This window comes from Lactiplantibacillus plajomi (genome assembly GCF_005405405.1).
In the GTDB taxonomy this organism is placed as follows: Bacteria; Bacillota; Bacilli; order Lactobacillales; family Lactobacillaceae; genus Lactiplantibacillus; species Lactiplantibacillus plajomi.
This window is the reverse complement of the sequence record NZ_BJDZ01000010.1, coordinates 1-94377: the sequence shown is the minus strand read 5'-3', so window position 1 is coordinate 94377 and position 94377 is coordinate 1. Positions and strand designations below refer to the sequence as shown.

Below are 94377 nucleotides of genomic sequence, written 5' to 3'. Positions count from 1 at the left end.
ATAACTGTGCTTCGTCATTATTTGATCCTCCAATTTACTTCCTTAATTATACTAAATCAGAGTCTCTATTTAACTTGTACACTTTTTATTCTAGGCCCAAACTAAATATTCAAAATAACCGAATTAGCGATCTCAGTCCGTTGGCAAACTTAACCAATTTAAAAGCCTTGCACGCCAGTTTCAATCACATTAGCGACTTCCGGCCGTTACAAGGAATTACTGGTCTAACCATCTCTTACGGTAACCAAGTGATTATTCGCGACAAACCCGTTTACGTTGATCGCAATAATAACCAGGCCACGCTGGAAAGTAACATTTATTTGGTCGATGGTACCGAGGTTAAACTAGAACCTAATGTGCGCGTTGGGGAGCCGGTCTGGTTTAATAGCAATAGCTTTGCCTATGGCTATCGTTGGTACTTTAACGGCGCTACCGGTGGCGATTACGGTTCTAACGGGAGTTTAATCTATACCGGCTTAAAGGAACAAGAGCCCGGCATTACGGGGGAATTTAACAACACGACCGTAGTGCCAATGGATAACAAGTATTTCTTGACGGGATCGTATACAGAAAGCGGCATCATTAACTTTGCCGTCATCCAACCCTACATCCTGACCGAAACCGCCGGCCCAATCACCGTCAAGTATCAGGACGAAAACGGCAAGGAGTTGCACGCCGATACCACCCTGACCGGGATGATCGACGAAAACTATACGGCTGAACCACTCGACATTGAAAACTACGAACTGGTCACCACACCGGATAACGCCAGCGGGACCTTTACCGCGGATGGTCAGACGGTGACCTTCGTATACCGGCGGATGGACGCCGGCAACTTGACCTTCAAGTATCAGGATCAAAACGGTGACCCGTTGGCTCCGGATAAGACCGTTTCTGGTCAGGGTCAGCTGGGTGAAAGCTTTGACGAAGCCGCACCGACCATCGACAACTACAAGACGCCGGCCAACGCCAGCGGGACTTTCACCAAGGACGGCCAGACCTTCATCTTCGTTTACCTGCGTCAGGATGCCGCCGACGTGACCATCAAGCATCAGGACGAAGCCGGCAACCAGTTGGCAGACGACCGGGTGCTCAACGGCCACGGCCAGCTGGGGAACGACATTGGCGACTGGCGCGAGGATATTCCGAACTACGAACTGGTCCGAGTTGACGGCGCCAAGACTTTCGGCGCAAGCGCGGAAACCGTCACTTACGTTTACCGCCGCAAGGACGCCGGTGACGTGACCATCAAGTACCAGGATGAAAACGGCAACCCGCTGGCGGACGACCGCCAGCTTGCCGGCAAGGGCCAGCTCGGTTTGGAAATTCCCGACCAACAGCAGGATATCGCGGGCTACCAATTTGTAACCATTAAGAAACAAGCGGTCGGCACCTTTACCGAAGACGCCCAGACGATCATCTACGTTTACCGGCGGACGGCCGGTGAAGCCGTGACCGTCAAGTACCAGGACGTCAACGGTAAGCAACTCCACGCCGACACCACCCTTTCCGGTGCGATCGGTGAAAGCTATACCAGTCAGCCACTCGCAATCACCGGTTACCGGTTGAAGACCGTGATTGGCCAACCAAGCGGGACCTTTGGCGAACAGGCGCAAACCATCACCTACGTCTATGAGGCCGATTTACCGGTCACACCGGTGGAAAACGGCAAGGTTACCGTCCAGTACGTGACCCGCGACGGCAAGGTCTTAAAGACGAGCACCCTCACCGGGAAGGTCGGTAACGCTTACACGACCAGTGCCCTCGACTTTAACGGTTACCAACTGGTGACGACGCCGGATAACGCTAACGGAACCTTCACTAACGGTGCACTAACCGTGACCTACGTCTACCAGGCGGTCACCACCGGGGGCGGCGAAACGCCAACCGATCCGGACAAACCCGACAAGCCACAACCGGAAACACCGGCACCGGATAAAGTGGATCCGCAACCCGAAACGCCGCAACAACCGGCGGGTAACGGCCAGACCGACCCAATCAAGGCCGGCAGCGCCTTCACCCAGTTGCAGAACCAACCGGCCAAAGCCGGTACGGCCCTGCCACAAACCAACGAAGCACAGTCGGCGCGCACCGGGTTACTCGGTCTCGCGTTAGCCGGACTGACCACCGCGTTTGGCTGGTTAACGTTCCGTAAACGGCGCTCATAATCCCATCATTGAACCATAAAAGGCAATCCGCCAAGCGGATTGCCTTTTTCATGCCCTATTCAATGGCATTGTCGACTAAGTTTTTCTGGAACTTGACCAGGTAACAAATCACGCCGAGGATCAGCGCGCCGAAACCACTAACGGAGAAGACGTTTAAGCCCAATCCCTGTAAGGCGTTGGTCAACGGGTTGACAACGAACGGACTCACCACGCCGCCGATCGAGTAAATCGCGACGTAGACCCCCAGCGCCATCGAAACGCTGGTCTTACCGACGGCGATAGAAATCAGGTACGGGAACTGGCCCATCGCGATACTCATCGCGGCACCGACGAAGAAACTGCCGATAAAGGCGGCAATCAGCGAGTTACCGTAACCGACCAACAGGTACGAAACGCCGTACAACAAGTAGGCAATCGCAATCGAGGAATACTTGAAGCGTTTACCAATGACGCCGACAATCAGGCCACACAGCATCCCACCGATCAGTGAAATCGTGGACGTGAGGGCTGCCTGCGACGTCGCCCCCAACTTTTGTTCAACAACGAACAGTGAAATGTTGTTGTTCAAAACGTTGTTCAGTAACATAACCCCAAAGCCCCAGGCCGCGCAGTAGAAGACGTACTTGTTTAGCTTGATACTGCCACCAGTAGCCTCATCATTTTCACCGAGGTCGCGCGGGTGTAACGGTACCAGCGCTAAAATAACGATCAGGACCAGCACGGAGAACAGGTAAATCCAGTAGTTATTGACCCAGCTGCTAGTGGCGGCTAACTGGCCACCACCCATGATGAAGATGATACCACCGAGGTTGGTGAAGGTGGTCGTCAACCCCATCGTTGACTGGCGTTCCTTTTCCGGTAACATTTGTGAAATCAGCACCTGCGATAAGTTGGTGCAGGCCCCCTGTCCGAGCCCCACTAGGCAGGAACAAAATAGCAGAAAAGCAAAGCTGGTATGAAAGGCCAGCGGTAGGAACCCACCGAGGACGACCAGCGCCGCCGCACTAAGTGTCAACGTTTTTAAATTGATTTTGCTGGCGGTCAGTTTCCCAATAATTAGGCCGGCCAGCATCATGAACAGGTTCGGCAGCGAAGTCAGCATCTGCACCCCGGTGTTACTCAACGCGAAGTTCTTGGCAATTGCCGCGTAGGACGGCGTGATGGCAAGGGCCGCCATCCCCATCGAACTAACGGCCAACACGCCGATCCGGGTCTTCGAGACGTAGGCTTTACTTACCGCCGCAACGTTATGTGACGTTTCCATTCAAAACATCCCCCTATTAAATTATTAATCAGTTAGTTAGCCGCGACCGCGTTGGCTTTAACGTAATCAGCCGCGTGGCTGCCGGCAATCCGCCCAGACGTCCAGGTAAAGCCGGAAGCTAACCCTTCAAACGCCGGGTAACTGTGGCCTTCGTAGTAACCGCCGGCGTTGGCGCCACCAGTGTAGAGGCCGGGAATCGGTTCGAAGTTGTCGTCCAGAACGGCCAGGTTTTCGTCAACGCGAACCCCACCGACCGTGCCAAGGTAAGCAGCCTGGGCGATGAAGGCGTAGAACGGACCGCGTTCAACGCTGTAAGCCAGCGACTTAGATGACTTGCTGAATTCGCGGTCGTCCTGGCGGTTAACGGCGTTATTATACGTGGCGACCGTCTTGACGAAGCGTTCCGGATCCATGCCGGCATTGGCAGCCAATTCTTCCAACGTGTTGCCCTTAAAGGCGGTCTCACCCTTGACAGCTTCTTCAGCTAACTGAACAAAGTCGCCGGTACCGGTTGCCGCGCCGGGACCCGCTTTGGAAACTTCAACGGCGTTCTTACCAGCGCTAAAGCGTTCCAAGGTCGCCTTATCGACGATGAACAGGTACTTACCACCTTGGGTCCACGCAGCGTTCGCCCATTCCACGGTATCGTAGACCACGTCTTCGTTGACGAAACGTTGGCCCTTCATGTTAACCCATAACTGGGGCGTTAATAGCAACTGGGTCAAAACGTTGGTCGAGAACCCGGCTAAGTGCTTTTGCGAGGTCTTCTGGGTAACCTTGGATTTGGCTAACTGGGCGGCGTGAATCAACGCGTGGCTGTCGATGTCGGTCGCACCGGCTTTAACCATGGCAGCCATCCCTTCGCCGTTATTCGGTACCCCGAGCTGGCGTAAATTATGGGTGTGCATCGTGGCGGCCACCTTTTCCTTATCACCGCCATAACCACCGGTTGCGACCACCACTGCTTGGGCGTGGATCGTCAACTGGTCGCCATTTTCCGTTGTCGCAGTGGCGCCGGTGACCTTACCGGCGTTGGTCAGTAAGTCGGTCAAAGTTGTGTTGAACTGGAAGGTCACGCCGGCCGCTTCCAGGGTCGCTTGAACGCGTTGGTAACTCTCATCCTTATGCTGGTACATGTGGTAGGAGCCGCCCCGGTAATCATTATCGCGGTGCGCGAACTGGGTCGTGTTGGCGGTCGGGTTGAGCTTGATTTCCATACCCATGCCTTCCAGCCATTCCAGGGTGGCGGCGGAGTTGTTCACAATGTGGGACAATAACGCGCCGTTCGACAAGTAATGGTTATAGTCGGCCAACTGCCGGATGGCTTCCTTGGTGGTCAGGTGCAGGCCGGCCGCCCGTTGTTCCTTGGTATCGATGGCGAAGAAACCGCTGGAGATCTTGGTATTGCCCCCAATTTGCGGTTGCTTTTCAATCACTAATACTTTCAAACCCTTTTCAACGGCGGCGTACGCGGCGGCTAAGCCGGTCCCGCCCGTGCCGGCAACTAATACGTCGGTGCTTAACGTTTCCTGTGTCATTAATATCCACTCCTATCTGAATTTTCAAATTCAGTATAATGCTAAAAAATGCACAAGTGGATAGTGTATAATATCTTTATTAGTACGGAAAAGTATCTTTTCTGAAAGGATTAGTGATTTCAATGGGTAAAATGGTAACGATTAAAGACACGTTGGCGGCGGATGAAACCGTTTTCCACCAGTATCGAGGCGTGGATAACTTCTTAACTGAAAGTAACCGTGCAATTTTTCACATTCGTTTCATTATTAGTCGCGGCATCTGCGAACTGCGCTTCAACGGCCAGTACGTCGCCCTCAATCCGGCCGACATCGTGATGGTGTCGTCAACGAAACCACTGACGATTGAAAACCTGGGCGAACCGGCGAAACTGACCATTTTGGCCGAACAGGTCCACGCCCCCTCGCCGCTTAACTTGGTGGTCGTCGGCGACAATCCGATGGTCCACGACCTGATGAACGCCGGCGAAACCGAGTTACACTACATCGTCTACCGCCACCCCGCCAACCAGATTCGCCAGCGCTACGTTGACCTCCTGCTGGAGCTCGAACGTCACGACTTAAGCGACCCCTTCTTAGACTACCAGCGGGAAATGACGGTCGGCCTGCTGATGACCGAACTATTGCGTAACCACGAGGCCTCAATTTCGATTGCCGACTCCGACTTCCCCGGCACCGACATCCGCCACGCCAGCGCCGACACCCAGACCGGCCTAATTTTCAACTACCTGGTCCTCCACAGCCAGGATGCCACCTTGGCGGGCACCGCCGCCCACTTCGGCTACGATAAGAACTACTTCTCGCGCCTGTGTCGCAAACTATTCGATAAGAGTTTCACCGGCCAGTTGGCCTTCATCCGGATTGAACTGGCGAAGCGGATGCTGGCGCTCTCCAGCAAAGGTATCGATGAAATCGCGTTCGAACTCGGTTACAAAAATATCAGCAGCTTCTTTGCCATTTTCAAGAAAGCCGTGGCCATGACGCCGCGGGAGTATCGGGAGACGCATGGGTATCGAAAGGAAAAATAAAGAGGTTAGTCACTTTAGCGTGGCTAACCTCTTTATTTTTGATTACTTTTCAAATAATAAATACTTATCGTAACGAGCCTGTTGTTTCAAACGCAACAACATTTTTACAATTGGTTCTACCTTATCCTTGGCCTGAAAGGTTTCTTGCTTATATGATTCAACCGTGACTTCTCCAAAATAGTAAAAGTCACTGCCTTCATCATCACTTTTTTTAATGAATAGATGAATTGTTGTCGTTGGATCCAAGATAGACTGTACTTCTTTGGAATCAATTTTCACATTATGCCGTGTATACCATTGAAAAATATCAGCGTTAATAAATCGGTCCTCATACTTAATGCTATCCTCAATCTCATCAGACTTCGAGTACGTAACAAAAATGGGACAAGCTTGCTGTCTTATCCGATAACCATAAACTGTCGAGCTGACATCATTTTCCCATCCAAGTAAACGACAAACATCTTTTCGAGTGTAGCGTTGATAAAGTGTAAATCGTTGATTGGTCATATAATGACAGTCCTTGGCTCTTAACAGACCAACACTTATCGCATCTTCTATCAGTCGTTTAAACCATGGGTTGCTATCCAACGCAGCCAGAATATCCGAATTTAAGCGATAGTAACCAGCCTCAGATATCACTGCCGAATTATCGCCATATTTTTTTTGATTAGCAGTAGTAAAAAAATCCAAGGACAATACTCGGCTGACTGAATGTTTAACTGTGTCATCAAAGAATATATTTTCATGTTGAATTAAAATTTCAAACTTCTGTTCATCTAGCTGTCCATAATTTTTTATTAACTGCTGTAATAAAAATAATTCTACTGTTCTTTTACCATTCATAAGTTCCAATGAGATAAAACTAAGAATTGCTTCTTCATTAAATGAAAGGTGAATATCTTCTTTCATTTTCAATAGGAACTGGTAATAATTATTAAAGCGGTTGGCAAAAACCATGCTATCCACTGTACCGTGCTGCTGAAAATCAGTTAATAGCGGAATTCTCCCAAGACGATTCTTCAAATCTTGATAGTCGTCTCGTAAAACTTTCAAACTATCAAGTGCCGTATTATTAATAGAATTATAAATACGTTCCTTTGCAATTTCAGAAAAACTAATTGTAGAAATTCCTGATACTTGCTTTAACTCCAGATCATCACGAGCATTATTTTTACTTCGCGATTTATCACCAGTCAGTGCAATTGGAATCAAGTAGTTATTTTTATAATTACCGATAAAATCGATTACCGTAACAAAATCCTTGCCTTGAAATTTTCGCAACCCACGGCCCAACTGTTGAACAAAAACGATACTAGACTGCGTATTTCTCAACATAACAATCTGATTGACACAGGGAATATCAACCCCTTCGTTAAAAACATCGACAGTAATGATATAACTAATTTCATCATTTTCCAATTGTTGTACAATTGCATCTCGCTGATCTTGCGGCGTACTACCAGTAATTGCTTCACTTGGATAACCGCGCGCGCTTAAAGCCGACGCTAAGTCATAAGCCTCATCAGTTCGACTACAAAAGATTAGTCCACGTAAAACTTCGCCCGAATAGCCATAGTATTCAGTTTGCTTTACCACGTAGTTAACCCGCTCTTCAGAAACTAACCACTTCAGATTACTCGGATCATCAATTACTTCACCATCACGTTCATAATCAGTAATTCCAATATATCTAAAAGGACATAACATATCCGCATCTAGAGCTACTTGTAACCGAATCTCATAAGCAATGTTATAGTCAAACATTTCATACAAGTTAAAATCATCCATCCGTTCAGGTGTTGCCGTCATTCCAAGCAAAAAATTAGGAGAAAAATGATCGACCACTTTTTGATAAGAAGACGCACCTGCGCGATGAACTTCATCAATTAGAATATAATCAAAGTAATTAGAACTAAACCGCGTTAATTGTTCATCTCTGGATAGTGTTTGAATCGTAGCAAACAAATATTTAGCAGAAAAATTCTTATCATTTCCCGAAATAATTCCAAATTCTGCTTCAAACTTAGTCCTAGTTTGTTTCCCGTACAATTCACCATATTTTTTTAAATATTTTGGCCATAAAACATCTTGAAAACTTTTAACAGTCTTCTTTAAAATTTGTTCTCGATGAACTATATATAAAAATCGTTTTGGTTGAAAATTTTTAACATCTAGTGCACCCAAATACGTTTTACCCGTACCGGTTGCAGAAATCACTAACGCCCGATGCTCACCTTTTTTCCGGACTTCATCTAGGGAACTAAGTGCGTCACGCTGCATATCGTTTGGTTTAATGTCACCATCACCAATTAAGTATTGTGGAGACGAATCATCAAGTAACTCTTCACGCGAAACCTTGGGCTTACTTGCATAACGAATTCGATACTGATCAATCCATTTATTAGTAAGTGGCTGAGCGGCATCCCATTCTTTTTCAACTTCCGAAATCAACTTATCTGTTAAAACACCGTTATCGTGCGATGTAAATTTAACGTTCCACTCGTAATTGCGCATCAGTGCCCCTGAAGTTAGATTGGAACTACCGATAATAACAGACTGATATTGTTCATCAGCATGATCAAAGATATAGCCTTTTGCATGAAACGCCTTTGAGTCAGCAATTCGAACTTCAATATTTTCAAATTTCAATAGTTCTTGAAATGCTTTAGGGGCGTTAAACGTCAAGTAATCAGCAGTTAATATTCTTCCTTGAATATTATGTCTAGCTAAATCTGCTAATTTAACTTTTAAGGCTGCCAAGGCACTTTCAGTTACAAATGCAATAACAAAGGTAAATGATGAACAGTGATCCAACTCTCGCTCCAAGTGCATCAGCATCGAATCACCAGCATTATTATAAATAAAACGCGGCATTAAAAACTCTGTGCCTTCAAAACGTTGATCTACAAACCCGTTAGATAGTGAACGTGTGATTCTTCGCTGTGTTTCAGTTAAGTTCATTAAACTTCACCTTTGCTAGATCAGCGGTCTCAAGAGCATACGCAATTGTCTGATCCGCATCCGCCCACTTTAAATTTTTAATTTGTTCCTGTGTAATCCATTCCACTTTACTATGTGCAATCAAATCAAAATTATGCGTTACAAATTTTGCATAATATGCTGTTAAATTAACAATGCCAAAATCGTACTCATGTACACCAGTTGCGACCTTTTCACCCACAATAATTTGATCGTCAAACTCTTCCATCATTTCCCTTATCAATGCACGCTCTGGGGTTTCTCCGACTTCTATTTTTCCACCGGGAAATTCCCATAAAGTACCTAAAATCCGGTCATCATTCCGTTTAGTCGCCAGTATCTTCCCGTTTTCCAATAAAACAGCACCAACAACAGTAATTTGTTTTTTCACTTCATACAAACCTTTCTACATACAATACCAGCCTATTTTTCCGTCTTCCAATGTCTTTCCTGATTAAACTTCATCTTGTTCGCCACAATCGTTAACGGATCAACGCCCAGCTTCTCACACATGTAAAACGTATAAATCAGGGTATCGGCTAACTCTTCCTCCAAGTGTTGTTCCTCAGCTTCACTCAGCTTTGCATCACTCAGTTTCCACTGAAAGATTTCTAGCACCTCACTGGCTTCTAGGTTTAGCGACAGCGCTAAGTCCTTTAAATTATGGTACTTTTGCCAACCCTTTTTGTTTCTAAATTCAATCAGCGATTTTTCAATATCAGAATAGTCCATTAGTCATCCTCCAAGGTATGGGTCGTCCCCGCTGCTTCCAATAACTTTGCCTGTAAGGCATCGTCGACCGCGTAAACGAACAGGCCGTGGACGCCACGGGTCAGCAACACGTTCAGTTCGTTACGTAACAGTTCTTCCGCGACGTCAATCTGCTGACCTTTCCAAGTTCGTTTCTGGGTTGCGCTGCGGTTTTTACTAGCACTGGCATCAAAAACAATGCGCCCGTCACGGTACTTCACCGACGGACCGATAATTACCGCAGCGTAGTTCAGATCAAAACCCTGAATGGTAAAAGTCGAACCGACTTCACCGACCGTTTGGGGTTGTTCCGCCCAAGCCAATAGTTTATTCCGGCGCTTTTGACCTTCAACTGCCGGTAATTGTAAATTCCACGGTAAGTGCCACTGGCCGATTTTAACTTCCCAGTAGTCACCGTTCTTTGGTTTGGCCTTACCGCCCGAATATGGCCAATCAAAGGTCGCCAACATCCGAACCAGACTGGCCTGCCCCTGCGCACGTTGTTGGTCTAACCGTTGCACCCGTCGGTACAGTTGTTCAGGCGAACGAGCCACTTTTAGTTGGTAGCGGTCATCCGCCGGTATCTGTCCGACCGTCCGTTCAACAATCAATGTTCGAATCCAATCAATGGTTGCCTGATCAGCGACCATCCGTTCCTGATTGACCAGTTCAATGCGGTTTCCCTGACTTTCCGCGCCGTCTTCGAGTTTACGCACTGCGGCATCGTCCAGGTATTCCTGCGTCGTTAAAATCTGGTACTTATCAAAAACGATAATTACGACCTTCGCTAATTTAAGCAGGTCCTGCAACTGGTTTTCACCGCGGTAGGACTGCTTCCCCTGTGTCCACAACAAATGCGCCTCGTCGACTAATACCACGTCGACTTTCGGCTGACCCTGATGGGTGTTAATAAAGTGGGTCGGACGCGACACGATGTCTTTAACGTCGGTATCCAAGCCTAGCTTCCGGGCAATCGCCTGATAGACTTTGACCTGTTGCTCATGGTTGACCAACAAGTATAACTGCTTCGGTCGCACTAACGGACTCCCCGTCAAATCATAAAATAAGTTGCTTAGTAGCACGGTCTTCCCGGTTCCTGCCTGACCGGCAATAAAAATAACGGTCGCGTCTTGGTCATCCGCTTCGTTACGCCGCGCTGCAAGGGCGTTTTCAACCTTCCCTAAAATTTTGACCTTGCTCTCATTTTGTTCGTAATTAAGGTTGTGAAACGGCGATGCTTTAAAAATAGCCGTGTTCTCGATTTCTGCCTGGTCTTCGAAAATATCAGCCCGCTTACGGCGCAACGCCTGCCAAATTCGGTTAAAGATCTCATCCGAATAGTCCGACATAAAGTACTTGCGTTGCGGATTAAAGCGGCGGTTATCCAGCCGTTTAACGTTCTTAACGCTCATCAGGTATAGCATTAGGCGGTTCTCAATGTCTAGCGTCAGCGACTTATTAAAGTAGCGGTTGCCGACGACCATCATCTGAGCGTTGCCACTCTGCTTAAGTGCCAACCAGTCGGCCCGTTGCTTAGCATCGATGCCTAAGTGCTCCTGCGTCCGCCGTTCGATGTCACTGGTCTCGCCGACATAAACGATGAACTTGGGCGCCTGCTGCTTGGTCGCTGCCTTTTCATCATAAATCAGGTAAACGGTCGGGTATTCCAAGATTAGTTCCTGATTGGTCACCTGATCATGGAGCCGGTCCCGAAAATGTACGTTGTAAGGCACCACCTCGACGACCGGATCCAAGCCGGTCAGTTGTTCTTCCATCGGTTCATAGCGCACCATTGCTCACCACCTTAATCTTACTGTTATCACTATTATAAACAGAAATAACGGGGCAAGAAAGGTTGTTTTACCTTTACTTTTTGAACACCCACGACTTAACCACTACTATATAATTTAATGCTTCTAAATAAAGCGGCATCAGCTAACTAACACCTTTTTTCCTACACATTCGGAATATTCGTCAAAATCACACCCGGTTCCTTAAACACCCGCTCCGCCATTTCCTGCGCCCAGTCGCCGTCGTCACCGACAGCGTCCAAAAAAAGCGGTTTAAAGTGGCTAAAGGCCTCAGCCGCCGTCCATTCGACCGCCGGCACGTTGGCTGGTAAGCCGCATTCCTGAACGGCCCGTTTTCTGGCCCGCCACTCGTTTTCTTCGGCAATTAGTGCCTGCTGCTGTTGTTGATCAGTAAATTCGTAAAATCGCATTCTCGGCACCCTGGCTTTCCATCTTTAAGTTAACGTTGTGGTTCAGAATAACCCTTCCGACCGCCATTTTCAACGGTCATTATGGGTAATCAACCGTTGCCACCCTCACTTAATTTCCGTCGGCGAATCCACCATTCTGGCGTATACTGAATGGACAACCTACGGAAGAAGGGCATCCCATGATTTTTTGGACCATTCAAAACAAGGCCGTGCTGGAGCAACTCAAAACCAACGGCATCTACTTTCCCGATTTCAGCCAAAGCGGCTACCTCGCGGAAAACAATAAGTTAGCACCACTTTACAGCCACATCTTACACGCGATGAACACAATCAACTCGGTGTCGGTCAGCGAACAGACCGGTAAGGGCGTCGTCTTCTGCTTCTCGGGCTTCGACCAGCAGAATAACCAGTCGCTCGAAACCATCGACCAGTTTGTGACCTTCATCCGCAACAACCACGCGCCGATTGAAAGTCTCTGGAAACACCTGACTAGCAACCCCGATAACGTCTTATTGCAGGTCAACTTCGACGAAATGTTCTTCAACCCGTTGCTGATCGACATCAACGACTTCCAATACCTGATGCCGCCGGTGCTGACTTTCCCGCCCTTTGGTGAAAATGACGAACGCGAGATCAAAGCCGCCATCGCCATGGGCCAGTATCACGAACCGACCTTCCCAAGCAACATCGTACAAGCGCACCTGCCCTATTTACAGGCCGATGACATCGTGAAATATTACGAATTATCCTAATCGAAAACGCCCGGTAACAGCGAATCGCTGTTACCGGACGTTTTTAGTTCTAAATATTAATTGACGGCTTTGGCAACGGCTGCGTTCACCGCTGCTTTTTCGGCCTCGACTAAGGCCACGCGACTAGCAATGACCTTGGTATCCATCTTGATTTCACGCGTCAAACCGGGGGTGTTGAGCTTCGGTTCAAAGAAGGCCTTAAATTCGGCCAACCGTGCCGGCGTGTGGAAGACACGGGCAATCACGGGCACGTAGGTCGTGAATTCCATGTCGCCACCAACCGTTGCTTCTAACCACTTCCAGTCGTTTCGGATCCAGTCCCAAGCCAGTTGTTCACCAGCCGGGTTAGCTAGGACGCCGCGGAACCAGGCCCGCAAGTCTTGCGGCTTAATGACGTCGGCGTCCTCAAAGGCGGCGATCAGCCGTTTTAACAAGTCCTGATCCGGCGTTGCCGTTAAGGCCGTCGCGATATCGGCCTTGTAACCGCCGTCCGCGGAGTTGCGGTGTTCCGCCAACAACCGGTCGAACAGCGCGGCGTTACCAAAGTGCTTGACCTCGTTACGGAGCACGAAGACCCGGATATCTGCCGGTAAGCTGGCCAACTGTTGCTGGTTGCCTTCAAACAGTTCGTGCGCCGCCAAAATGGCCGCCTGATTTTGGGCGTAGAGGGCGGCACTAAGGACGTACGGCCGGGTCAACTGGTCATCGAACGATTCACCGGCCTTTGGCGTCCAGCCCAACCGCTCGACCTGCCGACTGCTCAACTGGTCGTAAAGCGCCCGTAACTGCTTCTCTTCGTCGGAATCCGGCGTTACGAACTTGCGTAAGTTACCCGCCAACTGGTAGAGCGCCGCGTTAACAACCGTCGAGTGGCTGTCGGCAAAGCGGGCCAATAACGGTACCACGCTGGCGTAAGATAATTGCCGGCCTTCCGCGAGTAAGCGGAAGTCTTGGAGCAGTTGTAACTGGTCGATTGGCGTTAAATCATCAACGTGGTCCAGAATGTCGGCCAACAAGGTCTGGTCGTACTTGACGATGAAGTGCGAATTATTACCGACGTTTAAGCGGAACGGCTTGCCGGCTGCCTGCCGCAACGCCTGGTAATCGCCTAGGGTCGCCGCCTGGTCACCGAAAACGGCCGGAGCCGCGTCGTAGTTACTGTTCAACGGAATCTTCCACTGCCGGCCAGCATCCTTGCCGTCACCGATGAAGAACTGTTGTTGCGCAATCCGTAACTGCCCGTCAACGACCTGCGCCGTTAAGACCGGGTAACCCGGTTGTTCCAGCCAGGTGTTCATGATATCGCCAACTTGGACGCCGGAAGCGTCCGCCAAGGCGTTCCACAAATCGTCACCGGTGGCGTTACCGTACTTATGGGCAATGAAGTACTGCTTCAAGCCCTGGCGAAGCGCCGAGTCACCGAGCATCCCGCGGACCATCACCAGCATCCGCGCACCCTTAGCGTAAACGATGGCACTATCGAAAATCGAATCGATTTCGGCCGGGTCTTCCACCTGAACGTGAACGGATTGCACACCGTCAGTCGCATCCCGTTGTAAAGCCATTGACGCTTCGGACGTCTGGAAGGTTTCCCAGATGTGCCAGTCGGGTTCGAGCGCGTCGATCGCCACGTATTCCATCATGTTGGCAAAACTTTCGTTCAACCATAAGTTATCCCACCACTTCATGGTGACCAGGTCACCGAACCATTGGTGAGCAAGTTCGTGAGCAATCACGGTCGCAACCCGCTGCTTGATTTCCAACGCAGTGTTGTCTGGATCAAGCAGTAAGTAGGCTTCGCGGTAAGTGACCAGCCCCCAGTTTTCCATCGCACCGGCTGAGAAGTCCGGCAAGGCTAACTGCCAGGAATGTGGTAACGGGTACGGCGTCTGGTAGAAGTCTTCGTAAAATTCAATCGAACGCTTGGCGATGTCCAGGGCAAAGTCCAGTTCGTTGGCCTTGTGCGCCTTGGTACCGTAAACGCCGACCGTGACCCCGCTCTTCGTCTTGGTGGTCTTACCTTGTAGGTCCCCGAAGGCAAAGGCGATTAAGTAGGTCGACATCCGGACGGTCGTATCAAAGTAGTGAACACCGTTTTCAACTTTCTTTTCGGGCATGTTGCTCAAAATCGTTTCGCCCGGCTGTTCGTCATATTTGATGGCCAGGTCGAAAGTCGCCTTAGCTTCCGGTTCGTCGACACACGGGAAGGCCTGCCGAGCAGCGGTAGTTTCGAACTGCGTACCGACCAACTGCTTCTTTTCACCGTTAACTTGGTAGTAAGATGGGTAAATCCCCATCATACTGTCAGTCAACTTGGTTTGGTAATCGATGGCTAACGTAACGTTGCCGGTCTTCGCCAAGTCGATGCGGATCCCCTGGATATCATTATCCACGGTAAACGGGACGTCGACCCCATCGGCCTGCACCGCCGTCACCGTCAGAAATTTTTGGTGAATTAAAACTTCCTTGGTAACCGCGTTCCCAGTAATCGTTGATTTACCAGCAATTTGCTTGGTGCCACGGTTGATATCGATATAAATATCGTAGTGTTCTGGTTGAAAGGTTTCGTAAAAGTGGTTTGTTTCTGCCATGTTTTTCTCCTCGTTTTTTAAGAATAGTTTCATTATACGACATCTTGGTTAAGAAAGGGAACTGGGTGGTTTCAACATCAAATGCTAACAAAAACATGCACCCGAAAAGGTGCATGTTTTTGGCACATGAAATCACTATTGTTTTAAATTTAAAAACTTAATTCCGTTTACGTTGCGGCTTCACCAAACTGAGCAATCCCGCTAACATGATTCCCAGTAAGCCTAATAAACTAGCGGATTGACCCGCCCGTTCATCAGTTTGTGGTAAACCGGTTGCCGCGGCCCGACCAGCTTTGGCAGCGGTCATTGGCGTCAACGTGGCCTTAGTGGCTGACGACGTCGTCTGATTAGCGGTTGTGGTCGGTGTGGTTGGATTTTCCACTTCACCGGCAAGCTGATCTTCAGCGGTCGTCGTGGTTGAACCGCCACCTGGTTGCGTGATCGCGCCGGTCTGGCCATTTTCGTTGCCATGGTGATTACCAGTCTGACCGTTACCACCGCTTGGTTGTCCTCCGGGTTGGCCGTCATCAGTTGTCGTCTTCGCAACCAGCACCGTTACAATTCGCGCCGTGCCGTCGTTATCAAAGTCGTAGCTAACCGTCGTTTGGTCACCGGTCAAATGGTACCCAGCCGGCGCCGTCAGTGTGCAAGCCGTGCCCGTCGCAGTCAACGTTACGGTCGTCGTCTTAACCAGTTGGCCGTTAACATCCTGGTAATTGATTGTCACGGTCTGTGGCAGGTCTTCGCGTACGACTAACGTACTGAGGGCAGCCAGGTTAGTGACCGTTCCGAGGGTGACCGCGTCGCTGCCGAGCAGCACGCGGCCGTTGGTCAAGTTGGCGGCGTCAAAGGCTTGGGCGCTGTCGTTCACGTTAAAGAGCACGTATAACTTGTGGCCGCCCGCTAAATATTCGAAGGCGAAGACGCCGTTTTTACCGTCCTGTAAGACCTTGACCGTCTTGTCGATGTCAGCGTAGTTCGTCAGCCGGAACGCACTTTCGTCCTTGCGCAACTGAACCAGCTGCTTAAAGTAGTCGATTAGTTCCTGATTATCCTGAACGCGGTCCCAGTCGATCTGGTTGACCGCATCCGGTGACTGGTAACTATTCTCGTCGCCGCCCTTGGTCCGCAGGGATTCCTGTCCACCGTAAACGAACGGGACTCCCTTGGCCAAGAAGGCCATCGAGGTTGCCAGCTTGTCACGCTTGATCAGGTTAGCCTGGGATTCGTTCGGCATCAAAGCCGTTAACATGTCGTAGAGCGTCCGGTTATCGTGGCAAGCCACGTAGTTCAGCGTCTGACTCGGCGACTGGTACGGGTGAGCCGTGGCTGCGTTAGCGTAATCCTGACCACCGAGGAAACCGGCAATAAACGCCTGGGCGTGCTGGTCGTAGTCGTCTTCCTGGGCGTTTCCTTCGACCAGCCCCTTACTGATGCCGCCAAACTCGGCCCCCTTGATGGCGTTGCGAATATCATCACTGAAGAAACCAACGTGCTGATCAAGTTTGTCAGCGTTATACTGCCCCGCACCGATGTCGTGGTTGGTAGCGCGCATGTCCCAGCCTTCGCCATAAACCAGAATGCCGGGGTCGATGGCGTTCAATTCGGCACGAATCGCGTTCATCGTGTCGACGTCCAAAATGCCCATTAAATCAAAGCGGAAACCGTCGATGTTGTACTCGGTCGCCCAGTACTTCACCGAATCCAGAATGTACTTGCGAACCATCTTGCGCTCACTGGCGACGTCGTTTCCGACCCCGCTACCGCTGGTTGGGTGGCCACCTTGATCATACTGGAAGTAGTAACCCGGCACGACCTTTTGAAAAGCCTGTTCGTCCATTGAGTAGACGTGATTATAAACCACGTCCATCACCACGCGAATCCCGGCCTTGTGGTAGCCGTTGACCATTTCCTTCATTTCCAGTACCCGTGCAGTCGGGTCGCTGGCGTCGCTAGAGTAAGTCCCCTCCGGAACGTTATAGTTCTTCGGGTCGTAACCCCAGTTATAGCTCGGATCAGCACTGGTTTCATCAATGCTGGCAAAGTCGTACATCGGCATGAGTTGTACGTGGGTCACCCCGAGGTCTTTTAAGTAGTCCAACCCGGTCACTTGACCGGACGCGGTGTGGGTGCCGGCTTCGACCATGCCAGTAAACTTCCCCTTCGCCGTCACGCCGGAATTCGGGTCCTTGGTGAAGTCGCGGACACTGGTTTCGTAAATCACGGCGTCGGTTGGATCACTAAAGCTCGGCAGCCGGTCAAAGTCGGCTGGCTTGACCGCGTCAACGTTGGCAATCACGCTACGGTTACCGTTGACGGTGACCGCCTTGCTATACGGGTCCTCAGTGGTGGTCACGCTACCGTCACCGAAGTGGAGCTGATAGTCGTAGGCCCAGCCCTGATAATCGCCGGGAAGCACCGCCGTCCAAACGCCCTTGGCGCCCCGCTGCATGGCAATCGTCTTGGTCACCGCGGCGCTGGCGGTATGTTGCTGATAAAGACGTAGTTCGATTTGATTGGCGGTCGGGGCCCACAACTTAATTTGCGTCCGCTGCTTGCTGTAGGTCACACCCAGGTCGTCGCCGTCGTAATAGTATTCGTTATCGAACGCTTGCGAGCGGACGTAATCGCCAATGTCCATAACCTTAGCGTTACCGTTGAAGCTGACGCTGTTAGCGGTCATAATATCGAGCGCGGCGGTTGTCGTCAACTTGAACTGCTTACTCCGTCCGGTTGCGTCCGGTGCAATTGCCGTCACGTCCTTAACGGTGTGGCCGGCCACGCTCAGTTGTTGGCGAGCTTCCGCCGCCGTCAGGGCCTTGCCAATCGTCACGGTAACTTCCGTCGGCGTTTGCATGGCCGCGCTAGTCACCATTTCCTGTTGTAACGCAAAACTAGCGGTGTAATACGGCTGCTGATCCCCAGCCACGACGTAAATGTCGGTCGTGGCGTCACTAGCCACCGGCGTGAAGGCCCGCGTCAATTCATCGCCACCGACCGGTTGGACATAAACGGTCGTAAAGTCGGCGTCCGTTAACTGCACGGTGCCGAGTAAATTACCGTTGGCGTCGGTTTGGTTCAAATCAACCGTTTGTGCCCCGACCTCACCGGCCTTGTCGGTCCACACACGGTAGCGATTAACGGCCGACTGATTCTTGTCATGATAATGCACGTTGATGGTGGTGTCGTGGTAAGTCGGCGTCACGTCCTGCGCGGCGTCACTACCCGCACGGTACCAGACTTCGCCCTTCCCGTTATCGTCGACGGTAACGGTCCGGTCGGCGCCGTTGCCGTCCTTATCCCAACTATCGACGCCCTTGATCAACACGCCGAGTTGTTGGTAATTTTGATCCATGTCGATTTCGGCGTAGGCCCCAAAATCATCAGTTCCGGTCCAGTCGTACTGCTGACCATTACCGTTAGGTTTCAGTCCCCAAACGTACGGTGCCCACTTACTGCTGTCACCCTGATAGTGAATGATGACCTTGGTCGTATCCTTAACGGGGACCGGCGCCGTCGTTTCGGTCTTCGTGTCAACTTGGGCCGGTGCGCTGACTGGTTGGGTGACTGGCGCCGGTGTCTCAACTTGACTGGTTTTTGGTGTGGCGGTTTTGGCCTTTTCGCTAGTTACCACTGGATTAGTCTTCGATACTTCCGGTACCGCAACCGACTTGGTTGAAGAATTTTGCTGGTCAGTCTTCGTTTCAAGTGACGGTTGCTGGTCTTTTTCACCCGTTGATGTACTGGTCGGTGCCGGCGTTTGGGATGTCGCCGCATCGGTTTTCGTCGGCTGGTCAGTAGCTGGATCGGTGCTTGACACCTGGTCCGTTTCGGCAACGGTTCCCGATTGCCCCGCGTTGGTGGTACCAGTGGTCGTTGCCGGTTTCGCAACCGATTGCACGGCCGTCGTGGTTGTTTGACTATTTGACGGCGTATCCGCTCGTGCTGTCGTGGTCAACAACCCCATACCGATTCCCATAGCTAAGACCGCACTCGACGCATACAGCCACTGTTTCCCGTGTTTCCACATCCGCCAATTTTCCTGAACAACATCCTGATTATGCATATTCTGCAACCCCCTAATAACATTCTGCTCACCCTTGAATCTAAACCTAGACCAATTGGTGCTCATACCACTAGGTTAATGCAAGCGTTTTCAATAACGCAAGCATTTTTCGAATGTTAACGTTATCATTATTATTAGGCATTATAAATAATTGACAGTAGTCAACGCTGTACTAAACAACTGACCGAATCACGAACGTTGCGCAACTAATGACCGGTGCCGATGGTTAACTTAGGTTGGTTAAGTCAGCTACCCAATCAAAAACTCGAGATGGTAGTGGCCACCCCGAGTGGTGTTAATTATTATGAAGCTCATCACCGAATTGGTACGTCTGTAGATTGGTGGCAACCGCCCGCTCACGATAAGCATTGGCCTTATACCAAACGTGCGGGCCGTCACCCATTTCCATCACGGGAATTTGTTGCCCGTCATAGTATTTATAGCGTAACCGCTCATGACCACCGGTACCGATGTGTTTTAGCGCCCCTTCAATGTGGATACCCGCGGCATGATCATCAAAAATGTGCGTGGCTTTCGACGTCCCGGCCGTAAATTTCCGAACCACTTTTTGTTGTGAATCGTACCAGTACCAGGTTCCCTGGTAGGCGCGCGGAATTCGCTGGGGCTTGGCTGCAATGGCCGCCGCGTTGTCGGCGTTTAAGTCCTGGTCACTTGCAATGGTTTGCGCTTTTCCCGTCACAATCTTGGCAAAACCAGCCTGTAACTCGCTATTTTGACTGTCGCTAACGTATAAATCATCACCGTTAGTTGTCCCGGTTACGAAAACGACCGGTCGTTGGTTGTGTAAGCAAAAAAAGTAAGTCGTTAAAAAACCATGCTGATTATCCATCGTTGCCGCTTCCACCACCTGAAACGGTGCCGACTGTTCACCGTCCTCCGACCAGCGAAACCGGATTCGCTGGTTAACCCAAACCAAGCGCCCATCAAGTTGTCCAGATTTAATTGCCTTTGGAAAAACAAATCCATAATGATCCGAGCGTTCACCGTCATAGGTTCCCACGTAGGTCTGCCCCATTCGTTGCTGCCACGCGTGCATAAACTTAGCCAGTTGCCGGCGTTTAGTTGCATTCCAACGGGTCGCCGTGATTGTTTCCTTAGCGTCACGACTTTTTTGAGCCGTCCCAGTGGTAGAACTTGCCCGGTCAGCACTTACCTGTTTCGATTTTGCCCGCTGCTGACTAGTTTGCAGTGCTTCTTGATTGGTGGGTGTTTCAGTAACTTTAACCTAATCGTCCCCACAGCCACTCAGTAATAATACTCCCACGAGTAAGATTCCCCAGCCTTTGCGCATCCGCCTGCGCCTCCCCTTAATTATTAATATATTTATACTAAATGTTACTAAAACCGGCCGGAAAAGCAACCTAAAAATCGGCCGGCAACCGCGACCGTTTTTTCAACCTTAGGCACTTAAATTTTTTCCGTTGGCGGTACCAGCACAAACCGCTGGTGGTGATCACGCCCCTGCTCCAGGGCGGCGTGCACTTCAGCAGCGGCCGCAAACTGCTGGCAATTGAGGTCGTCTTCGAGTAACGCGCCCGCGGCAAACTGCGGGTTTAACCACTTTGCCGCCCGTGCTAGTTGGTCAGCAGTAGCGTGGCTGATGACGAAGCCGCTAATCCGCTTTTGAGCCATGTAAAATTGGCGGACGTCAAAGGTAAATTGATTATCCGCCGGCGCCGTGATCAGCGTGACTTGCCCGCCCTGATTGAGCGCCGCCAAGTTAGCCTGCAATGGCACCTTACCAGACGTATCAATAATGTGATCAAACTGCCGGTCGCACTGGGTTGCCACCGGTTCGTGGTAATCCAACGTTAATTGGCTTCCCAGTTGCCGGCAGCGGTCAAAGTCGCGGGCTGCGGAAGTCGTCGCCACGACCGCCCCTAACTGGTGTGCTAACTGAATAAACTTACGGCCGACGTTCCCAGCCGCTCCCTCGATTAGGATGGCCTGCCCGCGGGTTAGCTGCATGACGTCTTGCAACACAATCGCCGCCGTCGCGGCTGAATGGACCGCCGCCACCAGCTGGCGGGCGTCCACACCGCATGGCACCGGATAAAGCCGGTCGGCAGCAACCGCCACCATTTCGGCGGTCGCCCCCATCCGCCCGTCGTAACCGGCAGAATTGGTCCAAACCAAATCACCGACCGCAAAGTTAGTCACGCCGGCCGCCACCCGCAGCACCGTGCCGACCAAATCACGGCCGACAACGTGCGGCGTGGCCAGTGCCGTTTGAAACGCCCCACTACGAACAAAGGTATCGACGTGGTCGACCGCCACGGCCTGAACCCGGACCAGTACCTGATTGGCCCGTAGTTGCGGTTCGTCAATTTCCCGTAACCGTAACGTTTCCGGCCCACCGAGTTGCTCAAAAGTCACTGCCTGCATCTAAAAAAACTCCTCTCATCATTAATCATATCTGTCTTTAATTTTAACGAAACTGAGCGAGAACGCGAAGGTGGCTCGGTTTTCTAAATCTTCTAATTACCGTCACTGAACCAATATTTCAACTAAAAAAGTCGGCAACTACTTGCCGACTCCCGCCCCCTATTTCACTTCCACAAACTTACTCGTTGCGTCGTCGTACTTTGCTAAGATATCATTCTTTTTATCGTAGCGATAAGTATCAACTAGCTTGTCGCTGTCTTCATCGTATAACTTGATTTCGGTCACGTTATCCCACGGTTGACTTTCAACGTACGTGTAGTCGTCAGCGTCCCGGTCTTCTTTGCTGGCCATGACGGAAACCGCGGTTGCCGCGTCCCTTGAGAGCACGCTTAGCGCTTTCCCCGTATGGTGTTGGTTCGAATCTTCCGTGTCGTCACTATCATTTTCATCCACGTCGTCATCTTCGCTATCCACATCGTCGGTTGAAGTTGTCGTGGTGGTTGTAAGTAGTTTGACGGCCTTGCCCACGTTGGCTTGCCCCATCAAATCAACCTGCTTTTTGGCCGAGCCGGCGCTACCTTCAAGTTTAAACGTGTAGGACCCCGGCATCAGCGGACCCGCTTGGTAGCTTTCGTGATCGTACTTCGTCGTACTCAGCTTGACATCGTTGGCGGTAATCGCTGCGCCCTTCAGGTTGGTTTCCACTTTCGGATGCATCGTCGTTACCTGCAACTTATAGACCGGCACGATTAACCACTGCCGTCCCGCCGAAACGATCGTTAGGGTCCGGTCGCTGCTGTGGCCGTTGCGTTTCAAGTCGGCCTGGGCATCCTTAGCGTATTGCGGGTGGTTCTTTAAGTAGGTCATCAACGGTGCGAGTGCCTGCTTATCGATTGTCAGGCCGTCGTCATCACTGACAACTTTATCGACCAACACCGTACGATCATCATCCGCCAAAGCGGTCGCAATCGCCGCGACCTGCTTACTTTTACCAAACTGGCTGGCGTAGAACACGCCCCCGGCAACGACGACTAATACCACGACGAGTAACGCCACTAACCAGGGCTTCTTCGGTTGCTTCGGTCGCTGCTGGCTCAACGGCGTGGTCGGCGCTTCGTTCGTCGATTGGTTGCGTCCCAAGCGAGTTGCGGGTTGCGGCGTTTCACTAGCTGGTGCTTCAGAAGTCGCGCTGTTCACCACCTGTTCGGGCAATTTAGCGCCACAGTTTCCACAAAAGACGGCGTCCGCCGCGTTTTCATACTGACAATTCGGACAAATTTTCATCTTGCTACCCCTTTACGTTCTGTTTTTAGTGATCCCGGTTATCCAATAATCTGTAAGTTAACTTACCGCCCTGACCATTCGACTCGGTAAAAGTCCCGAACTGAACGTGGTCGCCCGTCACGGTATACGGGAAGCGGTAGCGGTCTTCAATCGTGACCGTGCTATCGGTAATGCTGACGACCACCTTTTTCGGCTTAAGGGCTGAAACAAACTTGATGGTCGCCGCGTTAGCACTGTCAAAATAGACCGTGAACGAATAATCGTGCACGCTGTTTTGTGGTGCTTCGTTGGCGTCCATCGCCTCGTTAATCGGCTTACCGTTGTACTGAATCGGTGACACGCTAAAATCTTCCCCCACGAGTAACCGCTGGACGCGGGCCCGGTTCGACTGGGTCGCTGACTTACTCGAACTAGTAGCCTTTTTGCTAGTTGGTTGTGACCGACGCGACGATTGCGCGCTAGTAGTTAGTTTCGTGTGCCGGGCGACCTTGTTACTACTCGATTTAGTCGTTTTTCCCGACTGACCGGTGGCCTGCTGACCACAACCAGCCAGCATCGTTGCCAACAATAAAACGGTCGTCATGATTTTCCCCCGCATGGGCGTCTCCTCCATCCTCACTAAGATTAAATCTTCAATATTAGTATCCCACGCTTAGCGGGGTTTGAGTAGTCTAAAAACGACAATCTAGAAATATATCAGGGTACTAATTGTTAATTAACGCAAAAAAGCGCAGTTACCAACTGATAAAGGTTGGTAGACTGCGACTTTTAACTTAACACACTAATTGAAATATAGCTACGACTCGCTCTCACCGTCATAGGTACGCGCTTTTAGTAACTAATTTTAGTCACTGTGACCCCTCCTCAAATAACGGATAACATAAAAACACGGTAATGCCGCTTAAAATCACCGTTATCACCGTGTTTATTTGACCACCATTCTATTTTTTCTCTGAAGCTCCAGTAATTGCATCATTAGTCAATTCATCACTGGCCGTGTCGGCAGCAATTCTACCAAACGTGAAAATATCGGCTAACGAATTGCCACCTAACCGATTACCTGCGTGTAACCCACCAGCAACTTCACCAGCAGCAAATAGTCCTGAAATCACCCGATTATCAGAATTTAAGACGTGCGCTGCTTTATCGATTTTGAGCCCGCCCATCGTGTGGTGCATTGCGGGCTTTCGTGGTGTTGCATAAAATGGCGCCCGTTCAACTTTCAAATCAAAAATCTGCTTATGAAAAACTGGGTCAGATCCTTGACTCACAAACTCATTATATTGCCGAATCGTGGCAACCAAGGTCTTCGCGTCAACATCAATCTGCTCAGCCAACTCTTGAAGTGACGCCGCTTTATATAACTGGTGGTGGGCTAACTCATTCTCAATTTGGGTCGCCGAAGTATTGTAAGCCTTATTTTTAATATTTTCATCGGCAATTAAATAAAACAAACCACCATTATTAAGCGCGGCAATCGACAACGTATCCCGTCCTGCGTATTCATCAACAAACCGCTCGCCTTGCTGATTTACCATGACAAAATCCGCAGGTGGCACTTGCAGACCGGTTCCATATTCCCCCGTTTGCGGGTCGGCAACTGGCATCATTTGCGTAAACCCCATTCCAACCAATTGTGCGTGCACTTCTAGTCCTAGTTTAATACCATCTCCAGTAATATACGGTGCATTGGTCGTCTTCAAATCATCATCGATTACGGACCAATAAGTATTATAGCGTTTCAACATTTCCAAATTAGCACTATAGCCACCGGTGGTTAAGATCACCTTATGGGCATGAATCGTCATGGTCTTTGTTTCCACACCAGTAACGGAATCATCCGTTAACAATAAACGAGTAACTGGCTGATCCGTATAAAGTTGACCACCGTGACTCTTGAAATAAGCTTTTAAAGCTTTAATATAGCCGAACCCATCCGCTTCAGTTGGTTTATGGGCTCGCCGCCACAACGCACCAACCGGCATCGTGACCTGACTTTGATCAAAACGAACGCCCAACGAAGCCAGCCACTTAACTGAATCTAAATCAGAATCAGTTAGTGTCTTAACCAGTTGATAGTCACTGATAACCGTATTTCCATTTAAATCGGTCCGTTTGCCACCAAAATAGGTCTGCATTCTATGGAATAGAACCGAATCAAATAAAGCGGTTTGACCAGAATTCAAGTATGATTCAAGTTGCTTTTTCAATTTGAGAAAATCTGCTTGATAGGCCTCATCGACTTCATCAACGGGAATTTCCAACATTTGTTGCAACGTATGTGTTTCACCGGGCAACGCCTTAAACTGACCTTGCCAATCCGGATCGGCTGCATTCATAAACCCGCCCGAACGCATGGTGTTACCACCCACCGTTGCTGCTTTTTCAACAACAATGACCTGCTTACCACGCTGTAACGCGCGACACCCAGCTGCTAATCCGGCACCTCCCGCACCAACAACAACGATATCGGTTGTAATTTCGTCATGCGCTTCATTTTCTTGCTGATAAGACTGTTGAAAATCAGCCGGGTTTCCTCCGGCTTGTTCAATTGCCTTTTCAACACTGCTAATAATACCGTGGCTTGTCATTGAAGCACCGGAAATGGCATCAACGTTCAACGTTTGACCGGTCACAATCTGGTCTGGAATTCGTGTCATTGCAACGTCTGAAATTCCAACCGTTTCATTACCAGTAACGTTAACTGATTCAATCTTACTATCAGATAAGGTCACGCTTACCTCAAACTGACCGTTATGCCCGTTCGCTTTAATTTTATATTGTCCCGCTTTAAACTTTTTCACTAGTATTTTGCCTCCTTACTTGCCTTACCATTCCGCCCGCGCACTTCCCAGTGCCGGCGTGGTTCCGTGCCAGCAACAAGGTGTTTCCGACATTTTAATGACTGGCCCCAACGTCTTTAAGTCGCCGTACGTAGCCGTGTGGTCATAAACCGCGTACTGGTCGTACTTAACTGTTGAAATATCGTCCGGCGAGGCCATGTAATCATCCGTTCGTAACCCTTGACGGAGCGCCAACATGCAGGACTGATCAAGCGAAACGTTGACCCGGTAGGAGCCGCCTTCAACTGCCCGCCGTTTAAGTGCTAACATCGCCCCGAACGCTGCCAGGTAGCCGGTTAAGAAGTCGGATAGAAAGACTGGGATTAACTTAGGGTGCGTCCCTTCCGCTTGACCTTGCACGTAAGCAATCCCCGTATTAGCTTGCGCGACTTGGTCCCAACCGGCCCGGTCGGCATAAGGACCGCCAGTTCCGTGGCAGTTCACGCTAACGTAAACAATCCCTGGTCGCAGTTGCTTCAAGTCATCGGCACCAAACCCGTGTTTTGCCATTGCACCCGGCCGGTAACCTTCTAAGAAAATATCGGCTTGGCGGGCCAGCTTCGTTAAAGTGGCTTTGTTGTCTGCTTGGGTATAATCCAGGAACGTTGACCGCTTGCCGTGACTGGAATCACGAACAAAGGCTGGGACTTGCGGCAACTGCTCGGCGGTGACCATCAAATCGTTCGCACCGTGTTCAGTCAACGCCTCGCCACAAGTTGGCCCCGCAATGATCCTTGTTAGGTCTAGCAAGTTCAGACCGGCTAAGGGTGCTGCGTCATTTTCAGGTAACGGTTCCGGGGCACTATCCCCAATTTTTTCAATTTCAACCACTGGCCGTGATGCCAAGTACTTCCCCTGGGGTGTCTTCAACCATTCATCAGGCCGGTAAACGATGCCACCGCAAGCGCGGGCATCGGCAATCGCCTGATCCAGGTCTTCTGCAGACCACTTTTTAACCGCTTGCGCAACCGATGCCGGCGTCTTGTCACAGTGCAACACGCTCAGCACCCGCTTCTCCAAATTGGGTAAGTTAAAGTGCGGTAAGAACCAGCGGCCATCGCGGCACTCCCACGGTTGCGTAATCGCCACCATTTGGGAAAAGTTAGCCGCCTCCGGAATCGACTCGTAATGCCCGGTCGCATTTTTGCGGGCAGTCATCGGGGTTCCCAGCGCACATAACGCTGCCGCGGCCTCCGAATCAATCGAAATGGTTTGCCGGCGACCAGTTTTCAACTGCCATAAGTCGTTGGCAGCCACCGCACGGGCCGCTAACGCTTCGGTAATCACTTCTTCGATTTTCACCGGCGTTTTATACATCGTCGTGGCCGACTTATGGATTGTAATTTCCCGAGTCGGATCATCCGACTGGTCTCTAATCTGCATCAATTCTGAAAAAGTATTACCAAATTTATACGTCATAATTTGCCTCGATTTAAGCTAGAATTGGAAGCGCTTCTATACTGCTAGTTTAAATCCACCGCCAAAAATAATAAAATAGAATAATAAATATAACATCATGCCAAAAAGGATATGATTAAAATGGCCAATAACCCAAACCGCGTTTTAAAAGAAATCTTAACCACCGTCCAAACGGCAGCGACCCTAACGCAGGTTGCCGAATGGCGCTACACCAGCCAGCCGAACATCAGCAAAGTCCTCACCGCCGCGGAACGAGAATACGGCGTGCAGCTGGTTAACCGGCAACAAACTCCGATTTCATTAACCGCTGCCGGTGAACAACTACTTAGTCGCTTGGAGGCCCAACTCCGTTTCGACCAGCAGACCCACCTCGAAATGCGTCAATTTCAAAGTAACCCACCGTTTCAGTTACGGTTAGCCTTCTTCCCGACCTACGCGCCAATCATCTTGCCAAAAATTACGAGCGCCCTGCAGACGGCTTATCCCAAACTTCAATTAGAAACGGTCAGTTTAACGACCGCCAAGGCCCTGGCAGCACTCAAGGACGGTCAAGTTGCCATTTTTATTGGTCGCAACGCCAGTGATCCGACCATTCAATCGATTCCGCTTTTCACTGAGCAGCTGTGCTTTGTGATTAGTGCCACCAGCCCGTTGTACCACCCGGACCAGTTTTGTCGCGACCTGACCGCGACCGATTTAGTGACCCTACAAGCGGAAAACTACATCAAGTGGTCGGCCGAAACGTCCTTTATCGACGTCACTAGTCATTTTTTCCACTTAAACGACCTGCATTTCAGCAGTAACGTCACCGTCGCGACCTACGAGGAAGCGATGCTCTGCGCGGCGCAGGGCGTTGGCATCACTATGGCCATGCAAACGACCGCCAACTACTTTTTACGACACCGCGCCAACGTCAACTTACTCGTGGTTCCGGCGCGGATGGCCTCGTTAGAAATCAGCATTATGACCGGTGCCCATAGCGAAACCATCGTCCAGAAGCTAGCACAATTGATTGCAACTAAGCTAAGACCATGAAAAAAGCCGTCAATTTCAATTAAAATTGACGACTTTACTATTGATTTATGGCTCAATTTTAGGGTGCTTTAGCGCCCGTTCCAACTGACGCCGCTTGTGCGCATCGTACACGTTGAAAATCCGTAATAAATTACGATTATCGGGTTCATCTAGTAGGTCCAACGCCAACAAACAGTCGCCGGCCCGGTACAACCGCTGCTTCAGTTCATCCCCATGGTACGGTTCGAGGTTCATCATAATGTCATCTAGTTCCGCCCGTAATTTAACGGATTCTGGTTGCTCGTTCGCCATAAACTCAGCTTCCCCCTAGTTAAACCTTGTTTTGCCGGTCCTACGCTAAAGCTTGCAAAGCAGTGGCAATCGGTTGGTCACCAGCGCGCATAATGATCACCTTGCGCGCCGTATTCGGGTATTGGGGTAGCTCGGCTAGCACCGCGGCCACGTCCGGAATCGGGTTGGTCGTTACGGCACTGTCGCCAAAAGTTACCTTGCCCGTTCCAGCTTCTTCGGTCAGGTTGACCGGCTGTAAAATCGTGTAATTCAGTTTGGTTTGGTGAATCAGGTAGTTATCCGCAAAGAACTTTGCGATGTTGTAGTCGGTCAAACCAGGTTGATTCCACTTTTCCGGTTCTAAGGAATTCAGTGAACTCAACATGATGAACCGGTCGATACCATTCTTTTCAGCCGCCTGCATTAACTTGACCGCCCCGAACGCGTCGGTTTGTAACAGGTCCTTACCGCGGGAACCGGCCGTAAAGTAAATTAGGTCTACCTTGCCGATCAACGCACTCAATTCGGCCACGCTGGCGTGTAAGTCCAACTTAACCGGCGTGACTTGCGGCGACTTCACGTTATTTTCCGGGTGCCGGGCACCGCCAATAACGTCGTGGCCCTGCTTAATTAGGCGGTTCACCAGTTCGGTTGCGACCCGGCCAGTACTACCAGCAACAAAAATTTTCATTGAAAATAGCCTCCTCGATTTATGTTAGCTCATTTAACTGTCTATTTTCAGTATAAATGGTACGAACTAAAATTGCGCGACTCAGCTCCTAGCTACCATGAAAAAGCTGATTTTCAACTTAATAACCGGTCCGCAACCGTAATGTATTTTTTCGGTCCGATCCGTTTACGGTCACCAACCACGTAAAAGGCCTTTTTGGCCCGCGTGGCCGCGACGTTGAGTAAGTTCGGCTTTTGAAACGCCCAGTTAGCACTGCCGTCGCTAGTCGCATCCGTCCCGATAACGAAAAAGACCACGTCGGCTTCCTTCCCCTGAAAGGTATGGACCGTCCCGATATGGGAGTCAACCCACTTGGCACCGTCGCCACCACCGCTTTGCCCCCGTAACGCCCGTTTCATGCCGGCAACGACTGCCCGAAACGGCGAAATAACGAAGATATCGTCCAACTTAACCCCACTTTCAAGTAAGGTTTTGATTTGGTCAGCAACAACTTTAGCGTGAACCGGCACGAACTGACGCTGACTGGTGGTGCCCTTCGAATCCAGCCACTGACTAGTCAGCTGGTCGCCCTTTTTGGTCAGCTTGCCCTGCACCATCCGGTTTTCATAAGAAATTTCATTGGCAATCTCAAACATCGGCGAGGCACAGCGGCGGTGCACCCATAGCGGCATTCCAATCCACGACCCGTCCTGTCGAACCGTGCCGTAAACGCTGGCGTTATCGGCCAACTGTTGCGCTGAACTCGTTGGAATCGTGTACTTGGCGTCAACGTCGTAAGCTTGCGCAATCATCCGCAGCGCCGCCTCACCAGTCGTGACCACCGGTTCGATTTGCGCCGGATCACCGACCGCCGTGAAGTGTCGGGCCCGCCAAATCAGTCCGGCAACCGAAGACGGCGTCGCCTGACCAGCCTCGTCAACGAAGACGTTGTCGAGAGTGTTGGCACCGAACTGCTTGAACATACTCTGGACACTCGCCAAGGTCGTACTCATGACCGGCACTAACAACTGCATGATTTGAAAGGCCGCCGTCAAAACGTGGGCCTACTGTGGGAATAGTAGCGACTTACGTTCCTTGAAAACGTGCCAGGCGTTCGAAACCGGTTTTTCCGCTTCGCAAATAAATTGCTTACGCAACCGCATTGCCGCAATGAACAGTTCGGCACGGGCCGCCTGCAACCGTTTACTGTTGTACGGCACTTGAATCTGTAACTTATCGGCACTGGTTTGTTGCCAATAATCCAGCGTGACGCCGTACGTCTGGTCGGCATTAAGTTCCCGTTTCAACGTTTCGATTCGTTGGCGTTCCCGTTTGATGGTGGCAATCCGCTGCTTTAGACCGTCAATTTGCTGCTGTAAATTGGTCAATGCCGTTTGCTTGGCCGCAATTTGTGTATGCAACTCGGCCAGCTGACTAGCCAACCGTGCGCGTTGGCGTTGACTCGGTAACCAGAACAGTAACCCACCACGCTTCGGAATGGCGTCGACCGCCCGTTGCTGTTCGGTGACCCCGGCCCGCAGTTGCTGAATCTCGTTTAATAACGGTTGCGGGGTCGTCGCCGCCAGCTGGCTTTCGAGGTCCGCCAACTTAGCCGGATCGTAGGCGCGAACCCGCTTGATTTTGGCAGCGACGTCCTTTTTTGCGGTCCGCACGGCTGCTAGCCGTTGCTGGAAGTTTTTGCGGGCGGCCTGCCAAGTATCGGCTGAACGTCCTTGGGCTACCGCCACCTTAAACGGCGTGGTTCCCTTGGCACTTTTAATCACGGCGTCCACCACCCGCTGTTGATTTTTCTGACTCCCCATCTGCACGGCAAACAGGCCCCACGCCTGCTCACTTTGCAAGGCCGACTTCGCGATGTCGGTAAAGTAATCAATCTTCGCCAATTGGTCGAGGTAATCGTTTTGGTGGTTATCCGGAAACTGCTGAATCTCCTTTTTATTTGGAAAATCCTTAGCGATGTTCGCCACCGCCGAATTATTATTACTCGACACCACCACGCCAAAGCCACGTAGTTCGGGAATCAGCTCAAAACAATTAAACTTAATTTTTTGATATAACACAATTTGATCAATTTTCTTAAACCCGTCGCTGGGCTTATCCAATTTAGCCATCGCCTTGGCCTGTTCCACCACCATGTCCGCAAACACGTCCTTTAACAAGGTGGTCTTACCGGTACCGGGTGGCCCGTTAACGGTCTGCAAATCGGCTTTAAGGCCACCGCGCTCCCGCAAAACGTTGATGGAAACTTGCTGCATCAGCGATTGGAAGAAGGCGTCCGGGCTAGGCCAGCGCCCGTCCGGTAAGTTGGCCGGTTGTAAAATTTGGTCGATTTTCGCCCAATTCTTATCAATATCTTCGTGTTGCTGCTGACGACCGTGGACGTAGGCGGTCAACAGGGCATCGTCGTCCGCTGCTAATATCCGGGCTAAATCATCACCGTAAAAACTATTTAATAGTGCCGGTTCCTGATGCTCCGTGTAATTTAAAATGCCGCGGAGCCGGGCTTCGTTTACCCGTTTTAACTTAAATTCCTGGTCGACCAACCGACTAGCTTTTTGCAACGCAACGTCGATTGGTTGATTTTCCATTTCACGGCGTAAGTATTTCTCGAAATAATCACAATAATCGCGGTACTGCTTATCATCCGCCGCCCGTTTAACGTGGTTCCCCCGTAACTGTAAGTAAAAGTAAGCCACTTTCGGGATAAAGATACTTTGTAGCTGCCAGTCCGCTCCCATGATTAAGCCGACGCTGTAACCGACCGCCGGATCTTCATTTTCGATCGGCTGATCATCATGAAAAAGCGTCTGCTGAATTTCGTGACGCAACGCCTGCTTGTTATATTCCCCTAGGTAAACTAACGAGTTAGTCCCCTTTTTACGCGCCGTTTCATCACTAAAGGCCGCTTCAATCTCATCGAACTGTTGCCGCAGCGCCTTCGCGTTTCTCACGTCGACTTCACCGCCATCAATACTGTCGGCAAGTTGCCACGCCTGAAAGACGCGCTTCACTAGTAGATCCTGCATTTTCCCACCACCGTTTTTGTTATACTTTAAGCTTAAAGCATCCGTTGCAATTATGCCATCGCGGTGAATGAACTCAGGCAGTCAAAAGCTACCCGCGACCGAAACTTCACCCGTTTTAATTAATATATTTATAATTACTTAATCATCACTTATAATTAAACTGATTAATTTGCCGTCGCTAGGCTCATCACCACACTTGACACGATGAATTTAACGCTTATGGCACCGTCATTTAAAATATTTTTGGAGGTTCAATTTTGACCCAACCAACCGGTACTCATGACCAGCCTAAGATTCAGCTAACCGTTCAACCACCTCACCCCGTCGCCAAAGTGCAAGACTCTTCACCCGAACGCATTATGGCTTATCGGCATCAAATTGGCTTTACCGGTGAAGCCCCGTACGTTTACGGCTATTTTCAAAATTTACCTGGATTTGGTCCGCTTAGCGCCCTATCACAAGCGTACTTTGACCTGAGTTTGGAAAAAGACGGTCTGTTAGTTTTGGGCTTGGACCTACACAGCCAGTTTACTGGTGAAAATGGCTTCATCCCCTTTGCCGAAATGACCCGGGTGCAGGTTAAAAACCACGGCTTAACTTATTTTCTTATTATCGAAACCATCTCTGGTAAGTTAAAAGCCACCGTAACTAAGTTCATTTGGCGCCAGCCGTGGCAGCGAACGAATGCAAGGATTATTGTTGAGCATTTAACTAAGCTAGGGTAGTTCTCAGATAAACTCCCCTCTTAAATCAAAATAGTCTCCGAATATACCAACAGCACGATTGCCATGACTGGTAATCGTGCTGTTAGTCTACTTCTGATAATTTTAGAATCGAGTCACTTACTCTACGTAGCTTAATTTTTTTGCCACAGATGAATAACATTTATTACGGTAAATATTGGTCAATTGGCATCTTTTCAACCGCAGCCCGACCACCGTGTGAATTGATATAGGGTAATAGTTCCTTAACGGTGTAACCAACGTTTGAATTCCCCGTATCACCAAATTTGTAATCATCTTCATCGGTACCCGTAAGATGCCCAAAATTATAAAGTGCGGGATGCCCCGTACTTGCACTTTCATAAAAAATCAACGCTCCGGTACTTCCCGCTTGTTGCAAGACAATCTGCGTTCCCTCTGAAGCACTACCCGAAAACTCCAGTTTAACCGTCTCTTCCGCAATCATCTTTTTCAACGACTTCCATTCATCAGATGTTCCACGTTGGGTACCGTAGAAGACTAAAGCCTTTTCAAAAAGGTAGTTTGGATCATCATTCAAGTCATTTTCAGTTAGTGTATTATTGGTTTCAGTTTTACGCACATCCGTCAACGTAACGTTTTTTTCACGCTGCTTAATCTGCCCAGCGATTTCATGTTCATTCCCAAAATCAATGATTTCCTCTAAACCAACTCGTTGAATTGTATTTTCATAATTGTAAGGCTGATAAAAGTTAACCGTCTGATCATTTTCAAGTGTATAACTAGGGGCGTTTCTTATCGTCAATTTACTAGTGTCCGACTGCTTTTTAACGAAAACATATTGTACCCCCGTTCCCGGTTTAGCTAACTCTTTATTATACTTGCTACTCAGCATCAATTTTAAGGTGCCGTTGCTCAATTGATTGTAAACGGACGACCAACCATCACTATCGTTAAAGTTTTTTGCGCCGTAATAAGCAATTACCAACGCCGTTTCTTCGGGCGTTATGCTATTAATTTGCTTCCTTTTTCGATTGACTTTGTACGACCGTTTTTCTTTTAGTTGCTGATGAACGATTCGAGCTTGACTCAACCTGATCGGCTCGTTGTGTATTACTAGACTTATTCTTAACCACTAACCAGGCCCCTAGACCAATCAGTAAAGCAACGATAATAACCCAAATCCATAAGTGACGCTTTCTTTGCATCTTACTCCCTCCAACCATGTTCCCTTATAATGGTTTGTTTCTACTAAAACCATACCATTATAAAATGTTTATCAAACAATTATTATTATATATCTTAACTATATGAAGTTACAATGCCACGTCAAAAAGCACGACTACCATTACGGTAATCGTGCTTTCTTAATCGCTATTTAATTCGAATGGTTCTCAATCACAACCAGTTATCCCAGCCGCGATCTATTCCCATTCAAGCGTATTTTCAGCGGCGCTAACCCGCGCCACCACTAGCTTTCTATGCCTCAACTGCTGTTTTGGCGGGGAGTTTGGCGGGGCTTAGTTGATCGTACTTTACCGCCTGATTCCCCACGAACCGCACCTGATTCTGACCCGCCGTCTTGATCGTGATGTTACCCGCAATCTGTTCGGCGATATCTGCATCCAGTCCGCCCCATAAGTGCGAGTAGTGCTTCAGCGTGATCTCAGGTGACGAATGGCCTAAGCGCTTGGACAACACCAGTACGGAGACGTTGAACTCATTGATGAGATACGACGCATGACTGTGGCGCAGCCCTTTGCCTTCGACTGGGTGCACCTGCGCCAACTTGGCGTAGCGGTGGATAATCCGCGAGATCGTGGACTTGGTCATCGGCAAGCCATCGTAGGTCATGACGAAATCATCTACCCCACCCAGACCGAAACTATGCTGCACCTCGCGCCAGCGCCGTAGAATTGCCACGGTGTCATCATCAAGCGTCAAGATGCGCTTGCCGCTGTCTGTCTTCGTGTAGTCGTGGCGCTCCCAGTCATGCCGGTTCTTCATCACCAGCATGTGGTCAACGTGTAGCTGCTTCTTGGCGAGATCAACATCTCGCCACCACAGCGCCGTGCCTTCGTTGACGCGCACGCCAGTCAGGAAGTACAGCCACAACATCACGAAGTTCAGGTGACCGTAAATGTCATCAATGCAGATTTGCGCGATGACTTGTTCAAACTCAGCTTTCGTCCAGAACGGCACGCTGCTTTTGGCCTTAGGAATCGCCTTGACCCGCTTCGACACATTGCTGGACAGGTACTGCATCTGCATCGCATGGTCAAGGGACTTGCGGAAGCAGCCGAACACCAAACCAGCATAGCCTTGCGAGTAGCCCGCACCGCCGTCTTTTTCATCCGTGAGCAGCCACGTGCGGAAGTTCTGCACGTCGGTGATATCGATATCGCGCAACAGCTGGTCGCCAAAGCGGGCGATACAGATATCAAAGCTGCGATTACGGACAGCGAAGGTGCTTTCCTCCACGTCGGTTTTGTACGCTGGGATATACGCGTCTTTCATGAACTGGCGGTAGGTCATGCGAAAGTTCGTAAACCCATGCGCCTCATGATATTCACGCTTCACCCGCGTAAGTTCCTTGTTCGCCGCAAACGCAGTGTTGAATGGCATTCCTTGACTGTCCTTCCGCCCTTTCTTGCGGACGCGCTTGCCACTCATCTTATCGGTGCCCAACTCGGTTTCATAGTAGAAGTTACCTTTGGCGTCTATGAATACGCCTGGATATTTGGTTTTACTCATTCTCAACAGCTCCATTCATCGGTGACCCGAGAATGGACTCAACGACAGAACGCGGCACGCGCCCTAAGTTTCGGTTGAGATACAAGGGATAACCCTTTTGTACCATCCTTTGCTTCGCTTGTCTAATAATATTGCGCGCGGTGTGCTGCTTAAAACCTAATGCCATCAGATCTTGATAGCAGACAAAACTCTTATCCAATTACGTCACTTCCTTCTCATTGATTGAAGTGAGATAATCAAACCAGATAGGACCCAAATCTTATCTGTGAAGGGTGACTACTTGCTTTGGTCGGCATAGTCGCTCTTTTTTGATGTCTCACTCGGTTCTGAATCCGTCAAAACGCCGTTGCGGTGATGCTGATAGTGGTGAATCAAGTCCCAGTGGCGTTGCGTCAACTTGCCGCCGTCAATAATCGCCTTCAGCTCAGTAGTGCCATTGTACTGATCAATCAGCTGCAACATCTTCAGCGACGGCGCGACCTGCTTCTTGAGCCAACGGGTAATGTGCGCGTAACTCAATGGTTCAGGATTGGTAGAAAGTCGCAGCTTGTCGCGATAATTGCCGATGAAAGCATCCCAGCGCGGATCTGTCGCCCACTGACTCTTCGCTTTGTGACTCGGCGTCAAAAAACGCAGGTAGCGGTTGATGATGCCGAACACAACTTTCTCTGGATCATGCTCTGCCAACAAATTCTTAATTGCCGCAGCGGCGCGTTTGCGACGTAACCGGACTTCAAAGCGTGTCCGTATCGGCTGATCTTCAATCGCAATCTCAGGGTGCTTCTGGTGTTGCTCAAAAGCCTTGTCGTAAATACAGAAGTACACTTCACTTTGCGGCGACCCCAGATACAAGGTTCTGCCCGATACCTTCCACTGCTTGGTGCGATTATCTCGGAAACCATGAAAACGTGAGGTGAATTCATCACGGTCACACTTCTCAATCAAGGTTGGTACGTCAAGCAAGCCATTGCGATCATTGATGGCGAGGTCAACTCGGGTGAAATGACCGTCAAGCGCAATGCACGTCTCTAGGAAGTCGTACCAGGTGCGATTCTGCTGGCGCAAATACGATTCAACATAGCGGCAGCCTTGGCCCTTCAGTTCAATCATTGTGCCACTGTCTTCGCTTGGATCATAACCGTCTGCATTCACATCTTGATACGGCGACAGCAACACATCGATTTCACCACATTTGAAGGTCGCCGCGTACCCGTATCGCGCCCCTTCTTTGAGATTAAAGTGATTCAGGTTAATCTGGAACAGTTCGGTCACCAGTTCTTCATAGTCGTGCGACTTGAAGGTAACGCCCAAGTAATCAATACAGACGTCAACGTTGTTCTGGCCGGTCAACGACCGCAGTGCCAACGTCAATCGCAACCGCGCTTGTTGGTTAATCGGCTTGTTTCCCGTCAGCAGCTGGTTCAAATGCGATCGACTGTAATCAGCCGTCTTCGCTAATTGGCCCTGAGTGATCTTGTGCGTGCGCATCTCATCATGAAACTGGTTTAGCCAGTCGGTATTCGTCATCCCGCCGACTAAGTTCAAATCTTTCAGCATGTTAGCTCCTTTCGAAGCGACCTGACAGCAAAGCCTTCTTTCTGCTTACGCAAAGTGGCTTGCCACCGGCGCTTTCGTCCTACTTACGTGTATTTTGTCTCTAATATTTGCCCCCCTATTAGAGACCGGGGGCTTGTGGCGGCCGGCTAACGCCGACCGCCGCCGCTCGCGCTAGCGGCTTTCGCGCTGCACGCCGCGCACGGCGGCGTACGTTGCAAGACCCCTCCGGAAGGTCTGCGAGAACTTTCGCTCTCAACATATACAGACAGTTTGTGGGACACGTTTTGAAACAAAAGCTGGTACTGTAACAAACTCTTAATGTTAACGATCCGTCAGACTGACATTTTTATAACCGGAATTATTGGCAACAGGATCGATATCCAATAAAAAACCGTATCATCGACAAGGATCGTCATGATACGGAGTTATAAACATGCATCATCACTCACAAGAAACATGAGATTAAAAATCAAGACAATGTCGTATTATGAAAAATTTTATCCACTCTTCTTCTAAGCAGCCAGTATGCAAACATTGGGCTAGTATTTGGAATCAGTCTCTTTTTATTGATCTTATTTTGAGCATCTACTAACTCGCTAACACTAGTGGCTTTTTCTATATCTCGCTCAAGTTGTGAATTTTCATTCTGAACTTCCAGCACATTCATTATGGTATCTCCCAACTTACGAACTGGAACAGAAAAAACAACAAACATTGCAACCAGCATCTTGAATAAGCTTTCTTTATTAATCACTCCGATCGTGATAATGCCGACAAGAACCAGCACTACTTCCAAACACACCATATGATTAACGCGCTTATCAAAACCTGTATTTTCCAACATAGCATTTTTTGTTGCCTGTAACCTATCCCACGCGGGTTTATTGTAGTACCAATCTTTTACGCCGCCCTTCTGTGGATTACTGCCATTGTGAGTAGTCTGAGTAACTACCCATTTTGGGTGCGTAGACATCGCCAGTTTTGCTTGTCGAACAGTTGAGTCTGGCAATTTAGATGACCAGCCAAACACATAATGATCAAATTCCGTTCTGAAGCCTGTGCCTTTCTCAATGTTTCGTGTAACCACACAATCTAAGTAAAAACCAACGAAAAACCATATTATTTGCATCACCACCACAAACGTTTCAAGCTTAATTGTTCCTACGATGGCAAGGATTACCATTCCCGTCCAATTTATCAGATTCAACCAATCTGCGGTATTGTAAAACCATCTACTAGCTGCCTGCACGATAAGGGCATCATCGGTGTTTTGTCTCGTCCATATTGTATTTTTTGACGAATCGTTGCTTGCCAACTTGATAGTTCCTCCAAATCAGTTTTCATCTGCATCCATGCATCAACCGTGGGGCACAAACTGGATAACGTTCTCATGTGACAGGCTCTAAGAGAACGACCTGATCTACATGGACACGGTTTATTCGCGTTAACCTTTGGGTTCTGAATGCACTTCAGAAAATCTACGATTGTAGCTAATTTTTCGACTCCCAGTCGATTACCATAATCTGCAAGAATACCCGCAAGTCCATGCTGCTGCGGTTCAATCAAATAGCACGAAAATTGCTGCCAGTATGCATATTGCGTCATATAGCCTAAGATCAACTCTAACAGCACCTTTTCGGGGTGTAGACCTACCAGCTTGTTTCGCAATTCAATGGGGGTTGCTAGACAGAGTGTCCTATCAGGATTGATGTGCTCAAAATGAACGTCTAACAACTTTTCATAATCAATAACCAACGGTAAATCCTTTGGGAACTTCTTCGAAATCAAAATGCCAATATTATAGTTAAGCCATAATGGTATCCGTCCCGCATTAACTATTCCCTTAATATGGACCTTTATCACAATAGACCCATTTTGATCACGACATTCTAATTCTTCAAAGAATGAATTTTGACTAACGGCATTCCTAACTGTCGCTGAGCTAATCATTGTTTCTTCCAAGGCTTAACGCCATTAGAGCTATTCACATTAAAGCGAGGCATATTTGGGGACTTTTTGTTTATGAGTAGTAATCCCCTAAACTGTTGTTCAAACTCCAGATCACTTTGCCCACGTTTCTTGTAATCCTTGGTAATAACCTGCAAACTTTTAATCCACCCAAAGAATTCCTTTGAGGCAACCGCTCCGGTTTCGTTCCATGAGCTCAGAACATTATCTTCCCAATTGGTGGGATTTCTCAGAACCCACTTTCCGTTTTCTCTCATTACAATTTTGGCGATAGGCATCGTTTGATAGGTTGTGGCGTATGCTTCCCCCCTTTCATGTAATAGGAACACCTGGTTAAGCTCCAGAATAATTGCATCCAGTAGCTCAAGACTGGTTACGCTTGGGCTTATACTTTGCGCAAGCTTTGTTACAATCGTTGTGATAATCACTGAAGGAGAAGAAGTCTTCGCATCAATTTCGTCGTAGTAGACATCCCTAAGACGCTTTAGTAATTTGATTGATTGCCTAAGGCGACTACTTGGTGTGTCATCATCGGGAAGTTCCTCAACAGAAGCAAACACTCCCCGGCTCTCTTGAATGAATCTACTATCAAATTGATCAGCTTTCTCCTCAAACCACTTACGATACCCTTGTGGATTATTAGTAATCCACCCTCTTGAAAGACTATCGATTGCTATCGAGGTTTCAACCAATTCGGATTCTTCTGTTTTAGCTCTTAAGACCGCCAATTTTAATTCCGATTCCCGAACCGCTGGAATTAGATCAATGGAAAAAGAAACGCCCGAAGGATCATCTGCATAGTGTACTGTTACACAACGCTCATAATAATCAATCTCCAGCGAGCGTTCTTTACAAACTTCTCGAGCTGTCTGTCTTAGAAGCAGCATAAGTTGTCCACTATCTAATTCATCTTTTGAATAATCATCGAAATTACAAATCACATCTACATCGTAGGCTTGCTCTTTACCTTTTGCGAATGGACGAACAGCCGTTTTTAAGGCAAACGATCCCTGGGGATAGAAACTGATATTAAGCCCCCTGGCTTGTATTCCCTCACACAAATGTGTGTATAGAGTAACGGCACGTTCACGTTGGGTTTTCGTTAACTCTATATCTTCCAACTGCTTTCCAGGATTAATCACATTAACTCCTCCAATTCAAATTATTACGTCATTCGGAATTAATTATAACACAATAAGAGTACGGGAACCTGTGTTTGTACGCTATATATTGTGCTTGCACTTATAAATTGGCACCAGTTTCGTTGAACGCCATCTTCTCAGCCTGCTCAACAACAGTCTCCACCGCAGACTTAGTAAAATCAGGCGGATACCCATACTTGCGCAACAATCTCTTAACAGCGATTCGCATGCTTGCCCGAGCTGACTCACGCTGTACCCAATCTGTTCTTTGAGCAGAATCGCGCACTTCTTTAACTAGAGCTTTAGCAATCTCTTGTAGCTTGTCAGCACCCAGTTCCTCAGCCGCACGTTTTTCATCCGCTAGTGCGTCATAGAACGCTTTTTCTTCAACGGACAGGCCCAAATCTTGGCCATCAGTCTCTGCAGCCTGCATGGTCTTAGCAAGTTCAATGAGCTTACGAATCACTAATTCGGTGGTCACGCCACGTTGGTTGTACGCGTCCAATGACGCTTCCAACATATCGCCGAACTTACGCGACTGAACTAAGTTTACCTTGGTCATCGCTCTGATTTTGCCTTTGAGTAACCGTTCAAGCAACTTCATCGCCAGACTCTTCTCCGGCATCTGCCCAACGCTATCCAAAAAATCTTCGGATAGCAAGCTTAGCTCCGGCCGCTCTAATCCTAGCTCTTCGTACAGATCAATAGGTTTCTCTGCCAACACAGATTGATTAACAAGTTGATCGAGCTTCAGGTTTAACTGGCTGTTGCCAATCTTGCGCCGCGAATCACTGGCGGTTTGCATCAGCTTAATCAACGCATTCTTAACTGCAACAAAGAAGCCTACCTCACCGGCAATGGCGACGGCTTGATCCGTCGTGACGACTAACGCATGTGCTTTCTGAAGTTGAACAACGATATCGGCAAACTTGCGCTGCTGATCAGGTTGCAACATTGCGACAGCGTTTAGCGCCGTGCGGAACGCCTTTTGACTCTTCTTACGATCATCACTGGTGAAGTCACTGTAATCAACATGATACAAGTAGTCGTTAGTGATGATGTCGTATTTTTCCTTCATCAACATGATGGCTTTGTCCACGTTAATTCCAGTCTGCTCTTGGTCAGAATCAGAGTATTGTTGCAACGCCGCCTTTAGACTGTCAGCAATCCCGATATAATCAACGATTAAGCCACCATCTTTATCTTTGAAGACCCGGTTGACACGGGCGATGGCTTGCATCAGGTTGTAACCGTGCATTGGCTTGTCGATGTACATTGTATTCACTGCTGGCGCATCAAATCCAGTCAGCCACATGTCTACCACAATGACTACTTGAAGTTCATCTTGATCGTCCTTCATTCGCTGTTGAAGATTGCGACGATCCGCTGCATTCGTGTGATGTTTCGCAAGCTCCGGCCCATCAGAGGCAGCGTCGGACGTCATGATGACCTTTATTTTGCCCTTCATCAAATCGTCAGAATGCCAATCTGGACGTAACTTGATAATCTCATCATAGAGCTTCACCGCATTTCGACGCGACATTTCAACGATAATTGACTTGCCGAACTCCTGCGCTTGACGCGCCTCAAAATGCTTTACAAAGTGCTTCGCCAGAACTTCTAAGCGTCCTTTCGTACCAGCCAGTCGCTCCAGCTTGGTAAACTCAGCGCGGCGTTTCTGTTCTTCGGTCTGTTCGCCTGCATTGTAAACCCCAGCTTCTTCCATCACCATTTCGTACTTATGCTGTACCTGTGGATCGAGATCTAGCGGGATGATGTGGTTCTCATAGTAAATCCGCACGGTTGCGTGGTCACGCACCGCGGCAGACATATCGTATACATCGATGTAGTCACCAAATACACCACGTGTCGACTTATCACTGAAGTCAATCGGCGTACCAGTAAAACCGATGAAGGAAGCGTTAGGTAATGCTTCTCGCATGTACTGCGCATAACCATACTTCACCCCATTCTTGGTGAATTTCGCTTTCAACCCATACTGCGAACGGTGGGCTTCGTCAGAGATCACAATGATGTCAGACCGTGTATTGAGAACCGGCATTCTATCCTCGTTTTCTTCTGGCGCGAACTTTTGGATGGTGGAAAAGACAATACCGCCGCCCTTGCGTTCCAACAAATCACGGACTTCCGTACGCGATTTTGCTTGTGTTGGCGTCTGCCGAAGATAATCATGTGCCGCGGCAAAAGTCTGTCCTAATTGGTCATCAAGATCATTACGGTCATTCACAACCAGAATCGTCGGATTGCCCAGCTTACGACTGACAATACCTGAGAAGAACACCATTGAAAGGGATTTGCCAGAACCTTGCGTATGCCAAACCACCCCGATACGATTGCTATCAGGATCTTGGAGTGTCTTAGCCGCGGCTTCAACAGCCTTGTTGACCATGTAGTATTGATGGTAAGCGGCGAGAATCTTGAAGGTCTTCGCCCCATCGGTCTCAAAAATGATGAAGTTCTGAATCAAGTCCAATACAACGTCACGCTTCATCATATTATTGATTAGCGTCTCCATTGCATAGACATCCAACTGTTTGTCATCACGCTGCTCAGGTGAACGCCATTGCATGAAGCGGTCAAAGCCAGCAGACAGGGAACCCGTCTGCGCATTTACCCCGTCACTAATGACAAGAATTTCGTTGTAGGCCATGTAGTCAGAAATATCTTGCTTGTAGGTCTGTAATTGGTTAAACGCGTCTTCAATTCCCACATTGGCATTGGCCTGGTTCTTCAGTTCAAACGTCACAAGTGGCAACCCATTGATAAATATCGTAATATCCGGGCGCCGTTGACGGTCACCTTGCGCCATCGTAAACTGGTTGGTCACTACAAAATCATTGGCATCCACATTATCGAAATCGATTGGTTTAAGTACATAGGTGTGGTCTTGCCCATCTTCAGTAACTTTAACCTTCGCACCCTCAATGATTAGCTTGTGTAGTTGATGGTTGTTTGCCATCAAGTCAGGGCCATCCGTCACCAAATAAAACTGGCGGACTGCCTCCTTATAGATAGCATCCTTCAGTCCTGGTGTATTATGTTCCAATGCGTCACGTAAACGCTGGTGCAAAATCACCCGCTTGTGGTCATTATTACGCTCGGCGTCAATGACATCATTGGGGTCTTTATAGCTTTCACTTCGGTAATCTTGATACCCCAAGGATACCAGCGCATCAATTGCCTCCAGCTCAACATCCTGTTCGTTTGTAAATGATTTGGTGTTAGGCATTATTATTCATCACCGTTTCGATGTTTGACAGATCTATGTCACCAGCAAGCAGTTTAGGCAAGAGTACGTTGCGAAGCCTGATCAAATGCTGGTTCTGCTCTTTGTTCAGCTTGATCATGTCAATAATATCCATTATTTGGAATCCAAATTGTTGAGCAACTTCTTTGACGTAAGGAATTTCGTATGAGTACGCTACTCTAGGCAATACTCGCTGGCGTGAATTTGTCGACCCTGTTGTATTGGATTCAAGATACGTCTGATACCTTTTATCATTCACAACAGCGTACACAAATGCTTGCATTTCAGGTACATCAGCATTAAATGTTAGAAACTCGGTTGAGGCAACATTTAGTAACTCCTTAGACGTGTTTGGCAACCACACTCTCTTTACATCTGGATTCATCTTAGATACTAAAATTGAAAATGGCTCAACTACATTTTTATTGCTCTTGATATCTGAAGCAGCATCAACAATTGGAAATCTAGTGGCATCAAATGCGGGCATACTAAAATGGTTAACAAAGACCTCACTACTTTTCTTGGGATTAAACGTACCTGACTTTGTTCGTATTATGCTCGACAGCTTCACCTTACTGGCATTTTTGACCAGGTCACTACCTAAGTACACTCTATTAAACATGCCATCAATTAACTTCAATAAATTCTTGTCAATTTGTTGATTAAGTTGAATTTTTTTGTCAATTGTTTGCAATATATTAGCAACAGTTACCTGAGTGGCCAAATCCGGAATTTTTACTGGAATAGAATACAGATTGTTGCGATTAAGGCCCGGAACTGCACTATCAGTATTCATTTCCTGAAGTGGTAAAAATTGCAACAAATAATACGCAAAATATATATCAAGATCTTTTAAGTCTTCTCGCGTAACATAGTAAGTCGTGTCAATAGGATAAAATGAATTCTCTGTCAAAAAAACAGATCCAATATTCCCCTTCCGTCCAATAATTATTGCCGGACCGTCAACAATTGAACGATTATGATAGTCGGTGACTCCAGAAGATCCATATACAGGAATTTTTCCAGAAACCCGATTTTTCTTCGGTAAAGCTCTTCCATAATTTGCTGTAATCACATCGCCCAATCTTACAATTCTATTTTCCATAACCAATTCCTCGCAGATTTTTCAGGATTCGTTGCTGAAGAATGTTACCTTGCTTAAATTGGTCTTGTAAGTCAGCACTGATCTTGTTCATCTCAACGTCATAGTCTTCATCACTCATCTGTTCTTGATGAGCCAAACCAACATATCGGCCAGGCGTTAGGACATAATCATTAGTCTTAATTTCTTTAAGTTGAACGGCCTTACAAAACCCCAGAACATCCTTATATATCTCACCGGACGTACCATTGTAGGCGTGGTAAACACTAGCAATTTTGTCAATATCTTCTCGTGTGAATTCTCGATGGGTTCGATCGGTCATCTTTCCTAGTTCTCGAGCGTCAATAAATAGCGTTTCACCCGTTCTATCACGTTCCCCTTCACTTGCCTGGTCCATATCAAAAATCCAAACGGCGACGGGAATTGAAACCGAATAAAACATCTGCGTTGGCATCGCAACAATTGCGTCCACCTTATGATCTTCAAGCAGAGCCTTACGGATAGCAAGCTCATCCTTGCTTGACGTAGACAGTGCACCGTTAGCAAGGAAAATCCCCGCTTTACCATCAGGCGCCAGCTTACTCAAAATATGTTCAATCCAAGCATAGTTGGCATTGCTGTTTCCCGGCATGCCCCATTTCCAACGGGCGTCGTCAGTGACCTTATCCGCACCCCAATCCTTGACGTTGAATGGTGGGTTTGCCAGCGCATAATCAAACCGTTCACCACGATGCTGATCATCTAGCAGCGTGTTTGCATTATGTGGACCAAGATTGTTGTCAATACCATGAATTGCCAAGTTCATCTTTGCCAAGCGCCAAGTCGTTGGATTCCATTCTTGGCCATATACAGAAAGGTCAAGGATATTCCCCTGATGTTCACTCACAAACTCTTCAGACTGAACAAACATGCCTCCTGAACCGCAGCACGGATCATAGATCTTGCCACTGAACGGTTGAATCATGTCTACCAGAGTTCGAACAATCGAGCGCGGTGTATAGAACTCACCATCACCATTGGTTGCAAACTTACGCAAGAAGAACTCGTAGACGCGCCCTAGCACGTCATTCTTCCGCGATTCTTCATCCCCTACCCGCACATCGGTAAACAGATCAATAACTTCACCGAGTCGTTCCTTAGATAGATCGTCAGAAGCATAGTTCTTAGGCAACACACCTTTGATGCTGTCATTCTCGTTTTCAATCGAGGTCATGGCAGCATCAATGATGGTTCCGACATCTGGCGTTTTGGCAGCCGCAGCAATGATAGACCAACGTGCATTCTCAGGCAACCAGAAGATGTTTTCGGCATCGTAAAAATCACGATCTTCCGCATCCTCTGGATATTCAGTAGCCTCAAGTTCAGCGTGTCGTTCTTCGAATGTATCGGACACATACTTCAAAAAAATCAGCCCTAACACAACGTTTCGGTAAGTAGACTGATCCATCGACCCCCGTAACTTATCACAAGCTTCCCAGAGCTTATCCTCGATTTTCAGTTCATTGCTTTTGGCTGGCATCAGCTTATCCTCCAATGGATTCTTATTAGTTTCATTTTACTCGATTTGTTCAGTGAATATTCGTCCTTACGTAATCTTTCACTCAACAAATATTTGAGTGCTCTCACGCCTTATGTTTTTACAGAACGCTTAACTTCCGAATTCTGGTCGCATGACATGAGATGGCCTGATCGTTAATGACTGGTTAACAAAAATCCCCGCCAATCAGCCCTCATTCGGCCCAAACTTGGCGGGGATTTTGGCGGGGAACGTAACAATATCCCCGCCAATCGTATCCTTTGTATCTTCCGAAAATGCCGCTAAATCAACATTCCGGGTTCAATTTACATGTACCTTTTATTCCCATTCAATGGTCGAAGGCGGCTTGCTCGTCACATCGTACACGATGCGGTTCACGTGGTCGACTTCGTTTACGATCCGCACGGAAATCTTTTGCAAGACGTCCCACGGAATCCGGGCGAAGTCGGCGGTCATGCCGTCGATCGACGTCACGGCGCGGATCCCGACCGTATAATCGTAAGTCCGGCCGTCACCCATGACCCCAACGGAGCGAATCCCTGGTAAGACGGTGAAGTATTGCCAGATATCGCGGTCGAGGCCGGCCTTCTTAATTTCGTCACGCAGGATGTAATCACTGTCGCGGACGATTTCTAACTTGTCTTCGGTAATTTCACCGATGACCCGAATCCCGAGACCGGGACCTGGGAACGGTTGCCGCCAAACGAGGTCGGAAGGCATGCCCAGCTTTTCACCCAATTCACGGGCTTCATCCTTAAAGAGTGTCCGCAACGGTTCAATCAGCTTGAACTGCATGTCTTCTGGTAAGCCCCCAACGTTATGGTGGGACTTAATGGTTTGTGCGGTGGAAGTCCCACTTTCGATGACGTCGGTGTACAACGTCCCCTGCGCCAGGAATTCCATCCCGTTCAGTTTCGTGGCTTCTTCGTCAAAGACTTGGATAAATTCGTTACCAATAATCTTCCGTTTCTTTTCAGGATCACTGACCCCGGCGAGTTTGCTTAAGAAACGGTCCTTGGCATCCACTTTAATGATGTTCAGCCCAAACTTGCCTTCCAGACTCGCCATCACTTGTTCGGCTTCGCCCTTCCGGAGCAGCCCGTGGTCCACGAAAATACTGGTTAATTGCGTCCCGATGGCTTTGTGTAATAACACACCAACGACACTGGAGTCGACCCCACCGGATAGCCCGAGCAGGACCTTCTTATCGCCAACTTCGGCACGAATCTTTTCGATTTGCATATCGATGAAATCGTCCATCGACCAGTTAGCTTCCGCTTGGCAAACGTCAAACGCAAAGTGCTTCAAAATATCGTTACCGTAGTCCGTATTGCGAACTTCGGCGTGGAATTGAATACCGTAGAACTTCTTATCCACGTTTTGAATGGCCGCGATTGGGCAGTTCTTCGACGTTGCAACCACGTCAAAGCCGTCCGGAGCCGCGGTCACTAAGTCACCGTGGCTCATCCAAACCGACTGTTCCTTCGGCGTATCGTCAAATAAAGTCGACGCGTCGCTGGTCACTTGGATGTTCGCCTTGCCGTATTCACGGTTGTCAGCTGATTCGACCTTACCGCCAGGCAGCGTGTAAGTCATCAACTGCATCCCGTAACAGATTCCCAAGATAGGTAAGCCTAAGTTGAAAATCTCGGGATCAACCCGAAAGGCGCCATCATCGTAAACACTGTTAGGGCCACCGGAGAAAATAATCCCCTTGGGGTGGCGGGCTTTGATTTCTTCAGCGGAAATCGTATTTGGAAGCAATTCCGAATAAACACCGAAATCACGAATGCGCCGGGTAATCAATTGGTTATATTGACTCCCAAAATCCAACACAAGAATTGAGTCGAATGACGCGGTGTCCGTTTTTGCCAAGTTGTTCACTCCTTTTGGATTAATTAATGCTCAATAGGTCTATCATACTGATTCCGGAACGTTCGGTCAATAAATATGAGAAATTTCTTAGCGGCTAATACTTACGAAAGTAAACCGCATCAATCAGGTGGTGCGCGACTTTGTGTAAAATCAAATCCGCACGATTCCGCGTTGGCAGGATATAATCATTCAAGTTTTTCAAGTCCACGTCGTGCCAAACGCCCTTTGCCATCTTAATTGCCGCTTCCGGATCACCAATCGCCCACGGATAAAAGTAGTTCAACGGGTCTTGGAAAGCGGTCTTCATTAACGCTTTAAAGCGTTCCAGGTACCAGGTTTCAATCAGGTCGGCATCGGCATCCACGTAAACCGAAAAATCGGTAAAATCGCTAATGTAGATGTGCTGATTGGTCGGTAACTGTAGCACGTTAATCCCTTCAATAATCAAAATGTCCGGGTGGGTAATAACGTCAAAGCGGTTCGGCACCACGTCGTACGTCTGGTGCGAATACATCGGTGCCTTGGCTAACGGCTGACCGCTCTTAACGTCGTTCAAGAATTCAATCAGTCGCGGCATATTGTAGCTTTCCGGAAAGCCCTTGCGTTCCATCAACTGCATCTTCTTCAACTCGGCGTTCGAATAGAGGAAACCGTCGGTCGTGATCAACTGGGTCCGCCGATTCGGGTAAAGATATTTAAATAAAATTTCTAATAACCGAGCGGTCGTCGATTTTCCCACCGCAACGCTCCCAGAGACCCCAATAATGAACGGGGACTGCTTATTTTTTTGTTGCAAAAAGGACGATTCCGCCGCCCGCCAAGATAAGTAATGTTCGAACTTGGCCTGCAATAAATGCGTAACCGGCAAATAAATTTCGCGGACATCTTCCAAGCTAATTTGGTCGTTGAACGCTTTGATTTCGTGTAAATTTTCGGCCGTTAACGGGACGTGTCCGTTACGGTAAAACCGTTTCCACTGGTCACGTGAAAACCGGTAATAGTTCATCTGCTCTTTCATCGTTGTCTGCCACCATTAGTTAATTAATGGGTTGATTATAGCACATCCAACCGGCCCCCGAACGCCGGCTTGGCGAAATAGTTGGCACCACCCGGCAGTTTATCAAAATATGCCATTTTTTAATTACTTTTCAATAATAATTATAATTTTCACGATTCAAAAAAACGTTTCCACCACCGAATCTGGTAGAAACGTTTAAAAGTCTAAAATTACCGGTCACGACGGCGGCGGGTTGCCCCAACCCCCGCGACCAAACTACTTAATCCGAGAACGCCAGCCAATACCGTCAGCGCACTCCGCGACGTTTCGTCGGTTTGCGGCAAAGATGTCGCGCTGGCCTGAGCCTTCGCACTGGCCGGTTGCACGGTTTTCGGCGCGTCCGGTGTCAGCACCTCTGATTTTTCGCTTTGGCTAGTCGTTGAACTTTGACCATCTACCTGGTCACCATCGGCCGTCGTCTCCTGGCCCGTCCCAGTGCCATTTTGCTGATTGTCACCATCCTGAATACCATCGACCTCACCGAGTTGTTCCGGTTCCTTTGGTTTTTCCGGATTTTCCGGTTCAATTGGTGTTTCAGGGTCGACCACGGTCACGGTTGCGGTAGCCGTCACCACGTTCCCGATGGCATCCGTATACTGGTAGGTGACCTGGTAAGTGCCCGGCCGGTTCGTCGTCACCTTGCCAGTCACGGTTAGGTCAGTCAGCGCTAACGGTTGGCCGGCTGCCGCGGTGGCACTAACGAAGTTATCCGCCGGTTGCCAAGTTGCGCCGGTCGTTAACCGACTGTCCGTAACCTTAATCGCGGCCTTGGAGGCCACTACCGTTACGCTGGCGTTACCGATAATCAAGTTGCCAGCAGCGTCCACGTACCGCAACGTCAGCGGGTAGTCGCCCGGTGTTTGCACGTCCGGCCGCGTATCCGCCGTAATTTTAGTCAGGTCGGCAGTGGTCAACGGCTGCCCACTAGCATCCAAGCTATGCGCCAGGTCCACACTATCTGCCAACTGCCAAGTGGCGTTTGGCCCGGCAATCAGGGTCAGGTCGGTGCCCGCCAAAATCGCCTGGGATTTAAGCGTGGTGACGGTAGCGTTCACGGTTTGGGTCCGTCCCAGGTTATCCGTATACGCTAAGACCACCGTTTGTGGGACACCAACTTTAGCCGTGCTCAGATCCGGTGGCGTGACGACCTGCACGTCGGCGTTGTGGCCATCGATGGTCTGACCGTTACTGTCGGTTGCCGCCGTGATTGCGGTCAGGTAATCCCAGCTAGCGTTCGGCCCAGCAACCACTTCGGTCGCGGTGGTCGTCAAACTGGCAAGGTCGACCGTTACGTAGGCGGTAGCCGTCACCACGTTACCCGCAACGTCGGTATAGCTTAAAGTGACTGGCTGTGCCCCAGCTTTAGCCGGGTCAACCGCCGTCATAGTGACCGCACTAAAGTCCGTCAGCGCCTGACCGGTCGCGTCGGTGACACTGGCCACCAAGTCAGCGGCCGTTAAGCCACTGACTTCACTTGGCCAAACAATCTGGTCGGCGGCCGCGGTAATCGTGGCTTGACTCGCAACAACGTCGACCACGGCGTCAACGTAGAAGACGTTATTCTGCTCATCGGTATATGCAAACCTGACAGTCTGCTGTCCGGCACTAGCTAGGTCAAGCGGCGAAACTTGCTGAATATTCAGATTAGGCCACTGGCTAGCGTCAATCGGATTGCCATCGTAGTCGGTCGCCGTGTTAATGTGATCCACGTAGTTCCAGCTAGCGTCCGGCCCCATAACGACCTCGCTCGGGTTAAAGGTCAGGCTAGCTTGAGACTCGGTTACGTATTGAATGACGTGCATCCCGGTGTTCAACTGAAAAGATTTCATCGGGTTACCCTGGCTATCAGTGGTATATTCGGGTCTTGCAACGTCACCCGTCCCCCACTGGCCGTACCGCACCATCCCATTCGTAATTTTAGGATTGACCAATTTATATTTCCAAACCATGCGGGTGGCACCATCGTCAGTTGTCGCTTCCTCTTGAAACGCATCCGCAACAACGAGTTTTCCATTTTCGGTCCCATCATCTTGATAGTACCGGACATTGTAATTGATCGAGTCACCATAAATATCGGTTAGTGGCGACGTGACAATCATCGTTTCTCCAGCCTTAATCGGAATCGGATCAACATTCCAACCATATTGGAACCACGCCGTTAACATACCACCACGTTTCTGTGGTGAGATATTTTTCAGCGGACTAAAATCGGTAATATTATTGCCCGCAACACTGACAACGACAGACCAAACAGGTGTGTTAGCTTCAAATACCCCTTGAATAAACGGTGCTAAAATTGCAAACTGATGATTATTCAGTCCGGTATTATTGGCCTGGAGCGTATTAGCACGGGTAAACGTCGCACCATGTAATTGCCGAGGTATCAAGCCCCGCAATCAACTTCAACTGGTCATCAGTCGCATACCGCCAATAATCGGTAATTAAATGTAGGCCGTTCAACTTAAGTGCCTGCAATGGGGATAAATCAATTGCCCGCAGTTCCTCCGGTGTCGATCCCAATTCCAAATCAACGTTAACGTACACCCCGTCATTCAAATTACCCAGTAACTGCAGCCCTTTAAGCGACTTAACCGGTAAATAATCATCCCCATCTTTTATTGATACTGATATTGAAGATTTTTGTTCCTTAATCACGTTAACCGTCAGCACCTGGTCATCCGCTAACTTTAATCCCTTACGCACGGCTGCCAACAAATTAGCGTCCTCAAACTGGCCGCTAACGTCTTCGTCACCGGTATCCGCTTCAACTGCACGAACACTTGCCTTAGTCGCCACTGGTTGAGCGGGTGCGACTTTGTTAGCGGCCGCGGCCGGCTTACTTGCCGGTGCAACGTTAGTGGGTGCGGCCGACTGGTCCGTTTCGGGCGCACTGGTTGCGCCCGCTGAGCCGACCGACTGCGATTGCGTCGGCGCCCCGGAATCAGCCTGACTCGGTGCGGTGCTGCTAGTTGGCGTTACCGCGCTAGTTGGTGAAGCCGGTGCGCTTGACGGTTCAGTCACCGTGGCGTCGTTCGGTGCAGTAGCGGACTCATCCGGTGCCGCAGTTGCCGGTGTTACGGGTGTCGAGGAGTCCGTGTTAGCGCTTTTATTTTCCGTAACGACTTTTGGCGCCGTCAGCGTCACCTGCTTAGGCTGAGCCACACTGCCACCGTCAGTCTGGCCCGCCTGAGCCGCTGAATCAACTGGTGCAGCCGCCGCTGCTTGGGCAGTCAGCTTACCCGCCCCGACCGTTGCGACGGTGATTCCCGCAATGACCCACAGGCGCCCCTTTTTGTACATCTTATAATGCCGTTTTTCATTAACTACCATCCGCATAATTGCCACCCCCGTGTTAATATGCGTCAAAAAAGTGAACGAACGATTCGATTGCCAACTCCATTTTCTCCGTCTGCCGTCCCGGTTTAGTTGACTCCCTAAACCTAATGATAACTAAACCATACTGGAGATTGTCATCCCGGTCAACTAATTTAATTATAAATATATTGTTTAAACGATCAATGGCCGTTTCGGTTATTTAAATGAACATTATAACCGCAAAAACACCCTGGGAAGCCCCAGGGTGTTCGTTTCATTAATCATGTTCTTTAAACCGCTTGTTCGATCACGTACCGTTGCGGTTGCACACGGTCGAGCAACGGTGTCAATTCACCGACCGCCACGATGGTCAGTTCGTGCATCGCCCGTGAGCAAATCGTGTATAACAGTTGGCGTTCGTCCTCACGATGGTAATGATCGCGGTTGGCGTTCCAGACGATGACCGCGTCGAATTCCAGCCCCTTGGCTAAAAATGACGGGACCACGATGACGCCCGGTGCTAAACGTTGGTTTTCCGTGCGAATTAAGGTGACCTTCTCGCCACGAGCCTTTAGGGCTTGCGTCAAGCGCTCGCATTCCGCCAGCGTTTTGCCAATAATCGCGGTGGTATCGCGGTCCGAATCGTTAACGGCTAACTGGTCGACAACCTGGTCAACCGCCGTGTCGAAGTCCGCCGCCACCGTGATGTTGGGCAAGTCCCCCTGACGATCAAAGGCGGTGACCGCCTCACCGTTAACCAGAATTTCCTTGGTGAAATCGGTAATCTGTTGGGTTGAGCGGTAGGACTTCGTTAACTGAACGACCCGCGTCTTATCGGGATCGAACATCGTCTCCAGCTCGCCCATCAAGGTGTGGCTGTTTTCCTTAGTAAAAATCGCCTGATTTAAATCACCCAGCATGGTAAAGCGGGCCCGCGGAAAGCTAAATTTCAAGAAGGCCAACTGAAAGGCGTTGTAATCCTGAATTTCATCAAGGAAGACAAAGCGGATATCGCGCTGGCCCTTCTTGCCAGTCATCAAGTCGTGCAGGTACATGTAAGCCGAAACGGTGGTTAACGAAACTTGCCGTTGCTTAATCCGATCCAACTTTGCTTCAACCGCGGCGACCCACTCGTCCTGACTAATGTTAAAGCGCCGCAAGTCCAAAATTTTCGGGACTTCCCGCAGGAAGTGGGCGTACTGCAGGTTAATGCTCAAGAAACGGTTGCGCACAATCTGGGTACGGGCCTTTCCCAGCCGTTGAATGACGATTTTCCGCGCCAGGAACCGGAATTCCTGGTCACCGTTCTTAAATTCACGCGGCTGGTTACCGTATAACTGGTTGATTTCTTCACGCGACAAGTCCTGAACCGCTTCTTCGACCCACTTAGTCCGCATTTCCGCTTCGACCTTACGATTCAAGATTTTGATCAAGGCTTCCTTAGTTGCCGATAACCGGTTTCCCAAGTGATAGTTTTCGTTAAATGAGTAGTAGATCGACTTGATTTTTTCCCGCGGAATCAACACGTCGCCGTCGAGCGTAATGTTACGGAAGCGCATGTCGGCCCGTTCCAAGTGGCGGCCATAGGTGGTGACCGCGTTGAAGAAGGCTAGGCTGCCCTCCAATTGAGTGATTTTGGCCATTGCCGGCGTATTTTCGGTTTCAAAGCGCTGCTGCAAGGTTTCGACCTGCATTCGTGGCAACCGGTACGAAGCGTACTGGTAATACGTCATCTGGACCATGTTTTGTTCACCCAGTTCGGGCAACACTTGGTTAATATAGTCGTTAAACAATTGGTTCGGTGAAAATAAAATGACCTGCCCAGCACTTAAATTGCCGCGGTAACGGTACAGCAAGTACGCCACCCGTTGCAGGACCGACGACGTTTTCCCGGAACCGGCCGCCCCCTGGACAAATAATAGGTCGGAACTGGTATCGCGGATAATCGTATTTTGTTCCTTTTGAATGGTCGTCACGATACTCTTCATCTTAGTAGAGGACTTTTCGTCCAGCACTTCGAGTAACATCGAGTCGCCGACCGCTTCGTCGGTATCGTAGACCGTTACGATGGTCCCGTCTTCGATCATCAACTGCCGCTTTAACTTCACGTCGACCTTCTGGGGACCGTCCGGCGTCTGGTACGTCACCTGACCCAAGCCACCGTCGTAATAAATACTGGAGATGGGCGCCCGCCAGTCATAAATCAAAAAGTGGTCCGGTGAGTCGGAAAACGAACTTAGCCCGATGTAAATCGTTTCGGTCTTCGGTTCGCCGGCTTCGTGAAAGTCCAGCCGGGCAAAGTAGGCGTTCTTTTCGAGCTTTTTCAGCGTCGATAACTGCTTAGTCGCGTGTTGCCAACTGTTCTGCCGTTCATCCAGCATTTGTTGTTGTTGACGCACGGAGAGCCCGGTTTCCATCATGCCTTCATAACTATCGGTCTTAATGTTGACGTCGTTATAAAAGTTGGTTTTAATGTCCGCCTGGTCCTTCTCCGACCGTTCAATGGTGGCGCTTTGTTCGTCTTGTGCCACCTTAATTTTTGCAACCACGTGATCTAAGTGCTCCTGTTCCGAAGCCTTAATTGACTTAGCCATGTAACGCCCTCCATTCTTAAATATCGAACAATAATTTTATCACTATCGCGAGCGTGACTCAATCAATAACCCGTTTAGCAAATCGCTTTCAATGTTTAAGTGTAAAGATTGTTTGAATATTCGGTTAGCATTCAGTAATTAAGGTTGCAATTCGTTTAAGTTTCGGCTGAAAAGCCAAAATCACTAGTTTTCAACGCGCAAGGCGACTAGAATGAACCCAACTTGTTTGGAGGTGTCCGGATGGCCGCATTGATTACCACGTTAACCCACTTAGAACAACTGATTGTCCCGCTGCTAACCACCCTGGGTAGCTGGAGTTACATCTTGCTATTCGCCGTTATTTTCTTGGAAACCGGCATGGTCGTTTTTCCGTTTCTCCCCGGCGAATCCCTAATTTTTCTAGCCAGTACCATGGCGGCCAGCCACGGGGCGACCCTCAATATTCAAATCTTAGTCCCAGTCTTCTTCGTGGCGTCGGTCATCGGCGACACCGTTAACTTTGAAATCGGCCGGCACCTGATTCGCTTACCGTGGTTGCAGCGCCGCCTACCCGCCGATAAGCAACGGCTAGCCCACGACTTCTTTACCAAGTACGGGGCTAAAGCCGTTATGTTCGGCCGTTTCGTCCCGTTAATTCGGACCTTCGTCCCACTGAGTGCCGGCGCGGCGAACATGCCACAACGGTCATTTGCCCGCTGGAACTTAATAGGAGTTGGCATCTGGGTCGCAGTCGGCTGTTCACTCGGCTACTTCTTCGGATCAATTCCGTTCGTGCAAAGTCACCTATCACTCTGCTTCTTGGCCATCATGGCAGCCGCGTTAATTCCGGCTAGCCTGATTGCGTTAGTCAAGCTGATTCGCCGGCGGGTCGCTTAACAATGAAACTACACAAAAACAGTCGGCAAATACCGGCCGTTTTTACGTTTCCATATACTAATAGTCAAAGCGTGGACCCAAAGTCAGCCAACTTTGGGTCCACGCTTTTTAACCTATGTAGTTACTCGTAACCTAAGCTCAACAGCCAGGATACGGCAATCGTCGCGACTAGTAGCCCGCAAAATAATAACATGATGCGGTCGATCCAGTAGTACCATTCACGATTCCGACGCACCGCTTTCGCCCCCTTCCACGGTGTTTCCTATAATATACCGCAACTCACTCACCCAGCCTAGGTCAATCAAAATGGATTTAGCGGTGAGTTATTTCTTTTCAAAAACGGTGAAAAAGTGTACCCTTTCTTTGGAATACTTGGGAGGAACACTATGCAAACTATCGAACTTACCCCGTACCAATCCGTCTGGCGCGACTGGGCTACGCAGGCCGAAACTGACCTAGCTAACCAGCTCGGTGACTTACTGCTCGCTAGCGACCACGTCGGCAGTACCGCCATGCCGCACGTCTTAGCCCGGCCAACGATTGACCTGGCGTTACGCGTCACCGACGTTGACACGGTGCGGACACAACTGGCGCTCAAGCCCGTCAAGGGGACCAATCAAACTTTTACGACGGTGAGTCACGGTCACCCGCTTCAGCTGATTTTGACGACCCGGCAGGCCGATTATGACCAGCTGATTGCCTTTCGTGACTACCTGAACGCCCACCGGACGGACGGCCGAAAGTACACCGCCATCCGCCAGACCGCGGCCGCCACACCGGCAGCTTATTTACAAACCAAAGCCGCCTTTATGGCCGGGATTAACGACAAAGCGCAGGATTGGCTAGCCACCAAGGATCAACACGAGCACCACGATCGCACCGTCCGCGCCGAACTGGTCAACATGTGCCTGATCAGCGACCCGCAAACCGGCAAGGTCGTCGTTGAAAATAAAATCGACGCCCAGTGGCAGGGACTGACCTTTCCCGGCGGTCACGTGGACCCCGGGGAGTCGCAGGTTGCGGCCATCAAACGGGAAGTCTTGGAAGAAACCGGATTAACTGTCCACCAATTAAAGCTGGTCGGCACCGTCACCTGGGTGGAAAACGCTGCTGGCGACGTTTCACTGGGAACACTGTACACCACCAGTGACTTTTCCGGCCAGTTGCTGCCCGGATCGTACGAAGGCGCCATTAGTTGGAAGCCGCTCAGTGCACTGACCGCTGACAAACTCGCACCGGGTGTGGCTGAAATGCTCAAAGTACTGACCGATCCCGCCGCCAGCGAGGCCTTCTGGGGCTTTGACGATACGCAGTTACGCGTTTATTAAAGAATCGAGGTAATTTTATGGATCAAGTCTCACTCGTTATTATTTTATTTGCCGCCCTGCTGGTTCCACTGGTCATGGCCAAATTCAAAATCAGCAGCCTACCGACTGCGGTGATGGAAATCATTATCGGGATTGCACTCGGCCCCAGTATTTTCGGGGTCGTCAGTACGACAACCGCCATTTCGGAATTGTCCACCATCGGGGTGATCGTCCTGCTGTTTCTGAGCGGGTTAGAAATCGACTTTAGCCTGTTCAAGAAACGGCGCACCGCCATGACGCCACTCGAACAAAAGAACGCGGCCAACCTACCGAAATATTCGCCGGTTCGGCTATCCGTCTACGCCTACGGAACGATTGTCATCTTATCGTTACTGTTAGCCGCCGCCTTTAAAGTCAGTGGGTTATTCAGCGATTTCTGGTTGGCCACGATTCTCTTCGGCACGATTTCACTCGGAATCGTCATCGCCGCCCTAAAGGAGAAGGAACTGCTTAGTAAGGCATTTGGCCAAACCATCCTCCTAATCGGGGTCTTCGGTGAACTGGTGCCAATGATGGGGCTAACGCTGTACGCTTCGGTTTACGGTAGTGACTCTAAAAGCTTATGGCTATTATTATTAATTTTAGCGGTCGCCGCCCTGTTACTCTTACGGTTCAAACCGTTCTTTCGCTTTTACCAAAACATCAATAAATCGACCACGCAGTTGGACATCCGGCTGGCCTTTTTTCTAATCGTCACAATGGTGACCGTCGCCGAATCGGTCGGCGCGGAAAACATTCTCGGAGCCTTCGTTGCCGGCATTGTTTTGAAACTCCTCCAGCCCAGTGAAACGACCCGCGAGCGGCTCGACTCGATCGGCTACGGGTTCTTTATCCCGATTTTCTTCATCACGACCGGGGTCGATTTGAACCTGCGGACCCTGCTGACCAGCGGTAAAACGCTGATCTTGATTCCACTATTTTTCTTAGCGTACATGGTTGCCAAGGCCGCCGTTTTCTGGGTACTCAAGTTACGCTTTAAAACCGCGAACGCCCTCGCCGGCACCGCGTTAAGTGCAACCACGATGACGATGGTCCTAGCCGTTTTAAGGGTCGCTAAATCAATGAATACCATTACGGCCGACCAGTCCGGGGCCTTCCTGTTGGCAGCCCTGCTGACGTGCATCGTCTCACCGATGATTTTCAACCAACGCTACTCGGCCGAAAAAGAGGACCTGGTCAAGACTTCGGTCCACTTTATTGGCGCCAACTTAAGTACCGTGCCGGTCGCGCAACAACTAACCAAGGGCTGGTTCAACGTTCAGATGTACACCAACCACGAACAAAATTACCGCACCTACCACTCACAAGTGCCGGTCACGTTAATGGAAGACTTTTCCGCGGCGGACCTTCAAGACGCCGAAGTCTTCGATACCGACATCCTAGTGCTGGGGCACATTGACGCGGAACGTAACTACGAGTTGGCTAAAGTTGCCCACGATTACGGGGTTAAGCGGATCATCGTCCGCTTTGAAGACCGCAACGTGCTAAACGAACACGAAGACGAACTCAAACAACTCGGTATCGAAGTTTATAACACCCCCGAAGCCAACATTACGCTGTTGCGGGCGTTGATCGAATCTCCGTCGACGATGCTGATGCTCAACGATACCGAAAATAGCATTTACGAAGTCCGGGTCTTGAACCACCGTTACACCAACGTTCAAATCAAGAACCTCAGCTTTGCCCAGGACATTACCATCAGTCAGGTCATCCGTAACCGCAAGTTGATCGTCCCAAACGGCAACACGACCATCATGTACGGCGACCGCTTAATTTTTACCGGTTCCAAGCAGGACGCACCGCGCATCCGGCAAGCGTTAGCAACGGCGAACTGATTGCCGCGCGTTTTATGGTAAAATGGTTGCATTGCGATTTAGTCAAGAAAGATAGAGGAGATTTCGAATGGCAACTTTTTCCGTTTATATGATTCGCCACGGCCAAACCTACTTTAATAAGTACCGCCGGATGCAGGGCTGGTGTGATTCACCACTGACTGCCGTTGGGGAAGCCGACGCCCGTAACGCGGGTAAGATGCTGAACGGCATTCACTTCGACGCCGTTTATTCCAGCGACATGACCCGCGCCGTGCGGACCGCTGAATTAATGCTGCCGGCCAGCGGCAACGCCGACCTGACCGTCCAACCGTTAGCCGCCTTCCGAGAAGCCTTTTACGGCTACTTCGAAGGTGACGACACCTCGCAGACCTGGTTCGAAGTCGGGGCGCCGCACCAAGCCCCGACCCTGTCGGACATCATTGCGACTTACGGTATCGAAAAGGCTAAGGACTTCTGTAAGGCTGCCGATCCGTTCCACCAAGCCGAAAATAACGCTGAATTTTGGCAGCGGGTCAACGGTGGCCTGGATACGCTGCGCGCCAACCAGCAAGACGGTGACAAAGTGTTAGTCGTTAGCCACGGGAACACGATCTATAGTATCGCCGCCCGCTTTGCTGAACTAACGTCGCCGGAACGGCCGCAAAACGGCAGCGTCACCAAGTTTACGATTAGTGACGATGCCGTTCAGCTTGATTACATCGGCCGCAAAGACCACCTCGCCTAACGAAGGAGCGTATTCAACATGTCCCAATTTTCCATTTACTTTATTCGCCACGGCCAAACCTATTTCAACTTGTTTAACCGGATGCAGGGCTGGTCGGACTCCCCGTTGACCGACTACGGTAAGCAGATTGCCACGCAGGTTGGTGAAGCACTGCAAGCCGTGCCGTTCGACGCGGTTTACGCCAGTGATTCCAAACGGGCGGTTGACACCGCCCGGCTGATTCAGGAAGCTGCCGGCCAACCGAACGTGCCGTTCAACACCCTGATGAACTTCCGCGAAGTCTTCTACGGCTATTTTGAAGGTGGCGACTCCAGCCGCACCTGGTCGTTAGTCGGTCGCCAGTACGGCGTTAACAGCCTGCACACCTTACTCACGAAGATCAACATCGAGGAAACCCGGGACCTGATGAAGACCATCGACCCGTGGCACGAAGCTGAAGACAACGTGGCCTTCTGGCAACGGCTGGACGCCGGCTTTGACTACCTCAAGGCCCACCATGATCATCACGAAAAGGTCCTGGTCGTATCGCACGGCACGACCATCCGCAGTATCGCCGCCCACTTCGCCCCCAACTTAGACATCAGTCGCGGGCCGAAAAATGGTAGCCTGACCCGGCTCGACGTTGACGGCGACCAAATCAAGCTGGTGACCTACGCCAAGGAACTCGTCCCAACGGTGGCCAACGCCCACTCATAATCATTATTGAACAAACAGAAGCGCAGCTAACCGAAAAGTCGGTTAGCTGCGCTTTTAACATCTCTCGAGGCCGGTTTAATTACTCGTCGTCAGCTTAATGCCAACGATGCCGATGACTAGCAAACTAATGAATACCCAGGTCAGCGGTGCAATCGGTTCCTTAAAGAAAACTAAGCCGACTAAAATTGCGCCGACCGCGCCGATGCCGGTCCAAATTGGGTAAGCAATGCTTAACGGTAAGTGCTTCGTTGCCAGCGCCAGAAAGCCGAAACTCAAAATCATCCCAACCACGGTGGCCACCGCGTAGCCGAAATGACTGAACCCGTTACTTAGTTTCATCATCGTCGCCCAAACCACTTCAAAAATTCCGGCAATAACCAAATAAATCCACGTCATGTCCAGTTCCTCCTAAAAAAACCGGCCAACGGATACCCGCTCCCACTAAGACCTAAGGAAGCGGACACACGTTGTCCGGCGACAATTTTTTATTCAACGGCACCCACTGTAACAAATCCCACCTTGACCGTCAAGTTAGCGGCCTAGTAACATCCAGCGGGTCAACGGGGTCAGTGGTTCCGGCAATGCGGCCAAGTCAAAGAACTTAGCCGTGCTAGTCTCGTCAGTCGCTTGTACCAACTTACCGCCGCGGGTGGTCGCCCGGTACAGGGTAGTCACGCTATCGATGACGTCGCCGTTCGGGTACTGGTAGTGCATCTTGGGACCGCTAAAGACATCGATCAGCGTCAGGTCGCCGACCGTTAAGCCGGTCTCTTCCTTTAGCTCGCGCCGGGCGGTTTGCTGAACACTTTCTCCCGGTTCGGTCGACCCCGCCGGTAAACCCCAGCAGTGATTATCCGTCCGATAAACGAGCAACACTTGACCAGTCGAATTTTGCGCCATGATGGCCGCCCCGGCAACCACTAGCGGTTGGTGACCAACCAGTTGCCGTAATTTCAATACGTATCCCATTTATCCGTCCCCCTAGTGCGCTAAAGCGCAATCTTTAGTACTCACATGTTATACTTAGCATAACTATAACACGTCAGGAGTGATTGAATGTCCGAAACTAACGCTAGTCACGTTCAAGAAGTTATTATCGCCGGCATGTCTAAAACGGTGCCCAATTACGCGTACGCCATGTCCGAATTGGAAGCACTCGTGGAAGCCAATAACATGCACGCCGCTTTACGAATTGACCAGGGGCTTGAAAAACCCAACCCGGCCACTTTCTTCGGTAAGGGGAAAGTGGTTGAAATCAAGGAATTGGCTGAAAGCCACGACCTAAACGTCATGGTGATCAACGCCGACTTAACGCCGAGTCAGGTCCGCAACTTGGAAGAACAAACCGGGGTGCAAATTATTGATCGCACCGGTCTAATTTTGGAAATTTTCGGTAACCGGGCCCGCAGCAAGGAAGCCAAGTTACAAGTTAAAATTGCCCAGTTGCAATACCAACTTCCGCGATTACGGACCAGTATTTCGAACCGGTTAGACCAACAGGCCGGCGCGGCAGCCGGTGGTGGCGGTGGCTTTACCAACCGTGGTTCAGGTGAAACCCAGCTTGAATTGAACCGGCGGACGATTCAGGACCGCATTAGTCACGCAAAGCACGAATTGAAGGAATTGAATAAGGATGAAGAGGTTCGGCGCGCCCAACGCGACCGCGCCGGGTTACCAAACGTGGCCCTGGTCGGTTACACCAACTCGGGTAAGTCGACGACCATGAACGGGCTAGTCAAATTATTCGGTAAGGGTGAAGACAAGCAGGTCTTTGAAAAGGACATGCTATTCGCGACCCTCGATACCAGTATTCGCCAGTTAACGTTCCCCGACAACAAGCAACTACTACTAAGTGATACCGTCGGATTCGTCAGCGACCTGCCACATAACCTGATCAATGCGTTTCGCTCGACCTTATCGGAAGCGGCCAACGCCGACCTGTTAATTCAGGTCATCGACTACGCCGACCCGCACTACAAGGAAATGATGGCAACCACTGAAAAGACCTTAAAGGAAATCGGCGTTCACGACGTACCGATGATCTACGCCTTTAACAAAGCCGATTTAACCGAGGCCGACTACCCGAACCAACAGGAAGATCAGTTGATTTACGCGGCCAAGGACGAAGCGTCCTTGCAAGCCCTCACCAAGATGATCAAGGCCAAGGTCTTTAAGGACTACGTCACGACCACCCTGCTGATCCCGTTCAGTGACGGGGACGTGGTGGCCTACTTAAACGACCACGCCAACATCCTCAAAACCGACTACCTCGCCGACGGGACCCAACTCAAAGTTGAGTTGAACAGCGTCGACGCACAGCGGTACGCCAAGTACGAAGTTACCCCAGCATAAACGTAAATAAAAACGCTGTCAGAATGCGATTCTGACAGCGTTTTTTGCTATTTTACAGTTGATGTTTACGCCGCACCGCTGCCTTGGCGAGTGACCCGGCCGTCCATAAACTCACGAGCACGATCAGCCAACTCAGCGCGTTGAGTGATAGCGAACGCACTACCGTCGCCGCAATGATCACACCAATGATGCCACCGAGGATGATCCCGAAAAGGCCGCGGTAAGCCACGCGATCGTGGCGAATAAAATTGACCGCCGACACCGGCATTAACAGCGCACAGGAAAGCATCATAATCGGGAAGGCGGCAATCGGCGTTAAGCCCAGAAAATACATCATTACCATGCAGGGGGCGTACAACCCGACCCCGGCCGCCATCAGTAAACCTAAAATAAAATTACCAACGGTCCCGATCACCAGCGCCCACCCCCGCAGGCCGGTCGCCTGGTTGGTCGCACCAAGTAAAGTTGTCCAGCCTAACAGTTTGGCGGCCATCAACAGCGCCGTTAACACCAGGGCCACCGCCATAATCACTTGAATGCGACGCTGATCAAGTTTCGTCATGACTTCACTACCGAGTAGCGCACCAACCGTTGCAGCTGCCACTAACGCGACTAGCGTCAACGGATCGACCCGCACCGCGGTCACGAAGAACAACGCTTCGACCGCCGTGGGAATCGCGTGCATCGTATTTAGCGTTCCCGGTAACCGGCGTTCGTCGTCCAGGTAGTGACTGACTTGAAAAATCGCGGTGGAAGTCACAAAACTACCGATTCCGAGTGTGTCCAAGAAGTCGGTTAACGCCCCGATTCCAAGCCCCCAGCCAAAACTGGCGTCCACTAACCGCACCGCTTGTCGTTTTGCGCCTCTTACTAATAACAAGAATAATCCGCAACTAATCATCACTAGGATGATTGAAATTGCTAGTACCATAAAATCCCTCGCTCTCTTAAGCGTACCGTTGCATTATACACGCCTTTGGCACTAACACCAACGATTTTTCACGCACTTTTCATTGCTTTTATAACTATATTTATAAAAGTCGAACGAATCTTAATCAAGACAATCCGTTATAGCTGTTTTAGCGAACTATTTAACGATAAGATTTTAATTAGTTCGTGTTTTAATTAGAAAACACCGAAAAAAGCGCTAAATATAATTGTCAACCCCTCTAATCTCTGCTATGCTAAAACCAATTATTTTTGCGCCATTTGAAAGCGAGGACCAATTTTCATGCAAAAAGCAACTCAAGAAACGACCTTGAACCGTTCGCTCGGCTTCTGGTCAGCACTATCACTCGTCGTTGGAACGGTTATCGGTTCCGGAATCTTTTTCAAGCAGTCATCCGTCCTCGACAGTGCCGGTTCGACCGGCATGGCGCTACTCGCTTGGCTTTTAGGGGGCTTGATTACCCTGACAGCTGGCTTAACCATCGCCGAAGTCGGCGCACAGATGCCACACACCGGTGGCCTTTACGTGTACATGGAGGAAATCTACGGGAAACTTTGGGGCTTTTTGTCCGGTTGGATGCAAATCGCGGTTTACGGACCGGCCATTATTGCGTCGATTGCCGCTTACCTTGGCATTTTGCTGGTTGGCTTTTTCAACCTCAACGGGGTCTGGCAAGCACCGCTCGCAATTGGCGTCATTGTACTCATCGGGATTTTGAACATGTTTGAAAATCGCTGGGGCGCCGCCTTTCAAATCGCAACGACCCTCGGTAAGTTACTCCCGATTGCCGCCATCATCATTTTTGGCCTGTTCTACGGTGACCAGGACGCGTTCGGCCAATCCTTAAAAACGGTCAGTCAGTCGACCGGTAGTTTCGGGGTGGCGGTGCTGGCCACGTTATTCGCCTACGACGGCTGGAGCCTGGTCGCAAACTTGGGGGGCGAAATCAAGAACCCGCAAAAGCTATTACCGCAAGCCATTATTTTAGGTATTTCGCTCGTCTTAATTGCCTACACCTTAGTTTCGTACGGTATCTTGCACTTCGTGGACGCCAACACGATTCACCGGCTCGGTCAGCAAACGACCGTTTACTTCGCCAACGCGGCGTTCGGTACGATTGGTGGACGGCTATTAAACATCGGGATCATCGTCTCGATGGTCGGCTGTTTGAACGGGAAAATCATGACCTTCCCGCGGATCGTCTACGCGATGGCGGAACGTAACCAACTCCCATTTTCAAAACAATTAAGCTACCTGAACAAAAAGTCGCACGAACCGATTGTGGCCACCCTCGTGATTCTGGTTTACGCCAGCATCATGATCCTCTTCTTCAACCCCGATCGCCTATCGGACCTTTGTATCTTCACCGTTTACTGCTTCTACGTGGCAACCTTCGTCGGCGTCTTCCTATTACGCCGGCGCAACCGCGACTTAACGCGACCGTTCTCAACCCCGGGTTTCCCGGTCACCCCACTGATTGCAATTCTCGGCGCCCTCTTCGTGATTATCAGTGAAATCGGCTCCGACCTCCCTGGGGTCGCCCTCTCGCTAGTCATCGTGGCCATCGGGATTCCGGTGTACTATTGGAAGAGCCGCACAAGTAATTAGTTAGAACAATCAACAGCGTCTGTGATTCAAGTCACAGACGCTGTTTTGTAATCATTCAAGCCCCGATTGTGGAAGGCTTTCCGCCTTGCCGGTTGGTCCTAAAGCAGCTGGAACGTGGCGGACACGACTTTAAGCCAAGTCCCTCTTTTGATCTGTCATCATAATCAATAATGCGCTTTGGTATCATTGCTGGTTAACGGGAACTGTTCAGTCATAATCGGTCTTTTTTAGCTTGCCTGTCACATTCGAAGTCCAAAAGTCTACGTTTAATTATTAGCGAACAGACTCTCAATTTCAAAAAGTCCTGTAAAATCAGTTTGATTTTACAGGACTACGCTTAATATGCTTGCTTCTCCGCAAATTAATCATTGCGCCGTGCGCCAACTAACCGACGTTGAGCGCACGCGCTTTACTTGGTATTGATTGAACCGCTTGTCAGGAGGGTCACCATGTGAATCGTCGCCGGGTAATAGCCCTGCTTAACCAACTTCTTGCTGAGTTCCGGCGCGTAGCGTTCACTCAATTGGTGGTCATTGGTCGCGTAGGCGGCGTAGGCTAACGGCGTGGTAAACGCGGCGTTATCGTAGCTTTCCAGCGGCTGGCCGGTCAACGAATACACGGTTCCTAACTGTTTTTCATGTTTAAAGAACCGCAGCATCTTCTTCACGATTTCGTAACTGACTGGGCTTTGACTCATTTGATAGTCGTAGGCGACCCGCCACGGAATCCGGCAGGCGTTGAAGCCGTACTGGTGATCGTACTCGGAATCGACCTGCTTGGGTTCGACCGTCCCGAATTTGAGTTGCGGACCCGACACGGTGACGAAGTCGGCCATTAGCCCACTGGCGTGTTGACTACTGAGTTGTTTGAGGGCCCGCTGGCTATTTTGGGCAACCCGCGTCCAACTACCATCCTTGGTAAACGCCGCAAATTTACGGAAATAAGCCGTGATCAGGTCGGACGGACGTAATAAGTCGCGAAAACCAGACTTGGCGGCCCAGTCACCGACTTGTGGCAACTTCGTGACCGGGTTAATTTCCCGTTCACCAATGGCCGCAATCAACTTGCGGGCCAGCTTAGCGTAATTCAACGCGCCGTCACTACCCCACAACTCGTCCGCCAGAATAAGCGCGTAGGCGATGTCCAAATCGCCATCGGTCGCACTGGATTGCTCACTGCGCCCACTCACCATCTCGTTACCGTGCCGGGATTGGCGCCAGGCCATCAACGGGTTATCCGCGCTAATGCGGTGCGCCAAGTAGTAGCGGGTCAACTGGTCAAAGGTCCGCCGGTCATCCAAATCTTGTTGGGCGGCGAATACCGCAATCAACATACCGTACCCCTGCGCTTCCGATAAGGTCTGGTAGTGCCGTTCGGCGCCGTTGGTGACCACGAACTTGGCCTGGTCGCTCCCCTTCAAATACGTCTTTTTCCAATTATGATAGTGGGTCTTGACCATCCGGTGCTTAACCGTTTCGGTCGCTTTCGGGGGTTGGTTGACCCAAACGACCCCGCCGATGACCGCCGTCACGATTAAGATGAGCCCAGCTATTAGCCATTGATACCGATGCCGTTTCACATTTTCCCTCCTGCTTGCTTAGAAGCGTTCCGTCTTATACCACTTCGTCTGGTGGTGACCACTCAGGCGATCCCGCACCATATCAACCAGCGCCATTACCGAAACAACGATAAATAGCTGGGCGTAAGTAAAATAAGCGACGACGGTGTAAATAAAGTTGGTTACAGTTGCCTGACCGTAATCACTCGCCAACGCAATGTTCATTTGCAATAAGTATAAATAAAACATCAAAATCCAGTTGATCAGGAACAGGTAGGCTAACGGTCCGTTCAGTGATACCAGGCTACCCACTTGCGGCACCGCCCAGTGAAGACCGAGCAAGCCGGTATTGATCACGAATAGAACGTTCGAACAGACAATCGCCACGCTAAACCAAAAGTACACGCAGAGGTAGTACACCAACTCTAACTTGACCCGCCACGGTGTGTGATCAAATAAATGACCCAGATTTTTAAGAATCACGACATAGTTACCGCGCGCCCAGCGCTTGCGCTGATGATAATACGCAAACAAGGTTTCCGGTTCCTGCTGAAAGGCCTCCGCACGGTGCGCTAACGCGATTAACTTGCCGGCGCGCATCAACCGAAACGATAAGTCGGTATCCTCCGTCAGCGCACCGTTTTGCCAACCGCCCAGTTCGGTTACCATCCGTCTATTAATGATGAAGTTCGTTCCTGGAATCCGGCCAATCTTGAACAGTTGCCACATGCCGGTATGCTGAATTCGCTGCGTACAAATGATTTCTAAATTAATACAACGGGTCAAAAAGTTTTGTTGATAGTTCCGGGTTTTGTTGCGGCCGAACGCGGCGGCGTAGCGTTCGGGATTTTCCAAGACCTTTTGCACTAAGAAATACAGTGCCCGCCGCTCCGGGGCCGCGTCAGCGTCAAACACGCAGAGATAGTCGCCCCGCGCCACCTTCAACGCGTCGTTCAGCACCCCGGCCTTACCACCAGTCCCCCGCCGCTCAATCACCCGTAAGCACCGGTTTTGAAATTCCGGTTGGGTTTGCAATGCCCGCACGCGCGCCGCCGTCTGGTCCGTACAATTATCCGCGTAGACCAATACTTCCACCGCTGCGTGCGGGTAGGCCATGTTTAAAATGGCGCGGACGGTGGCTTGGATCACCTTTTCTTCGTTATGAGCCGGAACGACGACCGTGACTGACGGCGTCGTAGCTAACGGCACTAAGTTACTCAGGCGTTTCGACCGTAACTGCTTTACAATGAAGCTAACCCCGCCAATAACCGTTACAATAGTTATTAACAGCGAGAGCCAAATACTGATGATGGCCGCAATGTAGAGATAATTAATCACCGGCCTCATCCTCCGAATTAAACCGCCGCACCGTTTTAATGAAAATGTGCCACCAAAATAGGCCCAGCACACTCACACTTACGGCCAGCAGTAGCGTCACTAGCCAGCTGACCGGCATCAGCCACGCAAAATTTGCTAAAACCATCCCATCCCCCTATACGTATTCCTTAACAATATCCGTCTCCGCGTTACGTTCCAGCTGCGCTAACGCACTGGCTAGCGTACAGTCGCGGGCGTGTTCCGGCGTTGCCACCGTCAGCTGCCCCGTACGCAGGACTAACGCCGTCTGCTCCAATCCCAACTCAACGGCCAGTCGGTCCAAGCGCTGCTTCAATTTTTGCCGTAACAACGGTGCCTTGACCTGGTTCAACATCGGCGATAGGATAATAAACTTACCGTTACCGACATAAAATAAACGGTCTTCCTTAAAGAGCAAGGTGGCAACGTGGTCGGCCGTCGTCTTTAACAGTACGTTGAGCCGCTCACTGCCCAAGAAGTTGACGACGTTTTCCAAAAAGTCGATTTTGACTAACGTCAGGGTAAAACGGTAATCGCGTTCGTGGTAAAACACCAGTAACAGTTCCCGTTCAACTGCCCGCTCCAGTGCCGTGCGGTTCAAGGCGCCGGTCACAATTTCCATGTCCGGCTTAGCTTGCCGTAAATCAGTCAGCGTGTCGGCCACCGCCCGCCGTTTTAACAAGCGGTGGTCCAAAATATACATAAAGTAGGTCGTCACCGGCGTTACCGTCAGTAGCGCGACACTCCCCCATAAATACAGGTCACGCGTATAACTCATCGCCAGTAGCAGCCCGCCAACGCTCATGCTGACAAACGCCAGGACCGCCCCTAAGATCAAGTAGGTCGTCCGCCCCAACAGTAAGCCTAATAAAAAGGTGCCCGCGACAATGCTAAAATTCACCCACGAGCCCCCGATGACACTTAAATATAACAAGGTGTACTGATAGGCCAAGACGACTAGCATGCCGAGAAAGACGACCGTATCAATTGGTTTACGTTTCATTTTCATCCCCCAAAGGTTCTATTTTAGTGAGTGGCCCGCGAATTCACCCAATAATTACGGTTATTATACTGGAAACAGCACTTTATTTTATTATTAACTTAACGCTCAATCTCACTTCCCGCTTAAAAGGCTTTCTTTTCAACAGTACCCGCACTTGACCGCACCCGACGTCACTCAATTATTAACTAACACCACTTAATTATATTTATAACTAGGCTCAACCATCTCGTAATACCAAAAACGCCCAACCTTGACCGAAGCCGGGGTGGGCGCTGCATTGATTACTGACTTTTTACGCTAAGCGCTTGTCTAAAACTCGTGACAATACCGACAGTGCGTAACAAATAATAAAGTACATTAACGCGATCATCAGGAACATCGGAATAATGTAAGCTGAATTTTGCCCGTAAATTATCTGGGCGTGGTTCAACAGCTCCGGTAACACGATGATCGTGGCTAACGATGTATCCTTTATCAGTGAGATAAACTGACTAACAATCGTCGGAATCGTCTTCTTGATGGCCTGTGGGAACACAATGTGCCACAACGCCTGGACGTAGGTCATCCCGTTAGCACGGGCACCTTCCATCTGACCGGAATCAACGGCCAAAATTCCCGAACGAATGATTTCCGCCAACATCGCGGATTCAAAAATCGTCATCGCCAAGATGGTGGCAAACAGAATACCGGGTTTAAATCCTAGGTGCGGTAGCCCAAAGTAGGTAAAGAAAATAATCAGAATCAGCGGTAAGTTACGGATAATGTCAACGACGAAACCAACGACGGCCGACAAGTACTTGATTTTGACGTAGCGCAGCACCCCCAACACCGAACCGATAATAAAACTGGCAATAATTGAGACCACCGAAACTTCCACGGTGACCCACAGGCCTTCCAGCAAGAAACGCAGGTTGACCCAGGAATAAGCGTCAATAAAATTTTGCATGCGAAAGCCTCCTTACTTGGCAAGTTGTTTTTCTAAATGCCGCATGTAATAACTCAGCGGTAGCGTAATCACGAGGTAAAACCCACCGACGACCATGTAACTGTTGATCGTGTCCAGCGATAACGACGCAATTGAATTGGCCTGGTACATCAGGTCAAAGCCGGCGACGAACGCCAATACCGACGAATTTTTCACCAGGTTAATGAACTGATTGCCCAGGGGTGGGATCACAATTTTGAAGGCCTGTGGGAGCACGATCTTACTCATCGCCTGCCAATACGTCATCCCGTTAGCGCGGGCACCTTCCATCTGCCCCGGGTCAACCGACTGAATCCCCGCACGGACCGTTTCGGCGATAAACGACGACGTATAGATGGTTAGGCCAATCGTCCCGGCAGTAAAGCCATCAATTTTTGCAACGTAGAGCGGAATAATCACGTAGAAAAACATCGCAATTACCAGTAACGGGATATTTCGAAAAATCTCAATGTAGACCCGGCCAATCACCCGCATCAGCCGGTTCGGCAATACTTCGAAGATGGCGAACATCGTGCCGATCATCGTACTGAAAATCAGGGCAATCAGGCTGGATAATAACGTGTAACCGAGTCCTTGAACCAGCTCGGACCAGTAGTGCGTCAAAATAGTTATCATTAGCGAGCCGCCTCCTTATAGTCGAAACCAGCAACATTGCCGAACCACTTCTTTAAAATGCGGTTATACGTTCCGTCAGCTTCAATTTCTGCCAGAGCCTGGTTGACGCTCTTCTTAAACGGCGTCTGGCCCTTATTAATCGCAATGCCGTAGGGTTCCTTCGTAAAGGTTCCGCCCACAACTTCGTATCCGGGATTTTGGGTCGCCATCCCGTATAAAATACCGTTATCAGTGGTCAGCGCGGCGCCCTGGCCGGATTTCAAGGCGGTCATGGCCTGCGCGTAGTCGGATAATTCTAACACCCGCGCCTTGGGGGCCGACTTTTTAATGTTAGCAACCGAGTTGGCCCCGGTCACGCCGAGCACCTTCGTCCCAGCCTTATCGAGATCCTTAACCGATTTGACCGGACTGCCCTTCTTCACTAACAGTGACTGACCGGCGTCAAAGTACGACTTCGAAAAATCAACTTGCTTTTCACGTTCCGGCGTAATCGTCATCGTGGCGATAATGGCGTCGATATTGCCATTCTTAAGCAACGGAATCCGCGTTTGACTAGTGACTTGGACGAACTTTGCCCGCCCGTTTTCCCCCAAGATACGCTTGGTGATGGCCTTAGCGATGTCCACGTCGAAGCCCTTGACCTGGTTATCCTTGACGTCCATTAAACCGAACAGCTTGGTATCGGCTTTAACACCCCAGGTGATCGTGTTACTGGCACGGTCGTTTTGAAGCACGTCCTGCTTGGACAGGGACTGGCGCTGACCGCAAGCCGTTAAGAACACGGTCACGATGCCGAACAGTGCCAGTAAACGCACCAGTCGGGTTACTTTTTTTATCATCAGCTTTCCTCCCTATCCGCTAGTGCGTAATAATTTTGCCTAAAAATTGCCGGGCCCGCTCGTTGGCTGGCTGACCGTCAAAGAAGGTCGACTTGGCATCGTCTTCCAAAATTTCACCGTCCGCCATGAAGATCACCCGGTCGGCTACTTCACGGGCAAAGCCCATTTCGTGGGTCACGACCAGCATCGTCATACTGGAATCCTCCGCGACGGTCTTCATTACGTTTAACACGTCGTCGATCATTTCCGGATCCAGTGCCGAAGTCGGTTCGTCAAACAACAAGCACTTTGGCTTCATCGCCAGTGAGCGGGCAATCGCGATGCGTTGCGCCTGGCCACCGGAGAGCTGACTGGGTAAATTGTTGGCCTTATCCGCTAAACCGACACTATCGAGTAGCGCCATCGCCAGCTGCTTGTTTTCCGCTTCCGGCCGTTTCAGCACGAGCCGCGGCGCAATCATGATATTTTCTAAAACCGACTTGTTGGCGTACAGGTTGAAATGTTGAAAGACCATGCCAACGTTTTTACGAATCTTATTCATATCGGTCTTACGGTCGGCCAAATCAAAACCGTTGACCAGTAGCTGGCCGGACTGCACCCGTTCCAAACCGTTGACGGTTCGAATCAGGGTACTCTTACCGGAACCCGAGGGGCCGATTAAAACCACTTTTTCGCCCTCGTTGATGGTCAAATTAATATTTTTTAAAGCGTGGAAGTCCCCGTAGTACTTCTCCACGTTGTGAAATTCGATCATTGACATGGCTGTCACCTTCGCTTTCTAAACCAGTAATGGACTGGTAAATGAGAATTATGGCATTAATAATAAAAATTAAAATATCTTTATCATTCGTTAATGCGTTCTAAATAGTTTAATATAAAATTAGTAAATATGTCAAAAGTCACGGTTTTATTGTTCGTAACAGCCAAAATCATCAGCTAAGTTCAGAACGATTTTGGTTAAAATTACCTAAATCAGGCTGATTTTTCGAATTATTTTTAGTTGTAATCTCTAATCTTTCATATTTAAGTATTAAAAATAAATGAGAAAGTTTTTAATTTTCGAGCTCGTTTTGGTTATTTTCTTTAGTCTAATCCCCAAATCACGTTACTTTCTTAACCGACCACCACTAACGCCTTTGCAAAAGCCCACCTGCCCACAAAAAAAAATCGGAGCACGACGTATCCGTGTACGTCGTGCTCCGATTAAATTAGTTGTACTTCACTTCAGTTTTTCCTGGCCCACTCAGGAAGATTTAGAACGCGTGGTCGGTCTGACCACCCTTAATAATCGTCAACACGTCGTCTAAACTAATATCGACCATGTTCTTAACGGCTAAGTTCGTGTAGAAGCCCACGTGCGGCGTGATAATCACGTTCGGCATCTGCATCAACTGAGCCACGTTGGTATCCTGCAACACTTCCCCCTGGTGATTCTGGTTGAAGAGCGCCTGTTCGCCTTCAACCGTATCCAGGGCAGCCCCGGCAATTTCACCGGCCTTTAAAGCGGCAACCAGTGCGTCGGTGACGATGACCGGCCCACGTGAAGCGTTGACGATGAAGGCGTCGGATTTCATTAATTTCAACGCCGGTCCGTCGATCAAGCCTTTGGAAGTCTCGTTCAAGTCAACGTGTAAGTCAACAACGTCTGCCTGCTTCAACAAGTCTTCCTTGGTGTCAACGTAAGTCAGCACGTCTTCTAATTCGGGATGGCGCACCACGTCATAGGCAATCACCTTAGCACCCAGACCGTGGAATAAGCGCGCCGCGGTACCACCAATCCGGCCGGCACCAATGATTCCAACGGTGAGCGAGCGGATTTCACGTGCTTGTAACCCGGCCCACTGGAAGTTTTGTTGGCCAATCCGACTATCGAACAACTCAAGGTTGCGAATCAGGCGCATCGTTTGGGCAACCGCCATTTCAGCCACTGAGTTGGGCGAGTATGCCGGCACGTTGGTCACCGTTAACCCGGCAGCCTTGGCGGCTGGAATATCGATCGTGTCGACCCCGGCCGTCCGACTGGTTAACTGTTTGAGCCCCATATCAGCCAACTTTTGGTAAACGCTCGGGTCGTCACCGATCGCACTCCGTTGCTGAATGACGAGGCCGTCATAACCCTTAGCCAGGTCGGCCGTTTGCGGGTGAAATTCCAAGTCGTTGGTATCGACCTGGACGTCATTAGCCTGCGCCCACGCTTTGATTGCTGCTTGTTCGTCATCACGTACACTGTACATTAAAATTTTTGTCATTACTTTGCCTCCGCTGATTTTTTTGCCACGTATTCGCTCATCCGTTCAACCGCCGTCTTCAAATCGGCCATCGACGCCGCGTAACTAATGCGGACGTACCCGTCACCACCAGGGCCAAATGAGCTGCCAGGAATTAACGCGACCCGCGCTTCGTGTGCTAATTCACGGCAGAATGCCATGCTATCTTGCGGCAAGCCCGCCGGAATTTTACTGAACAGGTAAAAGGCCCCTTCTGGTTTCGCCGACTTGAAGCCGATCTTGTTTAACGCCGCGTAAAGGTAATCACGCCGTTGCTGGTACTCCTGCTTCATCGTCTGGCCGTCATCGATGCCGTTGCTGAGCGCTTCGGCCGCGGCCGCTTGCGCGTTGGTGGTCGTTGAGGTGACCGTAAACTGGTGAATTTTACCCAGCTGCGCGGTAATTTCTTTCGGTGCACACATAATCCCGATTCTCCACCCGGTCATGGCGTGCGACTTGGAAACCCCGTTAAGTAAAATGGTCTGTTCGGGTAAGTAGCTAGCAATTGACACGTGGGCGTCACCGTACGTCAACTCACTGTAAATTTCGTCGGATAACACGAAAATCGGTTTATCAGCTAAAACGGCTGCCAACGCCTTCAAGTCGTCCTTACGGTAGGTCACACCAGTTGGGTTGGACGGGAAGTTTAACACCACCGCCTTAGTTTTCGGGTGAGCAGCTAAGGTTTCGCTGAGCATCTCCGGTGACAACACGAAGTCATTTTTAGACGTATCCATGAAGACCGGCGTTGCGCCGTTCAACTTCGCAATCGCGATGTAAAGTGGGAAAATCGGGGTCGGAATCAAGACTTCGTCACCGGGATTTAAAATCGAACTGAGCGCGGTGTAGATCCCGCCAGTCGCACCAGCCGTGATAATGACTTCACTTTTCGGATTGTAATGGACGTCGTACTTCTTTGCCAAGAAATCGGCTGCTGCCGTCCGCAATGCCAACGTCCCGTTTGACGGTGCGTAGTGGCTTTCGTTATTTTCGATACTTTTAATGGCCGCTTGCTTCACGTGTTCGGGGGTATTGAAATCCGGTTCACCAAGGGTTAGGCGGACAATCCCCGGAATGTTAGCAATTTCAGCATTGAACGCTAAAATATCGGACGGTTGAATCGCACCGATTTCATGATTCATTTGTTGGACTAAGGTTGCTGGACTAATTGACATATTGGTTCCTCCAATTTTAATTAGTTGGTGCGGGCGGCACGTGGTGGGCGTAAAAAAACACACCCCTTGAAAATTCAAAGGGTGTGTCACTGAAAAAACTATTTTAGCCACCCTTGGAATTTTCAAACATCCATGGGCGCCGTTCAATCACAAAAAGCTTTTGGCAACCGCATCGATGCAAACATCGGATTCGTGTTTGCACCTAAGCAGCCGGCACAAACACTAGCGAAAATACCAAAAGTAAAAACTAGTTGAAGTTTTAACGTGATTCAACGGTAATGACATAACATTAGCTCCTCATCAATTGTTAATCTAACTATAACGATTCAAATAATCACTGTCAATACCTAATTTTGATATACTGTTAGTGTAGTGATTAAGAAGGGATGATGTAATTTGACTTACCAGGCAATTATGTTTGATATCGACGGGACCCTGACCAACAGTCAACCCGTTTACACCACCGTCATGCGCGCCGTACTGAAAGAATTTGGCCGCGACTTTTCTGACGACGATGCCCAACTAACGTTTCCAATGGCGGCCGAACAGGCGCTCGCCCACCTCGGCATTGAAGCCGACGAGGTCGACCGGTTCCAAGTCCGCTACGAAGCGGTCATGGCCGACCACTTTACCGACATTAAGTTGTTCCCCGGTATCGAAACGATGATGGCCCAGCTACCTAGCGACGTCAAGTTAGGAATCGTTACTTCCCAACGTCGTAACGAAATGGACACCGTCATGGCGCCGCACGCACCGGTTATGGCCCACATGGACGTAACGATTGGCGCCGACGATACCCCGAAACGCAAGCCCGACCCGCTCCCCCTATTGACCGCTTTAAAACGGGTCAACGTCACACCGGAAAACGCCCTGTTCGTCGGCGATTCTCTCAGTGATGAGAAAACCGCGGCCGCGGCCAACGTCGACTTTGGTTTGGCCGGTTGGGGTATGGATCCTAACGCCAGTCATCAAACGGTTGCGCACCACTTTGAGCACCCCGCGGACATTGCCGCCCTGTATCACTAAACTTAACGTAAATTAAAGCTACCCCGCTTTTCCGAATAGTTGGAAAAGCGGGGTAGTTTATTTTTAGTCGTATGGCCGAAACGTGTTCGGGGAAGCTGACACCTGTGCTTGTTACGCTACTTGGCAGTCTTGCCGAAACGTGTTCGGCGGGGCAACTTCCTGCGCTTGCTACGCTAACCGGCAACTGCAAAGCCCGCATTTGGCAGCATAGCCGAAACGTGCTCGGGGAAGCTAACACCTGTGCTTGCTACGCTACTTGGCAGTCTTGCCGAAACGTGTTCGAGGAAGCTGACACCTGTGCTTGCTACGCTAAGCAGCCATTGCAAAAACCGCAATAACTGCTTAGCTAGGCAATGCTCGGTGTCAACCCGCTTCCCCTCACACTCTATCCTTATACGCCACCTGCGCCGCTACCTGGTAGTCGCCGGGCTGCTCAATCGTTGAATTCCGGCCCGCCGTCTTCGACATCCCGCCAGTGATCACGGCGGTTGCCAAGTATAATTTGTAATCTTCGTGGGCGTCGTGTACCGCCGTTAAACCGACCCGCGTCACGTGACCGACCGGCAACTGGTCCAACTGGTTCAAGCCCGCGTAAACCACTAAGCGGTGATTTTCCAATTTTAATTGTGAAAATGGTAGCTGGGCACCCTGACCGATGGCATAAACGGCCTCGCCACTAGCCTTTAAATCGCGCATGATTTCCTTATCACTCTTGCCACCATAATCGAGTTTGATGACGTTCGCCGCCTGCAATTGGTCCACGATTTGGTGTAGGTTGGTTTGCTCTTCGCGCGACGTCTTAATGGTTGCTGGTAATAAATCCTGACCGTCAAAAATACCGTTAGCGGGCACGTAGCCCGGCATGGCCGTTGCAGCCTGTTCAGCCGCCACGGCTTCCTTGGGTTTACCACCCAGTAATTTTTCAATTTTAGGCGACAAGTCATACTTTGCCGTCTTATTAGTAAAGTAATAAATCACGTTTAACACGATAAAATAAATTAAGGCTAAGAAGACTAGCAGGTACAGTAATCCCCGCACCCAGGCGCCGTTTTGCATCAACCGAATCGCGACGTAGCCCAAATAGAGGTTCCCGGCAATGCCGATTCCCGTATAGATTTGGTTCTTGATCTTAACGTTCACGTTCACGTAACCCAGGGCGTGGTTGATCATATCTAAAATACTAAACATTCACTATTCGCCCCCATCATCGGTCGTATCCGCCGCGGACTGCGTCGTAGTCGTGGCACTGGACGACGTCGTACTTGACGTATCGTCATCCGTCGTTGAATCACTATCATCGGTTGAAGAACTAGCCGCCGAACTTTCGGTCTCACTAGAGCTGGTCGTCGTCGCCGAGCTACTCTCGGTATCACTGCTAGTCGCACTGCTACTTTCCGAGTCAGTCGTCGAACTGCTGGTTGCGCTGGACGAATCCGCATCACTGGAACTATTACTGCTCTGTTTGTCCGAAGCATCTTCATCACTAGAATTTTTATCTTCGTCATTATTTTTGTCAGAACTACTTGACGACGATGAAACGACCCGGCTAGATTTACTACTTGCCGGGGCACCGTTAACGGTGTTAGTCGTCTTGTTCACAACCACGTTGGTCGCACCAAGTGCCAAAACGATCGAAACAATTGCAAATGGTGAAATAAATGGTGGTGTTCGGTATGCCATCAGTATCATTTCCTTCCCTGTCATGCCGGTTGGCTTTCTCAACCTCCCATTAAACCACGTCCCGACACAACGTGCATTAATTAACGGTTAAATTAAGAAAGTCTTTATGATAATCGGTTAGTTTCAACCCGTACCAATTTTTTATTTTAAGAATATAAGCCCATTATATCAGTAAATAAAAAATAGACCAGTTACTAAAAACTGATCTACTTGGCCGACTGCGGCTTCAACTCGGCCGTACAATCAGCACACAACCCGTAAAACTCAATCCGGTGCCCGGTAATCGTGCAACCCGGTAACTGGTCTTCAAAAGCATCCAGTGGGCACGCTTCGAGCTCCTGGACCTTACCACAGTTTGAACAAATAAAGTGGTGGTGGTGCTGGTGCTTAAAGTCACACTGATATTTGACCAGCGTCTGCTTTGCTTGGGCTTTCAGCTCGAGCAGTCCCAACGCCTCAAATTCCTTGACGTTCCGGTAGATGGTGTTGTGGCTCATCCCGGGAAAGAGTCCCCGCATGTGCTCGTCGACTTCAGCAATCGCAACGTAGTGGTCCTGATACGTCACTAGGTAGTCGATCAGGGCCTGCCGTTGCTTGGTTATTTTAAGCTGGTTACGGCGCAAAATCGCCACGGCCTGTTCAATCGTTGGGTTCATCTGGCTCCCCACCTTTCCAAATTTAGCAGCCTCTTGCTAAATCATAATCATTACTATTTACTTTAGCATACCGACTACCGAAAGTGAATTAATTTGCCGAATCACTCACTTGCTGATAATGATGAACTAACGCGTCCAGCTTAGCGCGCGTCTGGGTCCAATCATCGTTAACTAGCGCCGTCGCGTGGCCAACTAACCCGGCCGGTAGCTGCTGATCACGTTGATATTCCTGACTCGCAACCCGCTTTTTGATTCGTTCCGGGTGGTCACCGCGTTTAGCTAACCGTTCCACTAACGCACGGTTATCCGGCACTTCCAGATAAATAATCACAGCTTGTCGGCCCAGTTCACGAGCGTACGTGATGGCGCCGGCCGTATCGAGAACGATGCTGACCAACGGTGATTTCGACCAGCCGGCCGCCAGCCCTTCACGTGACGACCCGTACTGGTTACCGCTATAAGTCACGTGCTCTAAGTAATGCTTAGTTGCAAAGCTTGCCGGCGTTTCAAAATAATAATCGCGGCCGTCGACTTCCCCATCACGGGGCGCCCGGGTCGTATGGGTGATCACCTGCGGAATATTAAAGTGGTCTTTTAAGTAGTGACTGACGGTCGTTTTACCACTGCCCGTGGGTCCGGTAATCACGATGACTTGGTTAGTCGTCATTAGTAAAAATCTCCTTATAATCTGATTATTTTCAACTTTTTGTAAAGCTTTTCATTTGCGTTAGACCGGCAAACCGAGTATAGTGTAGAAATTGTAAGGTTCAAGATGATGAAAGCATCTCGTAGCACAACCAAACAATTTTCATGAAGGGAGTTTTGTCAAATGAAATTCAAAACAACGAACAGCTGGTTCACCATTGTGTTGGACACGCAACGCCAATTATTTGTTGCAACTGACAAACTTCATCCAGAATTGTCCGCTGAAGGCGTAACAATCGAAGATGCAGTTGCAAACTTAAAAACTCAAGCCTAGCGCGTTTAACTCAAAAACAAACTTTAATTGATTAAAAATTACTGGTCACCGCTTATGCGACGGTGCCAGTAATTTTTTTTGCTTAATTTAGATGGGCTTCAATGTACGTGTTGGCTTGATCCAACATTGTCTTTAAGTTGTCGTAGCTCAAACGCTTACGCGCCGTTGCGTAGTCAAACCACCCCACCGCGCTGATTTCTTCCCTTTGTCGCGTTACGGCAACACCCGCGGGAACCTCACTCACAAACAGCGTCACCTGCTTTAAGTTACCGTTGGGTAGCTGGTATTCGGTGTAGGCTTTAAAAGCCGTATCGACCTGCACGTCGAGCTGGGTTTCTTCTCGAATTTCACGTACCGCCGTTTCAGCTAAGGTTTCGTGACCCTCTAAGTGGCCCTTAGGGAAGCCCCAGAAATCACTAGTGGCGCTTTGTAATAATAAATAAGCCGGGTGACCGTCACGTTGCTGATAGACGACGGCCCCACTCGCTACTTCTGTACTCATCATCCGATCCTCCTCGTTACTCGTTCCTAGTATACCATGTTCTAATTCAATGAGAGAATCGCCCGTAACATTTGGGCTAAAGCGATGCCCTGACGTGGGTCGGTTCGCCGTTCAGCCAAGGTTTCCGCCACCGCTAAGTGCATCCACTGGTTGGCTAATTCAAGGCTGCGGGTCAACGAAAAACCCCGTCCCAATAATCCGGCAATGGCAGCGGCCAGCGTGTCGCCGGTACCATTATAATGCCCAGGCAGCCGCGGTTCACCGACAAACTGAACGGCGCCGCGCTCATCAAGCCAGGCACAGCCGATCCGGTCCTCCCGCGTCACGTCGGTAATGACCGCGTGGGCACCGGGCTTAAGCCCCGCTTGTAGGGCCGTGAGAGTTGCCCGCAAATCCGGCACCGGTTGGTACGGCCGGCCGGTCAACAACGCAGCCTCGGTAACGTTCGGTAAAATCACGTCGGCCGTTTTAACCAAATCGCGCATGGCTTCCACGTATTGCTGGTCAAATCCGCTGTAAAGTTCACCTAAATCCCCCAATACCGGGTCGACCACCAATAAGTCTAACGGCTGACGGGATAAATACTGGGTCAATTGCTGGCAAAGCTGGACCGACCCCACGTAACCGATCAACGCCGCGTCAAATTGCAGATCAGCACGGGTCCAGTGGTCAAAAACGGCTGGTAACCAGCTAGATAGGTCAACGACCGCCGGCTTGCCGTAACCACTAGTATGGGTCGATAGTAAACTGGTCGGCAACGCCGCCACTTCGTACTGCATGGCGGTCAGTACCGGTACCGCAGCACTTAACGAGATACCACCAACCGCCGAAAGGTCCTGAGCGACTAAAATTGCAGCCAAAATCATTCCTCCTCAAATCATTAAATTCTATGTATTGGGCTAAGCTTAACCCACATTTTATCAGAATCCACGCCAACTGTAACCTACCGGCATTTGATTGCCAAATGGGCGCCAAGTCCCCTAATATGGTTTCTTAACAATCAAAAGCCGATTCTAATTGACTTTTAATAAATGTTCACGTTATCATATTAACATGTTAATTTGTTAAATTACGACAATTAATTGTGATTAATAACCAAAAAGGTGGTTCAAGGTATGGGGATTCGTCAGCGTATTTTCCAAAAAGAACATTTGGAACGCTATTTACAAAAGGACAGTCAGTTTGAACGAACACTGAGTGCCGTCGATTTAATTGCACTCGGGATTGGTGCCGTCATCGGGACCGGGATTTTCATTTTACCGGGAACGGTTGCGGCAACTAAGGCTGGTCCGGGGATTATTTTGTCATTCGTCATCGCAGCAATCGTCTGTGCCGTGGCGGCCATGTGCTACGCCGAATTTGCATCGGTCCTGCCGGTTGCCGGCTCGGCCTACTCATACGGTAACATCGTCTACGGTGAAATGATCGGCTGGATCATTGGCTGGGCACTCGTCCTAGAGTACGTTTTGGCCGTCGCTGCCGTGGCGGTCGGTTGGGCCGCCTACTTTAATTCGTTTATCGCCGGTTTCGGGTTGCACCTACCGAAAGCCGTCACCGGTTCATTCGATCCGGCCCACGGCACCTACGTTAACCTGGTTGCCATCATTATTGTTTGTATCATTGCCTGGATTATCGACGAAGGCTTAAAGACGTCCGTACGTTTAAACAACATTATCGTGGCCGTTAAACTCACCATCATTATCATTTTCCTATTAGTCGGGGCCTTCTACGTCAAACCAAGTAACTGGACTCCGTTCGCACCATTTGGCGTTAAGGGGATTTTCCAGGGCGCCGCGGTCGTTTTCTTCGCCTACCTTGGCTTTGACGCTGTTTCATCATCAGCGGCCGAAGTTAAAAACGCCAAACGCAACATGCCAATTGGCATTATCGGGACGCTGGTCGTCTGCACGGTCTTCTACATTTTGGTATCGGGCGTGTTAACCGGGATGGTTTCCTACCGCTTACTAAACGTGGATGACGCGGTCACCTTCGCCTTGCAACTCGTTCACCAAAACTTCGTCGCCGGAATCGTTTCGATTGGGGCGCTCGCCGGAATGTTTACCATGATGGTCACCATGATCTACAGTAGTTCACGGCTACTCTACTCGATCGGCCGTGACGGTCTCTTGCCCGCTTTCTTAGGTAAAATCGACAAGCACCACGCCCCGAAACACGCGATGATCACCGTTACAATCGTCATTTCCATTCTCGGTGGGTTCATCCCACTGGGACAACTGGCGAACCTAGTCAATATCGGGACGCTGATTGCCTTTACCTTCGTTTCTTTCGGCATCTTATTACTACGGCGTAACCCGAAGCTCAACCAGATCAAGGGCTTCCGCGTACCGTTTTACCCAGTCCTACCAATCATTTCCGGATTGTTGTGCCTGTTCATGATGACCCAGTTATCGTTGGAAACCTGGGTTGCCTCACTCGTCTGGTTCGTCCTAGGGCTGATCATCTACTTTAGCTACGGCGTCCACCATAGTAAAATGAACCAAACTGAAAATTAACCCTAACAAGCTGACGAACGGTGCGCCGTTCACCAGCTTGTTTTTTAATGCGAATTCATGACAACGGTTTCAACTTCGAGTATGATGAAAGTAACTTAAAGGAGCGTGGTTTCTATGTTAACCCCCAAAAAGATCCATACCGACATTAGTGCTCATCACGAGCAATTTCTTGAAATTTTGGCGCAGGAGCCCTGGCTGATTCCCAGCTTAACGGCCCTGCACCTCGTACCGGTTGTTATTGGCGTTAAAGGATTCTGGAAGAGTAGCGAACTCCGGCTCAAACTAAAAATTGAGCGTGAAAAAACTAAGCAGGCCGCCTTACAACATATGGGCAACGTCCACCCTGGGCCGAAAAAAGTTTGCTGCCCGTCACCACTAGCCAAATTCAAAGCGAGTCACCACCTACCGAACCCGTTACGGCGCCACTAGTGCGACCGAAACAACTTAATTGCTTTTTATTCCTCACTTGATTAAGATATAACCATAATAATTAAGCTTTGATGAGAAGAGTAACGTATTTTTTTAAAGTAGCGACCATGGATAGTGTAAGCATGGTTAGAAGGTACGCGAAAGTGCGCTCGGAGCAACGGTTGCGGTGCAAGCTGCAGTCACGGTTAGTCGCGTTATCGACTACTAAGCGGGTTACGTCAGGTAGCCAACTTAAGGTGGAACCGCGGGGAAACTCGTCCTTAATGATTAATCATTAGGACGAGTTTTTTTATTAAGAGAGGAGTTTTTGGATGAAAAAAGGAGTACTAGGAATCGCAATCACACTGGGGGTCACGCTACCGCTCCTTGCAAGTTGTGGCCAATCAACACCGGCAGACAAGGGCGCTAAAACCACCCTGAATTTAATGCAAACGTCGGCACTAACGAGTCTGGATAGCACCAACCAAGCTACCTTGCCGGAATTCAACACGCTCGTCAACACGTCGGAGGGGCTTTACCGCCTTAACGCCAAGGACCAGCCGGAACCGGCCATGGCGACTAAAATCGTCAAACCCACTAAGAACGGAACCGAGTACGTTTTCCACATTCGCAAAAACGCTAAGTGGAGTAACGGCGAGCCGGTACTTGCTCGGGACTTCGAATACGCTTGGAAACGGGCAATGAACCCGGCAAACAAACCGGTTTACACGTACATTTTCAGTGGCATCAAAAACGCCGATGCCATCAATAAAGAAACCAAGTCCTACCAATCACTAGGTATTGATGCAACCGGTAAGCGAACGCTTAAAATCACGTTGGACCACCCGATGCCCTACTTTAACAAGTTAGTCACGGTACCGGTCTTCTTACCGCAAAACGAGTCGTTCGTCAAAAAGGTCGGTCCCCAAAAATACGGTACCAACGCTAAGAACACCCTGTCAAACGGGCCGTTTAAAGTCACCGGCTGGACTGGGACCAATGACAGTTACACGCTTGCCCGCAATCAGTATTACTGGAATCAAAAATCTATTCACTTGAAGCAAATCAAATACACGACCGTCAAGGATTCCAACACGGCCCATAACCTCTTCAGCGATAACAAGTTGGATGATGCCACCATTTCCGGCGTCACCGCAAAAAGCTTGCAGAAAGATCAAAACGTTAAGCACGTCGATAAGGCTTGGACCTACTACTTACAAGTCAACCAGCGGTCGGGGCAACCGTTGGCCAACGCCAAACTACGGCAAGCCTTATCGCTAGTTATCAACCGCAAGCAACTGACGGAAAACGTGTTAGCCGACGGGTCTCAGCCGGCCTCCAGCTTTACTAGCCCGGGTACCGCAACCGACCCGACGACTGGCAAAGATTTCAGTAAAGAAACCAGTTTTTCCACGGCGGCTAACGTCAAAAAGGCCCAGCAGCTCTGGGCGGCCGGTTTGAAAGAAGCCAAGCTGACGGGGACCGTCAAACTAAGCCTAGTTGGTGACGACCAGGACGTAACCAAGAACGTCGCCCAATTCGTTCAAAAACAAATCGAGCAAAACCTTGACCACGTCCAGGTCAGCATCCGCAACGTTCCCGACAAGGGGTTGCAAAACTTAAAGAACACCGGTAAATTCTCGTTGAGCCAGTGGTACTGGCTCGCCGACTTCGCCGACCCCGTCAACTACCTCGGCGTCGTACAATCACAAAATAGCATGAACAGTGGTCGTTTCAACGACAAGCAGTTCGACCAACTGCTTGAAAAAGCTAACCAAACCAATGATCAAAACGTTTATTGGCAATCACTACGGCAAGCGCAACGTCGGCTTCAAAATCAAGCCGGCTTGATCCCACTCTACTACGTCCGGGAAACTCACCTTGTTCATAGCAATCTCAAGGGCGTGCAATACCACGTTGCCGGCGAAGCCGACTACACCCGCGCCCATTTTAACTAATCAATTGGAGGAATTTAATCATGGAACGTTTACCAGAACTCACAAAAGACGCCTTCTTCGACCGCATTCAAGAAGGCAACTACATTGTCTACTTCGGCGCGGACTGGTGCCGCGAATGCCAATACATTCGGCCAAAACTCCCCGCCATTGAAAATAATTTCCCGGGTTATAAATTCTTAAAGGCCGACCGCGACGAAAACACCCAACTCTGCCTCGACCTCAACGTCCGCGGTCTCCCCAGCTTCATCGGTTTTCATAACGGCGAAGAAAGTGGCCGCTTCGTCAACGGCGATCTGAAGACCCAACCACAAATCGAGAACTGGATCCGACACCTCAAATAATTTCAACCGAAAAAGCTGGCCAAAATGGTCAGCTTTTTGATTTAAATTTAAAAATTTAACTAAAACAGTTTGCTAAAAAATATTATTAAACTACAATCCTATCTACAACTAAAATGTAAACTTTACATTTTTTAATATTAGAAAAAGAACCAATCTGAAAAAAACTGACTGGTCCTCTAGTTAAATACGCTATGATTAACACATTAAATTCTATTTAACAGGTCATAGTATCTTTAAAATCATCCAAAGCTACCCAAAAAGCGGGTACTGACGGGTCTTTTATGGAACTAAGCTTAGCATACTTCATACCAAGCAACGCGTGGGTTCCTAACGATTCTAATTGCATAATTCTTTCAATTTTAAAACCATCTGCCGTCTGCTGTTGATTATGTTCAGGGTCATAGTTACCAACGAAGGAGACGTCGTGCCTATTTTTGAAGTCTTTATTTTCAGACCACATAGAAGCACCAACAGTAATTTCACCCGTTTCAGATAACCCCAATTCTTCCGGACTAAAATAATGATACTTAAGATCCGTTTTAAACAAACCTTCTACAACTCGCTCAGTTGCATGTCCATCCATCCATTGACAGTAAGTTTCAACAAATTGCTGATATTTTTCATCTGGATACCAACTGCCATTAAGAACTTTTTCTAAAGCGCTAACTACCTCTTCATTCGTTTTAACAATGTCACCTGGAACCTGATCCTGAAAGTCAAAATAAAAACCACGAATTTCGTTGGCATAGTCATCCAAATCGTAAGTAAAGAAAATCATCGGCCGTTTCAAAACCGCGTAATCAAACATTACAGAGGAATAATCAGTGATTAGAACATCACTAATTAAATATAATTCATTAATGTCTGCATAATCACTTACGTTTAGAACACTATCATACCCTGATAAATCAAGCGAATTTGCAATCATGTAATGGGTTCGAATTAAAAAGACAGTATTCTCGCCAAATTTCTTTTGCAATAAATCCAAATCCAAATGAAGCTTAGCAGTAAATTCGCTATCCTTTACGTATTCATTATCTCGCCAGGTAGGTGCATATAACACAACATGCTGATAGTTTCTGATACCTAAATCAGCCTTAATTTTCTGAATTAAGTCCGGTGTATAATTCACGAGAACGTCATTACGTGGATAACCAGTTAGCATCATTTGACTTGCATTTTTACGAAATGCACGACTCATAATATCAGCAGAATACTGATTAGGAGCAAGTAAATAATCCCAGCGTCGGGAATCTTTAACAATTTGACGATGGTATTTAGCAACGTTGTTTCCTGGCATAGTCACCAGGTTAACATCCGTACCAATTGTTTTTAATGGTGTACCATGCCAAGTTTGCAATAATGTCGTTCCCTTGGGCACTTTCCAACGGAATGGACGTCGCACATTTGTAATCCAGTATTTAGCTTGAGCCTGCTTAAAAATACCACGATATCCAAAACGGATAATATACGGAATATTGTTTTCTTTAAAGAATTGAACATTTTCTTTATTAACATTCCAATAAAGCTTGTACTTTGGATAGTGTGCTTTAATGTATTCATAAATAGCTTTTGGATTATCAGAGTATTGATGTCCAAAGAAACTTTCAAACATAATAATATTACGTTTAGGTAACTTACGACCTAAGTAGTTCAGTAACCTTGATTGAAAGTCTTTTATCATAAACAAATGCCAGAATTTTTTCCATATAACGCCCTTATCCGGAACCTGATCTAAATCTGCACCCTTAGTGGCTAGAATTTGTTCTATGGTTTTCGCACTAGCATTACCCTTTGAAGTTGCAAAGTCATTAAACTTATCATTAAACGCATCAATCTTAGTTGCATATAATTGTTCTAGCTCTGAGTATCGGCGTAAAGAATCTATTAATTCTTCCGTTGTCGTACAAATTGGTCCGGGCATTTCACGTTCATAGTCTAAATATACTCCCCTATTTTTAGGATCCAAGTACCAATCCTTATCATAGGCATAAAAAATCATTGGTCGCTTCAGCAACGCATAATCAAACATAACTGATGAATAATCTGTAATTAGGACATCACTAACTAGATATAGATCATTAATATCCGGATAATCACTCATATCGTAGACAAACGACCCATAAGCGTTAAAACTATTGGTATTTGCTACCAAATAATGCAATCTAATTAATAAAACGTACTCATCAGATAAACTTGAGCGCAATCGTTCGACATCCAGTTGAAAGTCAAAAGCCCCTGTTCCACGATAAGTTGGTGCGTATAGGACAACTTTCTTTTCAGTTGGAATGTTCAACTTTTCTTTTAACTGTTTCTGATAATCAGTATTATTACGATACTTAATTAAAACGTCATTGCGTGGAAAGTTGGTTTCCATGAGTTTCTGCTTATAATCAAAAGCACTAGTTGCCGTCTCGGCCATGTATTTCGACGGTACAATCATATAATCCCAACGGCGAATTCTACGTGCAAAATTATTTTGAATTCTAGCAGACGCCGTCCTGAAATAGGGTTCATCAAAGCCCATATATTTCAAAAATGTCCCGTGCAACGTTTCAACTTCAATTTGACCGCGTCGTTTTAAATACTGATTTGGCAAATTCGTATTCTGGATAAGATACTTAGAAGTTGCTAAGTAATACCAATACCTTAACGTATTTTTTCTGACCACGACACCGTTTCCAGTAATCGCTGTCTGATCATTAGTAAACACCCAGATAGCTTTAACTTCGGGATGATGTTCATCGAGATATTCATACATTGCTTTTTCGTTACTATCGAATTTTGAAGCCCAGTATGCATCAAACATCATTGTTTTTCGCATCGGTAACCAACGCATTAACGGGTACAAAACAGAATAGCTAACTGCTCGCCGTCCTATAGAGTGATTAAAGAAGCCCGAGAACGGTTGTGTAATCCGAATTTCTGGATAATTATTTGAACTCACTTTCCAATATACATTTGCTTCTCCGGTACTAGTAGTTAGACTGAAAAGCTTAGTTGCAATTTGATTTTTTGCAGTAAACTCAGTCGATGCTTCCCCAACATAAATCTTCGCATCGCAAGTTTCTGAAGTAAAAACATAAAACCTAAATGCATAGGTTCCAGATAAAAGTTGTAATTTTTGGTCAATTAGTAGCGGGATTTTCAACGAAGCGCTTTGGTCGTCAATTTGATAAAAACTAAGTTCATCGAATGAGAATATATACCGATGCTTTTTATCCGTACTGATTAATTCTAATTTCGAACGTTTTAAACATGCGGAACTCCACGTTTCCAACTCAGCTGGCGAAAAATTAATATTAATCTGTAAATACCCATTATTAACAGAACTTTTCGAGAGCGCTAATTTAACCGCCGGATAATCTTTAGTTACCCAATACGTTGAAACACCAGTTGAGCTAACCACTACACGGGCGTCAGGAGTTGCCATTGAAGCCACCACGTTTGTCTCACCACGCTTATAGTGGACTGGGCTATTAGTCTCCGCGTCTAAAATTGTTACTTTCATGAAGTGGCCGAATAAGTTCTCTGGAAAACCTGTAATATTGTAATCTAAGATATTAATTGTTTTATCCGTTACATTGCCCGTTTCATTAGTTAAAGTCCGAATAGGAAAGCGTACGCACTTGGTCAGACTATCCACTGTATAATCTAAAACGCCATTGATGCTGCCTAACTGATCTATTTGAATCAGTGCCTTTTCATTATTCGACATATTAGTATCAAAAATAAGTTCTTCCGCTTCAATCCGTGGATTACTTAAAAACAGTTCATCTCGACTTCGGCTGGAATCTTCCGTTAAATTGTCGACAGAAAAGATTAAATTCCAGGATGGATCATAATTCGTTCTTAAAGTATAACTTTTTTCTTCTAGATGGTTAATTTTTTGTTTCGAAGCCTTTTTGGGCGCACCTAAATAGTGAGTGACCAAGTACGTATCCGCCAAATTATCGTTAATCTGAATTTTCCAGTCACCGCTGTCCAACTGAGTTAGCGCCTCTTTCATATTAAATTGAAATTGGTAGCGAGCGTTGGTCCAACTAGAGCGTGACTTTAATATCCGCTTATACAGGGGCGTTGGTGCACGCCAAAAGGAAATAGGCATGCTTTTCTTGTTTTCTATATTAACTAGAGTAGCCGTTAGCTTTTCGTCTCTGTTGTCGTTTGATTTAATTTTTTTCTTTAAAGGAATAGTGCCAATTCTGAACATTCCACTTCCTGTCACCAAACCATTTTCTCGATTAAATTTCAGTGTCATAAGCTTTTGACGAACAGGCAGAACGTTATCTTTGAAGTATAGTTTTTTTAACACGGATTGGGGTACACCAGGTGCAATAAAGTGATAATGTCCATTTTGCCGCTTAAATTGGCCAAAATTCTTCTGATAAGAATATTTTTTTAGTAACTCAAAGTTTCCCTGCATAATAGCCAAATACTGGACTTGCGTTTTTAATGGCAATAATTTTAAATATTTTTCTTCTAAAAAGTGCCACTTTGAATCGGTTAAAAACTGAAAGGTTATTTCCTGCAACTTATATATATATTCTTCAGTCGCATCCGCTATATTCTCGATGTAAATTGGAATGTCTAATTTCAGGATTTTCACGCGTAGCGCATCCATCAATACGGAATTTTCTTTATACCCAGCATCGAGTAGGTATTGATAAATCGTATTTAAAGCACTCAGCCGACTACGGTAATTATTCAACGCATCCCGATTTTGAGTAATAGAATTCCCAGATTCACGCCAGCGCCATTTATAGACAACATCCGTAGTAACGGTTGTTTTACGTGAAGTTAAGTGAACGGAAGCAGTAAAAGGAATGTCTTCATAAATAATATTATCAATGAAAGAAATTCGATTATCACGTAGAAATGACAATCGGTATACCTTATTCCACACCGTTGTGTCATAAAGAAATTCAGGATGCTCGTCTAAATTTGTATTTACATAATTACCTGTAATTGCAAATTTATGCAAATATGAACCCCGATCACGTAATGAATCAAACCGGCGAACAAAGCCCATGACAACATCTGAATTATTTGATTCAGCTAAATACACAAGCTTGCTATAAGCATTAATTGGCACAAGGTCATCATCGTCAACAAAAGCCAAATATTCACCACGTGCGGCTCGTAATTCCTGAATTACGAGCCGCACTGATACCTTCATTATTAGTCTTATGCAAAACACGTATAAAGTCGTAACGTGCTACATAACTATCTAATATCACCGCAGTCTTATCCGTGGAAGAATCATCGATAAGTAACACATCTAATCGCTCTTTTGGAAAATTAGTCCTGACGATTGAATCTAAACACTCGGCAATCTCATCTTGGATATTGTAACAAGTTACCACAATCGTCAGTAGTTTTTTCTTCATAATTGACATAAACACCTACCTGATAATTTTAAATTTTCAAAACTCTTCAAAAACGCAGTTAATAAACAGTTTGTTTTCATAATCAACACTACAATAACACCCATTATACTGGGCTTTAACGCTTGGTTCAAAGTAAATCAGTTATTTCCGGGACTGATTTGACTATTATTTAACCATTACTGTGATAAAAGCTTCAATATTCCCTTAAGACCACTAAATAATCGTAAGAAGTAAGTGCAAAATATTATTAAATTTTCTTCCTCTAAATATCTACCCTACAATTGCCGCGCTTAACTACATGCCATAACGTGTAATCATAATAATTATACGAATATACCTAAAGGTGGATTCGGACGTTAGCTGAAGCGCCGATTAGTTTGGCGACTGGGCAGCGCTGTTCAGCAAGTGCCAGCCAGCGTTCGGCCGTTGTCGTGTCGACTTCGGGAATGGTCACCTGGGCGTCGAGGCGAAATTGGTAGCCAAAACGATCACGGGCCATTTCGACGGTGGTAACGACTTGGCTTTGGTGGGGAAAGTCGTGTTCCTTTTCAATCGCTTCGAGGGTGGCGTTAAGGCAGGTGCTGAGGGCTAACCCTAGGAGTTGTTCGGGGTTGGACCCAACCGTTTTGCTAAGCGGGCTGGCAATCTCGACACTGAGGCCGTCGGGGACGTACGCGCGTCCTTGAATACCATCTTGGTTGACAGCCTGAGTACGGTATAACGTTGGAAATTCGGGCATGGAGACCACTCCGTTCATCAAGTTAGTTACTTCAATAATCAAATTACCATATTCTCGACTAACTGTCAGTCCCAAGCGTTGTTAAGCGCTTAATTAGCGGTATAATGTTAACTAAACTAAACTATCAGAGGACGTTTGCCATGATAAATAATCAATTTGCGATCGTGCCGACCGATTCCGAAGCGGCCATCGCGGAACTTAAAACTATTCATTTCATTACTGACGAGGTGTCCAAGTTAACGACGGTGCCCGCCGTTTACCGGGCACTACTAGCAAAGAGTTTTCCGGAAGTGAACACCGCTGCCGGGCTGACCCATAAATTTAAAAATTTAATGGCGACTAGTCAACACGACTTGGCTGCTTGGTTGGAAAACGCCACGGTCGTTAATAACCAGGTGTTTTACAACGTTGGGTTACAACTACTCGGCTTTTTACCGGGTGAAGATTTTGACCTGGCCGACCCGCTACTTGCGATGCGCGATATCCACCTACCAATGGTCGCGGACAGTGCTTTTGACCGTGAAGCACTCTATTACGCGTGGTACCTGTTGTTAAATACGCGTGGTAAGAAGGGCCAGACACTGATTGAAATTTTGACGACCCGCGGCTACTTCGCGCCGTTTTACGACTTGCCTAACGCGCAAAAGCCACTGTTCTTCAACGGTAAGTCCCAAGCCGTTTTTAACACCAACCATTTAATTCGCGACGTGGTTTACGTGGAAGCACCGCTGGATACCGATCACGATGGTCAGCGCGACTTGCTGAAAGTCGAAATTTTACGACCAGAGGAAACCGCAAGCGGGCTAAAAGTGCCGGTGCTGTACACGGCAAGTCCCTATAATCAAGGTATTAACGGTCACGCTGGCGATGCCCAGATGCATAACGTTGACGTCCCGTTGACCGCTAAGGAACCTGATAACAACACCTACGACGACGTGGCTTACCAGCCAACGGCGCAAGCACTCCCTGCCAAGCGTCCGGTTGAACACGAGACGAAGGACGCCGAAGAAACCTTTAGTCGTGAACAATCCTACACGTTGAACGACTACTTCTTGGCGCGGGGGTTCGCCGTGGTTTACGCGGCCGGCATCGGTTCGGTCGATTCCGACGGCCTAGCAACCACCGGTGACGTTGCCGAAACAACTTCGACCGTGGCCATTATCGAATGGCTAACTGGCAAGCGGACCGCCTTTACTAATCGTGATGGGAACGTGGCAATTAAGGCGTGGTGGACGAACGGTTCGGTCGCCATGACTGGTCGTTCCTACCTCGGCACCTTGGCAACTGCCGCTGCCACGACCGGTGTGGACGGTCTTAAAACCATTATTTCCGAAGCAGCGATTTCCAGTTGGTATGACTACTACCGTGACAACGGTCTGGTCGTCGCACCCGATACCTTCCAGGGTGAAGACACCGACGTCTTAGCCGCTGAGGTCTTTTCACGCAGTTTAAAGGCTGGCGACGCCCACCGTATTCAACCGGTCTTTGATCAGAAACTAGCCGAGTTGACGCGGGATCAGGACCGGACGACCGGGAACTACAACCGTTTCTGGGATGAACGGAACTACCTGAAGAACGTTGATAAAATCAAGGCTGACATCGTGATGGTCCACGGATTAAACGACTGGAACGTGAAACCCCGTAACGTTGCTAACTTATGGGATAAATTGCAAAACGTGCCGGTTACTAAAAAGCTAATTCTCCATCAGGGCCAGCACATCTACATTAATAACTTACAGTCGCTCGATTTTACCGATATGATGAACCTGTGGCTAAGCCACAAGCTGTACGACGTTGACAACCACGCGGAAAGCTTACTGCCAAACGTGCTGGTTCAAGATAATACCGCCGCGCAAACTTGGCACGGTTACGATAACTGGTGGCAAGATACCGACCAGGCCTTAGACTTTAAGGTGCAGTATAAAGAACTGGTCCCCGCCGACCACGACGTTGACCAACGGGCCGCCCACTTTAGCGATCACTTACCGGATAAGTTATTCGACCACTACCGGCACCACCTAGATGCTTGGCAAGCCGACCTGTTCAGTGAACATAAGTCCGATCCGATGTACGACCACCGGTTACTCTTTAAATCGTGGCAGGCACCGCACGACCAGCTGTTGGTTGGCCGGCCACACATCAAGGGGTCGGTGGCCGTTAACCAGAATCACGGTATGCTCAGCTTTATGCTGGTCGACTTCGGGATGGCCAAGCGCTTAACGGTTAGCCCGCAAATGATTGCGTCTAAGGCGTTAGACCTCGGCTATCACTGGCGCGAGGACGACTTAAAAGACTTTAAGTTAGCGCCGGCAACGCCGTTCAAAATGATCACCAAGGGCCACTTAAACTTACAAAATCGGCACCATCCGTGGCACGCCGAGGCCGTTCAGCCTAACGAATTTTACGACTTTGAACTTGATTTACAACCAATTTTCCACCACTTACTCGCCGGTCACCAAATCGGTTTAGTTATTTACGCAACTGATATGAAGATGACGGTCCGTGGTAACCAAAATTTACAGTACTCGTTGAACTTAAACGATATCCGGTTACACGTTCCCGTTAAGCCGGTTGACCAAAATTAGCACAAGCGTTAAACATACTAAGATTAGCTCTGTAAAACCAAACCGGTTTTACAGAGCTTTTTGAATTACAGTGGAATATGTGGAGCTAAAGATCGAACATGCCCTTTGGACTTCAAGTCCGTATTACAAACCGATCACCGCCATTATTCTTAGTAATTCAGGTTTAAGTATGTTGGTCTTCGAGACCGTGTTTAGGA

75 protein-coding genes are annotated in these 94377 nt (G+C 48.9%); 19 read left to right on the top strand and 56 right to left on the bottom strand.

Features of this window, described 5'->3' with window-relative positions; translation table 11 throughout:
• Positions 1-74 precede the first annotated feature (74 nt).
• Positions 75-2168: a MucBP domain-containing protein gene (locus tag FFM82_RS06010; protein WP_345368347.1), complete on the top strand. Its 2094-nt coding sequence runs from the start codon at positions 75-77 to the stop codon at positions 2166-2168.
• Between the two features lie 55 nt (positions 2169-2223).
• Here FFM82_RS06010 and FFM82_RS06005 read toward each other — a convergent pair whose 3' ends face one another.
• On the bottom strand, positions 2224-3432 hold the full coding sequence (locus FFM82_RS06005) for an MFS transporter (protein ID WP_137644964.1): 1209 nt from the start codon (positions 3430-3432) through the stop codon (positions 2224-2226).
• A gap of 32 nt (positions 3433-3464) precedes the next feature.
• On the bottom strand, positions 3465-4970 hold the full coding sequence (locus FFM82_RS06000) for an FAD-dependent oxidoreductase (protein WP_137644963.1): 1506 nt from the start codon (positions 4968-4970) through the stop codon (positions 3465-3467).
• Between the two features lie 122 nt (positions 4971-5092).
• On the opposite strand from FFM82_RS06000, the gene FFM82_RS05995 reads away from it, so the two are divergent.
• Positions 5093-5995, top strand: a complete 903-nt coding sequence (locus tag FFM82_RS05995; RefSeq protein WP_137644962.1) for a helix-turn-helix domain-containing protein — start codon at positions 5093-5095, stop codon at positions 5993-5995.
• 42 nt (positions 5996-6037) lie between these two features.
• Here the strand turns inward: FFM82_RS05995 and FFM82_RS05990 are convergent, their stop codons facing one another.
• From FFM82_RS05990 to FFM82_RS05970, 5 genes are all read right to left on the bottom strand, one after another.
• Positions 6038-8956: a DEAD/DEAH box helicase gene (locus FFM82_RS05990; RefSeq protein ID WP_137644961.1), complete on the bottom strand. Its 2919-nt coding sequence runs from the start codon at positions 8954-8956 to the stop codon at positions 6038-6040.
• Entirely contained in the window at positions 8943-9365 is a 423-nt protein-coding gene (locus FFM82_RS05985) for a (deoxy)nucleoside triphosphate pyrophosphohydrolase (RefSeq protein ID WP_137644960.1), read from the bottom strand. Before FFM82_RS05985 ends, FFM82_RS05990 begins: the two co-directional genes overlap by 14 nt.
• A 32-nt stretch (positions 9366-9397) precedes the next feature.
• On the bottom strand, positions 9398-9706 hold the full coding sequence (locus tag FFM82_RS05980) for a MazG-like family protein (RefSeq protein ID WP_137644959.1): 309 nt from the start codon (positions 9704-9706) through the stop codon (positions 9398-9400).
• Positions 9706-11517: a DUF2075 domain-containing protein gene (locus tag FFM82_RS05975; RefSeq protein ID WP_170178231.1), complete on the bottom strand. Its 1812-nt coding sequence runs from the start codon at positions 11515-11517 to the stop codon at positions 9706-9708. The genes FFM82_RS05980 and FFM82_RS05975 overlap by 1 nt, the downstream gene beginning before the upstream one ends.
• 161 nt (positions 11518-11678) lie before the next feature.
• The gene (locus FFM82_RS05970; RefSeq protein WP_137644958.1) at positions 11679-11945 is read right to left on the bottom strand and encodes a hypothetical protein; all 267 of its coding nucleotides are present in this window, start codon (positions 11943-11945) and stop codon (positions 11679-11681) included.
• A gap of 179 nt (positions 11946-12124) precedes the next feature.
• Here FFM82_RS05970 and FFM82_RS05965 point away from each other — a divergent pair, with 179 nt between their 5' ends.
• Entirely contained in the window at positions 12125-12697 is a 573-nt protein-coding gene (locus FFM82_RS05965) for a hypothetical protein (protein ID WP_137644957.1), read from the top strand.
• A gap of 56 nt (positions 12698-12753) precedes the next feature.
• Here FFM82_RS05965 and FFM82_RS05960 read toward each other — a convergent pair whose 3' ends face one another.
• From FFM82_RS05960 to FFM82_RS05925, 8 genes are all read right to left on the bottom strand, one after another.
• Entirely contained in the window at positions 12754-15288 is a 2535-nt protein-coding gene (locus FFM82_RS05960; RefSeq protein WP_137644956.1) for a M1 family metallopeptidase, read from the bottom strand.
• 157 nt (positions 15289-15445) lie between these two features.
• The gene (gene pulA, locus FFM82_RS05955) at positions 15446-19354 is read right to left on the bottom strand and encodes a type I pullulanase (RefSeq protein WP_170178230.1); all 3909 of its coding nucleotides are present in this window, start codon (positions 19352-19354) and stop codon (positions 15446-15448) included.
• 295 nt (positions 19355-19649) lie between these two features.
• A complete protein-coding gene (locus FFM82_RS05950; RefSeq protein WP_225425633.1) occupies positions 19650-20462 on the bottom strand; it encodes a DUF4767 domain-containing protein in 813 nt (270 codons plus the stop codon).
• Between the two features lie 320 nt (positions 20463-20782).
• Positions 20783-21760: an alcohol dehydrogenase catalytic domain-containing protein gene (locus tag FFM82_RS05945; protein ID WP_137644953.1), complete on the bottom strand. Its 978-nt coding sequence runs from the start codon at positions 21758-21760 to the stop codon at positions 20783-20785.
• A gap of 159 nt (positions 21761-21919) precedes the next feature.
• Complete coding sequence (locus FFM82_RS05940; RefSeq protein WP_137644952.1) at positions 21920-23044, bottom strand: TcaA second domain-containing protein; 1125 nt, start codon at positions 23042-23044, stop codon at positions 21920-21922.
• Positions 23045-23069: 25 nt separating this feature from the next.
• A complete protein-coding gene (locus tag FFM82_RS05935; RefSeq protein WP_137644951.1) occupies positions 23070-23642 on the bottom strand; it encodes a hypothetical protein in 573 nt (190 codons plus the stop codon).
• Between the two features lie 343 nt (positions 23643-23985).
• On the bottom strand, positions 23986-25848 hold the full coding sequence (locus FFM82_RS05930; protein WP_137644950.1) for a flavocytochrome c: 1863 nt from the start codon (positions 25846-25848) through the stop codon (positions 23986-23988).
• A 24-nt stretch (positions 25849-25872) separates the two neighbouring features.
• Positions 25873-27306 carry a CoA transferase gene (locus FFM82_RS05925; protein ID WP_137644949.1) on the bottom strand — a complete coding sequence of 478 codons (1434 nt, stop codon included), beginning with the start codon at positions 27304-27306 and terminating at the stop codon, positions 25873-25875.
• Positions 27307-27426: 120 nt separating this feature from the next.
• On the opposite strand from FFM82_RS05925, the gene FFM82_RS05920 reads away from it, so the two are divergent.
• Positions 27427-28341: a LysR family transcriptional regulator gene (locus tag FFM82_RS05920; protein WP_170178229.1), complete on the top strand. Its 915-nt coding sequence runs from the start codon at positions 27427-27429 to the stop codon at positions 28339-28341.
• Between the two features lie 45 nt (positions 28342-28386).
• Here FFM82_RS05920 and FFM82_RS05915 read toward each other — a convergent pair whose 3' ends face one another.
• The 4 genes from FFM82_RS05915 to FFM82_RS05900 form a co-directional block, all read right to left on the bottom strand.
• Positions 28387-28632 (bottom strand): hypothetical protein, encoded by a 246-nt coding sequence (locus FFM82_RS05915; RefSeq protein WP_137644947.1) that lies wholly within the window; start codon positions 28630-28632, stop codon positions 28387-28389.
• Positions 28633-28672: 40 nt separating this feature from the next.
• Entirely contained in the window at positions 28673-29302 is a 630-nt protein-coding gene (locus tag FFM82_RS05910; protein ID WP_137644946.1) for an NAD(P)H-binding protein, read from the bottom strand.
• A 113-nt stretch (positions 29303-29415) separates the two neighbouring features.
• On the bottom strand, positions 29416-30336 hold the full coding sequence (locus tag FFM82_RS05905) for a DEAD/DEAH box helicase (RefSeq protein ID WP_137644945.1): 921 nt from the start codon (positions 30334-30336) through the stop codon (positions 29416-29418).
• Positions 30337-30345: 9 nt separating this feature from the next.
• A complete protein-coding gene (locus FFM82_RS05900; protein WP_137644944.1) occupies positions 30346-32328 on the bottom strand; it encodes a hypothetical protein in 1983 nt (660 codons plus the stop codon).
• A gap of 257 nt (positions 32329-32585) precedes the next feature.
• Here FFM82_RS05900 and FFM82_RS05895 point away from each other — a divergent pair, with 257 nt between their 5' ends.
• Positions 32586-33053: a hypothetical protein gene (locus tag FFM82_RS05895; RefSeq protein ID WP_137644943.1), complete on the top strand. Its 468-nt coding sequence runs from the start codon at positions 32586-32588 to the stop codon at positions 33051-33053.
• A 163-nt stretch (positions 33054-33216) separates the two neighbouring features.
• On the opposite strand, the gene FFM82_RS05890 is transcribed toward FFM82_RS05895, so the two are convergent.
• From FFM82_RS05890 to helD, 15 genes are all read right to left on the bottom strand, one after another.
• Positions 33217-34122, bottom strand: coding sequence for a hypothetical protein (locus tag FFM82_RS05890; RefSeq protein WP_137644942.1), 906 nt, complete (start codon positions 34120-34122; stop codon positions 33217-33219).
• Between the two features lie 386 nt (positions 34123-34508).
• Positions 34509-35783 carry a tyrosine-type recombinase/integrase gene (locus tag FFM82_RS05885; protein ID WP_127849356.1) on the bottom strand — a complete coding sequence of 425 codons (1275 nt, stop codon included), beginning with the start codon at positions 35781-35783 and terminating at the stop codon, positions 34509-34511.
• On the bottom strand, positions 35776-35982 hold the full coding sequence (locus tag FFM82_RS05880) for a DUF3173 domain-containing protein (RefSeq protein ID WP_033572650.1): 207 nt from the start codon (positions 35980-35982) through the stop codon (positions 35776-35778). The genes FFM82_RS05885 and FFM82_RS05880 overlap by 8 nt, the downstream gene beginning before the upstream one ends.
• Positions 35983-36059: 77 nt before the next feature.
• Positions 36060-37340, bottom strand: a complete 1281-nt coding sequence (locus FFM82_RS05875; RefSeq protein WP_033572651.1) for a replication initiation factor domain-containing protein — start codon at positions 37338-37340, stop codon at positions 36060-36062.
• A gap of 469 nt (positions 37341-37809) precedes the next feature.
• Positions 37810-38655, bottom strand: a complete 846-nt coding sequence (locus tag FFM82_RS05870; protein WP_170178228.1) for an S-4TM family putative pore-forming effector — start codon at positions 38653-38655, stop codon at positions 37810-37812.
• Positions 38544-39302, bottom strand: coding sequence for an SEC-C domain-containing protein (locus tag FFM82_RS05865; protein ID WP_137644941.1), 759 nt, complete (start codon positions 39300-39302; stop codon positions 38544-38546). Before FFM82_RS05865 ends, FFM82_RS05870 begins: the two co-directional genes overlap by 112 nt.
• Positions 39287-40450 (bottom strand): nucleotidyltransferase domain-containing protein, encoded by a 1164-nt coding sequence (locus FFM82_RS05860; RefSeq protein WP_137644940.1) that lies wholly within the window; start codon positions 40448-40450, stop codon positions 39287-39289. Before FFM82_RS05860 ends, FFM82_RS05865 begins: the two co-directional genes overlap by 16 nt.
• Positions 40451-40550: 100 nt before the next feature.
• On the bottom strand, positions 40551-43700 hold the full coding sequence (locus tag FFM82_RS05855) for a type I restriction endonuclease subunit R (RefSeq protein WP_137644939.1): 3150 nt from the start codon (positions 43698-43700) through the stop codon (positions 40551-40553).
• Positions 43693-44823, bottom strand: a complete 1131-nt coding sequence (locus FFM82_RS05850; protein ID WP_137644938.1) for a restriction endonuclease subunit S — start codon at positions 44821-44823, stop codon at positions 43693-43695. The genes FFM82_RS05855 and FFM82_RS05850 overlap by 8 nt, the downstream gene beginning before the upstream one ends.
• Complete coding sequence (locus FFM82_RS05845) at positions 44813-46339, bottom strand: type I restriction-modification system subunit M (RefSeq protein ID WP_137644937.1); 1527 nt, start codon at positions 46337-46339, stop codon at positions 44813-44815. Before FFM82_RS05845 ends, FFM82_RS05850 begins: the two co-directional genes overlap by 11 nt.
• 336 nt (positions 46340-46675) lie before the next feature.
• Positions 46676-48232 (bottom strand): glutamine-hydrolyzing GMP synthase, encoded by a 1557-nt coding sequence (gene guaA, locus FFM82_RS05840; RefSeq protein ID WP_137644936.1) that lies wholly within the window; start codon positions 48230-48232, stop codon positions 46676-46678.
• A 94-nt stretch (positions 48233-48326) separates the two neighbouring features.
• Entirely contained in the window at positions 48327-49250 is a 924-nt protein-coding gene (gene coaA / locus FFM82_RS05835; RefSeq protein ID WP_137644935.1) for a type I pantothenate kinase, read from the bottom strand.
• A gap of 209 nt (positions 49251-49459) precedes the next feature.
• On the bottom strand, positions 49460-51676 hold the full coding sequence (locus FFM82_RS05830; protein ID WP_137644934.1) for a bacterial Ig-like domain-containing protein: 2217 nt from the start codon (positions 51674-51676) through the stop codon (positions 49460-49462).
• Positions 51633-52625: a KxYKxGKxW signal peptide domain-containing protein gene (locus tag FFM82_RS05825; RefSeq protein ID WP_137644933.1), complete on the bottom strand. Its 993-nt coding sequence runs from the start codon at positions 52623-52625 to the stop codon at positions 51633-51635. The genes FFM82_RS05830 and FFM82_RS05825 overlap by 44 nt, the downstream gene beginning before the upstream one ends.
• A 269-nt stretch (positions 52626-52894) precedes the next feature.
• Positions 52895-55198, bottom strand: coding sequence for an RNA polymerase recycling motor HelD (gene helD / locus FFM82_RS05820; RefSeq protein ID WP_137644932.1), 2304 nt, complete (start codon positions 55196-55198; stop codon positions 52895-52897).
• A gap of 240 nt (positions 55199-55438) precedes the next feature.
• Here helD and FFM82_RS05815 point away from each other — a divergent pair, with 240 nt between their 5' ends.
• From FFM82_RS05815 to FFM82_RS05795, 5 genes are all read left to right on the top strand, one after another.
• Positions 55439-56074: a VTT domain-containing protein gene (locus tag FFM82_RS05815; RefSeq protein WP_137644931.1), complete on the top strand. Its 636-nt coding sequence runs from the start codon at positions 55439-55441 to the stop codon at positions 56072-56074.
• Positions 56075-56460: 386 nt separating this feature from the next.
• A complete protein-coding gene (locus FFM82_RS05810) occupies positions 56461-57402 on the top strand; it encodes a GrpB family protein (RefSeq protein ID WP_137644930.1) in 942 nt (313 codons plus the stop codon).
• A 17-nt stretch (positions 57403-57419) separates the two neighbouring features.
• Entirely contained in the window at positions 57420-59276 is a 1857-nt protein-coding gene (locus FFM82_RS05805; RefSeq protein WP_137644929.1) for a monovalent cation:proton antiporter family protein, read from the top strand.
• A 67-nt stretch (positions 59277-59343) separates the two neighbouring features.
• The gene (locus FFM82_RS05800; RefSeq protein ID WP_137644928.1) at positions 59344-60000 is read left to right on the top strand and encodes a histidine phosphatase family protein; all 657 of its coding nucleotides are present in this window, start codon (positions 59344-59346) and stop codon (positions 59998-60000) included.
• Between the two features lie 18 nt (positions 60001-60018).
• The gene (locus FFM82_RS05795; RefSeq protein WP_137644927.1) at positions 60019-60696 is read left to right on the top strand and encodes a histidine phosphatase family protein; all 678 of its coding nucleotides are present in this window, start codon (positions 60019-60021) and stop codon (positions 60694-60696) included.
• A gap of 75 nt (positions 60697-60771) precedes the next feature.
• On the opposite strand, the gene FFM82_RS05790 is transcribed toward FFM82_RS05795, so the two are convergent.
• Both FFM82_RS05790 and FFM82_RS05785 read right to left on the bottom strand, forming a co-directional pair.
• Positions 60772-61092 (bottom strand): DMT family transporter, encoded by a 321-nt coding sequence (locus FFM82_RS05790; protein WP_137644926.1) that lies wholly within the window; start codon positions 61090-61092, stop codon positions 60772-60774.
• A 135-nt stretch (positions 61093-61227) separates the two neighbouring features.
• The gene (locus tag FFM82_RS05785) at positions 61228-61665 is read right to left on the bottom strand and encodes an NUDIX hydrolase (RefSeq protein WP_137644925.1); all 438 of its coding nucleotides are present in this window, start codon (positions 61663-61665) and stop codon (positions 61228-61230) included.
• 87 nt (positions 61666-61752) lie between these two features.
• Between FFM82_RS05785 and hflX the strand changes: the two genes are divergently transcribed.
• On the top strand, positions 61753-63048 hold the full coding sequence (hflX, locus tag FFM82_RS05780; RefSeq protein ID WP_137644924.1) for a GTPase HflX: 1296 nt from the start codon (positions 61753-61755) through the stop codon (positions 63046-63048).
• 52 nt (positions 63049-63100) lie between these two features.
• Here the strand turns inward: hflX and FFM82_RS05775 are convergent, their stop codons facing one another.
• Entirely contained in the window at positions 63101-63979 is an 879-nt protein-coding gene (locus tag FFM82_RS05775) for a TSUP family transporter (RefSeq protein WP_137644923.1), read from the bottom strand.
• Between the two features lie 300 nt (positions 63980-64279).
• Here FFM82_RS05775 and FFM82_RS05770 point away from each other — a divergent pair, with 300 nt between their 5' ends.
• The gene (locus FFM82_RS05770; protein ID WP_137644922.1) at positions 64280-65605 is read left to right on the top strand and encodes an APC family permease; all 1326 of its coding nucleotides are present in this window, start codon (positions 64280-64282) and stop codon (positions 65603-65605) included.
• Positions 65606-66014: 409 nt separating this feature from the next.
• Here FFM82_RS05770 and FFM82_RS05765 read toward each other — a convergent pair whose 3' ends face one another.
• The 10 genes from FFM82_RS05765 to FFM82_RS05725 form a co-directional block, all read right to left on the bottom strand.
• Positions 66015-67184, bottom strand: a complete 1170-nt coding sequence (locus FFM82_RS05765; RefSeq protein ID WP_137644921.1) for a family 8 glycosyl hydrolase — start codon at positions 67182-67184, stop codon at positions 66015-66017.
• Positions 67185-67202: 18 nt separating this feature from the next.
• Positions 67203-68501: a glycosyltransferase family 2 protein gene (locus FFM82_RS05760; protein WP_371852240.1), complete on the bottom strand. Its 1299-nt coding sequence runs from the start codon at positions 68499-68501 to the stop codon at positions 67203-67205.
• Complete coding sequence (locus FFM82_RS13520; RefSeq protein WP_170178225.1) at positions 68494-68646, bottom strand: hypothetical protein; 153 nt, start codon at positions 68644-68646, stop codon at positions 68494-68496. The genes FFM82_RS05760 and FFM82_RS13520 overlap by 8 nt, the downstream gene beginning before the upstream one ends.
• 9 nt (positions 68647-68655) lie before the next feature.
• Positions 68656-69522 carry a GGDEF domain-containing protein gene (locus FFM82_RS05755; protein WP_170178224.1) on the bottom strand — a complete coding sequence of 289 codons (867 nt, stop codon included), beginning with the start codon at positions 69520-69522 and terminating at the stop codon, positions 68656-68658.
• A gap of 292 nt (positions 69523-69814) precedes the next feature.
• Entirely contained in the window at positions 69815-70468 is a 654-nt protein-coding gene (locus FFM82_RS05750) for an amino acid ABC transporter permease (protein WP_137644918.1), read from the bottom strand.
• A gap of 12 nt (positions 70469-70480) precedes the next feature.
• A complete protein-coding gene (locus tag FFM82_RS05745; protein WP_137644917.1) occupies positions 70481-71122 on the bottom strand; it encodes an amino acid ABC transporter permease in 642 nt (213 codons plus the stop codon).
• On the bottom strand, positions 71122-71961 hold the full coding sequence (locus FFM82_RS05740) for a transporter substrate-binding domain-containing protein (RefSeq protein WP_371852239.1): 840 nt from the start codon (positions 71959-71961) through the stop codon (positions 71122-71124). The genes FFM82_RS05745 and FFM82_RS05740 overlap by 1 nt, the downstream gene beginning before the upstream one ends.
• Positions 71962-71980: 19 nt before the next feature.
• Positions 71981-72721: an amino acid ABC transporter ATP-binding protein gene (locus tag FFM82_RS05735; protein ID WP_137644916.1), complete on the bottom strand. Its 741-nt coding sequence runs from the start codon at positions 72719-72721 to the stop codon at positions 71981-71983.
• A gap of 493 nt (positions 72722-73214) precedes the next feature.
• Positions 73215-74210: a D-2-hydroxyacid dehydrogenase gene (locus FFM82_RS05730; RefSeq protein WP_137644915.1), complete on the bottom strand. Its 996-nt coding sequence runs from the start codon at positions 74208-74210 to the stop codon at positions 73215-73217.
• Positions 74210-75403, bottom strand: a complete 1194-nt coding sequence (locus FFM82_RS05725; protein ID WP_137644914.1) for an aminotransferase class I/II-fold pyridoxal phosphate-dependent enzyme — start codon at positions 75401-75403, stop codon at positions 74210-74212. The genes FFM82_RS05730 and FFM82_RS05725 overlap by 1 nt, the downstream gene beginning before the upstream one ends.
• A 396-nt stretch (positions 75404-75799) precedes the next feature.
• Here FFM82_RS05725 and FFM82_RS05720 point away from each other — a divergent pair, with 396 nt between their 5' ends.
• A complete protein-coding gene (locus FFM82_RS05720; protein WP_137644913.1) occupies positions 75800-76429 on the top strand; it encodes an HAD family hydrolase in 630 nt (209 codons plus the stop codon).
• Positions 76430-76807: 378 nt separating this feature from the next.
• Here the strand turns inward: FFM82_RS05720 and FFM82_RS05715 are convergent, their stop codons facing one another.
• From FFM82_RS05715 to FFM82_RS05700, 4 genes are all read right to left on the bottom strand, one after another.
• Positions 76808-77617, bottom strand: a complete 810-nt coding sequence (locus FFM82_RS05715) for a DUF6681 family protein (RefSeq protein WP_137644912.1) — start codon at positions 77615-77617, stop codon at positions 76808-76810.
• Between the two features lie 3 nt (positions 77618-77620).
• Entirely contained in the window at positions 77621-78109 is a 489-nt protein-coding gene (locus FFM82_RS05710) for a hypothetical protein (protein WP_137644911.1), read from the bottom strand.
• A 206-nt stretch (positions 78110-78315) separates the two neighbouring features.
• Positions 78316-78765, bottom strand: a complete 450-nt coding sequence (locus FFM82_RS05705; RefSeq protein WP_137644910.1) for a Fur family transcriptional regulator — start codon at positions 78763-78765, stop codon at positions 78316-78318.
• 88 nt (positions 78766-78853) lie between these two features.
• Positions 78854-79432, bottom strand: a complete 579-nt coding sequence (locus FFM82_RS05700) for a guanylate kinase (RefSeq protein ID WP_137644909.1) — start codon at positions 79430-79432, stop codon at positions 78854-78856.
• 162 nt (positions 79433-79594) lie between these two features.
• Here FFM82_RS05700 and FFM82_RS05695 point away from each other — a divergent pair, with 162 nt between their 5' ends.
• Positions 79595-79744: a hypothetical protein gene (locus tag FFM82_RS05695; protein ID WP_137644908.1), complete on the top strand. Its 150-nt coding sequence runs from the start codon at positions 79595-79597 to the stop codon at positions 79742-79744.
• Positions 79745-79826: 82 nt separating this feature from the next.
• On the opposite strand, the gene FFM82_RS05690 is transcribed toward FFM82_RS05695, so the two are convergent.
• Positions 79827-80246 (bottom strand): bis(5'-nucleosyl)-tetraphosphatase, encoded by a 420-nt coding sequence (locus FFM82_RS05690; protein WP_137644907.1) that lies wholly within the window; start codon positions 80244-80246, stop codon positions 79827-79829.
• A 41-nt stretch (positions 80247-80287) separates the two neighbouring features.
• Positions 80288-81112 carry a PfkB family carbohydrate kinase gene (locus FFM82_RS05685; protein WP_225425630.1) on the bottom strand — a complete coding sequence of 275 codons (825 nt, stop codon included), beginning with the start codon at positions 81110-81112 and terminating at the stop codon, positions 80288-80290.
• Between the two features lie 249 nt (positions 81113-81361).
• On the opposite strand from FFM82_RS05685, the gene FFM82_RS05680 reads away from it, so the two are divergent.
• The 4 genes from FFM82_RS05680 to FFM82_RS05665 all read left to right on the top strand — a co-directional run bounded on the left by FFM82_RS05680 (position 81362) and on the right by FFM82_RS05665 (position 85466).
• Positions 81362-82759, top strand: coding sequence for an amino acid permease (locus FFM82_RS05680; protein WP_137644905.1), 1398 nt, complete (start codon positions 81362-81364; stop codon positions 82757-82759).
• A 114-nt stretch (positions 82760-82873) separates the two neighbouring features.
• Positions 82874-83188 (top strand): transposase, encoded by a 315-nt coding sequence (locus FFM82_RS05675; protein ID WP_137644904.1) that lies wholly within the window; start codon positions 82874-82876, stop codon positions 83186-83188.
• Positions 83189-83499: 311 nt separating this feature from the next.
• A complete protein-coding gene (locus tag FFM82_RS05670; RefSeq protein WP_137644903.1) occupies positions 83500-85125 on the top strand; it encodes a peptide ABC transporter substrate-binding protein in 1626 nt (541 codons plus the stop codon).
• Between the two features lie 20 nt (positions 85126-85145).
• On the top strand, positions 85146-85466 hold the full coding sequence (locus FFM82_RS05665) for a thioredoxin family protein (protein ID WP_137644902.1): 321 nt from the start codon (positions 85146-85148) through the stop codon (positions 85464-85466).
• Positions 85467-85680: 214 nt separating this feature from the next.
• Here FFM82_RS05665 and FFM82_RS13880 read toward each other — a convergent pair whose 3' ends face one another.
• The 3 genes from FFM82_RS13880 to FFM82_RS05650 form a co-directional block, all read right to left on the bottom strand.
• On the bottom strand, positions 85681-90633 hold the full coding sequence (locus FFM82_RS13880; RefSeq protein ID WP_170178223.1) for a bifunctional glycosyltransferase/CDP-glycerol:glycerophosphate glycerophosphotransferase: 4953 nt from the start codon (positions 90631-90633) through the stop codon (positions 85681-85683).
• Positions 90593-90856, bottom strand: a complete 264-nt coding sequence (locus FFM82_RS13875) for a glycosyltransferase family 2 protein (protein WP_170178222.1) — start codon at positions 90854-90856, stop codon at positions 90593-90595. The genes FFM82_RS13880 and FFM82_RS13875 overlap by 41 nt, the downstream gene beginning before the upstream one ends.
• Positions 90857-91193: 337 nt before the next feature.
• Entirely contained in the window at positions 91194-91595 is a 402-nt protein-coding gene (locus tag FFM82_RS05650; RefSeq protein ID WP_137644899.1) for an OsmC family protein, read from the bottom strand.
• A 140-nt stretch (positions 91596-91735) separates the two neighbouring features.
• Here FFM82_RS05650 and FFM82_RS05645 point away from each other — a divergent pair, with 140 nt between their 5' ends.
• On the top strand, positions 91736-94180 hold the full coding sequence (locus FFM82_RS05645) for a Xaa-Pro dipeptidyl-peptidase (protein ID WP_137644898.1): 2445 nt from the start codon (positions 91736-91738) through the stop codon (positions 94178-94180).
• The last annotated feature ends 197 nt before the right edge of the window (positions 94181-94377 follow it).

What these genes read in the sequence shown, in the direction of transcription:
- FFM82_RS06005 (WP_137644964.1), bottom strand. Translation starts at nt 3,432, where the DNA reads ATGGAAACGTCACATAACGTTGCGGCGGTAAGTAAAGCCTACGTCTCG.
- FFM82_RS06000 (WP_137644963.1), bottom strand. Translation starts at nt 4,970, where the DNA reads ATGACACAGGAAACGTTAAGCACCGACGTATTAGTTGCCGGCACGGGC.
- FFM82_RS05995 (WP_137644962.1), top strand. Translation starts at nt 5,093, where the DNA reads ATGGGTAAAATGGTAACGATTAAAGACACGTTGGCGGCGGATGAAACC.
- FFM82_RS05990 (WP_137644961.1), bottom strand. Translation starts at nt 8,956, where the DNA reads ATGAACTTAACTGAAACACAGCGAAGAATCACACGTTCACTATCTAAC.
- FFM82_RS05980 (WP_137644959.1), bottom strand. Translation starts at nt 9,706, where the DNA reads ATGGACTATTCTGATATTGAAAAATCGCTGATTGAATTTAGAAACAAA.
- FFM82_RS05975 (WP_170178231.1), bottom strand. Translation starts at nt 11,517, where the DNA reads ATGGTGCGCTATGAACCGATGGAAGAACAACTGACCGGCTTGGATCCG.
- FFM82_RS05970 (WP_137644958.1), bottom strand. Translation starts at nt 11,945, where the DNA reads ATGCGATTTTACGAATTTACTGATCAACAACAGCAGCAGGCACTAATT.
- FFM82_RS05965 (WP_137644957.1), top strand. Translation starts at nt 12,125, where the DNA reads ATGATTTTTTGGACCATTCAAAACAAGGCCGTGCTGGAGCAACTCAAA.
- FFM82_RS05960 (WP_137644956.1), bottom strand. Translation starts at nt 15,288, where the DNA reads ATGGCAGAAACAAACCACTTTTACGAAACCTTTCAACCAGAACACTAC.
- pulA (WP_170178230.1), bottom strand. Translation starts at nt 19,354, where the DNA reads ATGCATAATCAGGATGTTGTTCAGGAAAATTGGCGGATGTGGAAACAC.
- FFM82_RS05945 (WP_137644953.1), bottom strand. Translation starts at nt 21,760, where the DNA reads ATGCAGGCAGTGACTTTTGAGCAACTCGGTGGGCCGGAAACGTTACGG.
- FFM82_RS05940 (WP_137644952.1), bottom strand. Translation starts at nt 23,044, where the DNA reads ATGAAAATTTGTCCGAATTGTCAGTATGAAAACGCGGCGGACGCCGTC.
- FFM82_RS05935 (WP_137644951.1), bottom strand. Translation starts at nt 23,642, where the DNA reads ATGCGGGGGAAAATCATGACGACCGTTTTATTGTTGGCAACGATGCTG.
- FFM82_RS05925 (WP_137644949.1), bottom strand. Translation starts at nt 27,306, where the DNA reads ATGACGTATAAATTTGGTAATACTTTTTCAGAATTGATGCAGATTAGA.
- FFM82_RS05920 (WP_170178229.1), top strand. Translation starts at nt 27,427, where the DNA reads ATGGCCAATAACCCAAACCGCGTTTTAAAAGAAATCTTAACCACCGTC.
- FFM82_RS05915 (WP_137644947.1), bottom strand. Translation starts at nt 28,632, where the DNA reads ATGGCGAACGAGCAACCAGAATCCGTTAAATTACGGGCGGAACTAGAT.
- FFM82_RS05910 (WP_137644946.1), bottom strand. Translation starts at nt 29,302, where the DNA reads ATGAAAATTTTTGTTGCTGGTAGTACTGGCCGGGTCGCAACCGAACTG.
- FFM82_RS05900 (WP_137644944.1), bottom strand. Translation starts at nt 32,328, where the DNA reads ATGCAGGATCTACTAGTGAAGCGCGTCTTTCAGGCGTGGCAACTTGCC.
- FFM82_RS05885 (WP_127849356.1), bottom strand. Translation starts at nt 35,783, where the DNA reads ATGAGTAAAACCAAATATCCAGGCGTATTCATAGACGCCAAAGGTAAC.
- FFM82_RS05875 (WP_033572651.1), bottom strand. Translation starts at nt 37,340, where the DNA reads ATGCTGAAAGATTTGAACTTAGTCGGCGGGATGACGAATACCGACTGG.
- FFM82_RS05855 (WP_137644939.1), bottom strand. Translation starts at nt 43,700, where the DNA reads ATGCCTAACACCAAATCATTTACAAACGAACAGGATGTTGAGCTGGAG.
- FFM82_RS05850 (WP_137644938.1), bottom strand. Translation starts at nt 44,823, where the DNA reads ATGGAAAATAGAATTGTAAGATTGGGCGATGTGATTACAGCAAATTAT.
- FFM82_RS05845 (WP_137644937.1), bottom strand. Translation starts at nt 46,339, where the DNA reads ATGCCAGCCAAAAGCAATGAACTGAAAATCGAGGATAAGCTCTGGGAA.
- coaA (WP_137644935.1), bottom strand. Translation starts at nt 49,250, where the DNA reads ATGAAAGAGCAGATGAACTATTACCGGTTTTCACGTGACCAGTGGAAA.
- FFM82_RS05825 (WP_137644933.1), bottom strand. Translation starts at nt 52,625, where the DNA reads ATGCGGATGGTAGTTAATGAAAAACGGCATTATAAGATGTACAAAAAG.
- helD (WP_137644932.1), bottom strand. Translation starts at nt 55,198, where the DNA reads ATGGCTAAGTCAATTAAGGCTTCGGAACAGGAGCACTTAGATCACGTG.
- FFM82_RS05815 (WP_137644931.1), top strand. Translation starts at nt 55,439, where the DNA reads ATGGCCGCATTGATTACCACGTTAACCCACTTAGAACAACTGATTGTC.
- FFM82_RS05810 (WP_137644930.1), top strand. Translation starts at nt 56,461, where the DNA reads ATGCAAACTATCGAACTTACCCCGTACCAATCCGTCTGGCGCGACTGG.
- FFM82_RS05805 (WP_137644929.1), top strand. Translation starts at nt 57,420, where the DNA reads ATGGATCAAGTCTCACTCGTTATTATTTTATTTGCCGCCCTGCTGGTT.
- FFM82_RS05800 (WP_137644928.1), top strand. Translation starts at nt 59,344, where the DNA reads ATGGCAACTTTTTCCGTTTATATGATTCGCCACGGCCAAACCTACTTT.
- FFM82_RS05795 (WP_137644927.1), top strand. Translation starts at nt 60,019, where the DNA reads ATGTCCCAATTTTCCATTTACTTTATTCGCCACGGCCAAACCTATTTC.
- FFM82_RS05790 (WP_137644926.1), bottom strand. Translation starts at nt 61,092, where the DNA reads ATGACGTGGATTTATTTGGTTATTGCCGGAATTTTTGAAGTGGTTTGG.
- FFM82_RS05785 (WP_137644925.1), bottom strand. Translation starts at nt 61,665, where the DNA reads ATGGGATACGTATTGAAATTACGGCAACTGGTTGGTCACCAACCGCTA.
- hflX (WP_137644924.1), top strand. Translation starts at nt 61,753, where the DNA reads ATGTCCGAAACTAACGCTAGTCACGTTCAAGAAGTTATTATCGCCGGC.
- FFM82_RS05775 (WP_137644923.1), bottom strand. Translation starts at nt 63,979, where the DNA reads ATGGTACTAGCAATTTCAATCATCCTAGTGATGATTAGTTGCGGATTA.
- FFM82_RS05770 (WP_137644922.1), top strand. Translation starts at nt 64,280, where the DNA reads ATGCAAAAAGCAACTCAAGAAACGACCTTGAACCGTTCGCTCGGCTTC.
- FFM82_RS13520 (WP_170178225.1), bottom strand. Translation starts at nt 68,646, where the DNA reads ATGGTTTTAGCAAATTTTGCGTGGCTGATGCCGGTCAGCTGGCTAGTG.
- FFM82_RS05755 (WP_170178224.1), bottom strand. Translation starts at nt 69,522, where the DNA reads ATGAAACGTAAACCAATTGATACGGTCGTCTTTCTCGGCATGCTAGTC.
- FFM82_RS05750 (WP_137644918.1), bottom strand. Translation starts at nt 70,468, where the DNA reads ATGCAAAATTTTATTGACGCTTATTCCTGGGTCAACCTGCGTTTCTTG.
- FFM82_RS05745 (WP_137644917.1), bottom strand. Translation starts at nt 71,122, where the DNA reads ATGATAACTATTTTGACGCACTACTGGTCCGAGCTGGTTCAAGGACTC.
- FFM82_RS05740 (WP_371852239.1), bottom strand. Translation starts at nt 71,961, where the DNA reads ATGATAAAAAAAGTAACCCGACTGGTGCGTTTACTGGCACTGTTCGGC.
- FFM82_RS05735 (WP_137644916.1), bottom strand. Translation starts at nt 72,721, where the DNA reads ATGTCAATGATCGAATTTCACAACGTGGAGAAGTACTACGGGGACTTC.
- FFM82_RS05730 (WP_137644915.1), bottom strand. Translation starts at nt 74,210, where the DNA reads ATGACAAAAATTTTAATGTACAGTGTACGTGATGACGAACAAGCAGCA.
- FFM82_RS05725 (WP_137644914.1), bottom strand. Translation starts at nt 75,403, where the DNA reads ATGTCAATTAGTCCAGCAACCTTAGTCCAACAAATGAATCATGAAATC.
- FFM82_RS05715 (WP_137644912.1), bottom strand. Translation starts at nt 77,617, where the DNA reads ATGTTTAGTATTTTAGATATGATCAACCACGCCCTGGGTTACGTGAAC.
- FFM82_RS05710 (WP_137644911.1), bottom strand. Translation starts at nt 78,109, where the DNA reads ATGGCATACCGAACACCACCATTTATTTCACCATTTGCAATTGTTTCG.
- FFM82_RS05705 (WP_137644910.1), bottom strand. Translation starts at nt 78,765, where the DNA reads ATGAACCCAACGATTGAACAGGCCGTGGCGATTTTGCGCCGTAACCAG.
- FFM82_RS05700 (WP_137644909.1), bottom strand. Translation starts at nt 79,432, where the DNA reads ATGACGACTAACCAAGTCATCGTGATTACCGGACCCACGGGCAGTGGT.
- FFM82_RS05695 (WP_137644908.1), top strand. Translation starts at nt 79,595, where the DNA reads ATGAAATTCAAAACAACGAACAGCTGGTTCACCATTGTGTTGGACACG.
- FFM82_RS05690 (WP_137644907.1), bottom strand. Translation starts at nt 80,246, where the DNA reads ATGAGTACAGAAGTAGCGAGTGGGGCCGTCGTCTATCAGCAACGTGAC.
- FFM82_RS05685 (WP_225425630.1), bottom strand. Translation starts at nt 81,112, where the DNA reads ATGATTTTGGCTGCAATTTTAGTCGCTCAGGACCTTTCGGCGGTTGGT.
- FFM82_RS05680 (WP_137644905.1), top strand. Translation starts at nt 81,362, where the DNA reads ATGGGGATTCGTCAGCGTATTTTCCAAAAAGAACATTTGGAACGCTAT.
- FFM82_RS05675 (WP_137644904.1), top strand. Translation starts at nt 82,874, where the DNA reads ATGTTAACCCCCAAAAAGATCCATACCGACATTAGTGCTCATCACGAG.
- FFM82_RS05670 (WP_137644903.1), top strand. Translation starts at nt 83,500, where the DNA reads ATGAAAAAAGGAGTACTAGGAATCGCAATCACACTGGGGGTCACGCTA.
- FFM82_RS05665 (WP_137644902.1), top strand. Translation starts at nt 85,146, where the DNA reads ATGGAACGTTTACCAGAACTCACAAAAGACGCCTTCTTCGACCGCATT.
- FFM82_RS13875 (WP_170178222.1), bottom strand. Translation starts at nt 90,856, where the DNA reads ATGAAGAAAAAACTACTGACGATTGTGGTAACTTGTTACAATATCCAA.
- FFM82_RS05650 (WP_137644899.1), bottom strand. Translation starts at nt 91,595, where the DNA reads ATGCCCGAATTTCCAACGTTATACCGTACTCAGGCTGTCAACCAAGAT.
- FFM82_RS05645 (WP_137644898.1), top strand. Translation starts at nt 91,736, where the DNA reads ATGATAAATAATCAATTTGCGATCGTGCCGACCGATTCCGAAGCGGCC.